Here is a 115343-nt window from a genome sequence, read left to right on the forward strand (position 1 = left end):
AGTTTGGACAAATGGTAGTATTTCCCCCCAAGAAGCACTATCTTCGGCCGCTGGGATCTTGGTAGATTTATTCAACCCGTTGAAAGACATCTCCCTAGAACCAACAGACACAGGTTCCGACATTCCAGACGACCCAACTGCCCAGATACCCATCGAAGAGTTGCAACTTTCTGTGCGGGCATATAACTGTCTCAAACGGGCACAAGTTAACTCTGTGGCAGATTTGTTGGATTATACCCAAGAAGACCTCTTAGAAATTAAGAACTTTGGGCAGAAGTCAGCAGAAGAGGTTGTGGAAGCTTTGCAGCGACGCTTGGGCATAACCCTGCCAATGGAAAGAGGCTCTAAACACCCTTAATAAAAACCGTTCATAATTCATAGTGCATAATTATGCGTCACCGTTGCCGCGTCAAAAAACTCAGTAAACCCGCCGATCAACGCCGTGCTTTACTGCGATCGCTCGCCACCGAGCTGATCCGTCATGGTAAGATCACCACCACTTTAATTAGAGCGAAAGTTCTGCGAAGTAAAGTGGAAAAAATGATTACCCTAGCCAAAAACGGCTCCTTAGCAGCACGCCGCGAAGCCCTTGGCTATATCTTCGACAAACAACTGGTTCACGCTCTATTTGAGCAAGCTCCGACTCGATATGGCGATCGCCAGGGGGGTTATACCCGCATCCTGCATACCGTACCGCGTCGGGGTGATAATGCCAAAATGGCAATAATTGAATTGGTTTAAGTCATTAGTCATTGGTCATTAGTCATTGGTTATTCACAAATGACACAGGACAAATGACAAAAGACAAAATCTGTATGTTAGAAAGCCACCAGCCTACACAAATTCATCGAGTAGCCTTGGTAATCCAATACCTGGGCACTCATTTTCATGGCTGGCAACGGCAAAAAAAACAGCGGACAGTTCAAGAAGAGATCGAAACAGCGATCGCTACTATTCTTGGGCATCATGTAACATTACACGGTGCCGGGCGAACTGATTCAGGGGTTCACGCTGCTGCTCAAGTCGCCCATTTTGAAGCTACAAGTCTGATTCCAGCTCACAAGTGGGCAACAATCCTCAACAGCTATCTGCCGTCAGATATATTAATCAGGGCTTCAGCGAGTGTAGATAACCGTTGGCACGCTCGCTTTAGTGCAGCCTATCGACGGTATCGCTACACAATATATACTGAAGATCGCCTTAACTTGTTTGTAAGACCCTTCAGTTGGCATTATTATTATGCACCCCTGGATGAATCCTTAATCCAAGCTGCCCTGAAACCTCTGTTGGGAAAGCATCACTTAGCTGCTTTTCACCGTGCAGGCTCCAAGCGATCGCATTCCTGGGTAGAGGTGCAAGCAGTAGAGTGTCGTCGCAGTGGGCCATTTATCCATATTGAAATACAGGCAGATGGATTTTTGTATGGCATGGTACGGCTGTTGGTAGGGATGTTGGTACAAGTAGGTTCTGGACAACGGACACTTTCTAGCTTCACCGAACTCTGGAAAGAACAACGCCGGGAAGAAGTGAAATACGCCGCACCGCCCCAAGGCTTATGCTTGTTGCGAGTCGGCTATCCAGATTTTCCTTTTCCCAAAGAGATTTGGTACGACACCTTGCCAAAGTTCGTCACTAGTTAAGAGTCATTAGTCATTGGTCATTAGTCATTGGTCATTAGTCGTTGGTCATTAGTGAATAACAAAGGACAAATGATAAAAGACAAATAACAAATGATAAAAGACAAATGACTAATGACAAATTAAAAATGACAAAGGATAAATGACAAATGACAACGAGTAAAACATACCTTCCTTCTCAAGCATCCCTTGAGCATGAGTGGTACATAGTAGATGCCACCGATCAACGCCTCGGTCGCCTTGCCAGCGAAATCGCCCAGATATTGAGAGGCAAAAAGAAACCGGAATATACACCCCACCTTGATACAGGTGACTTCGTAATCGTCATCAATGCCGAGAAAGTCGCAGTCACAGGCAAAAAGCGTACTCAAAAGCTTTACCGTCGCCATTCTGGTCGTCCCGGTGGAATGAAAACGGAAACTTTCGCTAAACTCCAACAGCGCATACCAGAGCGGATTTTAGAACAGGCTGTTAAAGGTATGCTACCTAAAAATAGCCTGGGTAAGCAGTTGTTCACCAAGCTGAAAGTCTACGCTGGTCCCACGCATCCCCATGATGCTCAAAAACCTAAAGAACTACAAATTAGTACAATTCCTGGAGAAGAAAATTAATGGTAGTAGCAGACGCCAATAGCGGTCGCGCCGTATACTGGGGTACTGGTCGTCGTAAGACCTCAGTAGCTCGGGTACGCCTGGTTCCAGGTACGGGTCAACTGACAGTGAACGGTAAAGATGGAAACTTGTATTTCCAATTTAACGCCAACTACCTGGGAGTGATCAAAGCACCCCTGGAAACTCTGGGACTAGAAAACGAATATGACATTTTGGTGAAAGCAGAAGGCGGCGGCTTGACCGGACAGGCTGATTCTGTTCGCTTGGGAGTTGCTCGTGCTTTGTGCCAACTAGACCCAGACAACCGCCCACCTTTGAAAACCGAAGGTTATTTGACTCGCGATCCGAGGGCAAAAGAACGGAAGAAATATGGTTTACATAAAGCCCGGAAAGCACCTCAGTATTCTAAGCGTTAGGGCATTGGGCATTGGGCATGGGGCATCTCCCCTACTCTCCAATCCCTAGCTTCAATTGAACGCTGAAAGTTATAATTTATATAGATTCATCCCACAAAAAACAATGGCTAAATCTGATATTCATCCCAAATGGTATCCAGATGCTAAAGTTTACTGCAATGGTCAAGTTGTTATGACCATTGGCTCTACCAAGCCAGAATTGCACGTAGATGTTTGGTCTGGAAATCACCCATTTTACACAGGTACTCAGAAGATTATTGACACTGAGGGTCGAGTGGAGCGTTTCCTCCGCAAGTACGGCATGAGCAGCACTCAAACATCTGGCGACGAACAAAACAAAAAGTAGCGGGTTGGCTCTGCTGTTAACGACGGCCCTGCATCAGCTGGGTCGATTGTCATTTATATGCTCGAGCCAATTTGTTATTTTTTTAAGGAGCGATCGCACTCGTCATGGCTGAATCATACTTACTGGACAAACTAAAATCCGTTGAACAAACTTTTAATGAATTAACACGTCGTCTTGGCGACCCCGATACCGCTAGCAACCCTGATGAATATCAAGAAATTGCTAAGTCTCGTTCTTCTTTGGAAGAGGTAGTTGATACCTATGAAATTTGGAAAACAGCCCAAGAAGACTTGATAGGAGCGCGTCAGGTTCACAAAGAATCTGCGAGTGACCCTGAGTTGCAAGAAATGGCAACACTGGAAGTAAAGGAACTTGAGGCAAAAATAGAATATTTAGAGACTCGCTTGAAAGTCTTGCTGTTACCACGCGACCCCAATGATGAAAAGAATATCATGTTGGAAATTCGCGCTGGCACTGGTGGCGATGAAGCAAGTATTTGGGCTGGCGATTTGATGCAGATGTACACCCGCTATGCCCAGACTCAAGGTTGGAAAGTTTCTCTAGTAAGCGAATCTCGAGGAGAAATGGGTGGCTGGAAAGAGGTCATTCTAGAAATTAAAGGTAATGACGTTTACAGCCAGTTAAAGTTTGAAGCTGGAGTGCATCGTGTGCAGCGCGTGCCGGCAACTGAATCTGGGGGACGGGTTCATACTTCCACAGCTACCGTGGCGATTATGCCAGAGGTGGATGAAGTGGAAATTCACATTGACCCGAAAGATATTGAAATGACCACAGCTCGTTCTGGCGGTGCTGGTGGGCAAAACGTCAACAAGGTGGAAACAGCCGCCGACTTGATGCACAAACCAACAGGAATTCGCATTTTCTGTACAGAAGAACGCAGCCAGTTGCAGAACAAAGAACGGGCGATGCAAATTCTGCGGGCGAAGTTGTATGAGATCAAGTTACGCGAACAACAAGAAGTTGTAACTTCCATGCGGCGATCGCAGGTTGGTACTGGATCGCGATCGGAAAAAATTCGCACCTATAATTATAAAGATAACCGGGCTACCGATCACCGCTTAGGTCAGAATTATTCCCTTAACCCTGTTTTGGATGGTGATTTAGAGACGCTTATCCAGTCTTGTATATCTCTAGACCAACAGGAACGTCTCGCGGAGTTAGCAACTTCTGCTGCTAACTAATTTTTGTTGTTAAAATTACTGTAAAACCACTTGTTGTACTGTTGCTTTTAACACATACAGGTGGTTTTCTAATATCGCGTGGAGTGCATCTTCCATTTGACTGGGATAATGGTAATATGCAAATTCGTAGTTCATGACGTAATTTAGCTTCGCCCATTCCTTGAGGGTTTGACAGGTATAAATTAGCTTTTGGGCTTCTTCTTGCCAACGCGCAAAAATCCGGTAGCTAAAAAAGCTGCTGCATATATTGCCTTTTGCATCCCAGTAGGAAATGCACACCTGATGCTTCAGACGGTGGATTTTTTTGATTTGCTTAACATCATAACCTTTGGCTTTTAAAGCTTCTTTGGTTTCTGCCTCAGAAATGTTCCACTGTTCTGGTTTAATTTTATTAGTGGTTATAAGGTTTTTACCTTTGCGGCGATATTGATTAATTTTGCGTGGCTTGCGAAACATGATGCACCTTCGATATTATTTCTTCGCAGCAAAGTCTAGCTACTAGTACAAGCGCTGTAGCAAACTAAGTTTTTTAGGTTGATTAAAGATAGATGGGCTAGTCTACTAGCTTGATGCCTGTAGTTGCCGATTTACAACCAGAGATATAGTTTAGTACTAAAACACAAGGCTGTCAATATAAAAGTAAACTTGTAATATTGAAACTAAACTTGTAAATACAGTCGGTTAGCTATACAAGCAGTGAACATCGAAAGCAAACAAAAACTGATTGAAATTATTAAACTAGCTCGCGGTTCAATGAGTCAGCGAGCGTTTGGTAAGCTTTTGGGAGTATCTGCTACTGCTGTTCAGATGTGGGAAAAAGGTGTGAAAGTGCCAGATACGGAAAATTTGGCTCAAATAGCATCGAAAGCAGGCTACACAATGGAAGAGTTAATCAGCTGCATAGATGGTAAGCCAATTCCAGAAACTTCCGATTTGAGTCTGATTCTGAGACAAATCCAGCACATGCCTCTGGCACAAGTGGCTCAAATTGTGCAAGCTGCGGCAGATAGATTGGCGGCTGTGGCTGAAGCGTCTGGGGATGAAGTAAAAGCAAGTTGAATATTTGTTCAGGATTGAATTTAAATCATTAAATTAGCTGACAATTCAGGCTATGTAGGAAAGCCCACGGAAAACCTAACCTCCTAACCCCCTTCCCGACGCTCTAAGGGGGAAAATTCAAATTTAAGCTACGATGTACACACAAGTCTTTGGTGAGGCAATTTACGGTTAAGTCTCATAGCCCCTAAAAAACCTCACCCTGGTTTTGCTTGTGCAAAACCTGTCCCTCTCCTTAGTAAGGAGAGGGATTAAAGATAGGACAGGGTGAGGTTTTTCTTCTGTTTTAGGTAATCGGATAACTTGTGTCTACACCGTAGCCTTTTAGGAGAGAGATTTAAAGAGAGGTTTTCCAGATACTGTCAAAAGTCAGATCAAACTAGCTCGTGGTCTATTGCTGTCAAGATTCATCCTCAATTATTTTGAATAGTTTATGTCCATACTTTTTACTTCTTAAATCTTGCAATAATTCTTGCACTGTTTTTCCTAGCATTAAATTTTCTGATACTACACAAGCTTTTAATACTTTTTCAATTGCCTGTGAAGCTGGAAAGATTATAAATTGGTAATTTCTGGTATTTTTTAACGCAACGATAGCAAGATTTAAATCCTCAATAGAAAAACGAATAAAATCTATTATTTCAATAGACAAATAGAAATTATTCTTGAGTTCATCAGGGATTACAAGGAAATTATTTTCGCTACTTTTCCTTTGATCACGATACTGAACAACATCTTCTAGATATTTCACAGCTAATAATTTTTTTCTCCCGCATTTAAACGAATTTTGTAAATATTCAATTTCTACTTCTGTTAAATCTTGTTTGACTATTTGCGGTAAATCTGTGCAGTCGATGATATTGCAACATTCAGTTTTTTCGGGATATCTAAAGTAATAAATATTATCTTGCAGTAAAAACGGAGTTTCTTTGATATTTAAATATTCAGGTGTTATTTTAAATCCATAATTTTCTTGATACCAATTATCAACTTGAAATGTAGAAAGAAATCTTTCTAATTCCTCATTGCTTAATGGAGTAAATTCATTGTTTATGAATCTGTCTTTTAAATTATTTATATCAGGACATAATTCACCTTCTACTAGACCAATTCTGTCAGCAACAGGTTTTTTCTGAGTTCTTAACTTGTAATCTATTTTCGCTATCCGAGCATTTATATCATCTGTATTCATTCTAAATACTTAACATATATAAAGTTATAAAATAGGTTTAATTAGATAATCTTATAGGATCTACAATACTATAACTTGAATCAGAATATTGAGTCAAGGATAGTATCAGATTAAGTATACTTAGCGAGAATAAAACTAGATTACTATATTTGTCCAAAATATCACCAGTGGCAGTTAACGAATAAATGGTTTTAAAATGGTGCAATCTGAAAATATTTGTTGGTGCAGCTATGTCGCTACGCAATGAGCCTTTAGATTGGCAAGTCCAAACGAATAATCCTTATATACCAATTTATCATCAAGGTGATTTGGTGGGATTTTTTAAACCAGAATATGCCAGTGAAGTTATTAAATTTTTAAACGAAGAAGAAATTTTAAAGAAAGCACTAAAAATGGCTTGTACTGATTTAATTAAAAAAATGGGCGGCGATACGAATAAAGTCAATTATTTAATGGAAAAATATGTAAAAACTAGCGAACGCCCGAAGCATGGAACTAGAGCGATCGCAGTTTTACTTGATGATAGGCAAAAAGAACTTGACTTGAGTAACCAGGAGTTTGCTAAATTCTGCCATACCTTTAAATTATCTCCCACTGAACTGAATAATATTTATGCTGGAGAAGCATTTGATGATAGTTTATTAGCGCCACTTTCACGTATATTAGGGATGGCAAAAGAGCAATTGCTGAAAGTGCGAGATGGTTCTGAAGAAGCAAGTAACACATGAACAGCAAATCACAATTTAAAATTGATATAAAAATGTGAAAACAGACATCATCTTTTATCGCCTGTTTCAAGAATTCCCTGATATTTTCTTTGAACTTATTGGTAATCCTCCAGAAGAAGCTAGTCTTTATCAATTTTCATCAGTTGAAATCAAACAAACAGCCTTCAGAATCGATGGTGTATTTCTGCCTACACAAGGAAGCAAGAACCAGATTTATTTTCTGGAAGTGCAATTTCAAGCCGATGGAGAAATTTATTCACGGCTATTTGCAGAAATATGTTTATACCTGTGTCAGAACAAACCACAAAATAACTGGAGTGCTGTAGTTTTATACCCAAACAGAAGTGTAGATACAGGAGATATCAAACATTACCATGAGTTTTTCACAAGTGGGCGCGTCAGACGGATTTATCTTGATGAATTAGGTGAGGCTGCATTGCTTCCAATTGGCATTGCAACTGCTAAATTATTAATTGCAACCGACGACATAGCGATCGCACAAGCAAGGGTGTTGATAGACAGAACCAAGTCAGAGATAAGCTCACCACTAAAACAGCAGCAATTATTACAATTTGTAGAGACTATTTTGGCTTACAAGTTTCCCACAATGAGTAGAGAGGAGATGGAAGAAATGTTTGGCTTAAGCGAGTTAAAGCAAACCAGATTTTATCAGGAAGCCTTTCAGGAAGGTGTTGAACAAGGTGAGGTTAGAGGTGAGCTTAAAGGTAAACTAAAAGCAGTACCAGCAATGTTGGCAGCAGGGTTGACTGTAGAACAAGTAGCAGAGGCGTTAGATTTGAGTATCAAAGAAGTCAGACAAGTAACACAAAGTCAGCCTTCAGAGGGATGTGGTAAATTTTATCATCACTCAAGTAAAATTTGGTTTGCAGTTCCCCAGACTTGATCACGACGAATTTATAGTTAATTTTTGTTAATATTAGAAGCGGTGTTAGTACTTCGTCCTCAACCACCCACTCCCTACCTGAGAGAAACTTAATGCTGCGACTAGAACATATAAGTAAAATTTATCCCACAGGCGAAGTTCTCAAAGATATCAACTGGGAAGTTAAACCAGGCGATCGCATTGGCTTAGTCGGTGTCAACGGTGCTGGAAAATCCACCCAACTCAAAATCATCTCTGGGGAAATTGAACCCACTGCTGGCGAAATCATCCGTCCTAATAGCTTACACATAGCCTACCTCAACCAAGAGTTTGAAGTAGACCCCACCCGCACCGTTAGAGAAGAATTTTGGACTGTCTTCAAAGAAGCCAACGAAGTACAGTTATCTCTGGCGCATGTGCCACAAGAGATGGAAACGGCTAACCCAGAGGAACTGGATCGACTGATCGACAAGTTGGATCGCTTGCAGCGCAAATTTGAAGCCTTGGATGGCTACAACTTAGATGCACGCATCGGGAAAATCCTACCAGAGATGGGGTTTGGGTTAGAAGATGGCGATCGCCTCGTGAGCGCCTTTAGTGGTGGTTGGCAAATGCGGATGAGTTTAGGAAAAATTCTGCTGCAAAAACCCGACTTGTTATTACTGGATGAACCGACTAACCACTTGGATTTAGAAACCATTGAGTGGTTGGAAAATTACCTCAAAGGGCTAATTACGCCGATGGTAATAGTCTCCCATGATCGGGAATTCCTTGACCGCCTCTGCACCCAAGTTGTGGAAACTGAACGTGGCGTTTCCGCAACCTACCTTGGTAACTACTCAGCATATTTGTCACAAAAAGCCGAAAATCAATCAGCACAACTTAGCGCTTACGAACGCCAGCAGAAAGAATTAGAGAAACAGCAAACCTTTGTTGATAGATTTCGCGCCAGTGCTACCCGTAGTACCCAGGCAAAAAGCCGAGAAAAGCAACTCGACAAAATTGAGCGCATTGAAGCACCCATTGGTGGGATGAGAACTCTACACTTCCGTTTTCCTCCTGCACCCCGCAGTGGACGCGAGGTAGTGGAAATTAAAGATTTAACTCATCTTTATGGTGATAAGATCCTGTTTTTGGCAGCAAATCTCCTCATTGAAAGGGGCGATCGCATTGCATTTATTGGCCCAAACGGTGCTGGGAAATCTACCCTTCTGCGCGTAATTATGGGTATGGAACCACCCACAGAAGGTAGCGTTAAATTAGGCGATCACAATGTTCTTCCTGGCTACTTTGAGCAAAATCAAGCTGAAGCTTTAGATTTGAAGAAAACTGTCATGGAAACTATCCATGATGAAGTTCCCGACTGGGATAATCAAGAAGTCCGCACACTTTTGGGACGCTTCTTATTTACTGGTGATACTGTATTTAAAGCAGTTGGGGCATTAAGTGGAGGAGAAAAAGCTCGTCTGGCGTTGGCAAAAATGCTTTTACGTCCCGCGAACTTACTAATTTTAGATGAGCCGACAAACCACCTTGATATTCCAGCTAAAGAAATGCTGGAAGAAGCGCTCAAAAATTATGATGGTACAGCAATTGTAGTTTCGCACGATCGCTACTTTATTTCTGAGGTAGCTAACAAAATCGTAGAAATTCGTGATGGTGAATTCCGCGTTTACTTAGGAGATTATCATTACTATCTCCAGAAAATTGCCGAAGAAAAAGAACAAGCAAAATTAGCTGCAATAGAAGCCGAAAAAGCTGCTAAAAAAGCCGCAAAAGCTTCCACAAAAAGGAAATGAAGAGTTGGATACTGCCTTAGTAGTAGTGCTGAAGCACTACTACTAAGTAATAACTCCTTATTAGCGTTCAAAAACATCACAGGAAAATTACTAAAATTTAAAAATCTTTCAAAAAACTGTAAGTCCTTGATAAAAGAAGTTAATAAGCAAAAATTCACTTGCGGCGTGGATTAGCAATGGTATCATTCGGGTATTACAAACAGTAAAGGGCAATTTTACTATGACCAAAGCACCTGTTGCTCCTGTGGTGCTAGTCATTTTAGACGGATGGGGCTACTGCGACCAAACGCGAGGAAACGCTATTCTTGCTGCTAAAACTCCCATCATGGACAGTTTATGGGCAGCTTACCCGCATACCCTCATCCACACATCAGGAAAAGCCGTAGGGTTGCCAGAGGGTCAAATGGGCAACTCGGAAGTTGGTCATTTGAACATTGGTGCTGGGCGAGTGGTACCACAAGAACTTGTACGCATCTCTGATGCGGTCGAAGACGGTTCTATTGCCTTAAACCCAGCACTTGTCAAAATTTGCCAGGAAGTTCGTTCTCGGAATAGCAAGCTACATCTAGTCGGGCTTTGTTCTGAGGGAGGGGTACATTCGCATATCACCCATCTATTCGGACTACTTGACTTAGCTAAAGACCAGCGAATTCCAGAAGTTTGTATCCACGCCATCACCGATGGTCGTGACACCGCCCCAACAGAGGGTGTAAAAGCAATCACACTGCTGCAAGATTATATAGACCGCGCCGGAATTGGGCGCATAGTCACCCTCAGCGGTCGCTACTACGCGATGGATCGCGATCACCGCTGGGATCGGGTCAAACGCGCCTATGATGTGATCACCCAAGATGGTGTGGGTGACGATCGCACAGCTGTGGAAATCTTACAAGCATCTTACGCCGAAGGGGTAAAAGATGAATTTGTCAACCCAATTAGAATTGCTCCCGGCGCAATCGAACCAGGGGATGGGGTGATATTTTTCAACTTCCGCCCCGATCGCGCCAGACAACTAACTCAAGCTTTGGTCAGTCCCAAATTTAACGGTTTTGAAAGACAGCAAATCACACCGCTATCTTTTGTCACCTTTACGCAGTATGATTCAGATTTACCCGTGGCTGTAGCCTTTGAGCCTCAGAATCTCAGTAATATTCTGGGAGAAGTCATAGCCAATCATGGTCTGAATCAGTTCCGCACCGCCGAAACAGAAAAATACGCCCACGTCACCTATTTCTTTAATGGGGGTCTGGAGGAACCTTTTGCTGGAGAAGATCGGGAACTGGTAAGTAGCCCAATGGTAGCGACTTACGATCACGCCCCAGCGATGTCAGCAGCAGCAGTTACAGATGTTGCGATCGCTGGAATTCAAAAGGGTACGTATTCCCTAGTTGTGATTAACTATGCCAACCCAGACATGGTAGGGCATACTGGTCAAATCGAAGCTACGATTACAGCAGTTGAAATAGTTGATCGCTTTTTGGGACGCTTGTTAGAGAGCGTGATCAAAGCCGGCGGTACAACAATTATTACTGCCGATCACGGCAACGCTGAGTATATGCTAGATAATGGGGGTAATCCCTGGACAGCCCATACCACTAATCCAGTCCCCTTCATCTTGGTGGAAGGAGAGAAAGTCAAAATCCCTGGATATGGCACAAATGTCGAACTGCGAAGCGGTGGCAAACTATCCGACATCGCCCCCACAATTCTAGAGATTTTACAGCTGCCTCAGCCACCAGAAATGACAGGGCGATCGCTGCTGAAAACAGCAGAATATGATCTGCAACGCACTCGCACCCCCGTGCAAATAGGGCTGTAAAGAAGTTAGGAGTGAAAAAGAGTTAGGAGTTAAGAGTCAGAAGTGATGAATTAAAACTTTCCTAACTCCTAACTCCTGTACAGACGCGATTAATCGCGTCTCTCCTAACTCCCGACCCTAACTCTCTGTTTTAAAATTTGTTTGTTATAAATGAGATTTCTACCATGATAGCTACTAATATTGTGCAAGGCATTTGGGCATTTTCTGCCACTGGTTTGATTATCTTGGTTTTACTGCATAGCCCCAAAGGTGATGGCATTGGAGCCATTGGCGGACAAGCCCAGCTATTTAGCAGCGCTAAGAGTGCAGAAAACACCTTAAACCGAATTACTTGGGCATTGACAGTAATTTTTCTCGGTTTAACAGTAGTTTTAAGTGCTGGTTGGCTGCCTAAATAAGGATAGGTAAATGGGGAAAATAACCCAACACCCAATACTTAATACCCTAATAAATTTAATTTCACGACGGTTAATTACAGCTCTTGCCTTGTTTATTGGCACAGGGCTGTTAATCATTTTTACTAATCTCCAGTCGAGTCATGGGTTTACAAAAATACCAAATTATGTATATTCAGACTTAATAATTTCTCTCCCCACCTCATCTCCCCCAAAACCCCATCCCTTACCGCCCACACTCGCACAGTGGCAAGATAGCACTAATAGTGGTGACTACTTTTCCCAAGTCAGAACAACCCAAGTTGGTTATTTAGTCTGGTCACAATTTCCGGTTCGAGTTTACGTAGAACCACCAAAAGCCGTCAGTGAAAAACAAGCTCAAGCATGGGTTCAGAGCGTCTTGCAGGGTGTACAAGAGTGGGGTACTTATTTACCTTTGACAATAGTCGAACAGCCAGAAGTTGCTGATATTACGATTGTGCGAAAAGCGCCACCTCTACAAATTTCCCCTGGTAGTAATATACCTCGTGCGCGATCGGCACAAACTACTTACGAGTTATACACCAGCAACAAAGTTTTATCCCACCGCTTCACCATCTTGCTAAGTCCCAGTCAAACAGGTGAGTATATCCAAGCAGCAGCCCGCCACGAATTCGGACACGCTTTGGGAATTTGGGGTCATAGTCCGCTACAAACTGATGCTTTATACTTTTCCCAAGTTCGTAACCCGTCGCCTATTTCTGTAAGAGATGTAAATACCCTAAAGCGGGTTTATGAACAGCCAACCACTTTGGGATGGTCTTTAGTTTATGTAGGGAGCAATGCGATTTTGTTAGATGGACTTTAATTCTCAATTAAAGAGCTAGATTCTCAATAAAAAAACTTATTTGGTTGCGATGCCTGCGGCGGGCTGCGCCTACGCACTCCTAAATAGGTGATTTAGCACCGGAATTTTAAGCACCTCACAAAATCGCATTGCTCCCGTTACCACTTTCGTCTTTAGTGTTGCAGTTTGTAGATGCTGGTTTATCATAGTCTGCTTTTACACTTCTACACTCAGCCGTATTATCTCGTACTTTTTTTCAGAAATCAAATAGGATTACTATATTAGATTCCTGATAAAATCTGACTTATAACCGGAGCTTCTGTGTCTCAGACTCCGCTGCTGAGTGGTGAATTCTTATGATTCTTATATAAGAGGGTACTCAAGAATGTTCTTCTACTTACTAAATTTTTTCAGCAATAAAAGGCTGATTTTCATCATTTCTGCTTTGCTACTATGTATATTTGTTGCTCATCTGTTTGATCTAGACAGTATACCTGCTGGTTTTTACCAAGATGAAAGTTCTATTGCATATAACGCGGCTTTGATCGCTCAAACAGGGAAAGATGAGTACAATATTCGTTTTCCTATTTATTTCAAATCTTTTGGAGATTATAAGGCTCCAATTTATATTTATACTGTTGCCTTAATTTTTAAGTTATTGGGAGTTTCAGAATTTAATTCCAGACTTGCAAGTTTCATCTTCTACATTCTTGCTTTAATCTTTACGTTTTTCTTAATCAGAATAATCTTTAAGAAAAATTTCTTAATGGAAATATATATTCTTCTTACATTTGGGTTTTTGCCACATTTCTTCACTATATCTAGAATTTCTTTTGAGGTGATTTCTCAATTAGCATCAATCTCTCTCGTAGTACTCTTAGTCAAATTAACATTTCACGCTAAAACGGGGCAAATCTGGTGGCTCAATTCCCTATTTTGTGGTTTAATTTTAGGTGTTTCACTCTACAGTTACCCAACGGCGCGTCTTTTAACACCCTTAATGCTGATATCTCTCTGGGTAGTTTACTTCCAAAAGAAAAATATTCAAAAACTGGCTTTGATCACTATCGGTTTTATAGGTACTTTAATTCCTTATATTACATTTGCAGTTAATAACCCAGGTGCTTTATCTGCTCGATTTCAAACAATTACATATCTTTATAGCTCTATATCACCAACCAAAAAAATCTCAATATTTTTGTACAACTACTTGCGATATTTGTCACCAGATTTTTTGACCAAGTATGGGGATAGTAATTTAAGGCATTCAACTGGATATGGAGGTGTGATTTTTTCAATCACCTTTTTTCTTTTTTTAATAGGATTAATTTATGTGTTTTATTACATGAAAGTATTCAGTAGGTTTAATATTTTTTTATTAATTAATATGATGCTTTCACCTATAGCAGGATCATTAACTGCCAATGGCGTACCACATGCTCTTAGAGGTATACTACTAAGTTATTATATTTTAATTTTTTCTTGCTATGGGTTCCAATTGATACTTTCAATAAAAGGATATCATAGCAGAAAAATAATGATTATATCTACCTATATTATTCTCTCCCTAGAAATAATTGGTTACACTTGTAATTATTTTATAGATTATGCTCCTAAGAGTATTGAAGCGATGGAAAGCTTTAACTTTAAAAAGTCACTTCAAACGGCTATAGATCAGTCACCAGAAGAAATTTTATTTGCACCATATTATTTTTCACATGAGAAAGCTCATTTAAAGTTCTACTCATACTTGATTAAAAATCCTCATAATATACCTGTTAAAATTATTCATCTTGATGAATCAGTTCCTAAGTTAGAAAATAGATGCTTGCTATACTATACTCGAAGCGAATCTAAAGTCAGTAAATTTCCCTATTCATTTACCGAGTTTAGAAGTGAAATGGAAATGAGCAAAATTCAAAAGTTACTAAATATACATCCTCCCAATGCGAGAACAAGAGTAAGGTGTTTTCAGTAGAACGCAAATTTTCAATTGAACAACGGCCTCTAATTGTTTCGTTTTCGATCCAGTTTAAAATTTCACTAACTGATAAGTTTTGAGCGAGTTTAGTCACTATCTGCGAAGATAAATTTCTGTAGATAGCTCTACTATTGATACGAAATTTACCATTTGATATTTGTGTAAACCCTACCGTATCATTAAACATTTTTTTTTCAGATAAGTAAGAGGAGGATTTCTGGCAGATAAACATTCTTGCCAAGAAGATTTTACCTTCCTAACCTTACTACTGCCTAATGTCAACTTAAATACTTACAGTAATTCCGCGACATCTACAAAGCCCACATCCAAGAGAAGCCAGCAGCTTGTTTTCAGGATAAACTAGTAATAAATATGGTTTAATACATATATAAGAAATGTTTTAATTTTTTATATAGTTTAATAATCAATTAGTGGCAGAAGACACGATGGCAGCAGACTATCCAGATATTGATATTGCGCCATTTATCGATCACGCCCTGCTAACGCCAACGGCTACTCCAGAGCAGGTTGAGCAGTGGTGTGAAGAAGCATACAGATTCAATTTTGCGGCAGTTTGCTTGTACCCCGCCTATGTCAAACAAGCAGTCGAACTCCTCCACGGCAAGAACCCGAAAGTCTGTACGGTGATTGGCTTTCCCTCTGGCGCAACGACTTCAGCAGTGAAACTATATGAGGCTCAAGAAGCGGCGGATAGTGGGGCTACTGAGTTGGATGTGGTAATGAACTTGGGCTGGTTGAAAGCTGGTAAAACTGAAGAAGTCCACCGAGAAATTGCCGAAATTTGTGAAGAGACTGGGCAAACTGTCAAGGTAATTTTGGAAATCAACCTGTTGACAGATGCGGAGAAAAAAATAGCTGCGGAAATAGCTATGGAGGCGGGAGCGGCATTCTTAAAAACTAGTACAGGTTTGAATGGCGGTGCAACAGTGGCAGATGTGCGACTTTTGCATGAATTGGCCAAAGATAGGGTGGGAATTAAAGCTTCGGGTGGTATCCGCACTATCCATCAAGCCTTAGACTTAATTGTAGCGGGTGCTACTAGATTAGGCACATCTCGCGGTATGGATTTGCTCCGCCAACGCGATAACCTGGGAAAGGGTGAATAGAATAGTCATTTGTCATTTGTCATTTGTCATTTGTCATTTGTTCTAAGCTAATGACCCTTGACTAATGACTAATAACTAGTGACTAATGACTTAAGAACTAATGAGTAGAACCTACAAAGCAACTGGTATTAATCTTAAAACCCAGGCGTTGGGAGAATCGGATAAAATAGTGACGATTTTGACACCGGAGTTCGGTCTGATTCGAGCAGTGGCTCCAGGGGCACGTAAGCACAACTCCAGCCTGGGCGGCAGGAGTGGGATGTTCGTTGTGAATGAACTATTGATTGCGAAAGGGCGATCGCTTGATAAAATTACCCAAGCACAGACGTTAAAAACTTATCCTGGTTTAGCTAAAGATTTGGGAAAATTGGCTGCCAGTCAGTATTTAGCAGAAATAGTCCTGTGTCAAGCTTTGAGCGAACAACCCCAAGAAGAACTTTATGAGTTGTTCAATGAACATCTCCATCGGTTGGAGGCGGCCTCTAGTGCAAATCCATCTGGGGTTTTGGCTCATCTGGCTCATGGGGTGTTTCACCTTTTAGCTTTAGCAGGACTGACGCCGCAAGTACAAGTCTGCTGCCTATCTGGGCGCTCCCTCAAGCCAGACTTTACAGACCCCAACTGTCAAATAGGATTTAGCATCCCTGCGGGTGGAACGGTTTGCTTAGAAGCTTGGAAAAATTTACGAAGAGAGGGGCAGAGGAGCAGCAAAGCAGGGGAGCAGGAGGAGATTAATAACCAATTCCCAATGCCCAATGCCCCATTCCCAATGCCCCATGCCCAAACAATTGTTGTGCATCGGCAAGAAATACCTGTGATTTCTAGTCGTCTGGGTGCTATGGAACTGGCTTTGCTTCAACATCTGTCACAACCAGAGATAATGCAAATTGATGGTGCTAAAGATCATCACTGGTTATCTGTTGAGCAGATTTTACGCCAGTATGCTCAATATCAATTAGGTCGCCCTATTCGCTCTGCTACCTTGATCGACTCTTATTTTGCTGCCAACCATGATGCAACCGTCTGATTTGGATAAAAAAATCCTGCCTTTGTCACCAAGCCTGGTCAAAAAACCGAATAGGGCATTAGATCCTACAGTCAGGAATCACTTGAGTGCCGTTTCCAAGTCTACACCTGATCAAATTAATGGCCAAGAAATATCTCCAAAAGACGTATCTAAAAACGATCAAAGTTGGACAGAGGAGATCCCAAAAACTGATGTTCCAAGTCAATCGGAAACACAATCTGAGGACAAATTAACCGTTGCTGAGGTAGATAGCAACGGCACTCGCAACGGGCAGAGTTTGCCATTAGCCACTATCGCAGAAAAAGAACCACCGAAATTAGATGGGTCTGGTTCAGGTGGAGAAACTGTTTCGGGGAATGTAACACAGCAGGGGTTTTTGCCTGTATTAAAGAACCCTAATTTCCTGGCTCTTTGGGGTGGTCAAGTTTTCTCCCAACTAGCAGATAAAGTTTATTTGGTGCTGATGATTGCTTTGATTAATACTCAGTTTCAAGCTAGTAATCAGAGTATTAGTGGTTGGGTATCAGTCTTGATGATGGCTTTTACTATTCCAGCAGTATTGTTTGGTTCCGTTGCTGGCGTGTTTGTCGATCGCTGGTCGAAAAAAGCTGTGCTGGTGGCAACTAATGTTTGGCGCGGCATCCTGGTTTTTTCAATTCCCTTCCTGCTGTGGTTGACTCATGATTGGAAACCCATAGGAGCGCTGCCAGTAGGTTTTATAATCATCCTGGGTGTAACTTTTTTAGTTTCGACTTTGACGCAGTTTTTTGCCCCGGCAGAACAGGCGGCAATTCCTTTGATCGTAGAAGAACAGCATTTGCTCTCGGCAAATTCGCTTTACACGACAACGATGATGGCATCGGTGATTGTTGGGTTTGCCGTAGGAGAACCGTTGTTAGCGATCGCCGATGGACTTTGGCTGCAAATTGGTGGTAATGGTAGTTTGGGTAAGGAACTTTTAGTCGGTGGTAGTTATGCGATCGCTGGACTAATTTTATTCCTCCTAGCAACTAAGGAAAAACACCACGACCCCGATACAGAATTCCCTCACGTATTGTCTGACTTGCGGGATGGTTTTGCCTACCTCAAAGCAAATCATCGCATCCGTAATGCTTTGCTTCAGCTCATTATCTTGTTTTCTGTCTTTGCAGCATTAACAGTTCTAGCCGTTCGCATGGCAGAAATAATTCCCAACATGAAAGCCTCCCAGTTCGGCTTTTTACTAGCAGCAGGCGGTGTTGGCATCGCTGCGGGAGCAACAATTCTCGGTCAATTTGGTCAACGCTTCTCCTATACCCAATTAAGTCTGTATGGTTCTATGGGCATGGCAGCATCCCTGATTGGTCTATCAGTATTTACAACCCAACTGTGGCTAGTATTGTTACTGGTGGCGCTATTAGGTATCTTTGGGGCGCTAGTGGGAATTCCCATGCAAACAGCGATCCAAACAGAAACACCTCCAGAAATGCGTGGTAAAGTTTTTGGCTTACAGAACAATGTAATTAATATTGCCCTCTCCTTACCTTTGGCATTAGCTGGTGTAGCAGAAACCTTTCTGGGATTACGAGTGGTTTTTTTGGGACTAGCAGCGATCGTCTTTTCAGGAGGTATATTAACCTGGTATAACTCACATAAGTAGTTAGTTATTATTCATTACCTGGAAGTAATTACTAATTTCCTTAAAGCTTTTGTGTTCATGGTAAACTGTCGTCAGTGAAAATTTATCACATACTTGGGGGATATCAATCTGACATTAGTCAGAATAAGTTGTTTAAATATCAGAAATTAACAGCTTATAAGTAAAATAAATCCATAAATCCACTGGTTTAATCAGCTTAAAATAGGCTTTTTAAACTATATCGTGGTGGGAATCTTTAATAACTAAAAAAACCAGCAAGTATAGCTAGATAAAATAAAAATCACAAAAAATACACAAGTAATATATCAAACCCGCTTTTCTTACAGCTAAATAAAGAATGCGTATAGCCTGGATTGGAAAAAAATCGCCCTTTTGCGGCAATGTCACCTACAGTCGAGAAATTACAAATGCCTTGCTAGATAGGGGACATCAAGTGAGCTTTCTTCACTTCGCCCAAGAAGAGTCTGAACCTGACAATTGGCCAAATCTTCGAGAGGTTTCCCTGCCTTTCATTTACAAGTCCCAGGTTTACACAATTCCTACTTTTAAAGCAACCAAAGTTTTAACCGATTCGCTGCGGAAAATCAAGCCAGATATAGTCCATGCTTCCTTGACGCTATCTCCTCTAGACTTTTTTCTACCAGAAATCTGTGAGGAGCTGAGGTTGCCCCTAATTGCCACTTTTCACACACCCTTTGCTGGCAAGGGGGCAAAGCTGATATCGGGAACACAACTTTTGGCTTATCAGCTCTATGCACCTTTTTTAGTTAACTACGATCGCGTGATTGTATTTTCCCAAATTCAGCGAGAATTATTGGCAGGGATGGGTGTGAGGAAAGAAAATATTGCCGTAATTCCCAACGGTGTTGATACCGCTAAGTATTCTCCAGGACTTTCTAAAATTAAAGCAGAATTTAAAGCCGAACGCTTGTTTGTCTATCAAGGTCGCATAGCCCCAGAGAAAAATGTTGAAGCTCTCCTCCGGGCTTGGAAGCAGTCTGCAATGGAACCTGGTACTAAGTTATTGATTGTTGGTGACGGCCCTTTGAAGTCTTCTTTAGAGCCGTTTTTTGGTTCAGAATACGGCATTATCTGGTTGGGATTTGTCGCTGATGAAGACCGACGCATCGAAATTTTGCGGGGCGCAGATGTATTTGTTTTACCTTCATTGGTAGAAGGTTTGTCCCTATCTCTGTTAGAAGCAATGTCATGTGGGCTAGCTTGTTTGGCAACAGATGTGGGTGCAGATGGAGAAGTATTAGAAAAGGGCGCCGGTGTAGTTATTAATACCAAAACAGCGCGATCGCAATTAAGAACCCTCTTGCCAGTATTCCAAGACCATCCAGAGTTAACAACCCTACTGGGGCAAAAAGCCAGACAGCGTGTATTAGACCGCTATACCCTTAGTAAAAATATTACTCTGCTCGAAGAACTTTATAAAGAAGTTTTAGCACAGCGACCTCTACCGCTAAGTCGTAGAGCATAGCGAAAGAGAAGAAGTGCGATGAAAATCGCATCCTTCAAATCTTTGAGAAAAATACTAGCTTCTCTCAAATCAACCCTGCTAAAGTGCTGCTTTGCAGCATCATATCTTTGGAATAACTCTTCACCACCCATAATTTAACTCTGGCATCAAGCAAGACATAAAATATGATTTTACCAAGGAAAATATACCTCAGTTAGTAACTTTTGATTACCAACTTTTATTCGTATATCCTTGAGAAAATTGTTTCGGAAACCAATGGGAATAATTCTTTCTCTATCTGGGGTACACCTCCGTTATCATACCCTGATTCTGGCAATGGTAGATTCATAACCGGCCATGAATGACGAAAAAATTTTATTAACATAAATAATATTAAAACCACTGGTTTCAAAACCTAAATCTATAAATCCTGAACCAGCAAAAAAGAACAAAATACAAAAGCGATCGCTCATTCAATAACGACTATTGTCAAACAGTCTTAATTAATATCGGAAGACTTAGGGTTTCTACTTACGTACCAATCATAAATATACATTTGAAATGCTGCTTAAATAATCAAAAAAATTCACAGTTTATCTAAGTATTTAATATCAAAGTTTACTCAATCTTTAAGGAAAATACCTGACATAGAAACAGTCTGAAGCGACAATTAAATATAGGGGTTTCCAAGCTCCAAATCATGTTTAAGACAAATATTTGTCATTAAATAAAAAACCGGGGTACTTCGGACTAATTTTTTATGCGAATTTTAATTTACTCCTACAACTACTATCCAGAGCCAATTGGTATTGCCCCACTGATGACTGAACTAGCAGAGGGCCTAGTGAAGCGTGGGCATGAAGTGCGCGTAGTCACCGCTATGCCCAACTACCCTGAGCGTCAAATTTACCAGGAATATCGGGGCAAGTGGTATCTCAACGAATACAAAAATGGCGTTCAAATTCAACGCAGTTATGTTTGGATTCGTCCACAACCCAACCTATTAGATCGGGTATTGCTAGATGCTAGTTTCCTTGTCACTAGTTTTTTGCCCGCCCTCTTCGGTTGGCGTCCAGATGTGATTCTCTCAACATCGCCATCTTTGCCAAGTTGTATACCAGTTGCTCTTTTAGGATGGTTACGTGCTTGTCCTGTGATCTTAAATCTACAAGATATATTACCAGAAGCAGCCGTCCATGTGGGTCTACTGAAAAATAAATTGCTGATCCAGTTGTTTACATTATTGGAAAAATTTGCCTACCATACTGCCAGCAAAATTAGCGTCATCGCCGATGGGTTTGTAGATAATTTGCGATCTAAGGGCGTAGAAGCTGACAAAATTGTACAAATTCCCAACTGGGTTGACGTAAATTTTATCCGCCCTTTGCCTAAAAAAGATAACCCTTTTCGCGTAGCACATAATCTGAATGGGAAATTTGTAGTACTTTATTCTGGTAATATTGCTCTAACCCAAGGCTTAGAAAGCGTCGTTAAAGCTGCTTCTGTGTTGTGCCATATCCCAGATATTGTTTTTGTCATCGTTGGAGAGGCAAAAGGTTTGCAGCGATTGCAACAGGAATGTCTAGACTGCGGCGCAGATAATGTTTTGCTACTGCCATTTCAACCGCGCAAATCTTTGCCACAAATGTTGGCAGCTGCCGATGTTGGCTTGGTGGTGCAAAAGAAAAATATTGTATCCTTTAATATGCCGTCAAAAATTCAAGTGCTACTTGCCAGTGGTCGGGCTTTGGTTGCCTCTGTCCCTGACAATGGTACAGCAGCAAAAGCCATCAGACAAAGTGGCGGCGGAGTTATCGTTCCTCCAGAAGATCCCCAAGCTTTAGCAATGGCAATTTTAGATTTGTACCAAAACCCCGAAAAAGTCAAAACTCTTGGTTATAAAAGTCGTCAATATGCCGTTGAAAACTATGCTTTTGAGCAAGCTTTAAATCAGTATGAGTCGTTGTGTTACTCATTGACGGCAAATACTGGAGCAATTCAGTCTGCAAGAGTTACAAAACAAGAAGTTTAATCTCCGGCAGTAGAGTTGGATTACATACCCCCGCTTTTAGTGTGATTATACTTATGAAAATCGCAATTCTAGCCTCGGTATCTAAATAGCAACAGACTTTGAGGGTACTTAATTATACTTATAAATATACAGGAATAAATCAACCTATGTTACGTAATGTAACATAGGTTGATTTATTCTTGCCCACTGACTTACCTGCAAATTATTAGTACAGCATGGCGGAAATAACTATCCAGTTGAAAAAGGTAACAAAAACTTAATTTAAATGCCTTCTTTCCTTCTGCCTCATGCCTTCTTGCACTAGCTTTACAATATTAGGCTATTTGATTAGTCTGCGATTATTTTTGCCAGAAATTCTTGCTGGAAAGCTATTGGTTGATTTATTGCTGTACAATAACCATTCGCAACTGCTGATTGCTGATGTCGAAATCTAAACAGCCAATTATCAAACTAGCCACATAGACACCTGTTTTTTTGTTAGTATTCAAAAAAACCTATTGACACATTTTCAGATCAATTGTTTGTTGTTTGTCAGTAAATGTAAACAATTGTTTCAAAAGAAAGAAAGCACCTGAGGTTTAATGACTGATTATTTCCAAGGAAATTTCCCATTACAATCTGTCCCACTGACGAAGAGTGTGGTAAAGAGCCACGTCCAAACCGAAGAAGCGAGCGGAGTATTAGCTGCAACGATCGCTGCTGCGGCATCAGATCGCAAAGCAGGTGAGATTATATTGCTCAAAGTAGCAGAGGTATCTTACCTGGCTGATTACTTTGTGATGATGACGGGCTATTCTAGGGTACAAGTAAGGGCGATCGCTCAAGCAATTGAAGGAAAAGTCGAAACTGAGTTGCAACGGCGTCCTTTAAGGACAGAAGGAAAAGCCGAGGGGAGTTGGGTACTACAAGACTACGGTGATGTGATCGTTCACATCATGACACCCAAGGAACGGGAGTTTTATAATTTAGAAGCGTTCTGGATTCATGCAGAGCGTATTTCCCTTCCAGAATCTGATGAGGGTGAAGGTAAGCCAACATGATTAGGTCTTCGGTTTCAAATTGCCCAGTTCCTACAGACCAACAACCGCTCAATGAATACGAAGAGTTAAAAACTTCCTGGCTGTTTCGTGATAGCACTTTAGATTGGCGCGAGTATATCACGAAAATTGTTTGGATTTGGGGTTTATCTTGGCTCTTAGCAGGGCCTATAGCTGCGGCAAGTTTTCCTCCTCACAAGTATATTGCACATTTTATCCTCTGTGGTGGAGCCGGAGCGAGTGTCGGGGTAGTACTAGCACTGGTAAGGTTATACTTAGGCTGGTTCTACGTGTGCGATCGCCTTTGCAGTCCCACAGTATTTTATGAAGAGTCAGGCTGGTATGACGGTCAAACTTGGACGAAGCCACAGGAACTCCTCAATCGCGATCGCTTAATTGTTGCATACGAAATCAAACCCATTCTGCGGCGGTTACAAATTACCTTTGCTGGCTTGGCGGGAATGTACGTTACTGGTACTATAGTTTGGCATTTGTTTTAAAGAGTCATTAGTCATTAGTCATTAGCTAAGAACTAATGACTAATGACTAATGACTAATTAATTAAAAAAGGTGATAAATATAAACCCATGACAATGGGAAAACGAACTCAAGCCACAGCACTGGAAGTCCGGTTGCTGCGGGAAGGTATTATTGAATCTAGGCATATAGTCCAAGCTGTTGTATGCGACGAACGAGGACGGGTTCTAACCGTTGCCGGAAATTCTGAAACTGCTGCATTTATCCGTTCAGCCCTCAAACCATTTCAGGCACTCGCAGTAACCACAACTGGTACACTGGAACGCTATGACCTCAGCGATCGCGACTTAGCAATTATCACGAGTTCCCACAAAGGAACAATAGAGCAAGTCCGACAAGTATTTAACATCCTTTGGCGGGCTGATCTTGACCCAACTGTACTCCAATGCCCAATTCCTGAAGGCAAGCGGAGTCCTCTGGAATACAATTGCTCTGGAAAACATGCAGGGATGTTAGCCGTTTGTCAGCAACGCCATTGGCCTTTGAATAACTACTTGGAACGCAAGCACCCAATACAGCAATTAATTTTGGGCAAAGTAGCAGAGTTGCTGCGAATGCCAGCTGAGGAGTTTATTAGCGCTCATGATGATTGTGGCGCACCAACTTATCTGATGCAACTTGGTCATATGGCATCTTTGTATGCGCTGTTAGCCTCTAGTACCAACTTGGATCTGGAGCGCATTGTCCGTGCTATGACTCATCACCCGGCTATGGTAGCAGGAGATGGAGAATTTGATACCGAACTGATGCGTTTAGCTCCAGGAGAACTGGTGAGCAAAGCTGGTGCAGAAGGAGTGCAGTGTATCGGTAGACTCGGTGAAGGTATGGGATTGGCAATCAAAGTCATGGATGGGGCAAAACGGGCAAAACATGCCGTTGCTATTCACTTACTCCAGCAAATGGGTTGGATTAGTCCCAGTGCTGCACAAAGCCTCTCAGAAAAGTTTGTCACCTTGGGAAAATACAAGCGTTTAGAAGTAATTGGAGAATTATCATTTTTGTAGTTGCCAAACTCTTGACTATAGGTTATGCTATAAAAGTCAAGAGCGACGCGGGATAGAGCAGCCTGGTAGCTCGTCGGGCTCATAACCCGAAGGTCAGTGGTTCAAATCCACTTCCCGCCACCAAATGAAAGATAAAACAAAAACCCTACAATCAGTAAAGATTGGAGGGTTTTGTTTTATTTTGATCTATTCTGGAAGAAATAGCCATCTAAAAGGCGCGGAGAATCATGGTTGTGAAGTTGCAGCGACCAATTTTAGTAGGAGGATTGGGACTGTCCTTTTCTCTGTGGATGTTGGACAGTTGGCACGATTCTATAGTGCAGGTGGGTGAGTTTGGTTTATTGAGTGCCTTAGCTGTAGGCGGTGGTTTGTGGTTATTCCAGCAAAATCGCCCGAAAGACAGTTTAGCGCAACTAGATGGTATGCTCGTAGATCGCGCGACTGTGGAAAGTGCGATCGCTAAAACTGAAACTGTAATTAACCAACTGGCACAAGAATCAGAAAACCATCCAGCATTAGCGACACTGCGAGAACAAGTTGCCCAATTGTTGTTGGAATTAGACAGACAAAAAATTAAAGTGGCAGTGACTGGCGGTAAATCCGTGGGTAAAAGCACTTTAATTCAAGTGTTAAAGCAAAATCTAGAGACACAAAATTTGGTGTCTTTAGAAGAGACAGCACCTTTGTTTAGAGAAACTGGGGATAATTCAGATGCAGATGTTTTAGCAGAAGTTGCAAAATCTGATTTTGTTCTGTTCTTGACAAACGGTGATTTGACAGACTCAGAATTTCAAACCTTACAGCAGCTAAAGGCAGCAAATCAGCCCACAATGCTGGTTTTCAACAAACAAGATCAGTATTTAGCCGATGAAAGCGCCAGCATCTTGCTGTCATTGAAACAGCGAATGCCGGGAAATGTAATTGCAACTGCGGCCTCTCCCATTGCCATCAAAGTCCGAAAGCATGAGGCTGATGGTTCTGTGCAAGAGTGGATGGAACAACCAGCAGCGGATATCCACCAGTTGACGCAGCAGTTGGGTGAAGTTTTGGCACAGCAGGGACAACGGCTGGTTTGGGTAACTACCATGAGGAAAGCTGGGTTGTTGAAAGCTGAGGCGAAAAACTGGCTGAATGGAACTAGACGCGATCGCGCCACCCCAATTATTGAACAATATCAGTGGATAGCTGCTGCTGCTGCCTTTGCTAACCCAGTACCAGCCCTTGATATTCTGGCGACTGCGGCAATTAATGCTCAAATGGTAATGGATTTGGGTAATATCTATCAGCAGAAGTTTTCCCTGGAACAGGCACAAACCGTAGCTGGAACAATGGGAAGTTTGATGTTGAAATTGGGTTTAGTTGAACTTTCTACAAAGGCAATTAGTACTGTTCTGAAAAGTAATGCCGTTACCTTTGTTGCTGGTGGCGTAGTGCAGGGAGTAAGTGCAGCTTATCTGACTAGGGTAGCTGGGTTAAGTCTAGTTGAGTATTTCCAACAGCAGGAAATAGCCATAGATTCTGGGACTAGTTTGAATTTAGAGAATTTGCGGCAAACCTTGCAAAAGGTGTTTGGGCAAAATCAGCAAATGGCTTTCCTGCAAGGGTTTGTTAAGCAAGGCATCAAGCGTTTGTTGCCAGAGGTGCAGCAGGTTGAATTAGTTGGTGTTGAGAAGGTTGTGGGATAATCTCACGCAGAGGCGCAGAGTTTTTCTTTGCGCCTTTGCATTAGTCCGAAAAATATGGTGATCGTTGCGACTCCTGTTTTGAGGATAGGTAAATCATGAAAATGCCTTATCTTACAAACCCAGAAGGTGTTTTTAACAAAGATTTGTTAGAAACTATTGACATAAATGAGCTTCAAAACCTAGTTATTAAAACTAGACACAGGTTGGAAGAACGTATTAGTTCTCAATCTCCAGCGACTTCAAGGTTTGTACAAATAACTCATTTGGCAGCTGAAGCTGAAGCGGCTAATGAATTATCAATAAAATCTCATAAATTCCAAGAAGCAAGTAATTTAGCTTTCAAACTTGCACAAGAGTATCAGGAAAATAACCTAAAATTTACCCAAGCCTAAAATAGACTTGGGTGTATTTAAGAATTATCGTGAGAGTTGCGAGTTACCAAAAAATTGTGAATAAAGGTAGTTAACTAAACAGCACCACTGTTTCTATTAAACACAATAGCTATAGTTTTGAAAATTAACTTTAAATCGTACACCAAACTCCAATTTTTTTGATACTGCAAATCCAGGCGAATTACATCTTCAAAAGTACGGACTGTAGAACGCCCATTTACTTGCCATTCGCCAGTCATACCGGGTTTAACATCTAAACGTTGCCACTCCGGTACTTCATAGCGTTCCACTTCATCAGGTGTGGGTGGTCGGGTGCCAACTAAACTCATCTCTCCTTTGAGGACGTTCCAAAATTGGGGTAGTTCATCAAAACTCGTTCGCCGTAAAAATCGCCCGATCTTAGTAACTCTGGGGTCATTCGCATTCTTGAAAAAAGCACCTTGCACTTGGTTTTTAACTTCGGATTTCTTCGCTTCCGCATCCACACACATCGAGCGGAATTTCCAAATCTTAAACCGCTTCCCCATCCAACCACACCGATTTTGACTAAAGAAAATTGGACCAGGATCATTAATTTGAATAGCGATCGCAATCGGAATAAACAAAACTCCTGTAATTAATAAACCAATTACTGACCCTACAATGTCTAATAACCGTTTCATCCAAGATGCCACAGAAGGGTGAGTAGTGGGTAACTGCTCTACTCTACGGGAAGTTGTCTTGCGATTATCTACTAAGTCTTCTTGTTCTATTAGCGAGCCATCGTCCACAGACTCAAGGGGAAAAACTTGATCCAATCCGGTGAGTTTTAGGACTGCCATTACTTGAGGTGTTACATTCCGCAGTGTGAATGTAATCTCTCTCGCCTGGGCATATTTAAAATTACTGACCAGGGCACCTAAACCACTACTATCAATAAAAGTAGTTTGGTGAAAATCAATGATGATTTGTTTAGGATGTGAATTCGGCTGGATTAAGCCTTGGCAGGTTTGCTTAAAGCCTAAAGCCTCCAGCACGCTTAACCGCGTCGGCATCTGCACTATAGCCGTGTCGTTTAGGGAATTAACTGGAAAATCGACCTCTGTCGGTTGGCTAGTCATGAAGCTCTGCACTTTCGTTGCCATGTATAATGTAATCTGCCAAACATTATTTTGTCCTAGAAAATTACTTAACCTAATATCGGAATCAGTAGTAATAAGGACTAATTGCTATTTACCGGGGCTGAGATTGGAGATCGCTAGCGACGATTCACAATAGAACAAGAAGCCAAAAAACATCCTTGCTGTTGTGCCGACGCAGTGCGATCGCCCTGCTCTGATCAAATGATTGCTAAAACTACGGTTACACCTACTGCACGCCTGATTGAGGTCTTTTCTGCCATTCAAGGAGAAGGACTGAATGTAGGGACACGTCAGATTTTTATTCGTTTTGCTTTGTGTGATTTGCGCTGTCACTTTTGTGATAGTGCCCAGACTTGGAATACACCTGCGACTTGTCGGATAGAGCGATCGCCTGGATTGCGCGACTTTGAAATCCACTCTAACCCTGTCCCATTACCAATATTAATGGAATGGGTGGAACGACAAAATCTACCTTGTCTACACGATAGCATTAGCTTAACGGGAGGTGAACCACTTCTTCATGCCCCATTTTTAACGCAGTTTCTACCCCAAGTGAGAGCCATAACTGGTCTACCTATATACTTAGAAACTGGCGGACATCGCCCAGAACAACTAGCGATGATTCTCCCCTACTTAGACTCTGTTGGTATGGATTTCAAATTGCCCAGTGTTAGCGGGGAAAGTCATTGGCAAGAACATACTAAATTTCTCCAATTATGTCATGACTCATATTTAAATGTTTTTGTCAAGATAATTGTGTCTCAAAACACAGATCCCGCCGAGTTAGAACGTTCAGCTTTGCTGGTGGCAGAGGTTAGTCCAGATATCTCAGTATTTTTACAACCTGTTACGCCTTTGGCAGCATTTGAACAATTTTCCCCAATCCCTGTGCTTGCGCCTTCGAGCGATCAAGTTTTGACGTGGCAAGCTTTAATGAAGCGGTTTATCAAGCATGTGCGTGTGATCCCCCAGACGCATAAAATGCTGAACCAGCTGTAAAATTTGAGTTTTACAAAGATATAGTCAAGAAAAAAGTAAGATTTTATGAAATCGTCATTGGGCTGCTGCTAATCTGGGAGGCAGCAACCCCCTCAGTAGGCATTCTCAGTCTCCGACTGGAACGAGGAAAACGTTTCATGTCAAAGTCTGAAGGGATTTGTGCCACCAAAAAAAGTACCAAAATCAACGGCAAAGGCTGGACTAATACTTTTTGGTTTGGATATGTTCTAGTTAAAGCGGCGTTTCAAGTCTGTTTAAAACTAATTTAGGTATTTTGTGGGGTGGGCAATACCCACCCAACCTAATTTCTGGTTTTTACAGTGAGTCCTCATCTGTCGTTTTGGATTTAGCTTTTGCCTTATTGGCACTGCGTTTGAGGGCAGAGAGCCTTGCTTCGTATTTCGACCGTTGGCGCTTACTAGGAGTGTTGTCAATCAGGGTTTTCAAGGCGCTACCGAGACTCTTGTAGGCATTGGGGAGGCTATAACCAAAACGAGTTGCCAAAGCGATCGCTTTCTCATCAGCATTGAGCAATTCTTTTAGTTGCTTTTCCCCACTATTCTTTTGGTACAGTCGCCAGCCTGACACGCCACATAGCGACAAAGCTAACACCAGCAGCAATCCATCTTGTACCCACAATTCGCCCACAGCACCACCTAAACCGATGGCTAGTGCTGCCATTTCCCAACCATCTTTAGGAATTGTGTCATTTTGAACGCGGGCAACTTCATGCCAGAACAGCAGATTACGCTGATCCATTGCGAGGGCGTCCCATTTCACCAAATCAATTTGAATTTCTACCTGGTCTTTACCAATTTCTTCGCAGCGAACTAGGGGTGGATTGACGTCAGTTGTGCCTTCAACCGTGACCCAGCTCTGTAATTCTGGCGGTAGTAAGCCTTTCAACCGCCGAAGTTCACTCATTTCCGCTTTGGCAGAGGAGGTTGCATAGGATGTCATAATATCCAGCCCCAGAAAATTTCAGTATATAGTGAGGGTATCACTTTGGAGTATAGCGATTTAAGTGATGATCCGTCTCACTCGCTCTTAAAACTTCCTCGCTTTTTTCGCGCTTCCATTGCTTTTTCCAGTAAATCTAGCAATCCTGGAGCTTATTCTTAGATACTGAGTAACAATCTTTCCCAAGTTCTATATTTCCCGGATCAAGACCTGTTACCATTACTTCTTTCAGGCGAGGTGTCGCTATGCCAACCCCAAAGAAGAAAGAACACGCAAGTTTTTGTCACAAATTCTCTAGAAAATCTTTAATTAATCTAACCTTTGCATCCTACAACTTCGCACCAAGCTTGAGCAAAAAATCCATCTGGATGCTGACTCCATTCCCGTAAAGCACAGCTCATAGCTGTAAGCGTAGGCGTAGCCCCCCGCAGGCATCGCTCATCAGTCCAACCTTTTTCCACAGCTTGATCGTCTTTTGCAGAAGCCTCAATTAGCAGCGCCAAATATTCTGTAGCTTCACTCAGAGGCTCATAACATTGATAAGAAGCCGAAGCTTTGATATTAGTAAACCCACTTTGGCGCAGCAGAGCGCGTAACTCTCTACCTACGTAAGGATTACCAGAATTTTGCTGCTGGAGCCACTTGTAATAAGAAAATGCTTTTTCCAGTTCTGGTGTAGACGGCGCAATCAAAAACCCGCCCCAGTCAGGACTACGAAGCCCAACAATTCCCCCCGGTTTCAAAACTCGCCACAGTTCCCGTAACGCCTGCGCTGGTTCTTGAAGATGCTCAAATAGTGCATGGGAAAAGATTGCATCAAATGAGTTATCCGGGAAGGGTAAAGCATAAATATTCGCCTCCAGAAAATTAGCATTACTGACAGCTTGGGTGAAAGCACTTTCAGCAGCTATCCGAATTTGAGAGGCTTCTCGATCAATACCTGTAAGCGTACCAGGAGCGATCGCTTTTGCTAAACCTAAAGCGATCGCACCAGGGCCACAACCACAATCTAGTAATTTCATCCCTGGACGTAGATAAGGCGTAAAAAACGCAGCATGAGTATTTGCGCTGCGATTTGCCATAAAATTTGTCGCATTGCTCGAATAGCCTGGAGTATACTTTTCCGGCATAGCTTTGACTCCCTACGATGTCTGTATAAGTATCATAGGTAGGTAGTTTTGAGATGTCCAATATATATTTATAGAGAATTGATACTTATAAAATATCAAAAAAATGGAATTGCGACACCTGCGCTACTTTATTGCTGTAGCTGAAGAACTGCACTTCAGTAGAGCCGCCGAGCGATTGCACATCGCTCAACCGCCCTTAAGCCAACAAATTCAGCAATTAGAGGCGCAATTGGGAGTAGAACTGTTTCAGCGCAAAACCAAGCGACAGGTGCAATTAACAGAAGCAGGGCAAGTTTTTTTGCAAGAGGCTTATCAACTTTTGACTCAACTGGAAAAAGCAATTGAGCTAACCCAAAAAATAGGAAGAGGTGAGAAGGGACAACTACGAATCGGGTTTACTAGCTTAGTAACTTATGATTTGCTTCCTGTGATTTTGCGGCGGTTTCGAGAACAGTTTCCAGAAGTAGAGTTGGTATTGCAGGAATTAACCACAACTCAGCAAGAACAAGCGCTACAGGATAGCCGTATCCATGTAGGCTTTGCCCATCCACCCTTAGAAGACAACACACTCAATCAAGAGTGCATTCAGCAAGAAGCTCTAATTGTGGCTATGTTGGAAACTCATCCCTTAGCTGAACAAGAGTGTATCTCAGTGCGATCGCTAATAAACGAAAACTTTATCATGTTCCCTCGCCATTTGGGCTTTGGACTTTACGATCAAATCGTAAGTCTTTGCCAGCAAGGAAATTTCAGCCCAAAAGTGACTCAAGAAGCGATTCAGATGCAGACGATTATCGGATTGGTGTCAGCGGGAATGGGGATTGCGATCGCGCCGTCTTCATTGCAAAATCTTCACAGAACTGGTGTAGTTTATCGGACTCTGGAAGAGAAAACACCATTAGTAGAAACGGCTATAGTATGGCGGGAAGAGGATATGACACCTGTACTAAGGGAATTTCTGCAAGTTGTCAGGGGTATCTGTTGGCAAATAAGGACTATCACGATCTAGCTTTATTTTTGCCAATCTACCAATCTACATTATTTCGTGAAAAAAAGTTTCGCTAGATTGTCAATGTATTATTAAAATGGAAATTCTTAAATCAAGCACCGCCATAAATTGGAATTAAACCTGTGTCTGCTAAAGATGCCTTTCATACAGTTGTCAAAACAGCACTTGAGAAAGAAGGGTGGTTAATTACTCATGATCCTTATGCTCTCCAGGCAGGAACCCTTGAGCTATATGTTGATTTAGGAGCAGAAAAAGTTATTGCAGCCGAAAAACAAGGACAAAAAATAGCTGTTGAAATTAAAAGTTTTCTAAGTCCGTCAAAAATCACAGAACTTTATGCTGCATTAGGACAATTTATCATTTACCGAATTGCTTTACAAAAACAAGAAGCCAATCGCACTTTATATTTAGCAGTTCCTAGTACTGTTTACAATAATTTTTTTATACTTCCATTTATCCAATCTGTAATTAAAAGTAATCAACTCTGTTTACTAATTTATAATATTGAACAGGAGGCGATTGACCAATGGCAAAGCTAGACGAATATAGACAATATATTAAGAATTTGCTGCAACAACACGCCAGCATCGTTTGGGATAATCGCATTCAAGCACAGACAATTTTTGATCCAGAACACGATCATTATCAATTAGTTTATGTAGGTTGGCGCGATCAAGACCGCATATATGGGCCTGTTCTTCATCTAGATATTATTGACGATAAAATCTGGATTCAGCAAGATGGGACAGAGGTAGGAATTGCTAATGAATTGGTTGAATTAGGTGTCCCAAAAGAAGATATTGTTTTAGGTTTTCAGTTACCATCTGTGCGTAAATATACAGATTTTGCTATCAGTTAATTTAATTTATTAAAAATAGTTAAGATCATCTAAATCGACATAAATTAGGTTTCCTTTTTGTACATTCTCCAAAGCTTTGAGTAGATGCTTTTTGTTAGCTTCTGATTTCAGAAGATAGATAGTTTCATCTTCTTCAGTTGGTGTTTCAACTAACACGATGACTTCTACAACAGTTCCTTCTGGTAATTCAGTTGCAGAAAGTTCAATCTTGCCATCTTTTCCGACAATAGCCTTTTGCTTAATTCCACTAAGCATAATTTTTATTTACTCGCATATTTACCACCATATTCTAACTGTATCTGACTAAGATGAGATTTGAGCGATCGCTCTCTCATCTGCGATTTATTAATTGAGGGTGGGTTTCAAGCCGCGTTCAACGATAACTCTATCTGCGATCGCTCTGTATCTTCTGGTTAAAAAGAGCGATCGCTATTACATAAACTACAACTCAAATTGGGAATACTGAGTAAAGCGCAGGTATTTGCTGTGCAGAATCCAAGCGACTGGCTACCAGACATCACGCTGCTGAAATTTTAGCAACTAGGAGCAAATTATGAAAAATTTTACAGCAACATTTATAATTCCTAACTGGATTGCTGAGGGCTTGAAAACCCAAGTTTACGAACGTGTTGGTGGTGTAATTCGAGAAGTAGGGAGCAAAAAAGTTGTTACTTGGTTACGTGAAATATCACCACATTTGATACAAAACTCAACAATACTTTCTCAATTTGGTTCAGCTGCCACCGTTCTTAATCTTGGCGTTTCAGTAATAGGATTTGCTATGGTAATTAAGCGTTTAGGCGAAATTGAGCAACGCCTCAAAATTTTACAGCAAGATGTTAAGCAACTGAATAATAAGTTTGATTTGGCTGTTAATGCTAATTTTTGTGCAGCCCTTGACTTAGCCCGTGATGCTTTTACAATAACTAAGCCTGAAAATCGTCTTAACATGGTGAATTTAGCTATTAACCGATTTTTAGAAGCTCAACATATTTATACTGGTTATTTTGAAAGAGCATTAGAAGAAGATATTCAAGTTGCTGATGAATATCTATCATTATTATTCTTAACTTATGTAGCTAAAACGCGTTGTTATTTTGAATTGGAAGAAATTGAAACTGCGCGTCGTTGTCTGGAAGAAGGTGCAGAATTTCTTGCTAAAAGTGTAAAAAAATTTGTTGAGAAGGTATTTCCATATCTTGACCAGCAAGAGGAAGATCAGTTTTATAAAAACCACTCTCTCTTAATTCCTCCTACATATATCACTATCAATGGTGTAATTACCGGAGTACTTGGAGGTTGGACTACAGTAATACCAAAAGTAGAATCAATATTTGGAGGAATATCAATAGCACAACTTGCAGTACCACTCATACTACCAGTATTTTCCCTAGTAGGTCTAGTAGGGGGACTCATGGGAATCAATTCATCAGAAAAAGAAGAAAAACCAAAATTAACTCAACCATTCCAAAAAATTGAGGCTATGATTGAAACCTATCGTCGTTTTGAAGCTTATCAGACAGAAATAGAAGTAATATCGAAACTAGACAGCAGTTTCCAAGACTGGCTTCGATTCACTTCATCTACTGAAATAAAACTTGATCAAGCAGAATTTATCTATATAATCCCATCTGAACCTTTAGATTTACAGTTATGTAGTTATTCAATTTTTGAATACTAAGCTAAAAAACATTTAATTTGCATAATCGAATTAAACATAACTCTAGTGGGGTGGGCATATTGCCCGCCCAGGATATGCAATTTAAATGTCCGACAGGTTACTCTACTCATATAGTGGAATAGGGTTCACTTAAAGCCACAACCCTTTATCAAAGTTATTTTTTTACGAACCGCAGAGGCGCAGAGGACACAGAAAGAAGGGAGAAATCCTTACCTCTATACCTTGGCGAATTGCATTGTCTATATCCTCAATAGTTTTAGGTTTTCCTGGATATTTTAAGCAACCTGCTACATCATCTAATTTAGTTACTGAAAAAAATTACTAGGATTTAATAAATCACCTACTTCTGGAATTGCCTCTATTTTAATTCCAATTTTTTTCATATTCCTCTAGATTTCTATATGTGGGAATAGATTGGTTAGTAACCACAGAATAAAGAACATCTGGGTCTAAATCTGCGCCATTATCCCAGTGAATTGTTCCCCATTCACTATTAATTTTAACAGTTTTAAAATAGTTGAAATCTTTTAAAGGTGCAAAAATTCCTGTAAATTCGATTAACTGGTTAACATCAACAATACCTTCTTTTCCATCTTCAAACCTCAAATAGAGTTCATAGTTATCGTGAGGAATAACTTCTATAATATCTTTAAGCATAATTTACTCTAATGGTTGAATTGTTTCTAAAGGATTATTTTGTCTTGCCAGTTGCCAGTTTTCTCTAAGTTCTGATTTATGCATAGCTGCCCATTCAATTACTAAACCAAGAACTCTAGGAGTGAGTTTACCTTCTAAAATTGATAAGGTTTCTATATCAATAATTGCCTTTTGCTGATTGTAGCGGACATGGAAATGAGGGGGCGGATGGTCGTTATAGTAATGATAATCCCTAAAAAACGACAAATTTCAGGCATCACATCATCTCCTCAATTATCCTGTCTATTCAGCCATACCTACCTGATTGTAACTATTTTTAGTAGCTCTTATTTTGCGCCTCTGTGAGACAAAAAAGGCGAACTTTTTGGGTTCGCCTTTATCATATACTGTTGCTCAATCCAAACCTAAATCTAAATCTTCGCTTCTTCTCTCACCAACTTATCCCAACCCAAATCTTTCAAATTATTATTTCGACGTAACGGACGAGTCACCAACTCTAACAAGTCACGCGCATTCGTAAAGCCGTGAATTTGAGCAAAAGTGAACTCCACAGACCATTTAGTATTAATACCGCGTGCTTCCAACGGGTTAGCGTGAGCCATACCAGTAATTACTAAATCTGGTTTCAACTCATAAATCCGTTGAAGTTGATTGTAATTATCCGGCTTCTCCACAATCCTTGGCAGGGGTGAATTCATTTCCTGGCAAGTTTTCTCTAACAACGCCAACTCAGCAGCTTGATAGCGCTTATCCATGTAGGGAATGCCGATTTCGTGAACAGTCATCCCACAACGGATTAAAAATCGTGCTTGGGAAACTTCCAGCAAGTTATCACCCATGAAGAATACAGATTTACCGCGAATCAGTTTCACATAATCTTCCAAGCCTGCCCAAATTTGTGCTTCCCGTTCATCCAAGCCCTTGGGAGTAATACCGAACACCGAGCAGATTTTCTCAATCCAAGCGCGGGTGCCATCGGGGCCAATGGGGAAGGGTGCGCCAATTAGTTTACACTTGCGGCGGCGCATTAAGGTGGTAGCTGTGCGGCTGAGGAAGGGGTTGACACCAGCGACATAATACCCTTCTTCCAGTACTGGCAGTTCAGTGAAGCGCTTTGCAGGTAGCCAGCCGGAAACTTTGATGCCTTGTTTCTTCAGTTCCAAGGTTAACTGAGTAACCACGGGGTCGGGAAGGGAGCCAAAGAGAACCAGTGGTGTGTGATCTACGTACTCAGATTCATCTTGGGCGACATCTTCTTTCTTCTTACCGAAGTTTAACAATTTAGCGATCGCATTCCGTTCATTTTTCTCTGTTTCCGCCACAGGAGCCTTATCAGGACAACGGTTAGCCATAGCAGCTAATACAGTGTCTTCCCCTTGGGTGAAGGCGTAATCTAGACCATTTGCACGCGCTACAACGATGGGAATACCAATTTCAGATTCCAGCTTCGGTGCCAAACCTTCCAAATCTGTTTTGATAATTTCGGTAGTGCAAGTGCCAATCCAGACAATTACACTAGGATTGCGATCGCGTTTAATTTGCAAGCACAACCGCTTTAACTCTTCATAATCATTCAGCTGTGCCGAAATATCCCCCTCTTCCAACTCTGCCATTGCATAGCGGGGTTCAGCAAAAATCATCACCCCCATCGCGTTTTGCAGGAAGTAGCCACAAGTTTTTGTCCCAATCACCAAAAAGAAGCTATCTTCAATTTTTTGGTATAACCACGCCACGCAGCTAATTGGGCAAAAGGTATGGTAATTCCCAGTTTCACATTCAAAGCTTAAAGCTTCCGGTTGTTGAGCGACAGTCATTTTGGTTTTTTCTCCCCTTGATATTTAATGGCAGGTCAACCAATTTTAGATTTTAGATTGACAATTTTGGATTGAAGACTGGGACAACAAAAGTATCCTATGTCTGACGACAATTTCCCTAATTCCTAATCCAAAACCCAAATCTAAAACTTAAAAATGTGAGGAACGGCAATAATTAAGCGTTGGGGAAGAGACGGGCAATTTCTGATTCATCAAAAACGCCTGCTGGCAGTTCTTCCCCTAAAAAATCGTTACTTTCTTCAGCCTTTTGCAAAGCTGTTTGATCACCCCAGACATCTGATAACACGTCTTTAAACGCATTCTCATCTAATGGACTATCCTCAAGTGCCTGGTCGTCATCCAGCTTTACATCGATTGCATCTGTTGTATCGAAGGCAATTTCCCCAAACTCATCTGCTTCTAGACTAGAGATTTGGAGAGACTCATCTTTTGACTCGTGTTCGTTGGCTAAGGAAATATCGCCAAAGGCATTTTCCGTTTCCTCTAACTCGCTAATCCCCAGGCTTTGATCATCAGAATCCACGATTGCGAACTCATCAACTACCGCCACCGACCCAAAGCCATTTGTATGAGAATGTGTCAATGTTTCATCTTCAGGCTTTTCGTCAATGACATCTGCTGAATCATCTCCGTATTTTTCCGGTTCTGGGTTGATGGCAAAGCGATTACCGAGAGCGAAATCTGGGTCAAAATGCAAATCCAGCACCTCAATCAGCGTATCGGCGTCAGGATTAAGTTTGGCAAAGGGCAACATTAACTGCGCTAGCTTTGGCTCTAGGGCGTTAACTACTCCCAGGATGAGGTAAGAAGGTGGTCGCTTCCCGCCATCAGGGGTGTACACTGATTCCACTTGCATGTGCAGGGTAATCCAGTCCCGATTGTTCTGGAAAAATTGCAACCACTTTTGCTTTAATGAATCCGTAAAGCTGTGAAAGAAAGCCATGTTATTGTCCCCCATCCTGAGAAGTTGGTGATTTATACAATCATCAAGTCTAGTTCTTCTTCTGAATTAGGAACCTGGGGTTTACCCGGATTTAAATAAAAATCGGACAACAAAGAGAACAATTCCCGATCTGGTGTGTCGTTAGGGACAACACCTTCGGGACGCGCCAGAAGTTGGTCAGCGATGTTGAGATAGTAGTCGCAAACGTAGTCTAGAGAAGGGTCTTGTTCTGCCATCTCAAACAAAGTCTTCCCTTTCACACGGGAAACACGGATATCTTCAATCAAAGGTAAAACTTCTAGAACTGGCATGGGCACTGCTTCTAGATATTTTTCAATTAAGTCGCGCTTCGAGGTGCGGTTGCCAATTAACCCAGCTAAACGCAGTGGGTGAGTTCGGGCTTTTTCGCGGACTGAAGCAGCAATCCGGTTAGCAGCAAACAAAGCATCAAAGCCGTTGTCTGTAATGATCAGGCAGTAATCTGCATAGTTGAGTGGTGCTGCAAAACCACCGCAAACTACGTCACCCAGAACATCGAAAAGAATTATATCGTATTCATCAAATGCGTTGAGCTCTTTAAGTAATTTTACGGTTTCACCGACTACGTAGCCGCCGCATCCAGCACCCGCAGGTGGTCCACCAGCTTCTACGCAATCAACACCGCCGTAGCCTTTGTAAATCACATCTTCTGGCCAGACATCTTCGTAGTGATAGTCCTTTTCTTGGAGGGTGTCGATAATTGTGGGAATCAAAAACCCAGTCAGGGTGAAGGTGCTGTCATGTTTGGGGTCGCAGCCAATTTGCAGCACTTTCTTGCCACGTTTAGCTAGGGCGACGGATATATTACAGCTAGTCGTGGATTTACCGATACCACCTTTTCCGTAGACTGCTAGTTTCACTGTTGTTTCCCTCTTATAGCTTCTTGTCAAACTTGTGGCTCAAACATTTGCCTTCACCTGTACTGAGATGGCGATGCGTGAGGTCTGTTGATGTCATTATTGGGCAAATTACATAGAAAAGAAAGTGGCTCTTAATCTGTAAAACCGTCTAATATGATGAATTAAAGATTAATTAGGTTTATTTGGGGTTTTATCAACTCCAAAGACTTTAATAACTCTAAAAACAGTAAATAAAAAGTTTTTATCACTTATTTTTATAAAAATAGTTACAAAATAAAAAAAGCTATAATTAGCTTCTTTGAATGGTTTTTATAGAATTAGCTGATGTTCGTACAACGTGTTTTCAGCGTATTGGGGCGCAGGGTCAAGGGTAAAGAGAGGTATATGCAGCCGGATGCTGGAAATACTAATGGAATTTGCGTTAGCGTAGCTCACCGAAGGTATCGCAGATAAATTGCCAGTTTTCAGTCGGTAGCTAAGACCCTTTAATTGCTGCTTGAGAGTAAGTTAGTCTGATTTTGTAAAAAATTATTAAATTATCAGATATTTTCTCAGATTATTAACCTGAAAACCCTTGTTATTGGTCTGCTGTAGCCAGTGAAGCAGGCGGAGTCTCCTTGATCGGCATTCCCAGTCTCTAACTGGGAACGAGGCTAATCAGGACACCTCAGTTTCAAGTTCCTGGATTTCGTGTAATGTTTGCCAGCCAGGTTGCCACTGAGAGTTATCTTGTAATAATTTGGCATTTATCCAGAAACGGACTTTCGGATCACAAGCCGCAACCATTTCGGCGTAAACCCACTTAGCCTGATTTTTCCGGTTGACAACTTGGAAGTGCCGCCAGCCATCAACTTTTTGCTGTGCCGTCCACTTAGAACCAACTAGGTAAGGAAATTTTTGTTTTTTTGTCATTACTCAATTGTCTCTCCTCTGCTTCCCCAGTCCCCAGCTAAGATGTCACCAAATCACCATTACGGGTAAACTTCTGACAATGCAACTCACTATCTTGCTGGACACATAGCGAAAACCATCTGATATGGCTCCAGCAGGTGTTGATGTTGTTGGTAATTTTGCGCTTCTTCTTGGAAAGTCGTTGTCTTACGACTTCATTAGGGCAAAGAATTTCTAACGTGCCGGTACCATCTTCGTAATTGACGATGCGAAATAGACAGTCTTGCAACATAGCACGGCTGCTGCTGTCGAAGAACCACTTAAATCGGTGTAGCTTTTCCCCTTCAGTCATTTGGCTGATGGGTTTTATTTTCAAGAAATCCTCATCCTCAAAGTCAAAGTCATCATCTTCAAAGTCGTAGGGGTCAATCATTTTCAGCATCCACTAGGCGACCTGGGATTATGGTAACTCTGTGTAGGGGCAGGAGGAAAATGGTGGAGGCAAGGTTGAAGAATTTTAATAGGTGATGCTTGGTGTATGCATTTAGATTTATACTTATGAAGGATTAATTTTGTTTATTACCATGTCTATATAAATATTGTTAAGAGAGTTACCCATACATTCTAATAAAAAAAATAGTAAGCCCAATCAGCAGCCAATACAGTCGAAGGAAATGCTATTAAAGAAGCAATTGCTAATCCTAGAATTCGTTTCATAAAACTGATATCTTAATTAAAATTTGTGCATGGTTAAAATCTGATTTTTGCCTGCAAGAGTATAACTACTTTTTAGCAGGTTTATCAGATACCATATTTTATTTGTCTATTACCTATAACTGGTTCAGTAATTCTGCTCAAACTTAATCTGGTAACACCCTTTAAGTAAAAACTAATTTACAGAGCAAGTATGAATTTCCTATAATCGCTTTTTACAATTTTCAATCGCTTGCTCAGGGGTTGTTCGCGTAGAGCTATAATTTGAGGCAAAGGATTCCAAACTGGAAGCATGACAACAGTAGCAATATTGCCAATCTTTGATGCTGATGGTGAAAAAACTTATCGCGCCATTGCAGGGGATAAGCACTCTGTTGGCAAAACTGCGGGGCAAGCCCTAGATGCGTTAACTACTCAGTTGGGTGAAACGGAGTTCAGCGCACTGCTTGTCATTCAAAATTTTAGCCCTGACCCGTTTTTTAGCGCTAAACAACAAAAACGGTTATCGGAATTGATGAGTTTATGGCGGTTGGCACGAGATCAGGGGCAAGCATTACCACCAGCGCAACAAGCAGAGTTAGATACTTTGGTTGAGACTGAATTAAGAGCAGCAGCAGCCCGAACAGCTGCATTGATACAGCAAGAGAGTTTGTGAATCGGTATTACGCTGCGATCGCTGGGCGTGCCAACCATCGTTGTGAATACTGCCAAGCCCCTGAACTAATTTTTAATTTTCCATTTGAGGTTGAGCATATCATCCCGCTCTCTCGGCAAGGTGAAAACGAGGAAGCAAATTTAGCCCTTGCGTGTCGCTCGTTTAATCTCCGTAAAGGAACTCGTATTAGTGGCATTATGCCTGCTTCCAAGACTGAAGTTACTTTCTTTCATCCCAGACAGGATAAGTGGAGTGAGCATTTTCAGGTTGATACTCAATCTGGCAAGATTATAGGCATTACTTCCTCTGGAAAAGTCACTATCGAATATTTGGAGATGAACAGTACTTCTCAAGTGGCAGCCCGACAATTATGGATTCGCTTGAGTTTGTTTCCGTAGTCGTACAGCACAACAATAAATAGGAAAATCGGAACTAGGGGAAAATACCACTTTTACAAGATGTGAACACCGATCTAGGCGATCGCTCTCCTCTTATTACAATATCTATTGAGAACAGAAAGAAATTTTATTTACTTGATGTCTTGGTGGTAGCCCGTCTTCAAAAGTTCAGATAGACCCGAACCGCCGCTTCGACAAGCTACTAAGCCTCTACGTTCCTCAAAAATCCTATGCAACCTACTAATCCAGACCAATTTACAGAAAAAGCCTGGGAAGCGATCGCCCATACTCCTGATATTGTTAAACAATATCAACAACAGCAGATAGAAAGTGAACATCTGATGAAAGCGCTGCTAGAACAAGATGGTCTAGCAACTGGGATTCTCACAAAGGCGGGTGTTAATCTTCAAAAACTGCGCGAGTCTCTTCCAGAGAGGCTTCGCCAACGCACTGAACAATTTTTACAACGTCAGCCAAAAGTATCCGGTACCAGCAGTTCTGTCTACTTAGGACGCAGCTTGGATACACTTCTAGATCGAGCAGACGGATATCGTAAAGAGTTTCAAGATGAATATATTTCAATTGAACACTTATTGCTGGCTTACGCTAAAGATGACCGCTTTGGCAAAGCTTTATTTCAAGAATTCGGTTTAGACGAAAGCAAACTAAAAGATATTATTAAACAAATTCGGGGGAACCAAAAAGTGACCGACCAAAATCCAGAAGGCAAATACGAAGCACTGGAAAAATACGGGCGTGATCTCACAGAAGCCGCGCGTAAAGGTCAACTCGATCCAGTGATTGGACGGGATGATGAGATTCGCCGCACCATCCAAATTTTGTCACGCCGTACCAAGAATAACCCTGTGTTAATTGGTGAACCAGGTGTTGGTAAAACTGCGATCGCTGAAGGATTGGCACAACGCATTATTGCCGGTGATGTCCCTCAATCCCTCGAAAACCGCAAGCTAATAGCTTTAGATATGGGTGCTTTGATTGCCGGGGCAAAATTCCGGGGTGAATTTGAAGAACGCCTGAAAGCAGTATTAAAAGAAGTTACCGAATCTCGCGGTGATATTGTTTTATTTATCGATGAAATTCACACCGTTGTCGGCGCTGGTGCAAGCCAAGGCGCGATGGATGCGGGTAACTTATTAAAACCAATGTTGGCGCGGGGCGAATTGCGCTGTATTGGGGCGACAACGTTAGATGAATACCGCAAATATATCGAAAAAGATGCGGCATTGGAAAGACGTTTCCAGCAAGTTTATGTAGATCAGCCTAGTGTGGAAGATAGTATTTCGATTTTGCGCGGGTTGAGAGAACGTTATGAAAACCACCACGGGGTAAAGATTTCTGATAGTGCTTTAGTTGCAGCAGCGATATTATCGAGTCGATATATTAGCGATCGCTTCTTACCAGATAAGGCAATTGACTTGGTAGATGAAGCCGCAGCTAGGCTGAAAATGGAGATTACCTCCAAACCTGAAGAACTCGACGAAATTGATCGCAAGATTCTGCAATTGGAAATGGAGAAGCTTTCGCTGCAAAAAGAAAGTGATGCAGCTTCTCGTGAACGTCTAGAAAGACTGGAAAAAGAAATTGCCGATCTCAAAGAAGAACAAAGAACACTCAATACTCAATGGCAATCTGAAAAAGATATTATTGACAAAATTCAGTCCGTTAAAAAAGAGATTGAACAGGCTAACTTAGAGATTCAGCAAGCAGAACGCGACTACGATCTTAACCGCGCCGCGGAGTTGAAATACGGCACTTTGACCAGTTTGCATCGTCAATTGGAAGCAGTAGAAGCTGAATTAGCAAGCACTCAAAGAAGTGGTAAATCACTATTACGGGAAGAAGTCACAGAAGGTGATATTGCTGAAATTATTTCTAAATGGACAGGGATTCCGATTAGCAAGTTGGTGGAATCTGAGAAAGAGAAACTGCTGCATTTAGAAGATGAACTGCACCACCGCGTGATTGGACAAGAAGAAGCAGTCACAGCTGTAGCCGATGCAATTCAGCGATCGCGCGCTGGATTGGCTGATCCTAATCGTCCGATCGCTAGCTTTATTTTCCTTGGGCCGACGGGTGTGGGTAAAACTGAATTGGCGAAAGCACTGGCGGCGTATATGTTCGATAGCGAAGATGCGCTGGTGCGAATCGATATGTCGGAGTATATGGAGAAACACGCCGTCTCGAGGCTGATTGGTGCGCCTCCAGGATACGTGGGTTACGAAGAAGGCGGACAACTTACAGAAGCGATTCGTCGCCGTCCTTACTCAGTGATTCTCTTTGACGAAATCGAGAAAGCACACCCCGATGTCTTCAATATATTCCTGCAAATTCTTGATGATGGTCGCGTCACTGATGCCCAAGGTCATAAGGTAGACTTCAAAAACGCTATTATCATCATGACCAGCAACATCGGTTCACAGTATATTCTCGATGTCGCCGGAGATAACGCCCACTACGACGAAATGCGCCGTCGAGTCATGGAGGCGATGCGAAATAGCTTCCGTCCAGAGTTCCTTAACCGAGTTGACGAAATCATCATCTTCCACGGCTTAGATAAGAAGGAATTGCGGCAAATTGTGCTGTTGCAAGTTGAGAGATTGCGGAAAAGATTGGGCGATCGCAAAATATCCCTCAAACTCTCGGATATTGCACTTGACTTTTTAGCAGAAGTAGGGTATGACCCAGTATATGGGGCGCGTCCACTGAAACGGGCGATTCAGCGAGAGTTAGAAACTCAAATTGCTAAATACATCTTGCGCGGCGAATTCAACGACGGCGACACTATTTTTGTAGATGTGCAAAATGAAAGGTTATCGTTTAGCCGTTTACCAGTCGAGGTGTTTAAGTAAGTGGGCAAGAATAAATCCAACCATGTTAGGCAATGTAAATCTAATTAAATTGATTCGTAGTAGGGGCTTGAGTCCTTACTACAAACCTTTAATTATTCACGTCCACTTACTTACCAGCTAATTAAAGATCAATACGCTTGATTCTTACACATAACTTGTCGCATTTTACGCATATTCGTAGGTAACTCAAAGTTCATGGCTTGTTGAATAAAAATTGAAGGTATGGGGATATTAGGCGTAGCTTGCACACTGTAAGCTAGTAGAGTACCATTACCACAATCTTCTAGCTCCAACTTGGCTGTAAAGTCCAGAAAAGTTCCTTTCACCATACGGAATTGGATTTGTTGACCTAGTACTTCCACGACGTTGAGATAAATTTCAACTTGAGCCGTGAAAAAGACAAAGGCTTTTTGTGCTACTTGATACAGATGTTTGGTATCGCCTTTATGCAAAACTTCGCTTTTGATGATGTCAGGAAAATATTGTACCCAACAAGGGTAATCAGTTAGTTGCTGCCAAACTTGCGATCGCACCATCGGCAAATACATCCAGGCTGTCACAGCGCCACCCCACGTCTTGTGCGATCGGGTTTCTACCAAAATTTCACCCTCTACGAGCAACCTTTGCTTGTCTTGATTCCAAGCCATATCTGAACCTGCAATAATTGAGTCTGATATATAAGACGCAGACATAATGATTTAAGTTACTCCTCAACTCATCCACCTAAATGAAGTTGAAACTACAAGTCATAAAACTTGATTTAGATCCAACCCACTAAATTTTAGTTCCAGTCTAATACTTATTCTGGAAACGTGGCTTTTTGGTAATTATTTCAGACAGTTTACGATCAAACCTGTATTTCTGAACACAATTAACACAATCAATACTTAAGTGAGTTTTATCAAAGCAATATTTGTAGATAAAAAACTGCGTTGTTAACAGCTAGAATTGCACAAACACTACCTAATATCAAGCACCTTAGCCCAACGTTTGGATATCATTTCTCGATTTTTACGTGTTATTTATGATGAAACTGTAACTTCATCGTAACTTCATATTTTATTGTCAATATCAAATGTAATGTCTGTTGAGTTGAGAGGAAAAGTAGGTGAGTCAATCTTCTTTAAATCGTAGATTAATCCAGATTTTTGGTATCCTTCTTGGCATTAGCGTCGCCGTCTGGGTACTGAGAGGCTTTGGTATTCTCACTTTTATTCCAGGTGGAATTATTTGCCTATTTCTACTTGGGGCGATCGCAATAGCCATTATCAGTTATGTGCAAAGGAGATGGTGGCGTATTTAATTTCATGCCGTAGTCTAGTTTAAGAATTGTAGCGTGCTTATTGTAACTCTGTACATGAAGTATTTAATTAGTAAAGCAATGCCAACAATTTACTAGAGGAAAGGAGCATGGCAAAGTATAAATGTACTGTTTGCGCCTATGAATATGACCCAGAAGTAGGCGATCCAGATAGCGGTATAGAGCCGGGAACAGCCTTTGAAGATATACCAGATGATTGGGTATGTCCGACTTGCGGTGCGACAAAAGAGGACTTTGAACCTGATGAAGAGTGAACAGAACAGCTAGCCTAGAGAGTAGGTGCTTTAAAAGAGATATTTTTGAAATTGTTACCGTTACAAATTGTAGTTATTGGGGGTGGGGCTGCGGGATTTTTTGGCGCGATCGCTTGTGCTAAAGCAAATCCCCAAGCCGAAGTTACTTTAGTTGAAGCCAGTCGCCAACCCCTAGCGAAAGTGCTAATTTCTGGTGGCGGACGCTGCAACGTTACTCATGCTTGCTTTGACTCTGAGGAGTTAGTGCAAAATTACCCCAGAGGTGCAAAAGCTTTGCGGGGTGCTTTGACTCGCTTTGGCCCTCAAGATACAGTAGCTTGGTTTGCTGCTGGTGGAGTCTATCTCAAAACTGAAGCTGATGGCCGGATGTTTCCTGTCACCAATACTTCAGAAACCATTGTGGAATGTCTAATTAAAGCAGTAGCGACATCTGGAGTAAAACTCCGTATCGGTACACACGTAACTTCAGTGAAACGAACCGCAGCAGATGGGGGGTTTGAAATTCTTCTGAAGTCGGGAGAGACGATTAAATGCGATCGCCTACTTCTGGCGACCGGTAGTAGCCTTGTGGGTTATAAAATTGTCCGAGAGTTAGGTCATCAAATTGAACCGCCAGTACCCTCGTTATTTACCTTCAATATTCTCGATCAAAAGCTGAGGGAATTAGCTGGAGTTAGCGTTAACCCTGCTCAATTGCGGTTATCTGCGGGCGGAAAATCCCAATTACAACAAACTGGGGCATTGCTAATTACTCATTGGGGTTTGAGTGGCCCCGCCGTTTTGAAGCTTTCTGCTTGGGGTGCGAGAGTTCTGCACCAAAACCGCTATCAAGCCACATTATTGATTAATTGGCTGCCCCTTATGCACCAAGAACAAGTGCGAGAAAAAGTTTTAGCAGTCAAGGATGAATGGGGAAAGAAAGCGATCGCATTGCATCGTGGTGTTGATCTACCCCATCGTCTCTGGCAATATATCATTGCCCGTGCAGGCATTACCACAGAAGACCGTTGGGCAGAAATATCTAGTAAAACATTAAATCAATTGGTGCAAGAACTTACTCAGGGACAATATTTAATCAACGGTAAAGGAGCCTTCAAAGAAGAATTTGTTACCTGTGGCGGCGTCAACCTCAAAGAAGTCAACTTCAAGACAATGGAAAGTAGATTAGTTCCTGGTCTTTATTTTGCCGGAGAAATCTTAGATATTGATGGCGTTACCGGTGGGTTTAACTTCCAAAGTGCTTGGACAACTGGGTATTTAGCAGGGATAGCAATGGCGACTAGCCAGACAGCTTAAGAGAGTTAGTAGTAAGCACTTAAGTGCTTACTACTAACTTATAAAAATTAATTTAGCAGAATAATATAACAGTTCTATTTAAAATTTATTATTAAAAAGATAACTTTTAAATTTTATCTTACTCCTCTCCTTATCCAATATTCAGCATCTTCTACATATACCTCTATCCAATCCCTAACAAATGTGTTTATTTATTCGATTGTGTCCTTTTCATGTAGCATATAAACAGAAAAATCATCTTGTTCATCGTTAATAATAAAACTTTAGTGCTAATAGCTCAAGTCTGTTTAAATTGACTCATGACATTACTTTTAGTCAGTTTCAACAGACTTTTGCTATTAGCCAGTGACTTGAGTCCCTGGCGGTTCAAATATTTTCGCAATAGGTTTACTAATTATCTCGCTAGTACAAAGCGGCAAAAATAAAGCTACCATCCTTTGTAGATCAATTTTGAACACACCCAACAATGAAATTCAGCGAAATCCTCCGCCAATTTGGTGAAGCAGCCACCAATCATAGCCTGACTAGCAACCCAGACCATGACCCAGAAATTACCGGGATAGCAGCTATTGATGAAGCTACCATCGGTACTCTCAGCTACGTAGAAGGTGCAAAATTTGGGTCTTTTATCGGCAAGACCAATGCTAGTGCTTTAATTTTGCCCCAGGACGAAAAATTACAGGTGCTTGCACACCAAAGCGATATTGTCTGGATAGCGACCTCAGATCCGCGACTGTTGTTTGCCAAAGCGATCGCACTTTTTTACCAACCATATCGCCCCATCCCAGAAATTCATCCCACTGCTGTGATTCACTCCACCGCAAAAGTTGGTAGCGATGTTTATATTGGCCCCCATGCTGTGATTCAACAAGGGGTAGAAATTGGCAATGGCGTAATCATTCATCCGAATGTGGTGATTTATCCAGATGCCAAAATAGGCGATCGCACCACCTTACACGCCAACTGTACCATCCACGAACGTACCCACATTGGTGCAGATTGCGTCATTCACAGTAGTGCTGTCATCGGTGCAGAAGGCTTTGGTTTTGTTCCTACCCGGACTGGTTGGTTCAAAATGCAACAATCTGGCTATACAGTCTTAGAAGATGGCGTAGAAGTAGGCTGCAATAGCGCCATTGACCGCCCAGCCGTGGGAGAAACCCGGATCGGTCGCAATACAGTAATTGATAACTTAGTGCAAATAGGTCATGGTTGCCAAATTGGTGCAGGCTGTGCGATCGCCGGTCAGGCTGGTATGGCGGGCGCTGTAAAACTTGGGAATCGGGTAATTTTAGCTGGGCAAGTAGGAATTGCCAATCAAGCGAAAATTGGTGATGGGGCGATCGCTTCGGCTCGAACTGGCATTTTACACGATGTTGCAGCAGGAGAAATTGTCTCTGGAACTCCAGCCATTCCTCATAAACTATATCTCAAGGTATGTGCTGTTTATAGTCGCCTACCAGATATGTATCAATCGCTAAAACAATTACAACGTAAATTAAACAATAGCAATGATTAACTTCATCTAAACCTCACCGAATTTTAGATTTTAAATTTTGGATTTTGGATTGAAGATTCAAAATCCAAAATTTAAATAGGTCTGAAGGCGAGAGCGTTTCTAAGAATTGCCCCCGAATTTAAATGTGAGAATAAATCTAAAATTACTTGACTTGCCCGTGACTTTATTGCTCTTTTCAATCTAAAATCTAAAATCCAAAATTGATTTCGGTCTGGCAAATACATTCCCAAAGGCATAGATACCATAACCGGGAAAATTAGCGCTCGCAAATGTCGTGTAGGATCTCTGATTACTGAAAACCTTAGATAATAAATATAATCTCAGGAGTGAGCGCAGTCAAACTAACATCCTCAGTCACAGCAATAACGTCGCCGAAAACGGGCGCTCCGAAGAATATGACCGGATCTAAGTATAGATGAGTCATTGGTAAAAGTACCAAAAGCAACGCACTGGCTCCCCTACAAAACGGGATTTGGAGTGATTAGAGTATTTTTAAATCATGTTTCAGCGAATGTTTGAATAGCGTATAGGTTGTATATAGCAATCCTAAATCATTCGTGAGAGACAAAATCGCTGAAAGGCTTTAAAATAGGTACTTTTAATCTCAGTATTTTCTCACGTTTCAATTCGGATTGCTATAGTTTGTGCGAATCAATTTAATTTTTAACAATGGCTCACAAATATATTAACTAAAATTATCCTTGAAGTATTAGAATATTATTATTAAAGTTAGAAATAAAAATATTTATTTTCCCTAAAAAAAGTCTGGATAATAAATAGCTAATACATCTACTTTGAGAAATATATTTTTTGAATTTATTACTTTCTGAAGAGGTAAATGAACGATGGCATATGCCGGAGGATAGATATGTACGTACAAATGATGTAAACAAACTTGTCTCATTTTTACAGCAAGCTTGACGATAAAAAAACAATCAGAAATAAGAGGAAAAAATGCCCAGGCTCGTAGGACAGCGCTCTAATACTGGAGCAAACATCACCGTTCTCATCACCCTTGTTGCCATCTTCGGGGTACTCCTAGAATACTTTGGCGTTATTGACATAGTTCCCGGTTTTGGCAGAGAGGGACGATACTTTCAGCTAAAAATTCAGCCAACCAACGAACAAGTGACTGGACAACCCAATCAATAAAAACTGCGAGGGATAGATAAATGCGTAAAGGTAGTGATGTTATCGATAAAGTAGTTGTTACCTATGACAATGGTAAGAAAATTGAGCGAATTATAGATTTAATTTTTGATCAAAAACACAATCAACTTTTGGGTTTCCTCGTTGAAGAGAAGGGACTATTTCGGGGTGCAAAAGTCATTCCCCTGGAAGAAGTGCAAGCGATCGGGTTAGATGCGATCGTCGTTAACTCGAAAGAATCTGTTGTTAAGGTACATCGTGTCCCTGCAATTAAAGAGATTCTCCATCAGAATATCGTCCTAAAAGGAACGAGAATTCTGACCACTGAGGGACTCGACCTTGGTGCACTAGTTGATTTGTTCTTCGATGAGCATAGTGGACTGGTGGAAGGATACGAAGTTTCTGGCGGTGTATTTGCGGATGCTTACTCGGGGCGATCGTTCGTTCCCGCTCCCGAAACGCTGACAATTGGTTACGATGTTACCTTTGTGCCTCCAGAAACTGCTCAGATGATGCAAGAACAGGTCGGTGGTATCCGGGGAGCCGTCCAAGCAACTGAAGACAGGTTGCAAGAATCGGCCCAAACGGCTAACCGCAGACTACAAAAAGCCAGCCAGTCGGCAGGTGAGCAACTGCAAAGCTCAGTAGAGAATGTGAACCGCAGGCTACAGTCAGCAAGCGATAATGCAGGTGAGCAACTGCAAGCCGCAACTGATGCTACTAGCAGCAAACTGCAAGACCTCAATCGAGATGCATCTGCCTCTGTGACAAACAATCTGGTTGACCCTGCGGAGCAAAAAATATACGTGATTGGCAAGCATGTTGAGCGGGATGTGCTGACTCCAGACGGTAGTGTACTGCTACTACAGGGGCAGGAAGTCACCCTAGTCGATGCAGAAGCAGCCGCTCGTATGAGCATCCTTGATGAACTCTATCGAGCTACGGGTGGCAGTCTGACTGCAAACATCAGCCGCAATTTGAAAGCAGCAACAGAATCTACTAGCAATCAAATTCAGAGCGCAACTCAGAAAGGTGCTGCTAACCTACGTCACTCGGTTGATGGGCTGGCAGAATATGTGGCGATCCAGCAGGCAAGAGGGCGCAGAGTCCTGCAAACAGTGCGTGCTAACGATGGCTTAATTATTGCAGCATCTGGGCAGATTGTAACTGAATCGGTCCTTGAACGCGCCCAAATTTACGGCAAACAAGTAGAATTACTGAACGCTGCTGGTCTGGCTCTGGCAAGCGCAGTTAGCTCTACCGCAAGTGACACATGGTTAGAAACCAAAGTTCAATTGCGCGATCAAGCAAGCGTTGCCCAAAAGAACCTTAACACTTTCTGGCAAGCTTTGAAAGATCAGGCAGAAAAGTTGCAAGGACGCAGCACACGGGCGATGAAGAAGCAACGAATTGAACAAGCGCTAGGTCGTCCAGTTACCCGCGTCATTCTTGATCCAGAAGACAACGTGATTCTAAATGTGGGTGAATTGATTACCCATCGCGCTGTCCGTCAGGCTGAAGAAAGTGGAGTCCTGAATATCTTAGTGAGTTCGGTCTATATTAAGGAGCCAGAAATATCTGATCAAGAGCTGCGTGCCCAAGAACATGGAATGGCATCTCTGGCGCATCATGGTAATGGGCGATCGCAAATTGAAGTCAAATCAATCTCAGTAAACTAATGCTCGACTTTAACAAGTCGCGCCCAGGATTCCCCAACTTCAGATCCAGAAAGTTGGGATGATTTGGCACAACTTATTGAAAGGGATAATTTCCGAAAATACCTTTCATGTTTTTGAAGATATAAAGTTTTACCCCACCCTAAGCCTCCCCTTTCTAAGGGGAGGGAAAGAGATTTTTGATTTCCCCCAATACATCGGGGGGATTAAGGGGGGTAAAATATCACTAACTGAACGGTATTGATCTATAAAATTGGCCCGTTGCTAATGGAAGGATGTAAAAACTTTAAGTTATTGCTGAATTGAACTTAGCTCTTAGACAGCTTAAACTTGCCTTCGCGATCGCTTTGGTATCGCTCTGCTTCACACCCGTACAAGCATAGCCCGTAAAATCTGAAATTCTCCCATCGTCGATATTTAACGCACCACCTCCGCCAGATGACATTGCACTTGCCAAACTAAAATCCTAATTTCTCCAATACTGGCTTTGTGGAAACAATGTGGCGTTCTAAACCCAGTTCTTTTGGACTAACCCCAAGTGCCAAAGCAATTAACTGAGGTAAATGCAACACTGGTAAACCTAGCTTCTGTTCAATCACCTTTTCCACTTCTGGCTGACGCGAATCTAAATTTAAGTGGCACAAAGGACAAGGCGTAACTATACAGTCAGCACCAGATGCCAAAGCGTCCTGAATATGCATCCCCGCCATCTTGAAAGATTCGGTAGTGGCATAACTAGAAAGTGGCCAGCCACAACATTGCGTCCGTCCTCGGTAATAAATTGGTGTTGCACCCACTGCCCGAAACATATTTTCCATCGCTTCCGGTTGGAAGGGGTCATCATAGGGCATAGATTTTTGGGCGCGGAGGAGATAACAGCCATAAAAAGCCGCACATTTTAATCCAGTTAACTTCCGGGTGACACGTTTGGTAATTTCCTCTAAACCGTAATCTGTTACCAAAGCGTAGAGGAGATGTTTAACGTCGGTAGTCCCGCGATAAGGTGAACAGCCTTCTTTATGCAGTAAGCCATTAACCTGTTCAATGTAGGCAGGGTCGGTTGTCTGGCATTCTTTCAGGTGTTCGTTGACGTGACCGATAACACCTTGACAAGTGCTGCAATGAGTAAGTAAAGGCAGATTTAATTCTTCTGCTAAAGCAATATTTCTGGCGTTGACTGTATCTTCTAGCAGTTGGGAATCTTCTTTAAATGTGCCAGAACCGCAGCAAGCAGCTTTTTTAAGTTCAACCAATTCAATGCCCAGTGCTTGGGTAAGCGCTTGAGTTGACTGGTAAAGTTCCCGACAAGCCCCTTGGGCAACACAACCAGGGAAGTAAGCGTATTTCAGGGTGTGAGATAGCATAGAAGTATGTTTGGGTTAGAGCGATCGCTCTAAACAATAACTGTTTTATCATTCCTTGTTAGCACCGAAGTTCTGATGTTTGACGTTGGGCGACCCTTTAACCATCTAGGTTCAAAGCCGCCGCGTCTACATATTCTCATTGCTAGCAAGGCTGTAAATACTGATCGAGACATTGTAAAAAATTTTAGCAATAATTGAAAAGCCGAAGCCTTTACACGGTATCGGCGATGGCGTAGCATCCTCCATTGCCCAAGTGTTAAGAGAAAACTTACCCCATTCTTTTTAGAATAAAGGTTTTCTCACAGAAAAACCCTTAGCAGTAGGCGATCGCGCTTGACAGGAAAAATGAGATACAGAGCTACGCACTTCTAGGGCGGCTTTTTGATAAACTGCGAATGGAGTTAAAAATCCCCTTCTAGGCTCAAGACACGTTGAAACAGTTACGGTGAGAGCAGGCGTAGACAAAAGCAACTGGGCAATTGTCTAAAATCTATCCCAGAAGCTCAAAGCAAGTCATTTTTTGCTTGTCTTCCTTAGTCGCGGCACGGCATTCCGAGACTCAAAACGGACGTGGAGAGCGTGTAAGACCTCGGTAGAGGCTGTGCTTGTTGAAGCGTCAACCCCATTCAGCGACTACTTCCCGTTGGGGTGGTAGCGTGGTGAGGAATCATCGCTCATTTAGGACGGTGAGGATGTCAAGATAAGATGTATATGCTCAAAACAATGTCTCCTCTAAATGAGCAGATTCTCGCAACTGGTTAAGGACTTTTATTATTTATGAGCCAAACGGAACTTTTTGAAAAGGTCAAGAAAATCGTCACCGACCAATTGAGTGTTGACGACCCTGCCAAAATCACACCCCAGTCTAAGTTTATGGACGATCTAGGAGCAGATTCCTTGGATACCGTTGAACTGGTGATGGCCTTAGAAGAAGAATTTGATATCGAAATTCCCGACGAAGCTGCCGAGCAGATTATATCGGTTCAAGACGCAGTAGATTACATCAATAACAAAGTTACCGCATCAGCTTAACTGGGGATTAGGGATTGGGGATTGGGGAGATTTTTCTTCAGCACCTAGTCACACGAAGGGTGACGTTAGGAACGTCGCTAACGCTGACACTAACGCCAGTCTCTCATAAAGGAAATCTTTAAGACCCTTCGGGTGACGCTCCGACTGCGCTGGCTCACCATTACCTAGTCGCTAGTCTCGAATTTTTTGCCATGCAGCTTTTTCGCCATTTTTAACTGAATCATGACAGATCATACACGTAAACGCGTTGTTGTAACTGGTGTTGGCGCGATTACACCTATAGGTAACACAGCAACAGAATATTGGAATGGATTATTGAGTGGACGCAATGGTATAGACTACATCACATTATTTGATGCGTCTCGCCATGATTGCCGTATTGCTGGTGAAGTTAAAAATTTCGATCCACATGATTACTTGGAGCGCAAAGAGGCCAAGCGCATGGATCGATTTGCCCAATTTGGGGTTGCGACAGCAAAACAGGCTCTATCTAACGCGGAGTTAGTGATCAATGACCTGAATGCAGAACAGGTAGGTGTCATGATCGGTTCTGGCGTTGGTGGCATTAAGGTATTAGAAGACCAGCAAACTATCTACCTCAACCGTGGCCCCGATCGCTGTAGTCCATTCATGATCCCGATGATGATTGCCAATATGGCCGCAGGATTAACGGCAATTCACACGGGTGCTAAAGGGCCAAACTCCTGTCCTGTAACTGCCTGCGCTGCTGGCTCCAACGCCATCGGAGATGCTTTTCGCTTAATTCAAGGAGGATACGCCCAGGCGATGATTTGCGGGGGAACGGAGTCAGCTGTCACACCATTGTCGATAGCTGGGTTTGCCGCTTGCAAGGCACTCTCTTTTCGCAATGATGACCCATATACAGCTTGCCGTCCCTTTGACCGCGATCGCAACGGATTTGTCTTGGGTGAAGGTTCAGGAATTTTAATTCTAGAAGAACTGCAACACGCAATCAGTCGCGGCGCTCACATTTATGCCGAAATGATCGGCTATGGTATGACCTGTGATGCCTACCATATTACCTCCCCCGTACCTGGTGGACTCGGAGCAGCTAGAGCGATCGAACTAGCGCTCAAAGATGCCAGTATAACTCCCGAACAGATCAGCTACATTAATGCCCACGGCACTAGCACCCCAGCTAATGATTCAACTGAAACCTCAGCCATCAAAAAAGCTTTGGGAGAACATGCCTATAAAGTGGCAATTAGCTCCACCAAATCAATGACAGGTCATTTATTGGGCGGTTCTGGAGGTATTGAAGCAGTGGCAACAGTACTGGCGATCGCTAATGACCAAATTCCCCCGACAATCAATCTGGAAAATCCCGATCCAGAGTGTGACTTAGATTACGTGCCTAACTCTAGCCGCGCTCAAAAAGTCGAGGTGGCAATATCCAATTCTTTTGGGTTTGGCGGTCATAATGTCACACTAGCCTTTAAGAAATATGTCTAAAAGAATTCAGGAGTCAGAATTCAGAATTTAGAATTTAGAATTCAGAAGTTTTATCCTCCAATGCCCAATGCCCAATGCCCAATGCCCAACGAAAGTATCAGAAATATCATTCCGATATAATTTAAGCGTTCAGCATGACCCAATTATCAGCTTGATTTATCACCAGAAACTCAGGAGATCCCGCTTGTCGATGGACAAGCGGGAGTGGGATGATGAGGATACTGTGGGGAATCTAAAATAACCCCAACAAGAGAAGCTACCAAGAGTGCTAACCCGTCGTTAAAAACAAGAGATTATGACTGTTGCAACCCAATCCCCCAAAGAAGTTTCCCTCGAAGAACTTTGTATTAACTCGATCCGCTTCTTGGCTGTTGATGCCGTAGAAAAGGCGAAATCGGGACACCCAGGACTGCCGATGGGCGCGGCTCCGATGGCTTTTGTACTTTGGGATCGCTTTTTAAAGTTTAATCCCAAGAATCCCAAATGGTTTAATCGCGATCGCTTTGTCTTGTCTGCCGGTCATGGCTCGATGTTGCAGTACGCCCTGCTCTATCTCACAGGCTACGACAGTGTAAGCATTGAAGATATCAAGCTATTCCGTCAATGGGAGTCCAAAACCCCTGGACACCCCGAAAACTTCATGACCCCAGGCGTGGAAGTCACCACCGGTCCACTAGGTCAAGGAATTGCCAATGCAGTCGGTTTAGCGATCGCCGAAGCGCACCTGTCCGCTAAATTTAACAAACCTGATACCAAGATTGTTGACCATTACACCTACGTAATTGTAGGTGACGGGTGCAACATGGAAGGAATTTCCGGTGAAGCTGCTTCTTTTGCAGGACATTTGGGATTAGGTAAACTCATCGCTCTGTACGACGATAACCACATTTCCATCGACGGTTCCACAGATATAGCATTCACCGAAGATGTTTCCAAGCGTTTTGAAGCATACGGTTGGCACGTCCTGCACGTCAAAGATGGCAATACTGATTTAGCGGCAATTGAGAAAGCGATCGCCGAAGCTAAAGCTGTAACCGATAAGCCGTCGATGATTAAGGTAACAACCACCATTGGTTACGGTTCACCCAATAAAGCAAACACTGCTGGTGTTCACGGTGCTGCCCTTGGTGGAGACGAAGTAGCATTGACTCGGAAAAATTTGGGTTGGGAATACGAGCCTTTCGTAGTACCCGAAGATGCCCTCAACCACACACGCAAAGCAGTTGAGCGCGGTGCAGGCTACGAAACCGAATGGAACAAAACATTTGCCGACTATAAAGCTAAGTATGCCCAAGAAGCGGCTGAGTTTGAACGCTACATAAGCGGCAAACTACCAGATGGTTGGGATAAGGTACTACCCACCTTCACCCCCGAAGACAAAGGACTGCCCACCCGCAAACACTCAGAAACTTGCCTCAACAAACTGGCGGCGGTTTTACCTGAATTGATTGGTGGTTCGGCTGACTTAACCCACTCCAACCTTACCGAAGTCAAGGGCAAAGGCGACTTTCAAAAAGGGCAATACGAAAACCCCAACATCCACTTTGGTGTACGGGAACATGGTATGGGCGCAATCTGTAATGGTATCGCGCTGCACAGTTCGGGATTAATTCCCTACGGCGCTACCTTCTTGATCTTCACAGATTATATGCGTGCTGCCATCCGCTTATCGGCCCTTTCCCAAGCTGGCGTAATTTGGGTGATGACTCACGATTCCATTGGACAAGGTGAAGATGGTCCCACGCACCAACCCATTGAAACTCTGGCTTCCTTGCGAGCCATTCCTAATTTAACCGTGTTTCGTCCCGCAGACGGTAACGAAACCTCTGGCGCTTATAAAATAGCGATCGAGAAGGCGAAGCAAAACGCTCCTACCCTGTTGGCGTTCAGCCGTCAAAACGTCCCCAACTTGCCAGGTACATCAATTGAAAAGGTGGCGAAAGGTGGATACACCGTGGTGGATAGCGAAGGTACACCTGATATCATTTTGATTGGCACTGGTTCAGAACTGAGCCTCGCCGTCGGCGCAGCCGAAAAACTCAAAGCCGAAGGTAAGAAAGCCCGTGTTGTCTCGCTACCTTCATGGGAACTGTTTGAAGCACAGGATGCGGCTTATAGAGAGTCTGTTCTGCCGAAAGCTGTCACCAAGCGTTTGTCTGTAGAAGCTGCTAGCAGTTTCGGTTGGCATAAGTACGTAGGCACTGAAGGCGATTGCGTTAGTATTGATCGCTTTGGTGCTTCGGCTCCAGGCAATGTTTGTCTAGAGAAGTTTGGCTTTAGCGTTGATAATGTGTTAGCTAAGGCTAAACAATTGTTGGGTTAATAACAACAGAATATTCTCAAAATTTTGTGGGGTGGGCCGAAAAGTCATTGGTGTCAAGTTAAGGCATTAGCCCAGATGTCAAGAGAGTGAGCAGCCGTTCGTCGGTGACGTTGACGGACGGCTTTAACTAAGCCCATCCAAGGATAATGTTCCACAAGCCAAGGAATAAGTTGTAACTTAGGGTTAAGTAAAAGTGGGCGGTATAAAAATATCAGATGCGAAACACCATTTCTACGGAAATGCGTTCAATAGGCTGTCGTAGAGCGATGCCTACGGCGGTAAACTAGGCTACATCAGCACACAAGTCATTCAGAACAGCGTAGAAAATCCAAGTAGCGTATATTTGCATTTGTACACCGTTTGTGCCACCAACCCAAAGATCGGACAAGCCCAACAATCGCTTAGTCAATAAAAATGCCTCCTCAATGGACCAAGGTCGTCAGTATAAATTACAAATTTCTTGTGCTGAAAGTTGTTGTGGGTCAAGAAGATTAGTCAAATGTCTTTGAGACAACGCAAGTTTACTGACTTTCGTTGCTTCTACCCAGATTAATCCTTCTATTTCTAGCGATCGCAATACATCCGTGAGATGTTGTACTTGTCGATACACTAGACTCAACACTATTGCTGCCATGACTGGTAAGGTCAGTACTCGTGAACGCAAGCTCTGTTCTTTGTCTTTTACCCCTTTGAGGTTAGTAAATATACCTAAGCTGATTAGTTCAAACAGGCGTGATTCTATCTCTTTACTGCCTGGAGCCGGTACGCTGACTCGATGGCGAAAATCTGGATTACCTTGTTTTTTCCGTGGTTTACTCATGGCTTTTTCAACACCCTTGTGTTGACTTTTACCATTGATTTGTCCACTCTTGACAGCCATCCATTTTTCTTAACTTGACACCAATGGTGAGGGCACTCATCCCACAAGAAAATTTGGGATGTTTTTTTATTTGTCAGTCCCTAACGTTAAAAGGGCGGTTATAAACCGCGTCTACAGGAGACTTTACCCACCGATATGGGTTAAAAACCTTAATTTTCTCTTAGTCCGCAAAGGCGGACGAGAGTTTGTGTAGCCACGAATTCCATTCGCCAAGGCTCTGCGCCCCTACTGTATATTCTATCTGGGTAAGATGGTGACAAATGCCTAGAGCATCGGTTCAGTAATCAAAAACCTAACCCCCCAGCTCCCTTGCCTACAAGGTAAGGGCAGGGTGGTTTCATACAAGCAGAGAAAAAACAAAACTGAGTTTCAAAGCCTCTCGATCCTTGCCTAACGGCAGGCTGACGCCAACGGGGAGAGGAATGGAAGCGGGGTAAAAAGCCATGTCACAAAACGAGAATCAATACTTATGTATTTTTCTTTCTTCGTATGAAACCACCCTGCTTCCCTACAAGGTAAGGGGGAGTCAAACTACCCTCTCCGTTTCGGAGAGGGGTTGGGGGAGAGGTTCTTTCAGGATTACTGAATTGGTCTACTAGTACACTATGGCGGAAATTTGCCTAACTTTAACAAGGGGATTTTGCCCCTTGTTAAAGTTGAGATCGTAGCTGAATTTACGCCGTGTCGCCTAATGCTTCTAAACTGCTATTTAAAAACTCAAAACTAATGACGAGAAAATTATTAACCGGACTGAGTTCCCAAGCCTACGAACACCCCTTCGATCGCAAAGCCTTGGCTTCTTTGCAAAATATGCCCGGTGTCTCCCTGCTACTCAAAAAAGTTAATGAATACGGCATTGATCGCCTACTCAGGCTACAAAGCCTTGGTAGTGAAATTAGAATTTCGCCCCGTAATTTTCCCCAATTACATCAGACATTTGTAGAAACCTGCCAAATTCTTGATGTTACTCCACTTCCTGAACTGTATCTGTTTCAAGGCACAGGTCACATTAAAACCTACATTGTTGGAGTAGAAAAACCCCTTGTCGGTATCAATCTAGATGCGATGGAGTGGCTTGACTCAGATGAGTTGCTTTACGTTTTCGGACACGAAGTTGCTCGCATCAAGAGTCAGCACATGGTTTATCACCAAATGGCAATTGTGATGCCAACTTTGAAAAATTTGTTGAGCAGTACCACACTGGGGGTTGGTGGCTTGCTAGCTGGTGGAATGGAACTGGGTTTGTATAATTGGCGAATGATGGCTAGGTTCACTGCTGATCGGGCTGGAATGCTTGCTTGTCAGGATCTTGACGTAGCAACTACTACACTGATGAAACTCGCGGGTTTGCCAGATGAGTACTTAACTACTGCTGTAATCGAAGATTTCCTCGTTCAAGCCCGTGAGTTTGCATCCAATAACTTAGATAGTGTGGATAAAGTCACCAAAATATTAAGCTATACAGAATCTGGGCTTTCCTGGGTAGTTATGCGGGCTGGTGAGTTATTAAAATGGGTTGATTCCGGAGAATATGAGAATGTAATTCAACAGAAAAATTTAAAGACACCAGAAGAACCGGAAGAAAAAGAAGGAAAGACATCGGAAGAAAAGGAGGGGTGGAATTTTTTGACTTCTTGGTGATTAAATTTTAGATTTTAAATTGAACATGGGAACGAAGTAACCTTGGTAGCAGCATTAGCCTAACTGATCTTCACGGCTACAATCAATTTAAGAACCAAAGGTTTGTTTCATTTTTGAAAGAAGCTTCGAGATGGACTCACCGTGGATAATAGAACCATGCATTGTTGCAAGGTACTTAATGGGTAGCTTCTCTATTGCTTCAATCCCTCGAGTGAAGCTTTTGCCTTCAGACATAAACCCGACTTTTTGCTGAAACTTAATGATAGATTCTGTAAGATCCTTCTCGGTAACAGGTTCGTCGAACTGACCAGGATGAGCCGCAAGATCGGAACAAAAAAGCATCTTCTCTTGCGGCTGATAGAATACACAACTCTCCCATCCATGAGGAAAATGAGGAGTTTCAATAAGTATGATATCTCTTTTACCCAAGGAAAGAGCTTTGTTATTCTTAAGAACCGTTGTTGGTCGCAGTGCAAAGTCATCCATGTTCGATTGATTTAGAGGACTCACAATTGTTTTGGCTTCTGGAGCTGCTTCAAGCCACTGATTAAGCGCTCCGCACTCATCAGCCTCAAGGTGACAAAAGGCAATGTAATGAAGTTTTGAAGGGTCACAGACAGACGAAACAAGCTGATAAGTTTGCTCGAACCAATTTGAGCGACCCGTATGAATAAGCATAGGGCGCTCATCAAGGATAAGGAATTGACTGAAAACAAACTTTTTATTATCTGAGATAGAAAGCTTATATATATTAGGAACTATCTCATCTATGCGCGTGAAGTTAGCATTGAAATGCGTAAACATTATATTTAGGGTAAAAAATATCTGACAAAATCCAATTTTTGTTCACAATTGCGAGTTGTGTTTGTAAGTCTATATTATTGGTAGTGGACAGCTTCATCCCGACTAAGTCATTGCTGAAAAATCAAGTTCCGGCCATTCTCTGGGTAAACAAGCGGGTAAACCCGCTCCCGGTTTTTTCTCATCTCCAATCGACACACGTAGTTCAATTTTAGATCCAACCTGCTTCTGTGCGCTCAGGCTTAATGGGTGTATTTGTTTGAGATTTTTAAGTGGAATCACAGGTAAATATCCCAAAATGTAAAATTGTCTAACTTCTAAAGTAGGGAATAACCTAACTACTAAGAGTCACAGCAAGTTTATCAGCAATTCCCGCAATCCAGTTTTCGTCTTGTTTAGTATAACTGCGAGGAGTATTCGCTGCCAAAATTAGCGCACCTTGGTTACTAATAGGTTGACAAATTACACCTTGAGTATTTTCTGGTAAATAATCAAATTCAACCCTACCTGGATATACTTTTAGTGCAACTAGATAAATCGGCTTTTGTTTTTCGAGTACCTGTTTTAAGATTACTCCTGGTACAACCTCAGATTTAGTACCCAGAATCCCACGACGCAACAAAACTTTACCTTGATAAAAAACCACAAGCGATCGCGTTACTGTATTAGTCAACAATAAATGAGATGCCCAAGCTAGCTCTGTTTTCACAACTTCAGGTAAATCTGCTGCTAGTGCAAAACCAACTTCACCAATTAGTTCTACAGTATCAGGCGATCGCGGCTGAACTTGCTGCCAAATTAAACCCGTCAAAATTAACACCGCACTCAAAATCACGCCTACCACATCACCACGCGATTGAGACTGGGTTAATTCCGGTGTCAATAAACGATTAATCAGCAAAAGCACAGCGCCTAGCCCACCGACGACAATGGGTAGACGCCGCAAAACTCGATTAGGATCAGTCATAAGTCAATTCTCATTGGGCATGGGGCATTGGGCATTGGTTATTAATTATTCTCCCCTGCTCCCCCTGCTCCCTCATCTCCCCCTGCTCCCTCATCTCCTCACTCATCCCCTGCTTCAATAATTCGTTGGAAAAGATAACCAGTACCCCGCGCTGTGAGAATCAATTCCGGGTTGCTAGGATCATCTTCTAACTTTGCCCGCAAACGGGAGATATGCACATCCACTACACGGGTATCAACATGGCGTTCTGGTGTGTAACCCCAAACTTCCTGCAAAATTTCCGAACGAGAAAAAGCTTCTCCAGAGCGACTGACTACCAACTCTAATAAGCTGAACTCCATACCCGTCAATCGAATTCGCTCATCGCCTTTATAGACTTGTCGCTTATTCGTATCGATTTTAATATTAGCGACATGGATCACTCCAGAACTAGGAATGCCAGAACCACTGGTTTTGTCTACCCGCCGTAGCACCGAGCGAATTCTAGCTTCTAGCTCCTTGGGGGAAAATGGTTTAACTACGTAGTCATCAGCACCCAATTCTAGCCCAGTGATGCGATCGGCTACATCACCCAAGGCTGTTAGCATAATAATGGGGACATCTGATTCTTTTCGTAATTCTTGACATACACCATAGCCGTCTAGTTTTGGCATCATTACATCCAAAACTACCAGGTCAGGATCAGTTTTGCGAAAAGTTTCCAAAGCCTCTTCCCCGTCGCCAGCCGTCACTACATCGTAGCCAATCATGGAAAGGCGCGTTTCCAAAATCCGGCGAATGCTGGCTTCGTCGTCTACCACCAAGATTTTTTCTTTATGGCTTTCCAAGTTTCTCAAGGCTCCTTCACTAAAAATTTACATGATTAATTTTTAATACCATAATATTAAGATATCATTCCATCAATTGATTTGGAAAAAGCTCTAAATACTACTATGATTGGTTTTTAGTTTTTCCCAAGAATTAAGTAAATATTAAGATTATTTAATAAGATTTCAGAATGGCAAAGCCAAAAACCTTTTTCACTTGTAACGAATGTGGAGCAGAATCGCCCCAGTGGTTTGGTAAGTGTCCAGGTTGCGGGACTTACAACTCTTTGGAAGAACAAATTTCTATTCAATCCTCAGTAGATGTACCCAGTCGAGGGGGAGTGAGTAGTTGGCAATCAACTCAAAGCAATGGCAAATCTCACGCGAAACCAGCTAAAGCGCGAGCCTCTTTAACGTTTGATCAAATTACCGATCGCCAAATTGCCCGATGGGAGTCTGGTTATGAAGAATTGGATCGGGTGCTTGGAGGTGGGATTGTCCCCGGCTCTATGGTGCTGATTGGTGGCGATCCTGGTATCGGTAAATCTACTCTATTATTGCAAGTATCAAATCAATTAGCGCAGAAATACCGCATCCTTTACGTAACTGGTGAAGAATCGGGACAGCAGGTAAAATTACGAGCTTCTCGTTTGGGAGTATCAAAAGCCCTAAGTGTGGTGAATGAGGAGAATGTAACAGTAGTAGTAGAGACTACACTTCCCATAGATCCTGACAGTATCGGTGCAGATTTATATGTACTACCAGAAACAGATTTAGAAGAAATTTTACGGGAAATAGACTCTCTAAAACCAAACGTGGCGGTGATTGATAGTATCCAAACGGTGTTTTTTCCGGCGCTGACTTCTGCACCAGGTTCAGTAGCTCAGGTACGGGAATGTACAGCAGCACTGATGAAGGTAGCGAAGCATGAAGATGTCACTATGCTGATTGTGGGACACGTCACCAAAGAAGGAGCGATCGCAGGTCCAAAAGTTTTAGAACATTTAGTAGATACAGTGTTGTATTTTGAAGGCGATCGCTTTGCCTCACATCGGTTATTACGGACAGTCAAAAACCGCTTCGGCGCAACTCACGAAATCGGCATCTTTGAAATGGTAGCGGAGGGATTGCGGGAAGTCTCCAACCCTTCAGAGCTATTTTTAGGCAACCGTGACGATCCCGCTCCCGGTACAGCAATTGTGGTTGCTTGCGAAGGCACTCGCCCGATAGTTGTAGAATTGCAAGCTTTGGTGAGTCCCACCAGCTATCCCTCCCCCCGGCGTGCAGGTACTGGCGTAGATTACAACCGCTTGGTGCAAATTCTCGCCGTCTTAGAAAAACGGGTGGGAATTCCCATGTCAAAATTGGATTCCTACGTTGCTTCTGCGGGTGGGTTGAATGTGGAAGAACCGGCAGTAGATTTGGGAATAGCGATCGCGATCGTTGCCAGTTTCCGCGATCGCATTGTCGATCCCGGTACAGTATTAATCGGTGAAGTTGGGTTAGGCGGACAAGTGCGATCGGTTTCCCAAATGGAACTGCGATTGAAAGAAGCAGCTAAGTTGGGATTTAAAAGAGCGATCGTGCCAAAAGGGACAAAATTTCCCGACTTGAATATTGAGATATTACAAGTATCCAAAGTAATAGATGCGATTATCGCCGCCATCCCCCATCAGGAATTGACAACCGACGATTTAGAACCCGATGAAGATGAGTAACCAATAGCCCCCTTTTTGAAGGGTGTTGCGAGAATCTAAAACAGTCAAACACCAAGGTCAAATCTGAGACTTTACAGCACCCCAAAGGACAACCCACCATGACAGCCCTCATCCAAGACTACCAAATCACTTGGGAAAAACTACCGGATGATTACAAACTCCCAAATGATCCAGTGGACAACATCAACCAACCAGCCTTAGCGGCTGCACTAACAGAAAGCCTACAATTAGCCGGAAAAATTTCAGCTAACGCCCTAACAACAAGCAATTACGGCATTTGTGCCACTCTAAACAACAGAATGGTTATTAAAGCCCCTGATTGGGCTTTCATTCCCAAAATTAACGTTAATAGAGAAGAAGTAACACGCAGTTACACCCCTCAACTACAGGGTGACATTCCCGTAATTGTGATGGAATTTATTTCCGATACACAGGAGACAGAGTATTCTGTCAAAACGACATATCCCCCAGGAAAATGGTTTTTTTACGAGCGCATCTTAAAAGTGCCAAACTACATCATTTTTGAACCAGATAGGGGCAGTATCGAGATGTATCGTTTACCAAGCACAGAACAGTACATCTTGCAAGAGCCTGATGAAAATCAACGCTACTGGATTGCCCAAATGAATCTTTACATTGGGGTGTGGCAAGGTACTCGTGAAAACCGCACAGGAAAATGGTTGCGGTGGTGGGATGAACAAGGAAACCTTCTACTTTGGGGTGGAGAATTAGCTGAACAGGAAAGACAACGTGCTGAACGACTAGCGGCACAATTACGGGCGGCGGGGATTGAACCAGAAGTGTGATGACTTATTTTAGGAAAAATTGAAAGGCACTGATCCCCGAATTCTTTGAGAAGTTGGGGATCTTGTTTATCACAAATGATTAAGTAGGGCTATATTGTTGAATTTTTCGACTCAAATACCAGTTGTTAGACAAGATGAGGGTTTAACAACTGCGATCGCCATAGGTTTATACGATTGAATATACTGCTTATTGTAGGCTCCATTAGAATTGCCTAAAATCTAGCTTGCCAAACGCCCTACTAATGAAACAAATCAAAATTATTGTCGAAAAACATTCTGACGGTTATATTGCCTATCCTCTTGGTATAAAAGGGGCGATAGTTGGTCAAGGTGACACCTATGAGGAAGCCTTAACCGATGTCAAGTCAGCTATTCGCTGCTATATCGAGATATTTGGCAAAAACTGATATTTATGGTGTGCGAAAATAAATATCAGTAAAATTACGGTTTTTACCAATAGCGTGGAATCCAGGGCAGGAATTGTTTGGCGATCGCTACATAATCGAGAGAAAATTGGGTGAAGGCGGCATAGGCATAACCTATCTTGCCAAAAATCGACGCGGTGAATTGCGAGTCATCAAAACCCTGACAGAACAAATCCTGAATCATCCCGCCTGGATAAACAAGCAAGAGAAATTACGCCAAGACTTCCGGGATGAAGCTTTGCGACTAGCTTTGTATGGCCATCCTCATGTTGTGCAGGTAGAAAACGTCTTTGATGATGGCTAATTTGCCTTGCATGGCGATGGAATACATCGAAGGCGAAGATTTGGGTAAGCAGATAACCGAAAAAGGTGCTTTACCGGAAGCCGAAGCACTGCTATACATCAGACAAATTAGCGACGCTTTAACTTTAGTTCACGAAAAAGGCTTACTGCATCGGGATTTAAAGCCGAGTAACATCATGATGCGTGCGGGTAAACCCGAAGCAGTGCTAATTGACTTTGGTATTGCCAGACAATTTATTCCCGGTGGAGTTTTACAGCATACAGAGAATCTTACCCCTGGTTATGCACCGCCTGAGCAGTATGTCCCCGATGCTGAACGGGGGGAATATATTGATATTTATGCCTTAGCTGCGACGCTGTATTCTTTGCTGACTGGACAGTTGCCTATGCCAGCACCAGCTAGACTGCAAAATTTTACCATGCGATCGCCAAAAGATTTGAATGGCAGTGTTAGCGACAGAGTGAATCAGGCGATTATGAAGGGGATGGCGTTAAACTACAAGTTTCGCCCCCAGTCGGTGCAGGAGTGGTTGGATTTATTAGATGTTAATTTAAGTGGAACTTTAATGCTTCCAATACAAACAGCTATACCTATTCCTCATTCTCTCAACCCTATTCCTCTGGGTTCTCAACACTGGGAATGTATACAAACCATCACAAATTATGCAAATAATGCTAGCTTTCAATTCAGTCCTAATGGGCAAATGTTAGCTACTACTGATACAGAAGAATCAGGATACGTAACTAAATTGTGGGAGGTAAGTACTGGCAAAAACATCCGCAGTATTTCTTATGGAAAAGAATTCCAACACGACAGCTTTATAGATATAACAGCCTTTAGCCGCGAGCATTTAATACTAGCCAGTTACAGAGGCAATGTTTTGAAGCTATGGTATATCAGTTCACGTTGGTGGCAGCAGATTAAAACCCAAACAATCTATTTCCCAACTCTTGAACCTTTTGATACTAGGTTTTCTTCGCTCGCATTAAGTCCAGATGGAAAGATGTTAGTAAGCAGCATCTACTCAAACAATGGAAATCTACCTAACAGAACAATTAAACAGTGGTACTTAGGTTTAATAACGCAAGTCTATTAAAATGGATAACTTGTAGGAGTTAAGATTAAAGCATATATGAGCGTCAGGTTGCATCCCCATGCACAAGCACGATTAAATGAACGTGGGGCAACAGAAGCAGAAGTTATTGCCACAGTGGAAAATGGTGTTACCTTTCCCGCTAAATTTGGTAGAACTGGATTTAGATGTAACTTTCCCTTCAATGCTGAATGGAATGGAAAGTTTTATACCACTAAAAAAATTGAGGCAATAGCTGTTCAAGAGGAAGAATACTGGTTAGTTATTACAGTTATTGTCAAATACTTTTAAAGATAAAATTCCAATGAAAATTACTTACGATCCAAGATACAACATAGCTTATATTTATCTCCAAGAAAAAACTGCACAAGTAGAAACAATTCAAGTCGGTAGCGAAATGAATGTAGATATTGCTCCTGATGGCACAATTTATGGAATTGAATTGCTCAATGCTAACCAGCAATTAGGTGCTGATGAACAGGGTAAGTTAATCGTAGTCAATGAAGCATTAGGAGAATCTGCCGAAATTAAGCTTTTACTATAGCGTCAACGTACTGATATTCCTAATATATGACTACATTTTCTAACTATATCCCTCAATCTAACCCGCCGCTTCCTCCTTGGGAAACGCTACCAACGATGTATGATTTACCAAGCGATAACCCAGAGGAACCAGGTTTGCCAGACGATTTTCACTTTTTACAACCCTTACTTTTATACTTAACTTTTCAGCCAATTAACTGGAATCCAGAATTAGTTTACAGTGCTGCTGACCTGAATCTCTACTATGATATCCAGCATCCTTTATGGTATAAACGCCCAGATTGGTTTGGTGTGGTAGGGGTAGGAAAATTATACAAAGGGCAGGACTTACGGTTAAGTTATGTAACTTGGCAAGAGCCAGCAAATCCCTTCGTGGTTATTGAGTTATTATCTCCAGGTACGGAAGACGAAGATTTAGGCACAAGAACAGAAAGTGCAGCAGATAAACCTCCTAGAAAATGGGAAGTTTATGAACGAATTTTGCGGATTCCCTACTATATTGTTTTTAGTCGTTACACTAATGAACTTTTGGCTTTTCAGTTAGTAGGTGGTCACTATGAACCGATGAATTTAACTCATGGATGCCTACTAATGCCAGAGATAAATTTAAGTTTAGGCTTATGGCAAGGGTCATTTCGAGATATTGAAAGATTATGGTTAAGGTGGTTCACTTTAGAAGGAGAATTAATTCCTGCACCTACAGAGGAAGCTGCTGCTGCAACTCAACGAGCTATTATTGCTGAACAAGAAGCTATAGAAGCTAAACAAGAAGCTATAGAAGCTAAACAAGAAGCTATAGAAGCTAAACAAGAAGCTATAGAAGCTAAACGAAAAACAGAACAATTAGCAGAACGTTTGCGTCAGTTAGGTGTGAATCCTGATGATCTAGATGAATTCTTGTAGCTTCAGGAGTCTTTTCTGATACGGAGTATCATTTTCTGCTTTTGAAGAATCACCTGTACTGAAAACTTTGATAGCGGATGCCGAAGCAGTTATTTAATAACGATATTGGCTCCCAGAAAGATTAACTTTTGAGTGCGATGTCTACGACGAGCTGCGCGATCGCATATTCAGCACTTGAAATACATATAATATTTCCTTCAGGAAGTTTATAGCAAACGTCAGTTTTTCTGAAAAACTATGATGTCACGCTATATCGTTACTGTTCCCAAAGTCATTGTAAATTGGGTTACTAGAGGTAAGATAAGGTTCAGCAGCAAATCCAAAAGGCGATATTCGCAGATATTACCGCAGACACTGGTGATGTTGCGGCTGCTAAAATACCTAAGTATGAGTAGTATGATCAAACTAACCCGATAAAAATCATCTGTTTGGTCACACAAGACCATTAAAAAATTGTAGAAAAGTGTATTTCCTTGTCTCCGTAGTGGTGCTAATCTCAATTTGAAGGATATTATCAGCCTTTATCTGCTAGAGTTTCTGACTTTCAGCAAACTAGATAATTTATCAACAATAAAATCGCTAGGAGTGCGATGAGATGTCACAGTCCCCTATGACAAGACCAGAAATAGCTGCTGGAACTCTAATCGATAACCGCTATATTATCCAAAAACTTCTGGGACAGGGAGGATTGGGACGAACTTACTTGGCGTTTGACACTCGTCGGTTTAATGAAGCTTGTGTTCTCAAGGAGTTTGCGCCCATTGGCACAGGGGAGAGTGGACTGGAACAATATCGTAACTTATTTAAAAGAGAGGCAAAAATTCTTCATCAATTGCAACATCCTCAAATTCCCAAGTTTTTGGCTTGCTTTGAAGGAGATGGTCGGTTATTCCTAGTACAAGAGTATGTTGATGGTAAAACGTATTCTAGGCTGTTGGGAGAACTTCAACGTCAAGGAAGAAATTTTTCTCAAGAGGAAGTTATCGAGTGGCTAAAGAATCTGTTGCCTGTTTTGGAATATGTCCACCAACACAACATCATCCATCGAGATATTTCTCCTGACAACATCATGTTACCTGATGGCAAGGATCTGCCAGTGCTGATTGATTTCGGTGTAGGCAAGCAAATTGCTGACATCAACGAGGGGAGAAGTTCCAACCACCAAGTAACGTTTGTTGGCAAAATGTCCCTCGTAGGTAAAGTGGGATATGCTCCCCGCGAACAGATTAGCTTGGGTTTATGTTCCCCCTGTAGTGACCTTTATGCTTTGGGGGTAACAGCTATTGTATTACTCACAGGTAGAGATCCATCCTTACTAATGGATCAGTACTCCTTGGAGTGGAATTGGCGTTATTATACCTATATTACTGATGGTTTCGCTCAAGTAGTCGATCACATGTTGGCAGATAGACCTAACAAGCGATACCAAACAGCCAAGGAAGTTCTTATAGATTTAGAGCGGATTGGAGAACCAGAAGTGGCAATGTCTCCCGCAATCATGGTTGATGATTTGCCTCCCACGGTATTTAACCCGGAATTTCAGGCTATGTCGGCAATATCCTCGTCATACAAACAACCTGGAGAAACAATTTTTAGTTCAGCTAGTTCATCGCCTCCTAGTCCGCAAAGTGGGCGAATTGAACAACAACCTTCTCTTAAACCAGCATTTATCAAGCGTTGTCAGCAAGAGTTAGCCTACCACATCGGTCCAATGGCAAATCTGATTATAGAAGAAATATTAGCTCAAAATGCTTACATTTCACCTGACGAATTTGTTGAACTCATAACTAAGGAAATTCCTGACTTTCAAGCAGCTTTTGAATTTAAAAAAAGCTTATTTTCATAGAGATTTGGAACACCGTTAATTTAGAGATAATTTTGAATTATTTAACTAAATTCTTGGGGTTTAAGTAAAGAGCAACTTAACGGGTCCATTTTTGTGGCGGGGTCTAAATCTCAGTTACAAAACTGAATTACGAATTACGAATTACGAATTACGAATTATTTTAATCCACTGTACCTCCCTGATTGCGTTTGATTCTTTTCATTGCCATTTCTAAACTTAACTGCATCCGTTTAAATGCTTTAGCTAAATTACCGATTTCATCATTAGACATCTGCTCAAATTCAACTTCCATATGTCCGGTACTAACTTCTTCGGCTATGCGAGTCATGCGTTTAAGAGGCATAACAACTTGTCGATTCAAGAATAAGTTGACTAACAGGATAGTTGCTATAAATATAGTTGATACAATTAGGATAATTAGTAAGGAAGACTGATGCGCTTTATTGATGACATTATTCGCAGGTACTGATATTATCTGAGCGCCGATAATATCATTAAGCTTCCACCCAAATCCATTAGCTGCACCATAAATAGTAATCATACTTTGAGGTGCGACTTCAGGTACACTATGACACTTCAGACAGCTTTCTTCAGAAATTGGTAGCGGACGAGCAATATAAAAGATATCCCCACCAGGAAGTGAGCGAAATCCACTTACTTCTTTAAGGTCTGATTTATTTCTAAACCTTTCGACAATTTCCGTCTCAAAACCGTCAGCCTTATCCCGAAGATTTGTGGGATTGAGAGTTGCTTCTTTATAAAAGAAATCACTGTAGTCCTTTGTTTTCCGTAAAATCTCAAATACCTCCCGTGCTGAGTATGCAGGCACACTTTGCGGCAAAAACTCAGTAGCCAATTTATTAGCTAGCTGTGGATTCACTTGAGTACTGGTGTATTTACGAACAGAACTCATTGTTTCCATGAGTATGAGAGCAGTTGAGCTAATATCTTGTTTAGCATTTTCCCTGAGCAGAGAAGAAAGAGCAAATCCACTCAAGCTCAAACCAAATGTCAGAATTACAAGTAGCAGAATTGTAAATTTTTGTTTCAGATTGAGATTCTTTAGCATAATTTCTGATTATTTACAAGTCAAATTATTATGACCAAATATGGCTAAAATCATCGTTTACTTTAGCATAAGCAATCAATTAAAGATTTTAGTATAAAGGTGATAGTTTAGTTAAAACTATTCGGGTATACCCAACTTTATATTAGTAATTATTGAGGTTAATGAAAATGTTCTTTAAGTAATTAAGTTCCAAAAAGCTACAACAGCAAAACAAAATGGAATTTCCAAAAATTCCTGTGGGCTGTTTTGATCCCGTGCCAAAATAAATACCAGCAATTGTCAAATATTACTAATGGTGTGGAATGCAGGAAAGTCTTTATTCGGTGGACGCTACATTATTGAAAGCCAATTAGGTGAAGGCGGAATTGGCATTACTTATCTTGCCAGAAATCAACGGAATCAACTGCGAGTAATTAAAACCCTCAAAGAAGAAATTCTGAATCACCCCTCTTGGATACTCCACCGAAACAAGTTACGGCAAGACTTCCGTGATGAAGCAGTTCGGTTGGCTGTGTGTCACCATCCTCATATAGTACAGATAGAAACCATCTTTGATGAGGGAAATTTGCCCTGCATGGTGATGGAGTACATCGAAGGGGAAGACTTAGCACAGTACGTGAGACGGATGGGGGTGCTATCAGAAGCAGAAGCGCTGCTGTACATCCGCCAAATTGGCGACGCTTTGACGCTAATCCACTCTAAAGGACTGCTGCATCGGGATCTTAAACCACGTAACATCATGCTCCGCATCGATAAATCAGAAGCAGTGCTGATAGACTTTGGCATTGCTAGAGAATTTATTCCTAATATGATTCAAAGGCATACAGTGTATCGCACTCCTGGTTTTGCCCCACCTGAGCAGTATGAATCAGAAGCGCCACGAGGAGAATACATTGATATTTACGCCCTAGCTGCTACCTTGTATAATTTGCTTACCGCCGTTATCCCGACGAGTGCAGATGATCGGCGTCACAATATTAATTTAGAACCACCACAATATTTTAATCCTAACATCAGCAACAGGGTCAATCAGGCTATTATGTGTGGCATGGATCTGGAGTCAACCTATCGTCCTCAGTCTGTGCAGGAGTGGTTGGATTTATTCGGGTCTGATATTGGGGAGTATGTAACAGCAATATCATCTACTTTAGTGATAACCCCTAGACTTAAACCACATCGACCGGTTGGATTAGATCAACAGAACTGGCAATGTGTACAGACCCTCAAAGGTCATTCTAGTATGGTTCATGCGATCGCCATTAGTCCAGACGGACAATTTATTGCTAGTGGCAGTAATGACAAGACTATCAAACTTTGGCAAGTGGGTACTGGCAAACTAGTGCGTCAATTGGGTCGTTGGTTTTCTGGTCATTCCAATATGGTTCATTCCGTCGCCTTTAGCCCAATCTCCTCATACCTTTCTTATCAAGGGGAGTCCGGCAAATCTGCGGGAGTTACAGACTTTAACCGGGGGATTTTGGCTAGCGGTAGTTGGGATAACACTATTAAACTGTGGGATGTAAACACAGGCAAAGAAATTCGTAGTCTCATTGGTCATGCTAATTGGGTGAATTCCGTTGCCTTTAGTCCAGATAGCAAGTTTCTGGCTAGCGGCAGTGCTGACTGCACAATTAAACTGTGGCAGGTACACACAGGCATAGAAATCCAAACTCTCACAGGTCATTCCGACTCAGTTTCGTCAGTCGCCTACTCTCCGAGAACACCGACAACGAATAGCAAGGATAGACAGCTTGTGGCTAGTGGCAGTAATGACTACACCATCAAACTGTGGCAAGTATACACAGGCAGAAACATTTGCACGCTTACAGGTCATTCCTTCTTCGTCAACTGTATCGTCTTCAGCCAGGATGGGGAAATTCTCGCCAGTTGCAGTGCTGACAACACCATTAAACTGTGGGATGTAAACACAGGTAGAGAAATTCGTACTCTCATTGGTCATTCTGATTCAGTTTGGTCAGTCGCCTTTAGCCAAGATGGGCAATTTATCACTAGTGGTAGTTGGGACAACACTATCAAACTGTGGCACGTACAGAGTGGCAGAGAAATCAGCACACTTACAGGGCATTCTAACTATGTTAGATGCGTTGCCTTCAGCCCCGATGGACAAACCCTAGTTAGCGGTGCTGATGACGACACTATCAAGATTTGGCGACGGGGATAATAGATAATTCCTAATTCGTAATGACGCTCGAATACTCGCTAACGCTACGCTAACGTAATTCGTAATTCGTAATTCATATAGCGTTTCCTATGCTGGTCAAGTATACCTAGACTTTATATATAATAAATATATAAATCGTTTAGAAACCGCTTCTACACAGGCAAAACCCGCCTTTCGTTTGAAACGCCAAAGATGAACGCGGGTTAAAAAAATTTTATTTTCCATTAGCCCACGAAAAGACAGTATACCCAAACAAAAAGTTCTGCCAGAAAATATCGAATCGATTATCGAAGCCCTGACAACTGGACGCGTCACCCACGACTATCCCATCACTATTGAGGAAGCAACAGAAATGGGGCTGCCCGTAACCGTCGGACTGCCCCATTCTATTTATGATCTCATGGATCTATACCCACAGCCACAAGGAGGGCGGCCCAGCGTGCAGTACATTCCTATGCCTTACAATGACCGCCGTCCAATTCTACCTACACCCAAGGGCAGACCCTTAGAAGAACCAAATCAGATGACTTAAGGGGCTTTGGTGTAGGAGTTTTTTGTGGCGACTAGGGTGTAGTTGTCGGCGTAGCTGTTGGTGAAGACATTGGTGTAGACATCGGTGTAGACATCGGTGAAGACATTGGTGTAGACATCGGTGAAGACATTGGTGTAGACATCGGTGAAGACATTGGTGTAGACATCGGTGAAGACATCGGTGTAGACATCGGTGAAGACATTGGTTTAGCCGTTGGTTTAGCCGTTGGTTTAGCCGTTGGTTTAGCCGTTGGTTTAGCCGTTGGTTTAGCCGTTGGTTTAGCCGTCGGCTGACTGAAGACTGTCTTTGCTTCTTCATTCAGCTTTTGGCGGAGTGCTAAATTAGCAATTCCAGTTTCTTGCAACTGATATTTCTTCTGATACTCCTTCACAACGGCTTCCGTCTCTGAACCATAAAAATGATCGCGCGGGAGGGGAGGATTTGGCTTCACCACTGCATTCAAATTTCTGTGCAGAATTTGAACGATGTTAGCAGCAAAATTTTGGGTTTTTGGCCCTGCTATCCCATCAACTGGTTTTAGCTTATAACCCGTTTGAAATTCACGAATTGCCTTTTTAGTTTCTTCATCGGTCAAAGCACTATTTGTTACCTTGACGTTATAGCCTAACCCCCGCAATACAGCACGGAATTGCTGGGGCGTATAGCTACGTTGAGAGGCTGCGAAACCGGTGTCTGCAATTACTACACTAGCAGTTATCAGGCAAGTAACAGCAAAGGTCGCGCTTGATTTTCCAAACCCACACCACATACTTAAAACTCCTTTGGATTAAATCAGCAGGATTATAAAGGTTAACAGCTGCATTTTAAGTTTGTTTAATAACTTTTTTCACGATTATTTAATGATTTTTGAATAATTTATAATTTATTTTTGTTAAAGTTAAGTTAACTTACAAAAACTCTTTTATGTCATCTATCCAAAGAAGTGTTTTTATTAGCAGAGATCGTGATCAGTTGAATCGAATACACCCTTGAAAACTAAATTACAGTATAGAAGCACAGATGTGCGTCTGTGTCAACTTAGAGTCAGGGCGAATTTTATGACGTTGTTGGTCAATTCACTCTCTTGTTAAACCCCCTATCCCTAAAACATTGGTTTTGCGTTGGTTTCCCGCCCTGTAATAAATTACGGGCTAGTAGCTAAAGTGCCTTGAAACGCACTGAAATTAAAGAAATTAAGATGGATTGTGATGGGTTAGATTCCCTATAAATTCGCCAACACGCCCTTTTAACGTTAAGTTGACACCCCATGAGAGATATGTGTCTCGGGTCTACTCAACCGCAAATTGCTGTAATTTCTTGGAAAGAGCTTATATTCCAAACATTCATTAAATGTATAATATATGACAAAACATGAAACCTATAAAATCTTCTAAGCAGCGGAATATTTGGTTTGAAAGATTTATGGCAATTGCTGCCACGGTAAATTTAGGTTTAGTTTTGTTTGATTTAAGTTACGTACCTTGGCGGGATTTCTACTTGCGAAAACTTCCCCAAATTATTAAGATTTATGACCCAATAAAAGGTATTGAAGCTCATCGAGACACAAAAAGTTATCTAGAAGCAGTAGACGCATTAGAAGAACAAGTTAACCAAACAGGGTTACAGTCGCCTCAGGTAAATGGCAGGCTAATACAAATAAGTCGTCTGAGTAGCGAGATGATTGACAGTAACCCGTTTGCGGGAGTGAATAAGAGTGGTACTCTGGAAAAAATCAAAAATCGGATGCGCGATCGCATCGGTAACGAATCTGCAAAACAGTCCTTTGCCACTTTTTGGAGTCAGCCCTATTTATCACAAAAAGGCTGGGATCAAGAAAATAATTTTTTCAACCAGAGAATCCGCCCTTTGATTGCCTCCAACTACTACCGCCAAATCGGGGAAAGTGGCGAATTTGTTAATGATTTCTGGATGATTGACTTACCCTTTGTGATTTTATTTGGCATAGAATTGTTGGGGCATACCTTCTTAATCAGACGCCAACATCCTGGTTTTAGCTGGTTGGAAGCAGTCTTGTGGCGTTGGTACGACCTATTTTTACTCCTACCATTTTGGCGGTGGTTGCGAATCATACCTGTATTAGTCCGCCTCGATCAAGCGCAGTTATTGAACCTCCATTCAGTGCGAAAGCAAGTTAATCAGGGGATTGTCGCTAATTTTGCCGAAGAACTTACAGAAATCGTCGTGGTGAGAGTAATTAATCAGGTTCAGGGTTCAATTCAGCAGGGTGAGTTAACGCGTTGGCTCTCACAACAGGAAAATTTACGTCCCTACATAGATATTAATAATGTGAATGAAGTGGAAGCGATCGCAGGTCTTTTGGTAAAAACAATTGTCTACGAAGTGCTACCCAATATCCAACCAGCGATCATTGCTATTTTGCGCCACAATATCGAAACCGTCTTTGATCAAATCCCCGTCTACCGCAACCTCCAGAACCTTCCCGGCTTAGGACAAGCCCAAACCCAGTTAAGCGAACAATTGGCGACTCAAATCACAACTAATCTTTACAAAACTTTAGTTAGCGCTGTTCAAGACCCTGTTGGCGCAAAACTCACCAGTCAACTCGTACAAAGCTTCAGCGACGCCTTGGGAGCAGAAATAAAGGAAAAACACGTACTTTCAGAAATTCAGAGTTTACTTTTTGACTTCTTAGAGGAAATCAAACTCAACTACGTCCAGCGTTTGTCCCAAGAAGACATAGACCAAATTATTGAGCAAACCAGGCAGCTACGAACACAAGTATCAGTTCCAGCAGTAGTTAATAAAGGCGCTACTCTGCCAGAAATACGCCAAGGGTAGAAAGAATTTTAGATTTTGGATTTTAGATTGAAATTTAATCCAAAATTTCAAATCCAAAATACAAAATTGAATTGCCCAATGTTCAATGCCCAATGCGTAGACTATAAAAGAAATGCGCTAAACTCGAATTAGGCGAATCATCATTGGTTCGTCACAAGACTTCTTGGAAGATATACCTATCGCAGGAAGTGGGTCGATGCCCACTTTTTTTATTGAAATCTCTCATGGCTCATCCTTTAATTCCACAAATTATTGATTTGGCGACACCAGTGGCAGAAGAACTGGGATTGGAAGTGGTTGGCGTGGTTTTTCACACTAACCAAAGTCCACCAGTGTTGCGGGTAGACATTCGCAATCCTCAGCAAGACACTGGGTTGAATGATTGTGAGAGGATGAGCCGTGCTTTAGAAGCCTCCTTAGATACTGCCCAAATCGTTCCAGATGCCTACGTCTTGGAAGTGTCTAGTCCTGGTATTTCGCGGCAACTGGTTACAGACAGGGAGTTTATTTCCTTTAAAGGATTTCCTGTAATTATCTCCACAACGCCCCCCTACGACGGACAACAAGAGTGGACTGGCCAGTTGATTCGCCGGGAGCAGACAGCACTTTACTTAAACCAAAAAGGTCGTGTAGTCGAAATTCCCCGCTCCCTAATTACTAAGGTGCAGCTAGACGAGCGCCGATGAACAAAGGGGTAGGGCTTAGGAGTTAGAGACTAGAGTGCGATTTGCGATTCGCTCAAGGCTAGAGCTTAGGGGCTAGAAGTTATGAACTAGGAGCTAGAGATTAGAGAAGTGTAAAGCTATTCTTTAATCCCTAGCTCTATATAATGCATAGTTTTCAGTCCTTATCCCCATTACCCCTTATCCCCAGAGGGGGCCCCACCTTCCCCACTCCCTACTCCCCACTCCCTAATTTTTAAAGGAGATTGCTTATGTCAATGGTTACTTTACCTGGATTAAAAGAATTAATTGAAAGTATAAGTCGCGATCGCAATTTACCTCGGCTTGCAGTTCAATCAGCGATTAGAGAAGCACTACTCAAAGGCTACGAGCGTTATCGTCGCGCCCAAAATTTGGAGCGCAAACAGTTTGACGAAGATTATTTTGAGAATTTTGAAGTAGAACTCGATATTGAAGGAGAAGGATTTCGCGTTCTTTCCACCAAAACCATTGTCGAAGAAGTCAATAACACAGACCATCAGATTTCCCTAGACGAAGTTCAACAAGTCGCTCCCGAAGCGCAGTTAGGGGATTCTGTAGTGCTGGATGTTACGCCCGATCAAGGAGAATTTGGTCGGATGGCGGCGATGCAAACCAAGCAGGTATTGGCGCAAAAATTACGGGATCAACAGCGCCAAATGGTGCAAGAAGAGTTCCAAGATTTAGAAGGAACTGTGCTGCAAGCAAGAGTCCTGCGGTTTGAGCGGCAATCGGTAGTTCTGGCAGTTAGCAGTGGCTTTGGTCAGCCAGAAGTAGAAGCTGAATTACCGAAGCGGGAACAACTGCCCAACGATAATTATCGGGCAAATGCCACCTTCAAGGTATATCTCAAAAAAGTCTCCCAAGGTCAGCAACGAGGGCCACAGTTGCTTGTGTCTCGTGCTGATGCTGGTTTGGTGGTTTATCTTTTCGCCAACGAAGTCCCAGAAATCGAAGATGAAGTAGTACGGATTGTTGCCGTAGCTAGGGAGGCAAACCCCCCTTCCCGTTATGTGGGACCTCGGACTAAAATAGCTGTAGATACCCTCGATCGCGATGTAGACCCAGTAGGCGCTTGTATTGGAGCCAGGGGATCGCGAATTCAAGTGGTAGTCAACGAATTACGCGGTGAAAAAATAGATGTAATTCGCTGGTCGCCAGACCCAGCCACATATATTGCCAATGCCTTAAGTCCAGCACGGGTGGATGAAGTGCGTCTCATGGACCCAGAAACCCGGCAAACTCACGTACTTGTGGCTGAAGATCAACTGAGTTTGGCCATTGGCAAAGAAGGACAAAATGTCCGTTTGGCAGCCCGTCTGACTGGTTGGAAAATTGACATCAAAGACAAAGCTAAGTATGACTATGCAGGAGAGGATGCCAAATTTGCAGCTGTTAGAGCAAAATATCAACCAGAGGAAGATGAGCTTGACTTTGAGGAAGAATTTGAAAATCAGGACGAATTAGAAGAGGAGGATAGTTTTGACAATAACGATGATGAATAATTGATTAATTTTGTAAAGTTTTGATACTGTTGATTGTAATCTCAGTCTGAAGGATTATTTTCTCAAAAGCTACTTGGTATAAGTAAAAAATAGTAATAATAAACTTCTTTTTACACCCAGAATGCTGGAGTGAGATCACAGAGAATCGATGAAACCAAATTATCGGCGCTGTATTAGTTGCCGGAAAGTAGGCTCAAAAGATCAGTTTTGGCGGATTGTCCGCGTCTTTCCATCGGGAAAGGTACAATTAGATCAGGGCATGGGGCGTTCTGCCTATATTTGTCCAGAAACGGGTTGCTTACAAGCAGCTCAAAAAAAAAATCGACTAGGGCGATCGCTACATGCATCAGTGCCAGAAACACTGTACCAAAGCTTGTCGCAACGTCTAGCCCGCAGCAATACCCAAAACCAAATTTAATTGGAACAACTTTGTGGCGTAATCACCAGAAGAATTGTGTCGAAAGCCGAAGTCGCGCTTTCATCACACCCTTTGTTGATCGTTAAGGTTAGTGCCAAAATAGTAAATGGGTGTAAAAAGCATTTCGGCTCTTTAATTAATGAGGGGCGAGGCAACATTCCCAGAACAAGATGTAATCGATTGTGTTGTGGAAGACTCAGAATCAACAAAACAAGAAACTACAAAATGGCTTCCTGGTAGCGCTCAGGCGCATTTCGGCGTCAAGGCTTCCCGTAGAAATCTTTTATTTAAGGAATTTTTATGGATGCCCCTTAACCATCATTCCTGGTGGGGATGCCATTATTAAACCGAAACATCTCTCTTTCCTGATTGGAGGCACCGGCAAAAACTGAACGGCAACCTAAAAACAGTAATCCAAGGATGGAGATGTCGCAAGCCAGGCAACCATCCGCTAAAACTGTAACTTAAAGGGGAAGAGTGGATGAACAACGGCAAAGTTAGAATCTATGAATTATCAAAGGAATTGAATTTGGATAACAAAGAGCTATTAGCAATTTGCGAGCAGCTCAGCATCTCGGTCAAAAGCCATAGCAGCACGATTTCAGAATCCGAGGCAGAAAACATCCGCGCGGCAGCAGAAAAACTGCCAGCTACGAATGTGTCAGCCAAAAAGGAACTAGGTACAACCAGCCATAAGCCAAATTCACCACCTAACGGCGGACGTAACCGACCTGCTGCACCCCACAAACAGCAAATTTTGGAAATACGCAAACCCAAAATATTGAGAAATACTACCTCCAACGCCCCAGAGGCGTCACTTGCTAACAATACCCAAGCTGCCTTGTCTGAAGCTAATCCTCCCTCTCCTCCACGGCCTTTTGCTACACCAGTCTCACCCATGAAGCCGGCGGCACCAACTCGACCTGTACCCCGGAATCAATCTGAGACCCAAGAGCAACCTCCTGTCATCGACTTGGAACAAACGCCAGATCAAGATCAGGCATCGGAAAAAATAGCAGGGCAAAAACCGGAAAAAATAGTTCCACCCAGACCGAAATCGGAAAAACCGATCAAACCGCAATTAGTTGCTCCTCCAGCCAGACCTGCGGAAGAAGTTGCCCAGGTGGCAGACGAGCCGGTATCTCAGGCAGACAAGCCGATCCTCAAACGCGACCAACGGCTACGACCCGTAGAAGGCGATCGCGATCAAATTAAGCCAAAAGTCGCTAAACTGCCAACTGACCAGTCCCCACAAGCTGCACCACAAAGAACAAGTCGTCCTACCCCTTCACCCAGCAGACCAGAGCAGAGGGGCAATAGACCATCTGCTCCATCACAACTAGGAGAGGGGCAGCGACCCAGGCCAGCACGTCCAGGTGAATCAGCAGCCGCAATGCCGATCGCGACTCCACCCAGACAGATGTCAGGAATAGCGGGCAAATCTGAAGGATTAGGTGATGATGTAGTCGCACCTGATCTCCTCGATTTGAAACGCCCAAGTCCGCCTCGGCCAACCAAAGGTGGCAAAAAGTGGGTAGAAGAGGAAATCATTGACGAAGTTAAAGAGAAGGCTAAAGCTGGCGTCAAAGGCAAGCGGATCAAGCCCATACTTGATGATGAGTTTGAAGAAGATTTGCTGGATGATGACGATCTCGACTCACCAGCCACCGTCCAAGTCAGTCTTTCCATCGCCCGTCCTCCCAAACCCAAAGCGACTCGACCTGTACAGATGCCAGGCGCAATCCTTGCTAGTGCCCCAACTGCAAGAGGGAGAAAGTCTGGTTCCAAATCTGGTTCCAAGTCTGGTTCGGGCCGCGACCATCACCAGAACCGTCGCCAACAAGAAGCCGATACAAAACGTGATCGTCCCGAAAAAGTGGTGGTAACAGGGCCGTTGACTGTGCAAGAATTGGCTGACGTTTTAGCCGTTGCCGATACAGAGATTGTCAAAATCCTGTTCCTCAAAGGCATGGCGGTGAGTATCACCCAAAATCTGGATATTCCCACAATTACCCTGGTAGGAAAAGAACTAGAAATAGAAGTCGAAACCGCCGAGCGAGAAGCAGAAGCTCGGAAAATTACGGAAATGGTCGGCGCAGAAGACCGAGAATATCTCCACCGCCGTCCGCCAGTCGTGACAATTATGGGTCACGTAGACCACGGGAAAACCACCCTGCTCGACTCAATCCGCAAAACGAAAGTGGCTGCTGGCGAAGCTGGTGGTATTACTCAACACATCGGTGCGTACCATGTGGATGTCGTACATGAGGGCAAACCTCAGCAGATAGTCTTCCTGGATACCCCCGGTCACGAAGCCTTTACAGCTATGCGGGCGCGAGGAGCGCGGGTAACAGACATTGCCGTGTTGGTAGTGGCTGCTGATGATGGTGTCCGTCCCCAAACGATTGAAGCCATTAGCCACGCTCAAGCCGCAGGAGTGCCAATTGTTGTTGCAATCAACAAAATTGACAAAGAAGGGGCACAACCAGAGCGGGTGAAACAAGAGCTGACCCAGTATGGTCTGACCGCAGAAGATTGGGGTGGTGAGACAATCATGGTTCCCGTGAGCGCCATCAGAGGTGAAAATCTGGATACGCTCTTAGAGATGATTCTCTTGGTAGCAGAAGTTGGAGAACTATCTGCCAACCCAGATCGTGCCGCCAAAGGAACTGTAATTGAAGCACATCTGGATAAAGCCAAGGGAGCAGTTGCTACCCTGCTAATTCAGAATGGCACCCTGCATGTGGGAGATATCTTAGTAGCTGGCTCGGCCTTCGGTAAAGTCCGGGCGATGGTGGATGACAGAAGCAAGAGAGTAGACATTGCTTCTCCTTCCTTTGCTGTCGAGGTGCTAGGTTTAAGTGATGTGCCAGCAGCAGGCGACGAGTTTGAGGTCTTCCACAACGAGAAAGAAGCCAGAGCGATCGCTAGCGATCGCGCCGATAGACAACGCCTATCACGCCTGTTACAAGGACGTGTTACCCTTACAACCCTGTCGGCTCAAGCACAAGAAGGCGAGTTGAAAGAACTCAACTTGATCTTGAAAGGAGACGTACAAGGTTCCGTGGAAGCCATTGTGGGAGCGCTCAAGCAAATCCCCCAAAACGAAGTCCAAATTCGGATGCTGTTGGCTACTGCTGGGGAAATTACCGAGACAGATATCGACTTAGCAGCTGCCAGTAACGCTGTGATTATTGGCTTCAACACTACCTTCGCTAGTGGCGCCAGACAAGCCGCCGATGAAGCGGGTGTAGATGTCCGAGAATACAACGTGATCTACAAACTCCTAGAAGATATTCAAGATGCCTTGGAAGGTCTTTTGGAACCAGAGTTGGTGGAAGAACCCTTGGGTCAAACCGAAGTACGTGCCGTCTTCCCAGTCGGTCGCGGTGCTGTTGCCGGTTGCTACGTTCAATCTGGCAAGCTAGTTCGCAACTGCAAAGTCAGGGTGCGACGCAACGGTAAGGTGATCTTTGAAGGCGTCCTTGACTCCCTAAAACGGATGAAAGAAGATGCCCGTGAGGTCAACGCCGGTTATGAATGCGGTGTCGGCATGGATAAATTCAATGATTGGGTTGAAGGTGACATCATCGAATCCTATCAAATGGTTACGAAGCGCCGCACTCTCACCTTAACGAGATAGTGTTGAGGGTAAAATGGTTAGAAGTTAGGAGTGATAAATTAGGAGTTAGGAGTTAAAGGCTGCTAACTCCTAACTCCTAACTCTTAACTCACAATTATTTTATAATATGCATTCATTTCGCTCTGAACCTATTTTGTGGATTCACGTCGCTGGATTGGCGACGTTGCCTGTTTTTTTAGTACTCTGCTTATTGTTCCTGTCTGTAGGCGAGCCATTTTTGCCCGTCTGGATGGAGTTATTCTTAGTTGCCGCCATTGGTGTTCTCCCTCTGCTATGGATGCAGTTGCGCCGCCCTTTTTATATATTTGCTCTTTTAGGAATAGCCCTGAAGCCAGAAAATCTGACTGAACGGCAGCGAAAAATTCTCTGTTTAATTAATACAAAGTTAAATCGTATCCTAGCTCTAGTGGCAGCAGTATTGTCGGTTTGGGTGCTGTGGCATCTCTACCAAATTGCCCCATTAGTAGCAAATTCCGCTAAATTTCTCCCACAATGGCGCAGTGTTGCATTAGTGCTTGCGGGGTTAGCCTTTTTGGGCAGCAATCTTTTTTTACAAATACCTGTGAGTGTAATGCGAGTTTTGGTGACTAATGAGACAGAATTCGCTGGCATAGAGCCATTATCTTTAGAAAAGATTAAGCAAGATTTCACAATTTTAGGGGTGCGGGTTAATCAAATCGTGCCCCAATTGTTGCAATCCCTGTTTAGGATTAATACAGATTCATAGCAGCCCCGAAAGTATATTATTTCACTTTAAAGGGCTAGAAATAAGCAGCAGGGAGCAAGAATTTTAGATTTTAGATTTTGGATTTTAGATTGAAATTCAATCCAAAATTTAAAATCCAAAATCCAAAATTGAATTGCCCAACGCCCAACAAAATAACCAGTTACCGTTGAACTTAAAACAAAGGAATGAGGAACTATGGCTCAAATTCCAGCTTCTAGCGATCGCCAATTTTCTGCTAATACTGAAATTTGGTATAGTCTCAAATGTGCGATCTCCACGAGTTCCGGTTTTCAACGCTGGCAACTAGAACGCGATGCTCAGTTACAAGGAATTCGCCTGGAACAGCAAGTACAAGGGTATTTAAGGGAAACTTTAGAAACTTTAGCTTACTAAATACAATATAAATTTTCTCGGCTTGTTTGCAAGGAGCGAGTTGACGGTATGCACTCTGCAAGCGATCGCCATCAACTTCCACTTCATTTGTGGGATAATTTTTAATCCACCCTAGTCCCCCAAGGCATTGGGGGACTAGGGGGGGGTATTTTTACGTGCATATTACCTAGAAGTAAAACTCTTGTGGAGTGGGCAGCGTTCGATGGTTCCTGAGCCTTGTCGTACCCCTACGGGGAAGGACTGAGCGCTCATGCCGAAGTCTTGCCCGCCCTGGTTATGCAAATTCAAACTACATGAGCTTATCATCATCTGCAAAGTGCAAATACAGCGTTTTTCAGGTAAATTAGGTATACAACAATGTTGTGTGCCTTTACAATAATCTGTACAGAGGCGCTTGTTGCAATCTGTTGTATCTCTTACTCTTAACTTTTGCAGCATCTATAATTAATCTTGCCCTATTTAGTTCGTTACCATGTCGGAAGAAGATATCCGGGCCGCAAGGCTGGAGAAAGTAGAACAACTCAAGCAGCTAGGGACTAATCCCTATGCCTATCGTTGGGAATCTACCCATCATGCAGCCCAGTTGCAAGAAAGGTTTGCTGATTTATCCAGTGGTGAAGAAGTTGATTTAGAAGTTGCGATCGCTGGACGCATTATGGCACGTCGCGTTTTCGGTAAATTAGCTTTTTTCACTTTGCAAGATGAAACCGGCACAATTCAGCTTTATCTAGACAAAAATCGCATCCAAGAAAGCATGGCAGATATTGATGCCGATGCCTTCAATCACCTGAAGCAACTCACAGATGCAGGTGACATTCTGGGAGCCAAAGGTACTATTAAACGGACTGAAAAGGGCGAGTTATCTGTCTACGTTAAACAATATACTATTCTCACTAAATCCCTGTTGCCCCTACCCGACAAGTGGCATGGATTAACGGATGTTGCCAAGCGTTACCGTCAGCGCTACGTTGACTTGATTGTTAACCCGGAAGTGCGGCAAACTTTCCGCCGTCGCGCCCAAATTACTGCGGGTATTCGTCGCTATTTGGAAGAACGGGATTTTCTAGAAATTGAAACGCCAGTTTTGCAAAGTGAAACTGGGGGTGCAGATGCACGTCCATTTATCACTTACCACAACACTTTAGAAATGGAATTGTATCTGCGAATTGCCACAGAACTCCATCTCAAGCGGTTGATTGTGGGTGGTTTTGAAAAGGTGTTTGAATTGGGGCGAGTTTTCCGCAATGAGGGAATTTCGACTCGCCACAATCCCGAATTTACGACAATTGAACTTTACCAAGCCTACGCCGACTACAACGATATGATGGCGCTGACAGAAGGGATTATTACCACTGTCGCCCAAGAGGTACTCGGCACATTGCAAATCACCTACCAAGGGGAACCTATCGATTTGACACCACCTTGGCGTCGGGTGACAATGCACGATTTAGTTAAAGAATTTACGGGGTTGGATTTTAATTCTTTCCCAAGTTTGGAAGAAGCAAAAACAGCAAGTAAAAATGCTGGGATTCCTGGTGTAGATGATGCCAAATCAATTGGTAAGTTACTGAATTTAGCTTTTGAAGAAAAGGTAGAAGCTAATTTAATTCAACCTACCTTTGTAATTGATTATCCTGTAGAAATTTCGCCCTTAGCAAAACCGCATCGTTCTCAACCTGGTTTGGTGGAAAGATTTGAGTTATTTATCGTCGGGCGAGAAACTGGCAACAGCTTCTCAGAACTTACCGATCCCATCGAGCAAAGAGAACGTCTAGAAGCCCAAGCTGAAAGAAAAGCTGCTGGCGACTTGGAAGCGCAAGGTGTAGATGAAGACTTTTTGACAGCCCTTGAATACGGTATGCCGCCTACAGGTGGTTTAGGGATTGGGATTGATCGGTTGGTAATGTTATTAACTGATTGTGCCAGTATTCGGGATGCGATCGCCTTCCCTCTACTCAAGCCTGAAGGCAGCGTTATTAAGCAATTTACCTATGATCCAAAAACTCAAACACTGACTATTGAATTTGATAGTGGAAGTGTTTACGAGTATTTCAAAGTACCTCCTAGTGTCAAGGAAGACTTAGACAATGCACCGTCTAAAGGTCAATATTTTAACAAGTTTATTAAAGGTAAATTTAAGTATGAACAATTGAGTTGAGATAGTAAGTAGGTAGGCGTAATTAAATATAAGATCAAACCTCACCTTAAATGCCTCTCCAAAGCATCCCAGAGGGGAGCCGGAGGCAGAATGAGGTTTTATATTTAATTTGACCCACTTACTTAACTACCATTCAACAGTAGGGGTGCTCGGGACATTTAGAAAACAGTGAACATGGTCAGGCATTATTTCTAAGGCGATTAGTCTCCATCCATGCTCAACTACTAACTCTAATATAATTTCTTGTAAACGCTGTGCGACTTCTTTTATTAACACAGCTTTTCGGCGTTTAGGAACAAAGACAAAATGGTAGTTCAGAGACGAAACTGAACCGCTCGTGCGCCTGTATTCATAGTCTGACACTGATAGTTTAGCCATTAATTAAATGTTGTTGATTTTAGCTCTAAAAACATTTCTAGTAAAAGATACGGGAGGCAAAAATAAGTGTATAAGACCTGTTCAATTAGAGCTAAATTTCATGACGAGGAAACGTCCTTTTGGATGAACCAGTGCGAGAATGCTAACAGCTTGATAAATTGTGCATTGTACGAAACTAAGAAAATTCATTACGCCAAATTACAAGAAAATGGTAATGCTTTTACTACTTATTGGCGTGGCGATGATTTACGTAGTGGTTGGAAAACTTATAGATGCAGTACAACTTACCCAGAATTAGATTTGATTCTCAAGCAGAATGTGCATTACAAAGCAATGGCGGCACAATCAGCGCAACAAACGTTGAAGTCGGTTGCTGAATCGATTACAGCTTATAACGGACTGGTGAAAGCTTACTACAATGGTGAGGTTGATAAACCATCTTTGCCAAAGTATCGTAAGAAAGGAGGTCTAGCGGCTGTCACATTTCCACGTCAGGCTCTAAGTTTTAATGAGGGATATTTCAAGCCTTCAATCAGCAAAGGAAGTAAACCAGAATTACTGACTGAGATGAAGTTATATCTCCCAGAATTCATTGATTCATCCTGGGTTCAGGAAGTAACGGTACGACCAAACTTTGGGCAATTATGGATTGATTGGGTAATCGATGATGGTAAAGAAACAATAGAAAATAATCCCCAATTAGATTACACGCAAGCATGGAGTTTTGACCACGGCGGATCTAATTGGCTGACAGGTGTCTCAACTCATGGGAAAAGTTTGATTATTGATGGTCGTAAACTCAGATCATTAAATCAAGGATATTCACGTTTAGTTGCTAAATATAAGCAAGGCAAATCAGATTTTTATTGCGATTACAACCTTGATAGAGTGCAACGCAAACGGAATAACCAGATGCGAGATGGCATTAACAAAGCAGCCCGATTTATTATCAACCAATGCCTTAACGACCGAGTTGGCAACATTGTCATTGGTTGGAATGTTGGACAGAAGCAAAATTCAAACATGGGAAAAAGGAATAACCAGAATTTTGTAATCATCCCTACCAGCCGATTAATTGAGCGACTGAAACAACTCTGCCCGGAATACGGGATTACTTTGACAATTACTGAGGAGGCATACACCAGCAAGGCATCATTTCTTGATTGCGACTCCCTGCCCAGGCGTAGCGAAAAGCCCCAAGGGTGGAAAGCAAGCGGAAACCGCATAAGAGGTCAGTACAAAAGTCGTGATGGTTTCATTATCAATGCAGACTGCAATGGTAGCGCAAATATCATGAGAAAAGTAGCTACACAGCTAGGATTAAACCTAGCCAAGGTGGGTAGGGCATCTTTGACAGTGCCACAACGAATTGATTTGTTTACGAGATTAAATAAATCATATCGCAAACGTTGCGTAGTGGGTCTTCTAGACCCACTACGCAACATCAGTTTAGAATCCCCCGATTTTCAATCGGGGGAGATGTCAAGTAGGATTATAATCTTGCTGATTCGATATATCTTTAGAGGGGCGATCGCTACTCCAAGCCCACCACACAGAACCACAGTGGCAATAGTAGAACTCCTGCCATTTGCGACGATGATCTTCTGTAAGTACAGGCGATCGCCGATTTAGCCAAACTTTTTTAGCTTCCAAGCTACTAGAGCGGCAGCTAGGACAGCAAAACTCGTAAGCGTGTGTTGCCTCATTTGTCCATTCAGGCGGGATCGGAACAAAAGCGTCCATGTCGTTAAAAGTGCAGTCTCAATGGTGATCGAGAACTTTGAGGTTTTGAATTTGGGCGCAAACGGATACAATAAAATCCCGCCACATTATCAAATCACAAATCAAAGATTAACACGATTGATAACTAAAATAGTTACCATGCACATTATGGCTAATAATTAAATTTATGGAGCAAAATGTTGAAATTCGCCGTTTGTTAGATGTGATGCCTGCTTCGGCTCGGATGACGACAAAACTTGTTAGTAAGCCTCAGCAAGCAAAAGTGATTGATGCCTCCTTTCCCCAACCCTGGAATCAGACACGACCGATATATATTAATTTTGATTTGTGGCATCGCTTGACAAAGCCGCAACGAGATTTGCTACTGTTGCAGATGGTTAGCTGGTTGACGGGGGTGAAGTGGTTTAAACCCGACATTTATCAAGGTGTAGTGCTGGCTGGGCTGTTGGGCGGATCATTGGAAGCAGTACAATCAGATGTGGTGGGTGTAGCCGTAGCTGGGGGATTAAGTGCGATCGCTGCTTGGAGGATCTGGCGCACTAATAAGTCTCAAGAGTCAGAGTTAAATGCTGATACAGCAGCCATTAAAATTGCACAGCGACGCGGTTATTCAGAAACAGAAGCAGCACAACACCTGTTATCTGCAATTGAAGCAGTAGCTAAAATTGAAGGACATTCCAGTTTAAATTTTACTAAGTTGATTCGTTGCCAAAACTTACGAGCGATCGCGGGTTTATCACCAGTGGGTATGCCAGAAAGTTATGATAAGTAGAATAAATGTCTCTGCTGCATATTTGTAGCAACATTTAAAGTGAAAAGTCTTTATATGGGTTTTTGAGAGCGATCGCTAAAACTTAACTTAAATTCTGTCAGTTACTAATGGAGTTGATGGGAATGGGTAACTTTATTATTTTTGTCTTGATAGTAGTTTACGGAGGCGGCGTTTGGAAGTTTTGGAATGGCTTTGGGCGGACTAATTTTAATCCAACTTTGACCAATCGCATTGGTTTATCTTTGCTATGGCCAGCTTTGTTTATTACAAATCAATCCTATCGTCGAAACTTTAGAAAGGCGTTGAAGGGCTAGAGTTTACTATTAAGTTTAACGTCATCCGATCATGACGGTGGCATATATCTGAATATTAATCTAACCCCCCAAGCTCCCTTCCCTAGTAAGGAAGGGAGCTTGGGTTTGCTCCTTTTAGGAAAAAGAGGAATTAGGGAGGGATAAGTTCGTTAACCGTTGGAAGTATTAAACTGATGAATTTAGGAATTAGTGACCATTAGTTATTAGATGGATTGCTCCACCTACAGCCGCACCATCAACAGCATTGCCAAGGGTATGTCTACCATCGCCAGTAATTATGCCAGTCAAGGCGCTAGCCCCAGCCCCGACTCCGACATCTTGACCAAGGTTCCGGTGACTGCGACCGCGATGGTTTCTCAGACCATTTGCACCATTGACTGCTGCACCAGTGACACCACCCTTAGCAGCATTGCCTAATACACTACCATGTCCCCTAATAGCTCCTGTTACCACGTTGGTAACAGCCCCAATCCCTGCATCTCTTAGTACTTGGTCGTCAGCAGCAGCCGGTTTGGCGGGAACTAAGGTGACACCAGCTAGACTTGCAGCCATGAGGCTGGGTAGAAGTGTGCGTTTTAGGATATTATTCATTGTGTTACCTTCTCAAAACGTCAAACAATTGGCTAAAAACCAAACTTAGTACAGTCGGATAAAATCTGATTTTTTTATCTGAACGACAGCAACTATCTATTGTTTGAGGACATATATATAAATAATAGTCGCATTTATAAAGTATGACTGCCTCTACTGAAAGCATGAATATAGATTAAGCCTTGAGAAGGTCTTACTGATTTCTTAGACGATGCTGGAGATTACCTATTGACAAAATCAATTAAATATAAAACTCAGATGGAAAGTTGTATTTTTTCATTACTAGCAAGGGATTACTAACGATAAATCGCGTAGTGTTTACCCTATCTATCTAAAGATAGTTGCCAAAATAATTAAACTATCCCTCTTCTGTCAGTCTCGGAAAACATTTACCATTTCTAAATTCTAGAGCTTTTGTATAGCAAGCGATCGCGCGATTCTTTTCTAATAACAAATACAAGAGCGATTTTTTTCTAATAGTATAGCTTGTATTGATTGCCTTATGAGGGTTCTAGCGATCGCCCTCCCGGAGAGTGACAGAAGAGGGATATATGAAGAAATATAAATTCTTAGTAGGGGAGCCACTGCGTTCATACGTGTCAACTTCAGGTAAAAACCTGCCTAGAACCAGCTTTTAGATTGTCTCGTTAAGAGTCTCCGACTGGGAATGCCGTTCAAGAGGCTCCGCCTCTAGAAAAGCGGCAGAGCCGCCAAGAGCAGCATTTCCAGCAAGAAGGCTGGAAACGAGGTTTTAAAAGGGTTTGCGCTTAAGTTGACACTAATGAACTTGCTACAACGCGGGGAACCCGCGTTGTAGCAAGTGGCGTTGTGTTACGCCGTAGGCTAACGCACCTTGAATCGTTGACGGTGCGACGCTTGGCGACAACGCACCCTACATTTAAATTTATTAACATAGCTTGAAATATTAGCACCGGCTTACTTATGGGTAGCAGTTAAGTTACAGCTTCTAGCCCGAAAGTAATAATATAGAAACTATACCCTAAGTCAGAGAAAAATCCCGGTGATTCAATTTACGAAACAGAAAAAACGCTCCTAAAACAGATTTATGCTACCTACAGCCCGATATAGTAAACTTCTTTGTTTCCAGTAGTTTTACGCCCTCTAGGGGAATTTAGTTGATTGTTGAGCGCTGTTACTGACAAAAAATATACTCAGATGTATAGTGCAATGTCTTGATATTTTTGCGAAGATCATAATAATGTGGCTAAATTCAGTGAATTGCTGAACGTAGTATTTCTGAATTAAAGGAGCCTCACACTTTAAAAAAGTTCCCTATGTACTTTAATTCTCCCGTTACTCACTTTGAGAGTTTGTCATTGACCACAGAGCCAAACCCAGAGGAACCCGAAATCGACAAAGCGCCCGTGGAAGTAGCATTTAAGAGTCCGTCATTACCGCCATCGGTAGGTGAAGGAGCGATATATCTCAGTCACCGTGGTAATTCTCTGGCACAACAAAAGTCAGAAGAATTGCAAAAAACCCTTCTGGCACACCGACACGATCGCCAACTGGTAATTCTGCAAGATTTTCCTGATCCTGATGCCCTTTCCTGTGCGTGGGCTTACCAGTTAATTGCCCAGCAATATGATATCAAATGTGAAATCATTTATGCTGGCGCTTTGAGCCACCAAGAGAATATTGCCTTGGTAAGGCTGACTAATTTACCTGTTCAGCGATGGACACTCCAAACCTTGAAAACCAAAGATTTGTCATCTTATCAAGGTTTTGTATTAATTGATAACCAAGGAACCACTTCACAACTACTGTCATCGGTACAGCAGGCTAGAATTCCCTTAGTAGTACTCATCGACCATCACAGCATACAAGGTGATCTGCAATCAGAGTTTGAGGATATCCGTCCTTATGTCAGAGCCACGGCAACAATTTTTACTCAATACCTCCAAACAGGATTATTGGCATTAGATAGCAGCATAAATCAACATGTCAAATGCGCTACTGCCTTGATGCACGGCTTGCGATCGGATACAAATCGGTTAATGCAAGCGCAAGAAGAAGACTTTATGGCAGCTGCGTATTTAAGCCGATTTTATGACGCCCAACTGCTAAACGCCATTTTACAGGCGAACCGTTCCAAGCGGGTAATGGATGTGATCGAGCGATCGCTAAAAAATCGCATCGTCCAAAATAACTTTTCCATTGCTGGTGTCGGTTATTTACGCTATGAAGACCGTGATGCCATCCCCCAAGCGGCTGATTTTCTAGTCACCGAAGAAAACGTGCATACCGCCGTAGTTTATGGCATTGTTCACGATGAAAACGAAGAACTAGAAATAGTCATCGGCTCCCTGAGAACCAGCAAACTTACCCTTGATCCTGATGAATTCATCAAAGAAGCTTTTGGACAAGATAGCGCAGGGCGGTTTTTTGGCGGTGGAAGAACAAGCGCAGGCGGCTTTGAAATTCCGATGGGCTTCTTATCTGGCAGCAACGAAAATTCCCCCTATGCGAAAATGAAATGGGAAGTATTCGACGCTCAAATTAAGCAAAAACTGCTGAGGTTGGTTAATCCCAGAGACAACCCGATTCAGTCAGAATAGAGGGAGATCAAGGAGATGGGGAGAACTCCTAACTCATGCAGCAGTCAAAGTGTTTGGTCAGATAGCATCCCTAAATCATTCGTGATAAACATATATTTCCCGACTTTTTGGAAAAGTCGGGAATTTTGGTCTTTTCACAGAGGCTGAACTGATTGAGGATCTAGTTCGAGCCTAATGTTAAGTAGATAGACACAAATAAAATTAACTTGCACCTACCTATTTTATTTGCTAAGAAGGAGCGCCATGAAGTCTATAGAACTGCAAATCTTACAAACTCTGTATGAGCAAGATTTTTGTGCATGGGTAGAGCAGACAGCAGAGCTTTTGCGATGTCTACGACGGGCTTCGCCTACGCACCACTGGGACACGATGGATTTAGAACACTTAATTGAGGAAGTGGTGGACTTGGGTAAGAGTCAACAACGGGCGTTGCAAAGTGCGTTGCGGTTGCTGTTGTCGCATTTGCTGAAGTGGAAGTATCAGCCCGAACACCGTAGCCGCAGTTGGCAAGTGATCATTACCCGTGAGCGACTGAATATAGAGGAATTACTGCGAGAAAGTCCCAGCTTGCGCCGTTTTTTAAATGATGCTGAGTGGATTAATGCTACTGATCAGCGATCGCGGCGAGAGGCAATGGTGGAAACTAGTTTATCAGAGGATAACTTTGCGATCGTCTGTCCCTTTTCTGTAGATGAAATTTTAGACTTAGACTTTTATCCTAATGCTGGTGAATAACTATGTAGAAATTTTGTATAAGTGTAGATATACCCAATATGATGAGGAGTCATCTGTGAAAATTGCTGTAACTTTGTTAACTAATTATCAAGATATGCACTTGGAATGCGAATAATACCTTTTGAATTTCTCATTCCCAGACGCCCTGTTTCGTTACAGACAAAGAAAAAAGAAAACCTTCAGGCATGGAAGAATTTTGTGCGTGTTGAAGCTGAAAAAGTTTGGCAAGATCGGAGCGTCATTAAAAACGGCAATTTACAACTGACGCTAGTTTATCTTTGTGATGATTTTCCGGCTGATACCGATAATATTATCAAGCCGATTCAGGATGCACTTGTAGGCTTAGTTTTTCAAGATGATAGTTTAGTATCAGATGTAGAGAGCCATCGTCGGTTTATGTCTGACCGAATTGATAGAATAAATCTACCTTCGTTATTACACCGTGCTGTGGACACAGGTAAAGAGTGTGTTTATGTAAAAGTAAGTGAATCTCAACCATTGGAAAAATACTTATGACTAACAATACTAAAATTCTATACGAGGAAAAACTGAAATCTCTGGCAGAGAAGTACGAAAGTCAAGGGTTTCATGTTTTAACTGGACTCAAAACAGATGAATTACCATTTGATTTGGGTAACTACCAGCCAGATTTAATTGTTACTAAGAATAACTTAGGTTTTGTAATCGAAATAAGAACCAGCCTCAGCCGAATTTATGTGGAGCGTTTACAGGCTTTAGCAGAGGAAGTTAGTAAACATCCAGGCTGGCGTTTTTTATTGGTCACGCTTGAAGATATAGAAGGCAAATCCTTACCTGGAACATCCGAAAAACTTATTTCATGGCAAGAGCTAACCGATCAGTTTGTCCAAGCACATAAGCTTCTTGAAAATGATGAAATTCAGTCTGGTTTTCTTTCTATATGGAGTATTTTTGAGGACGCTTTAAGAAAGCGAGCAATCGATGTATCAATTCCTATTGAACGTTTTCCAGTTATAGGATTAATAAGACATCTGTACTCTTTAGGAGAGTTATCAATCTCTCAATTTGACATTGCTCAAGCTTGTTTGGAAGTTAGTAATCGTCTTGCTCACGGATATATTGAAAACCTAAATTTGCCATTTGTACATAATTTTGACAATTTGGTTCGTGAATTGTTAACTGAATGGAAAGTCGAATTCGATGTTAGTCAACTTTCATCAGAGGGTCTAGCTGCTTTTCATACCTGGTTTGCGGAATTCTATCCAGCAGCCCGGGATAAACGACAAGAATTAATCCAAAATTTAATAAATGATAAAAGTTTGCTTTTGGTACTAGAATTAGCTGGAGATTTAATAAATGAGAAACTAAAGAAGGAATCAAACTTAAACGACAAGCAGGTTATAAATGTCGAATTCGATGTTAGTCTATTTTCACCAGAGTCTCTGGCTACTTTTCGTGCCTGGTTTACGGAATTCTATCCAGCAGCCTGGGATAAACAGATTGAAAAAGATGTGACTCAACAAGAAACCCTATTGTCTATTACTGGCAGTCCAACCTTAGAACCTTTAACTGACCTTGACCCCTGGATTCAGAGTTTAATAGGTGTAATCCAGCTAGGAGAAGAAAATACGACAGAAAATTATGTGGATTATTTAGAGGAGAAATACGGTTGAAACGGGTGTTGTTCGACAGCGATGTGTTGCTCGATATTTTGGCACAGCGTCAACCATTTATCGTAGCTTCTGCACGAGCATTAAATACAGTAATGCAGAATCAAGTACAAGGTTATGTTTCAGGTCATGCAGTAACCAATATTTTCTATATTCTGCGTCGTCAAGTTGGTAATGAAGTAGCGCGTGAACTATTAGCAAAGTTATTGCAGCACCTTCAAGTTGCCAGCGTAACAGATGAAGTTATTCGGCAAGCTTTGAATAGCTCAATTAAGGATTTTGAGGATGCAGTAACGAGTGCTGCGGCGCTTACGGCAGGTTTAGAAATAATTGTGACGCGAAACACACCCGATTTTGTGGTTTCTTTAGTTCCGGCAATGCTGCCAGATGAGTTTTTGACAACGCTAATTTGAGTGAGTTTATTTTTTTGGGAGGTATAAAAATGACACAGCAAGAATTGTTTAATGAGTTTTTATCCCTTCCTACGGAAGCACAGCGTCAAGTAATCGACTTTATTGGCTTTTTGCGACAAAAATATGCAGCAGTTGAACCTGCCTCTCAGTCGCCAGATTTTGACTTGATAAATGATAACTTTATTGGGATGTGGAGCGATCGCCAAGATTTAGCTGATAGCACTGCTTGGGTGCATGGTGTTCGAGAAAATGAGTGGTCAAAGTCAGATGACTAATTCAACCATCGTTGATAGTGATATTCTAATTGATGCAGGTCGCGGTATTCTCGAAGCAGTAAAGTATTTGCCAAATCGGAAAGCGAGTTCCGGCTTGGCAATTAGCATAATCACACAGATGGAACTAATGGTTGGTTGTGCTAATAAAGCAGAACTACAAACATTAGAAAATTTCCTTAAGCAATTTTACATCATTAAGATTGACCAGGCTATATCTGACACAGCAGTTGATTTATTGCGGTCTTATCGGCTAAGTCATGGCTTGCTCATTGCTGATAGTCTCATTGCAGCTACAGCAATAGTCTGGAATTACCCGTTTATCACAAAAAACCAACGGGATTACAGATTTATTCAAGGTTTAAACCTATTGCCATATCCATAACACGTTAACTATGTTGCACTGGACAGATGGCAGATCAACGAATACGTAATCATGATTAAAGTTAGGATAGATTCATTAACATCAGACGTAAATCCTAACTAAGTACGGGCTACGCCCCGTTACGCTAACAAAACTCAAAATATGGAACTATACTTAATTCGTCATGGCATCGCCGAAGACAAGGGATTAGACATCAAGGATGAGGAGCGCAGCCTAACCAAAGAAGGAAGGGAAAAAACCGAAAAAGTTGCTCAGAAACTTGTTAAATTGGGTTTAAGCTTTGATTTGATTCTCACCAGCCCCTTAGTGCGGGCCCGCCAAACGGCTGAAATCCTTATAGCAAAAAAACTAAGCTCCCAGTTAGAGGAATCTAGCCACCTGGCCCCCGATGGTAAAATTTCTAGTTGGCTCAAAGACTGGTTAGAGCCAAGAAATTATTCCCAAAATACCCAATTGGCGCTGGTTGGACACGAACCTGATTTAACCAATTGGGCAGAAATTCTCCTATGGGGGGAAGCCAAAGAAAGCTTAGTCTTGAAAAAAGCAGGTATGATTGGGATAAAACTACCAGAAACAGGTTCTCCTCTGGGTCGTAGTCAGATGTTTTGGTTGACACCACCCAAGTACCTGCTATAACAGTTTTTCAACATTTCCAATTGTTGTTAGAATGGCTACTGTTATGGTGACAATAATTTCTGGTAAGTTAGCTTGATCAGATATTTCAAAAAGCGAATGGTGTTGCCATGATGGTGTGCGAATACAAGCCTGGTTTAGAAGGCATTCCCGCCGCCCAATCAAGTATCAGCTATGTTGATGGGCAAAAGGGAATACTAGAATATCGTGGCATCCGGATTGAAGAACTAGCAGAAAAAAGTACATTCTTGGAAACTGCTTATCTCTTAATCTGGGGCGAACTTCCAACCAAGGAAGAACTGAAAGCATTTGAGCATGAAGTTCGTTACCACAGGCGAATAAAATACCGCATTCGGGACATGATGAAATGCTTTCCAGAAAGCGGTCACCCAATGGATGCCTTGCAAGCTTCTGCTGCTGCTTTAGGCTTGTTTTATTCGCTCCGCGATTTACATAATCCTGTCTACATTCGAGATTCGGTGGTGCGCCTGATAGCAACCATTCCCACGATGGTGGCGGCGTTCCAACTGATGCGAAAAGGCAATGACCCGGTACGTCCCCGTGATGACTTAGACTATTCCGCCAACTTTCTATACATGCTCGATGAACAAGAACCCGATCCTCTGATGGCGCGAGTTTTTGATATCTGCTTGATACTTCAGGTTGAGCATACAATGAATGCTTCCACCTTCAGTGCTAGGGTGACAGCTTCCACCCTGACTGATCCTTACGCTGTGGTTGCTAGTGCCGTGGGAACTTTGGGAGGTCCTCTGCATGGTGGAGCGAATGAAGAAGTAATTCAGATGTTGGAAAAAATTGGCTCTGTGGAAAATGTTCGTCCCTACATAGACGATTGTCTGGAACGCAAAGCCAAGATTATGGGCTTTGGGCATCGTGTTTACAAAGTGAAAGACCCACGAGCTACAATTTTACAACGTCTAGCAGAGCAACTGTTTGAGAAGTTTGGGCATGACAAGTTCTATGATATTGCCCAAGAGATGGAACGCGTGGTAGAGGAAAAACTGGGTAGCAAAGGAATTTATCCCAATATTGACTTTTACTCTGGTTTAGTGTATAGGAAGATGGGGATTCCCACAGACTTGTTTACGCCAATATTTGCGATCGCCCGCGTTGCCGGTTGGTTAGCCCACTGGAAAGAACAACTAGCAGAAAACCGGATTTTCCGTCCTACCCAGGTTTACAACGGTCTGCACGAAGTTAGTTATACCCCCATTGACCAACGGTAACTCGGATGGGGCATTGGGCATGGGGCATGGGGCATTGAAAAGAGGCTCCAGGGGGAGGGTGCAGGGGGCAGAAGGGAAAACTCTTCTCCCTTCTCTTCCCCTGCTTCCCCTGCTTCCCCTGCTTCCTCATCCCCGCGTCTCCTCAATAGCCAATCCCAATGCCAATCATAAGTAGAAGTTCTCGTATCGCTTCAGAGGGCTAAAACCATCCAAGGATATACTAGGCATGGGAATTAGCAACAAATATTCAATCAAGCGTCATCTGGGCAAAAATTAAAATGGGTGAATTTACAGGTATTAATTCAACTAATAGTTGTAATTCACCATGACTCGATGTCTTAAAGAGCGGAAACATGAACTCAGGAATTGACCTCCAAGGAACTTTTATTGAATCCCTCCGGGATTTAGGTATACCAGCAGGAACCGCCAAAGCGATTTGGATGCCACTGCCAATGATACTGATGCTGATTGGGGCAACAGTGGGGGTATTAGTTGCTACTTGGCTAGAACGAAAAATTTCCGCCGCCGCACAGCAGCGAATTGGCCCAGAATACCAGGGGCCTTTTGGGTTGCTGGTGCCTGTAGCGGATGGTTTGAAGTTGGTATTTAAAGAAGATATAGTACCAGCCAAGTCTGACCCCTGGCTGTTTACCCTCGGCCCAATTATTGTTGTAATTCCGGTGTTTCTGTCGTTCCTGATCGTTCCCTTTGGGCAGAATATCGTAATTAGCAATGTCGGCATGGGCGTCTTCTTGTGGATTGCCTTGTCAAGTATTCAACCCATTGGCTTGCTGATGGCTGGCTACGCATCTAATAACAAATACTCCCTTTTAGGGGGCTTGCGGGCAGCAGCGCAATCTATTAGTTATGAAATTCCTTTGGCGCTGGCGGTGTTAGCGATCGCTATGATGTCTAATAGCCTCAGCACCGTTGATATTGTCAATCAACAGTCTGGCTACGGCATCCTGGGCTGGAACATTTGGCGACAACCAATCGGTTTCCTAATCTTTTGGATAGCCGCCCTAGCTGAATGCGAACGATTACCCTTTGACTTACCCGAAGCGGAAGAAGAACTAGTAGCAGGCTATCAAACTGAATACTCAGGCATGAAATTCGGTCTGTTCTACCTGGGTTCTTACGTTAACTTGATCCTTTCTTCCCTACTAGTAGCAATTCTCTACCTGGGCGGTTGGGACTTTCCCGTTCCCCTCAATCTGATTGCTGGTTGGGTGGGAGTCAGTGAATTAAATCCCGTCTTCCAGATAGTAACTGCGGCTTTGGGTATCATTATGACCGTGTTCAAAGCTTATTTACTAGTGTTTGTCGCCATCCTGTTGCGCTGGACAGTGCCACGGGTACGGATTGACCAACTGTTAGATTTAGGATGGAAGTTTTTGTTGCCAGTTGGCTTGGTTAATCTCCTATTAACCGCCGCGCTAAAACTAGCCTTTCCCTTCGCCTTTGGCGGGTAAAGCAATTTTAGATTTTAGATTTTAGATTTTGGTGAGGCAGCGCGGTCTTGGGGGTTTCCCCCATGAGTGACTGCCGAACCCGGAGGGATTAAGTCTGAAATCTAAAATCCAAAATTTAAAATTGAAAATTGAAAAGAGAGAGACACAAAATGCTAAAGTTCCTAAAACAAGTTGGTGATTACGCCAAAGAAACGGTACAAGCTGCGCGTTACATTGGTCAGGGGCTTTCTGTCACCTTCGACCATATGCGGCGGCGTCCGATTACCGTACAGTACCCTTACGAGAAACTGATTCTTGGCGAACGGTTTCGCGGTAGAATTCACTTTGAATTTGATAAGTGTATCGCCTGCGAAGTTTGTGTTCGCGTTTGTCCGATTAATCTGCCTGTAGTAGATTGGGAATACGACAAAGCCAGCAAAAAGAAAAAACTCAATCACTACAGCATTGACTTTGGAGTTTGTATCTTTTGCGGTAACTGTGTGGAATTTTGCCCCACTAACTGTCTATCCATGACAGAAGAATATGAGCTTGCCACTTACGATCGCCATGAATTGAACTATGACAGTGTAGCCCTCGGTCGCCTGCCCTATAAGGTGACAGATGACCCAATGGTTACACCACTGCGCGAACTAGTTTACCTACCCAAGGGCATCCTCGAACCACATGGACTGCCCGCAGATGCGCCGCGTCCGGGTGCGCGTCCAGAAGACCTAGTAGAACAAACAGAAAAATAAATGTCATTTGTCCTTTTCCTAGCGACCAATGACCAATGACCATGCAAATTTGTGATTTGTGATTTTGGATTAAAACAAAAATCTAAAATCTAAAATCTAAAATCCAAAATTGATTGACTAAGGACAAAAAACAGTGAATCTAGCGGAAGGAGTACAGTTAGTATCACTTGGCATACTGGGCGTGATGATGATTGGGGCAGCCATTGGTGTGGTACTGTTCTCCAGCATTGTCTATTCTGCCTTTATGCTGGGGGGCGTGTTCATCAGCATGGCGGGAATCTACCTGTTGCTAAATGGAGATTTTGTTGCCGCCGCACAAATACTAATTTACGTTGGGGCGGTTAACGTGCTGATTTTGTTTGCCATTATGTTGGTGAACAAGCGGCAGGATTTTGTACCATTTCCCAACTCTTGGGTGCGGAAAGTACTTACGGGTATAGTCAGTGTAGGATTGTTTGGTCTTTTAAGTACGATGGTGCTGGCTACTCCTTGGGCTTATTACTCAACTGCTCCTGTGGTGGGTGGTGAAAGTTCTATAGTTTTGATTGGAGAACATTTCTTCACAGACTTTTTATTGCCTTTTGAACTGGCTTCCATTTTGCTTCTAATAGCGATGGTAGGAGCAATTATTTTGGCACGTCGCGAGTATTTGCCAGACCAGCTGACGCCATCCGATCTGCGGCAAACTGTTTTGACTTTGCAAGAACGCCCCAGAGAACTAGTATCAACAACTAGCGAAACAAAAGAGTAAGATTTGCGACCTCAGTCGCAGATAAACAGCCATATTTTTGAGGAGGAATACCCAGATTCATGCAACTCCAATACTTTTTATTACTAGCGGCAGCTTTATTCTGCATCGGCATCTACGGCTTAATTACCAGCCGCAACGCTGTGCGGGTACTGATGTCAATTGAGTTACTGCTCAATGCTGTTAATCTGAATTTAATGGCATTTTCCAACTTCCTGGACTCAACATTAATTAAGGGTCAGGTTTTCACAGTATTTGTGATTACCGTGGCCGCGGCCGAGGCGGCGGTGGGTTTAGCGATCGTGCTTGCCATTTATCGCAACCGCGATACCGTCGATATGGAGCAGTTTAATCTCCTGAAGTGGTAATTGTGCGTGCAACTCAAGCAGGTAATCATTGCTTATAAAGCGCGGGATGCCCGGAGTAAAGAATGGGCAGAAATCTGTGCGAAACAACTAGAAAGTCGCCAGTGCCAAGTGTTGATGGGGCCTAGCGGGCCGAAAGACAACCCCTATCCAGTCTTTTTGGCTTCGGCGGGTCAACCAATCGATCTCGCTTTGGTACTCGGTGGTGATGGTACTGTTTTAACTAGTGCCAGACATTTAGCCCCAGCTGGCATCCCAATTCTGGGAGTGAATGTCGGAGGTCATCTGGGGTTTTTAACTGAGTCAGTGGAAGAGTTTCAGGATACGGAGAAAGTTTGGGATCGGCTGTTTGAGGATCGCTATGCTATCCAACGGCGGATGATGTTACAAGCTGCGGTGTATGAGGGTCACGGGTCTAATTTAGAACCAGTGAGCGAGCGTTACCTGGCTTTGAATGAATTTTGTGTCAAACCCGCCTCGGCTGATCGAATGATTACCTCAATTCTGGAAATGGAAATCGACGGTGAGGTAGTCGATCAATATGTCGGGGATGGGTTAATCATTGCTACTCCCACAGGTTCTACTGGTTACACCGTTTCCGCCAATGGTCCAATTATGCACGATGGTATGGAGGCGATTACCATCACTCCGATTTGTGCAATGAGCCTTTCTAGTCGCCCCCTGGTTTTACCCCCTGGTTCTGTGGTCAGTATTTGGCCTTTGGGGGATTACGATTTGAGTACCAAGCTGTGGACAGATGGAGTTTTGGGGACTTCAATTTGGCCAGGACACCGCGTTGATGTGCGGATGGCAGATTGTCGGGCTAAATTTATTATTTTGCGCGAGAACAATTCCTACTATCAGACGCTGCGGGAGAAGTTGCTTTGGGCAGGTACAAGGGTTCACTACAACAATAATCACCGTAATTGATTAAGTATTTTAGAGTGCATTTACCACAGATTGCGTAGGCGTAGCCCGCCGTAGGCATCGCCCCAGGCATCACAACCAAAATTATCCAAGCCCCTGGATTCATCCGGGGGCTTTTTACCCTGATTGAGACTTTCTTTGCTGATACCGTTTCACTTTAATAATCATGCAAATACCTTAAAACCTCGTTTCCAGCCTCTGGCTGGAAATGCACCTCATTGCGGCTCTGCCGCCCGTCTTGAGGCAAAGTCATGCATTCCCAGTGGGAGACTCTTGACGAGACAATCTCTAAATGCTGCTTCTAGACTAACTTTCACGTTAAGTTGACACCCATGATCATATGCCCATACGAGAAATCTATATGTATCAGGGTTTGTGTGAATTGGTATAACTTGCATTTATAGCGCATATCAAAGGAGAATTTTGTATCTTATTGCCAGATTTTTTGGGAATTAATGTCCATAATAAAAGCACTCTACCCCTAATTCAACAGAGTAAAAAAGCTCTCTAGAGCTTCTTTTATCGAAAACCGTCCCAATCACGCTTCGACACATTAATGCATAATGTGAGCTATTTGTATAGTGCCTAAATCCTAGTAGGATATTTTCGCAAATCTAAGTAGGAACATAGATGGAAGTTTTTGGACGCAACATCAATTACTCACTAAATCCTCTCCCTCTTGAAGATTTTCCCGTCCTTCAAACTGAAAAATATATCCTACGGCTGGCATCAAATGAAGCAGAATTAGAATCAATTTTTCGGTTGCGCTTTGAAGTTTTTAATCTTGAACTAGGCTTAGGATTTTCTGCTTCTAACTTTACCCAGATGGATATAGATAAGTTTGATGCGGTTTGCCATCATTTAATCCTGATCTCCAAACAAACGGGTAAAACCATTGGAACTTATCGGATGCAAACCTATACAATGGCTTCTCAAAGACTAGGCTTTGATGCTGCCGATATATTTAATCTTAATGCGATTCCCAATTCTGTGCTTCAGGCATCAGTTGAAGTTGGGCGTGCATGTATAGCTAAAGAATACCGCAACAGTCAGGCACTTTTACTATTATGGAAAGGGCTAGCAAATTATCTCATCTGGAGTAAAAACCAATATTTCTTTGGCTGTGCATCGTTACTAACACAATGTCCTTGGCAAGCTACTTCCGCTTATGATTATTTTCAGCAGAATGGTTTGATGCATCCAAGTATTTTAGTTTATCCAAATTCACAATATTGTCTTGAAATGCCTCAAAATTCTCCCGAACCATATAATTTTGAAATTCCTAACATTTTGCAGGCATACTTGGATATTGGAGCTAAAATATGCAGTATTCCAGCTATCGACCGACACTTTAAGACTATTGATTTTTTAACTATATCTAATAGCAAGGACTTTGCTAGATGGCGTTACCAAAGTTTGTAAAAATTCTCTTTTGCGCTAACGAATGGAAGTCGCAGCTACAGGAATAAAGTCCGCATGACTGAATTATTTTAGACAATTTCTTGGGAAAAGTACTTATGCGCCATCTCAAATTTGCTCCGAGTTGGTTGCGATTTTTAATTATTTTATTATTGGCGATGGGTATATTGTTTCGCTTTGTTAACCTGGATGGCAAAGTTTACTGGCATGATGAAACTTATACCTCATTGCGGATTTCTGGTTACACAATTAATCAAGCAAAACAGCGACTTTTTAATAATCGTGTGATTGGTGAAGAAAGTTTTGCCCAGTTTCAAGGTGCAAATCCAGAAAAAAGCTTAAATGACACAATTATGTCTTTGGCAAAAGAAGATCCTCAGCATCCACCCTTGTATTACGTAATAGCGAGATTGTGGATGGAAATCTTTGGTAATTCGGTAACGGCCATTAGAAGTTTATCTGCCTTTATCAGTTTGCTGGTTTTTCCTTGTGTTTATTGGCTATGTCGAGAATTATTTAATGTACCATTATCGGTTCCTGGTGTAGCGATCGCACTCATGGCCATCTCTCCAATTCATCTAGTATACGCCCAAGAAGCACAAGAATATATTCTCTGGTTAGTCACCATATTACTATCCAGTGCATCTCTGCTGCAAGCAATGCGGCTGGAATCACCAGATAAAGATGAGCTAGTAAAAAAACGACAACGACCAGATTTATTTGCTATCTGGAGCATTTATGCAGTAACTTTAGCCATCAGTCTTTATACATTTCTTTGGAGTGCATTTGTAGCAGTTGCTCACGGAATTTATGTGATGCTCGCTGCGAAATTTCAGTTGACTGAAACTGTTAGAAATTATCTGATAGCATCTCTAGTAGGTTTTTTAGCCTTCATGCCTTGGCTAACAATTGTCTTGGGTGACTATTTTAAATTTTTGATTTCAGCAGATCAGACAACAACGCAGTCGTCTTTGGTGCCTATATTTCCATTTTTACAGATGCAGTTAAGCCGGATTTTTTTTGATATAGACCTTAGCTCAAATAATCGTCTAGGTTATTTTATTACACTATTCATTTTAACTTTGGTAGCATATTCAATTTATTTTATTTGTCGATCAACTAACTATAAAGTCTGGTTTTTTCTGATCACATTGATTGTAGTACCAGCACTACCCTTAATACTGCCAAGTTTAATTGCTGGAGGCATACAATCATCTACCGAACCATATTTCATACCATCTTATTTAGGAATTCAAGTGACTGTTGCTTATTTACTAGCTATGCAACTATATAATGGGAGCGTGTCACGCCGCAGCATTTGGCAGATAATCATGGCATTAGTGATTATTTGTGGTCTAATTTCTTCTAAGGTGAGTTCCCAGGCTGAAACTTGGTGGAATAAAGGTATGAACTATGGCAATCCACAAGTTGCCCAAATCATCAATCAAACGACTCGGCCACTTTTGATTAGTGATGCTTTGGGCAATAATTTTGGGAATGTCTTTTCTCTGAGCTATCTTTTGGAACCAAAAGTGCGATTTATCTTGGTGAACAATCAAAAAATTCCCAATATTCCTGATGGATTTGCTGATGTGTTTTTACTCAATCCTTCAGACAGTTGGCGCAAAAAAATCGAAAAAAAGTATAAATTAAAGACAGATATTATTTCCAGTGAAAACTATTATTCGGTCTGGAAATTGGTTAAATCTCCTAAGTTGCGCTAACGTCATATCCCACCTAATATTAAAATCAGCTAAGAATAACAATGATAAATATTAAACAGATTCTCATCTGAAATTAATTTAAGTGATAGTACGATGCTTTAGATTATCCTTTAAGAGCAATTTAATGATTTATTGAAAGGTGTTGTATGCAAATAACAGATTTCCTTGGTCTTTTACATCCAGCGATCGCAATTATATTCGTGTTTCCACTCATCGGTACAGTGGTTAATTTTGCTTGGCAAACACGCCAACGCAGATTGCAAACTTTAGCCGGGAGTAAAAGTAAAATTCCCCCAGTAGTGGGTGGAGAACATAAGCAGTTAGGTGAAAGACTAACAAGTGCAGTTGTCGGAGTAACTTTAATCGGATTAAGCTACCCGATTGGCAAAAATATTATCACAAATCAAGTATGGAATAAAACACCTTTTCAAGTTGTTTTTATCCTGTTAATATTTGCTGCGACAATCGCCTCTTTAGTATTACTTTATCGGGCAAAACAACGAGTGTGGCGGGCAGTTTTTGCCACTTTAACTGGTGCAGGTTTAGTAATTCTAGGCTGTCAGGATGGAGTATATCGCCTCACTAATGAGTGGTATTGGTCACATTATTATATTGGGATTACCGCAGCACTGCTGATGATTTTTTCATTAGCAATTGTTCAAGATATTTATCAAGATAGATCCAATCGCTGGCGGATCGTGCATACGATTTTAAACTGCATTGCTTTGTTGCTATTTATTGGACAAGGCATGACAGGAACGCGAGACTTATTAGAAATTCCCCTGAGTTGGCAAGAACCCTACATTTATAAGTGTGATTTTGTTCATAAAACTTGTCCAACGCCAAGTTCCCAAGCACCAAACTAAGAGATTTCCAAATTATTTACAAGCCGATTGCGAATTGTTTTGAGTTGCTCTTGAGTCTTAACTGGCTCTCGCGGTGGTGGTAATTCGGTATTAGGCCAATTAGGTAAATCATTGCAGGGACATAACAATGCTGGCATTCCGACGTTTCGCGCAGCTACTGGCATACTGCAACGGCCACAAGGTAGCATATCCCATGCTGGTGTTAACAGTTCAGCAATGGTTTCATCTGTACCCTCCAGGTAACAATCACCCGATTCTGGTGAGATAATTTTCTGCCAACATTCTTCAAATTCTTCACTATAGCGATCGCCATTTAGCACCGATAGGGGCAAAATGCTTGCCTTACCGTTGCCCGTAATCACTTTCTTACCCAACTGGAACCAGTAGGCGAGGTATCCTCTAACTTCTTGTTTGGTTGCCATATTACAATTTTAGATTTTAGATTTTAGATTTTAGATTAATTTGAATCAAGAGTTAAGAATCTTGACTCCTGAATGTTCCAGCATCCTCTCTATTTGGTAATAGCGAACCAAGGACACTGAGATTGAGAACATGACCACCAGTAACTAAATAAACAGTTTCACTGAGCGCACTTAGCTGACGCACTAAAGAACCCAGGCGATCGCGGAACGTCCTCCCAAGGGGATAAGCTGGGATCACACCCCAACCCACCTCTTCTGCTACAAACACCAGATCAGCAGCAACCAAATCCACCGTCTCTAACAACTCTGCAAGGATGTTTTCCCAGCTAGATTCGTCCTCTTCCAAGAGATTAGCAACCCAAGTTCCTAAAGAATCAACTAAAAGGCAGGTATAGGGTTTGGCATCGGCGAGGGTAGCAGACAGTTCCACAGGTACAGATAGAGTTACCCAGTCTTGGGGACGACGTTGTTGGTGTTGTAAAATGCGTTGATGCCATTCTTGGTCATCTGGGTTATCGGTGGCTGTTGCTACGTAAACAACTGCTTTTCCTGACTGCATGGCCAGAGTTTCCGCCCATTCACTTTTACCAGATCGTGCTGGCCCTGTTACTAAGATGATTTTACCCAAAGTTATTTCCTGAGTATTTTAACAATATACCTATGGTTGCAATTTCTCACCGCAGTTTTTACTTCATGGTGAGATTTTTGATTTTAAATAACTTTTAAGAGATAAAATTAGCACCAGCATGATTAATGCTGCAACTGGCAAAAGCCAAAAATCCCAACAACCCCATTCTTAATTATTTAATGTCACTGGGGACAGCAAACTTTAGGATGTCTTTATGAACGCAGGCTTAAAACGCATAGAAGCAACTCTACACGATTTAGGGAATCGCGGCACTGCCTCTGCCGCCGAAACAGGTGATTCGACCACAAAACGGCCTTTTTCTTTTAGAATCAGCGTCGGAGCCAACGAACCCACAGAAAGTACACAAACTCCATCTTCTCAGGATGGGGAATTAAATACACAAGGACAAACAGTTGACTTGGGCGTGGATACTGAGAATGATTATCCTCATGAACAAAATTTCTTTCCTCACCATGACTCTGTGCAGACCTTTCAAGCAGAAGAGAATGGTAGCAAAACACCCAGCCTACCCAAGTTGAAAACTCCGAGCTTTAGTAGCCATCGCCACGGTGCCAATCCAGCATTGGCGATGAATCTATTACAAGAAATTCAGGAAACTGTCGCCGGTTGGCAAACAGAATTACAAAATATTTTGAAGCAAATTCAGGATATTTACTTAGAAGGTCCAATTGTCAATGGCTGGTTAGAATCCAATCCTGAAGAAGCAGAACCGGGAGGAACCGCAACACTACGCCATGCAGAAGTTGACCGCCTGATGAACTACGTAGAAGAAATTTGCGCCACTGGGGGGAAAGTATCTTATCAATCATCTATTGCTGGCTATCGCCTCTGCGGTGTAGACGATGCTGGTAAAGTCTGGTCACGCCCATGTCCAGCAGATCAGGTTCCCAGTGTTAGCATGGCGATCGCACGTTATCAAAAGTTACGTCAACTGTTAGGGCGCAAGCAATCTTTGGAAACCCGCCTAAGTCAACTAGCCCAAACTCTTGTAGTTTTACACAGTCATATTCAACAAACGTAAAGTTTTAAAGATTATTTCCGAAGAAACTCGGTTGGTGGGTCAGTAACTTTTGGGTTACATTAACTCTCGGTAGTTGTGCATTGGATTTAAGAATTTAATCTCAAATCGTTCGATTGAGCGTAGCCGAAGTCCCAAATCTCAAATCCTAAATTAAATCTATGCCAGACACCCAAATCTCTGCCATTATCTGTACCCACAATCGAGATACCTATTTAGGGGCTGCAATTGATAGTCTTTTAGGACAAGATTTTGCTGCTGACTTTGAAATTGTAGTAGTTGATAATGGGTCTAGCGATCGCACTCGTGAGGTTGTAGAACAAAGAAGCCACAATCCGCGTCTAAAATATGTCTTTGAACCGATGATTGGTTTATCTGTCGCCCGTAATACGGGCGCAAAAGTAGCTAGTAGTGATATTCTGGCTTATCTAGATGACGATGCCGTTGCCTGCGATCGCTGGCTAGAAGTTTTATATTTTGCTTACAATAACTCTAAACTAGCGATCGCAGGTGGGAAAGTGACTCTCATCTGGCCTCCAGGAATCCAGCAACCACGGTGGCTATCTCCAGGGCTAGCTGCAAATTTGGGTGCATACGACTTGGGTGACACTACCATCTACATCGAGGAACCTGGCTCAACACCCAGAGGTTTAAATTACTCCATCCGCCGCAGTTTCCTAGAAGAAATTGGCGGTTTTGATCCTCATCTCGGTCGAGTCGGGAAAAATCTATTGTCAAATGAAGAACTGCAAATGACCGAATTTGCCCTACAGCGTGGTTGGCAAGTCGCTTATCTTCCCGAAGCACTAGTCGCTCACAATGTAGCCTCAGAGCGCCTGCAACGCTCCTGGTTTTTAAACCGAGGCTGGTGGCAAGGTATCAGTGAATGCTATCGAGAACAACTGGCTGGTAAAGCTGGTATTGCTCAGTTGCAGCGAGGTAGCGAACGGTTTGTGCTCGGCTTATATAAGGCATTACAATATTTTTCTGATCCAGCAGAACGGTTTGACAAACTTGTTTATGCTTACGGTCAGATTGGTTACTTAAATGCTGCTATTCAGGGTCTTTTATCCACATCAAATAAGAAATAACCAATAACATAATTTATACTCAGATGTCATCTAAAATACCAGTTTCAGTGCTAATTCCGGCAAAAAACGAACAACTAAACTTGCCTGCCTGCCTAGCTAGCCTCACCAGAGCAGATGAAATATTTGTAGTAGATTCTCAAAGTACCGACAACAGCATTGAAATTGCTAAAAGTCAGGGTGTAAATGTCGTGCAATTCGACTTCAATGGACGCTGGCCTAAAAAGAAAAATTGGTCTTTAGATAATCTACCTTTTCGTAACGAATGGGTGCTAATTGTAGATTGCGATGAACGCATCCCTCCCGAACTTTGGGAAGAAATTGACCAAGTAATTAAAAACAATGAATATACAGGTTATTATCTCAACCGCCGTGTATTTTTCTTAGGAAAATGGATTCGTTATGGTGGGAAATATCCCGATTGGAATTTACGTTTATTTCAACATAAAAATGGTCGCTACGAAAATCTACATACAGAAGACATTCCCAATACTGGTGATAACGAAGTTCACGAACATGTGATTTTGCAGGGGAAAGTTGGATATCTCAAAAATGATATGCTCCACGAAGACTTCCGCGACCTTTACCACTGGTTAGAACGACACAACCGCTATTCCAACTGGGAAGCTAGTGTTTATTTTAATATTCTCGCAGGTAAAAATGATACCGGTACCATCAATGCCAATCTATTTGGTGATGCCGTGCAACGCAAGCGCTTTTTGAAAAAAGTGTGGGTACACCTGCCATTTAAACCGATTTTGCGGTTTGTTTTGTTTTATATTATTCAACGCGGTTTTTTAGATGGCAAAGCAGGATATATCTATGCACGCTTGCTGAGTCAATATGAATATCAAATTGGCGTTAAACTTTACGAATTACGCAACTGTGGTGGTCACTTAAATACTGCAATTACCCCGAAGGAAGGAGATGAGAAGCAGGAGAGCAGGGGAGCAGAGGAAAAGCTATTGACCATTGACTCCTGATAGATAACTAATGACAAATGATCAATCTTTCGTAGATTTACGCAAATATGACCAATCTTGGTTTGACCGGGGTCGTCCAGGTTGGTATATTTTATTATGGTGGTTTGTACAAGCGATCGCCTTTAGCCTTACTCCTCAACCCTTAAATATTCTCCGTTGTGCTTTGCTACGATTATTTGGCGCTCATATCGGCAAAGGCGTATTAATTCGACCCACCGCCCGCTTCACCTACCCTTGGAAAGTCACCATTGGTAACTACACTTGGATTGGAGATAACGTAGTTTTATACAGCCTCGATCAGATTCGCATCGGTGAACACTGCGTAATTTCCCAAAAAAGTTACCTATGTACTGGTAGTCATGATCTCCAAGACCCGGCCTTTGGGTTGAAAACAGCGAGTATCACCATTGACAATGGTGCATGGGTAGCAGCAGATTGTTTTGTTGGGCCGGGAGTGCAAATCGGGGCTAATGCTGTGATTGGCGCTCGTAGTAGTGTTTTTACTAATATGCCCTCTGGCCAGGTTTGTTGGGGAAGCCCCTGTCGTCCCAAGACGGTTCGGATAAAACTCGATCCCCCCACAAATGCGTGATTTTATAAATGATTAAAATCCTTCGTAAGAGCAGTGGTAAGATGTTTTCATGGCTGCTCTAATCCTTGCTATTGATGAACAAACTATTGGATGAAACGCTGTCAATCAAAATTGCTGAACTCGTAAACAGCAGGGCTAGCACTCCGTTTGATAATGCTTACAAAGCAGCATTGTCCACTGAGGGAGCAAGATATATTCAGGGATTTTTAGCTTTTCCTGGGAAGCCATATAGACCGATTGAACACAGTTGGATTGAGCTAGATGATACCTCGGACAATAACTCCCTTGTACGCATTATCGATCCTACATTACCGCACCTAAACAAAAATCCCCAAGAACTTTGGTATTTTGCAGCCCAAAGACTGACCATTAAAAAACTGAAAGCCATCATTGAAGAATCGAATGAAGATTATCCAGACGACGATCCATTACCAATCTATGGTGATCCACCTTATGAATATTACGGTGATGTAATGTTAGGTGGTCAAGAATATTTAGCAGCATATCAAGCCGCAGAGGCTAAGTGTAGAGAAATCAACGAACTCAACCCTGAGAGAAACTAACAAAAGTGAATTAAATAATTCGTAATTACGAATTATTTAATTCGATTTCCCATCGCTGCCAAAGTATTCCCGATAGGCACAAATTTTTTCTCCGCGAATATCCCAGGAAACCGCTAAACGATTTTTGTAAGGTTCTTCAAACAAACGTCCCTCATCTCGAAACTCAAAAACAACGGTTGTGTCATTGCTAGTAAAACGGTCTAGAGTTAGGGTAAGTCCGCCTTGGAATGATTCAGAAACGTACTCGAAAAACTCTCTAGCTCGTTCTTTTCCCACATTTAACCCGTGGAATTTTCCCACAGGAAACCAAAGGGTAAAATCTTCTGTGAGCATATCTAGAAATGCTTCCCAATTTCCTGTTGCTAGACCATGCGTAAAATGCTCAAATGCCTGTTGAGCAACTTTTAAAGTATTTTCTGAATCTTGTGTCATTCTCACTCCCGACTAGATATAAACTAATACCGTGTTAGTTAAAAGCTCACAACCACTTTCCCACAATTCTGACCACTCAGGAGATATTCTACAGCATCAGGTATTGATCTTATGCCTTGAAACTGTGTTGGGTCAACGGCGACTTTGAGTTTGTCTGTGTAGAACAGGTAAAAGATGCGATCGCGTGCCTCTGGTATATATTCTTTATAATGAGGCATGAGAAAGCCTCTCACAGAAGCAGCTTTCCAAAATAGCTGTTGATAAAGGCGTGGTTGTGTAATTTGTTCGATATTATTTGCGTATTCGGAGATAAAACCAACGACTACTAAGCGTCCCCGCACTGCCAAGTTTTCAACGCAAGTATCAAATACGGACTTACCTACACACTCAAAAATTAAATTAATCCCATTGGGGTATTCTTGCTTGAGGACTTGATTGAGATTTTCTGTGCGATAGTTGATAATGCGATCGCACCCTAATTCTCTCAGTAACTTTGCCTTCGCCTCAGAACTACAAGTACCAATGACATGATTACCAGCTAACTTTGCCAATTGCACCGCAATATGACCAGTTCCCCCTGCTGCTGCTGTCACTAAAACCACTTCGTTACTTTTCATCTCTCCCACTTGTTCCAATGCCACCAAAGCTGATACACCTGTAGGCATTAGTGTTAGCAACTCTGGTGTTGCTTCTGGCACCTTCAGCGCTAAGTTTGCATCGATAACCTGATATTCTCGATAACCGCCACCACGCGCTGTAGTTATGACAGCATCACCTATTTGAAAATCCTTGACATTTTCACCGATAGCGACAACTTTTCCTACAGCTTCCACACCTAAATCAAAGGGAGGAATTGAGTTAACATAGGGAACATCGCCACGACAAAGTAAAGTATCAAAGCCACCGTTAACGCCAGCAAATTTGTTTTGAATTAAAAGTTGACTGTCAGCAGGTTGTGAAATAGGAATCTCGACAACTTCAACAGCAAATTTAAAATCTGGATTTAGTTGCTTTGCTATTAATTTTCTGTATGTTGTTGCGTTCATATCTAAATCCTAGATTTACCTTACTCCTTAATTATTAGTTTTAACGTAGATAAGTAAGTGGGTCAAATTAAATATAAAACCTCACCTTACCTCCGGCTTCCCTCTCCGATACTTTGGAGAGGGATTGAGGGTGAGGTTTGATCTTATATTTAATTACGCCTACCTACTTAGCAATCCTAAATAATTCGTGAAAATCCCTATTAAATCTCTCTGCGGTTCGTTAGAAAAAAATATCACGAAGTTAGCTAAGGCGGACTATTGGTTTCAAACCCGCGTTGGTGGTTTTTGATTGTATAGCCGCTACTTCTAGTCGCCCTTCTCAGATATTCTCTAGGCTTATATAGGACTCATATTTGATTGCGTGAAAAAACTCAGTACAACTCAAAGAGGCTTCTTCCCTACTCCCCACTCCCGCCTACGCAAATAATTTCAGAAATCAAATCGGATTGCTATATAGCGTTTCCTAATGACATGAAATACATCATAGCCCCCTATCGAAGAGCAGGGAGGGGGTTGGGGGCGGGGAACTTGAGTACCTCACTCAAGTGAGAACCGCTATAATGCTTTATCCCATTCTAATTGATGAGCTAAACCATACTTGATAAAATCTTCTACTTTAGCTTTATCACTTTTCCCAAAAACACCTAAGCTGTAAGGATTATCTTGCATACGTTGTGTAACTTGCTCTTTTTCAAATCGGATAATTTCCTCTCTAGATTTATCTGGTTTAAAAAAGTCTACAACCAATACAGTTCTGTCATAATTAGTGTAATTATGCGGACAATGTGGAAAGCTGTGATCTAAAACCAGAAATTTTCCTTCATGCCAATAAAGCTGCTCATCGCATATTTTCATCGCCACATCCCCCTCTGGCACAATCAATCCTAGATAGCCACGATTCATATGAGGGTTATAGTTCACATGTAGCTTGATATCCAAGCCTGGATGGAATGTACCAAAATACACATTTCTAATAATATCATCATCGAGCAAGTTGACTTTTTCTATTACTTTAGCCAAATTTGAGAAATATTTCTCTCTTAACGCAAGTGCTTTTTGTGATGCTTCATCTTGACCATAATCAGGATATTGTATTTGATGCGCCTGAATATATTTTTCAATAAAAATACCTTGAAATAAGATACCAAAAGCACTGTATTTTGCATCACCCTTAGTTTTAATCGTTTGACTTTTAGGCCCCAGAATATCATAAGTTAACTTTAACTCGTCATTAGATGCCTGGTTAATAAAACGTGTAAACTCGTCTCTAATGACTTGCCAGTTATCTTGAAAGCTTTTGAGAAAAGTAAATTCTTTTGGGTCTATATGATACTCATTAAAACTTTCCATTGTTTTTTCTCCTAAAGATAATTGAATAAAAAATCGTTACATGGTGATAGTATTTGGTCTGCGTCCCGGTATGATGTTGGAATTCCTGACTAAATTCATTTTAGTGTGAGGTCTACTGTGTCTGAAACTCCCGTATTAGATAAAATTATCAAAAAGGTGCGGGTAGTTCGTCCCCATCAGGATGCAATCGAACTACTTGATTTAGGAATTAAGGATGGAAAATTTGCTCAGATTGCCCCTAATATTAGCCCAGACACAGGTAAAGAGATATTTGATGGCAAAAACCTGTTGGGCTTTCCTGGGGTCGTGGATGCCCATATGCACATCGGTATCTATCAACCCCTCGACAAAGATGCTCTGACTGAAACCAAAGCAGCCGCAATGGGAGGCGTGACTACCAGCTTAAATTACATCCGTACAGGGCAGTATTATCTTAACAAAGGCGGCTCCTACCGCGATTTTTTTCCAGAGGTGTTGGCTTTATCCGCA

Annotated in this window: 120 protein-coding genes, 1 tRNA gene and 3 pseudogenes (2 of these 124 cut by a window edge); 91 read left to right on the forward strand and 33 right to left on the reverse strand. The window is 42.3% G+C overall.

Annotation, left to right across the window (positions count from 1 at the left end):
- The 7 genes from V7K31_RS03995 to prfA all read left to right on the forward strand — a co-directional run.
- On the forward strand, positions 1-358 hold the final stretch of the coding sequence (locus tag V7K31_RS03995; protein WP_335092738.1) for a DNA-directed RNA polymerase subunit alpha. Its footprint begins 590 nt before the window's first position; 358 of the gene's 948 nt are visible here — the last part of the coding sequence; its start codon lies beyond the left edge, outside the window; it ends in the stop codon at positions 356-358.
- 32 nt (positions 359-390) lie between these two features.
- Positions 391-741, forward strand: a complete 351-nt coding sequence (gene rplQ / locus V7K31_RS04000; protein WP_300420150.1) for a 50S ribosomal protein L17 — start codon at positions 391-393, stop codon at positions 739-741.
- Positions 742-815: 74 nt separating this feature from the next.
- A complete protein-coding gene (gene truA, locus V7K31_RS04005) occupies positions 816-1640 on the forward strand; it encodes a tRNA pseudouridine(38-40) synthase TruA (RefSeq protein ID WP_335092953.1) in 825 nt (274 codons plus the stop codon).
- A 146-nt stretch (positions 1641-1786) separates the two neighbouring features.
- Positions 1787-2248 (forward strand): 50S ribosomal protein L13, encoded by a 462-nt coding sequence (gene rplM, locus V7K31_RS04010; RefSeq protein WP_334942923.1) that lies wholly within the window; start codon positions 1787-1789, stop codon positions 2246-2248.
- Positions 2248-2664: a 30S ribosomal protein S9 gene (gene rpsI, locus V7K31_RS04015; RefSeq protein WP_300420156.1), complete on the forward strand. Its 417-nt coding sequence runs from the start codon at positions 2248-2250 to the stop codon at positions 2662-2664. Before rplM ends, rpsI begins: the two co-directional genes overlap by 1 nt.
- Positions 2665-2767: 103 nt before the next feature.
- Positions 2768-3010 (forward strand): 50S ribosomal protein L31, encoded by a 243-nt coding sequence (rpmE, locus tag V7K31_RS04020; protein ID WP_334825508.1) that lies wholly within the window; start codon positions 2768-2770, stop codon positions 3008-3010.
- Positions 3011-3114: 104 nt separating this feature from the next.
- Entirely contained in the window at positions 3115-4212 is a 1098-nt protein-coding gene (prfA, locus tag V7K31_RS04025) for a peptide chain release factor 1 (RefSeq protein ID WP_334942922.1), read from the forward strand.
- Between the two features lie 15 nt (positions 4213-4227).
- Here the strand turns inward: prfA and V7K31_RS04030 are convergent, their stop codons facing one another.
- Positions 4228-4668, reverse strand: coding sequence for a hypothetical protein (locus V7K31_RS04030; protein ID WP_335092739.1), 441 nt, complete (start codon positions 4666-4668; stop codon positions 4228-4230).
- A 240-nt stretch (positions 4669-4908) separates the two neighbouring features.
- Between V7K31_RS04030 and V7K31_RS04035 the strand changes: the two genes are divergently transcribed.
- Complete coding sequence (locus V7K31_RS04035) at positions 4909-5271, forward strand: helix-turn-helix domain-containing protein (RefSeq protein WP_335092741.1); 363 nt, start codon at positions 4909-4911, stop codon at positions 5269-5271.
- A 397-nt stretch (positions 5272-5668) separates the two neighbouring features.
- On the opposite strand, the gene V7K31_RS04040 is transcribed toward V7K31_RS04035, so the two are convergent.
- Positions 5669-6460, reverse strand: coding sequence for a hypothetical protein (locus tag V7K31_RS04040; RefSeq protein WP_335092742.1), 792 nt, complete (start codon positions 6458-6460; stop codon positions 5669-5671).
- Positions 6461-6645: 185 nt separating this feature from the next.
- Here V7K31_RS04040 and V7K31_RS04045 point away from each other — a divergent pair, with 185 nt between their 5' ends.
- From V7K31_RS04045 to V7K31_RS04075, 7 genes are all read left to right on the forward strand, one after another.
- Complete coding sequence (locus tag V7K31_RS04045) at positions 6646-7188, forward strand: hypothetical protein (RefSeq protein ID WP_335092743.1); 543 nt, start codon at positions 6646-6648, stop codon at positions 7186-7188.
- A 34-nt stretch (positions 7189-7222) separates the two neighbouring features.
- A complete protein-coding gene (locus V7K31_RS04050) occupies positions 7223-8092 on the forward strand; it encodes an Rpn family recombination-promoting nuclease/putative transposase (protein ID WP_335092744.1) in 870 nt (289 codons plus the stop codon).
- Positions 8093-8184: 92 nt separating this feature from the next.
- On the forward strand, positions 8185-9870 hold the full coding sequence (locus V7K31_RS04055; protein ID WP_335092746.1) for an ABC-F family ATP-binding cassette domain-containing protein: 1686 nt from the start codon (positions 8185-8187) through the stop codon (positions 9868-9870).
- 220 nt (positions 9871-10090) lie between these two features.
- Positions 10091-11689 (forward strand): 2,3-bisphosphoglycerate-independent phosphoglycerate mutase, encoded by a 1599-nt coding sequence (gene gpmI / locus V7K31_RS04060; RefSeq protein WP_335092747.1) that lies wholly within the window; start codon positions 10091-10093, stop codon positions 11687-11689.
- A 164-nt stretch (positions 11690-11853) separates the two neighbouring features.
- Entirely contained in the window at positions 11854-12087 is a 234-nt protein-coding gene (gene secG / locus V7K31_RS04065; protein ID WP_292759720.1) for a preprotein translocase subunit SecG, read from the forward strand.
- 10 nt (positions 12088-12097) lie between these two features.
- The gene (locus V7K31_RS04070; protein ID WP_335092748.1) at positions 12098-12931 is read left to right on the forward strand and encodes a peptidase; all 834 of its coding nucleotides are present in this window, start codon (positions 12098-12100) and stop codon (positions 12929-12931) included.
- Between the two features lie 364 nt (positions 12932-13295).
- Complete coding sequence (locus V7K31_RS04075; protein ID WP_335092749.1) at positions 13296-14888, forward strand: ArnT family glycosyltransferase; 1593 nt, start codon at positions 13296-13298, stop codon at positions 14886-14888.
- Here the strand turns inward: V7K31_RS04075 and V7K31_RS04080 are convergent.
- Positions 14800-15123, reverse strand: a complete 324-nt coding sequence (locus tag V7K31_RS04080) for a Cfr10I/Bse634I family restriction endonuclease (protein ID WP_335092954.1) — start codon at positions 15121-15123, stop codon at positions 14800-14802. The two genes, V7K31_RS04075 and V7K31_RS04080, sit on opposite strands and share 89 nt — an antisense overlap.
- A gap of 214 nt (positions 15124-15337) precedes the next feature.
- Between V7K31_RS04080 and deoC the strand changes: the two genes are divergently transcribed.
- The 11 genes from deoC to V7K31_RS04140 all read left to right on the forward strand — a co-directional run bounded on the left by deoC (position 15338) and on the right by V7K31_RS04140 (position 26836).
- Positions 15338-16018, forward strand: a complete 681-nt coding sequence (deoC, locus tag V7K31_RS04085) for a deoxyribose-phosphate aldolase (RefSeq protein WP_335092955.1) — start codon at positions 15338-15340, stop codon at positions 16016-16018.
- 100 nt (positions 16019-16118) lie between these two features.
- The gene (recO, locus tag V7K31_RS04090; protein ID WP_335092750.1) at positions 16119-17045 is read left to right on the forward strand and encodes a DNA repair protein RecO; all 927 of its coding nucleotides are present in this window, start codon (positions 16119-16121) and stop codon (positions 17043-17045) included.
- On the forward strand, positions 17032-18684 hold the full coding sequence (locus V7K31_RS04095; protein ID WP_335092956.1) for an MFS transporter: 1653 nt from the start codon (positions 17032-17034) through the stop codon (positions 18682-18684). The genes recO and V7K31_RS04095 overlap by 14 nt, the downstream gene beginning before the upstream one ends.
- A gap of 337 nt (positions 18685-19021) precedes the next feature.
- Positions 19022-20170 carry a glycosyltransferase family 4 protein gene (locus tag V7K31_RS04100; RefSeq protein WP_335092751.1) on the forward strand — a complete coding sequence of 383 codons (1149 nt, stop codon included), beginning with the start codon at positions 19022-19024 and terminating at the stop codon, positions 20168-20170.
- Between the two features lie 739 nt (positions 20171-20909).
- On the forward strand, positions 20910-22181 hold the full coding sequence (locus V7K31_RS04110; protein ID WP_335092753.1) for a glycosyltransferase family 4 protein: 1272 nt from the start codon (positions 20910-20912) through the stop codon (positions 22179-22181).
- Between the two features lie 581 nt (positions 22182-22762).
- Positions 22763-23221: a ribosome silencing factor gene (gene rsfS / locus V7K31_RS04115; RefSeq protein WP_335092754.1), complete on the forward strand. Its 459-nt coding sequence runs from the start codon at positions 22763-22765 to the stop codon at positions 23219-23221.
- Entirely contained in the window at positions 23218-23718 is a 501-nt protein-coding gene (locus tag V7K31_RS04120; RefSeq protein WP_335092755.1) for a CGLD27 family protein, read from the forward strand. The genes rsfS and V7K31_RS04120 overlap by 4 nt, the downstream gene beginning before the upstream one ends.
- Before the next feature lie 87 nt (positions 23719-23805).
- Positions 23806-24759, forward strand: coding sequence for an asparaginase (locus tag V7K31_RS04125; RefSeq protein ID WP_334942906.1), 954 nt, complete (start codon positions 23806-23808; stop codon positions 24757-24759).
- Between the two features lie 46 nt (positions 24760-24805).
- Positions 24806-24882 (forward strand) — tRNA-Met (locus tag V7K31_RS04130).
- Between the two features lie 104 nt (positions 24883-24986).
- Positions 24987-26444, forward strand: a complete 1458-nt coding sequence (locus V7K31_RS04135) for a YcjF family protein (RefSeq protein ID WP_335092756.1) — start codon at positions 24987-24989, stop codon at positions 26442-26444.
- Positions 26445-26539: 95 nt separating this feature from the next.
- On the forward strand, positions 26540-26836 hold the full coding sequence (locus tag V7K31_RS04140) for a hypothetical protein (protein WP_335092757.1): 297 nt from the start codon (positions 26540-26542) through the stop codon (positions 26834-26836).
- A 74-nt stretch (positions 26837-26910) separates the two neighbouring features.
- Here the strand turns inward: V7K31_RS04140 and V7K31_RS04145 are convergent, their stop codons facing one another.
- A complete protein-coding gene (locus tag V7K31_RS04145; protein ID WP_335092758.1) occupies positions 26911-27960 on the reverse strand; it encodes a sugar transferase in 1050 nt (349 codons plus the stop codon).
- Between the two features lie 198 nt (positions 27961-28158).
- On the opposite strand from V7K31_RS04145, the gene V7K31_RS04150 reads away from it, so the two are divergent.
- Both V7K31_RS04150 and V7K31_RS04155 read left to right on the forward strand, forming a co-directional pair.
- Positions 28159-28956 carry a 7-carboxy-7-deazaguanine synthase QueE gene (locus V7K31_RS04150; RefSeq protein WP_335092759.1) on the forward strand — a complete coding sequence of 266 codons (798 nt, stop codon included), beginning with the start codon at positions 28159-28161 and terminating at the stop codon, positions 28954-28956.
- A 137-nt stretch (positions 28957-29093) separates the two neighbouring features.
- On the forward strand, positions 29094-29225 hold the full coding sequence (locus V7K31_RS04155) for a hypothetical protein (RefSeq protein ID WP_335092760.1): 132 nt from the start codon (positions 29094-29096) through the stop codon (positions 29223-29225).
- 46 nt (positions 29226-29271) lie between these two features.
- Here V7K31_RS04155 and V7K31_RS04160 read toward each other — a convergent pair whose 3' ends face one another.
- Together V7K31_RS04160 and V7K31_RS04170 are read right to left on the reverse strand one after the other, a co-directional pair.
- Positions 29272-29916 carry a DUF3318 domain-containing protein gene (locus V7K31_RS04160; RefSeq protein WP_334825458.1) on the reverse strand — a complete coding sequence of 215 codons (645 nt, stop codon included), beginning with the start codon at positions 29914-29916 and terminating at the stop codon, positions 29272-29274.
- A 314-nt stretch (positions 29917-30230) separates the two neighbouring features.
- Entirely contained in the window at positions 30231-31046 is an 816-nt protein-coding gene (locus tag V7K31_RS04170; protein WP_335092761.1) for a methyltransferase domain-containing protein, read from the reverse strand.
- Between the two features lie 103 nt (positions 31047-31149).
- Here V7K31_RS04170 and V7K31_RS04175 point away from each other — a divergent pair, with 103 nt between their 5' ends.
- From V7K31_RS04175 to V7K31_RS04185, 3 genes are all read left to right on the forward strand, one after another.
- Positions 31150-32055 carry a LysR family transcriptional regulator gene (locus V7K31_RS04175; RefSeq protein ID WP_335092762.1) on the forward strand — a complete coding sequence of 302 codons (906 nt, stop codon included), beginning with the start codon at positions 31150-31152 and terminating at the stop codon, positions 32053-32055.
- A 122-nt stretch (positions 32056-32177) separates the two neighbouring features.
- Positions 32178-32594, forward strand: coding sequence for an element excision factor XisH family protein (locus V7K31_RS04180; protein ID WP_335092763.1), 417 nt, complete (start codon positions 32178-32180; stop codon positions 32592-32594).
- Complete coding sequence (locus tag V7K31_RS04185) at positions 32582-32914, forward strand: XisI protein (RefSeq protein WP_335092764.1); 333 nt, start codon at positions 32582-32584, stop codon at positions 32912-32914. Before V7K31_RS04180 ends, V7K31_RS04185 begins: the two co-directional genes overlap by 13 nt.
- Before the next feature lie 9 nt (positions 32915-32923).
- On the opposite strand, the gene V7K31_RS04190 is transcribed toward V7K31_RS04185, so the two are convergent.
- Positions 32924-33169 carry a hypothetical protein gene (locus V7K31_RS04190; RefSeq protein ID WP_335092766.1) on the reverse strand — a complete coding sequence of 82 codons (246 nt, stop codon included), beginning with the start codon at positions 33167-33169 and terminating at the stop codon, positions 32924-32926.
- A 298-nt stretch (positions 33170-33467) separates the two neighbouring features.
- On the opposite strand from V7K31_RS04190, the gene V7K31_RS04195 reads away from it, so the two are divergent.
- Entirely contained in the window at positions 33468-34595 is a 1128-nt protein-coding gene (locus tag V7K31_RS04195) for a hypothetical protein (RefSeq protein WP_335092767.1), read from the forward strand.
- 363 nt (positions 34596-34958) lie between these two features.
- Here the strand turns inward: V7K31_RS04195 and V7K31_RS04200 are convergent, their stop codons facing one another.
- The 7 genes from V7K31_RS04200 to V7K31_RS04230 form a co-directional block, all read right to left on the reverse strand.
- On the reverse strand, positions 34959-35252 hold the full coding sequence (locus V7K31_RS04200) for a DUF2442 domain-containing protein (protein ID WP_335092768.1): 294 nt from the start codon (positions 35250-35252) through the stop codon (positions 34959-34961).
- Between the two features lie 3 nt (positions 35253-35255).
- Entirely contained in the window at positions 35256-35498 is a 243-nt protein-coding gene (locus V7K31_RS04205) for a DUF4160 domain-containing protein (RefSeq protein WP_335092769.1), read from the reverse strand.
- 164 nt (positions 35499-35662) lie between these two features.
- A complete protein-coding gene (locus tag V7K31_RS04210) occupies positions 35663-37066 on the reverse strand; it encodes a ferredoxin:protochlorophyllide reductase (ATP-dependent) subunit N (protein WP_335092770.1) in 1404 nt (467 codons plus the stop codon).
- 175 nt (positions 37067-37241) lie between these two features.
- Positions 37242-38030: a DUF5331 domain-containing protein gene (locus V7K31_RS04215; protein WP_335092771.1), complete on the reverse strand. Its 789-nt coding sequence runs from the start codon at positions 38028-38030 to the stop codon at positions 37242-37244.
- A 32-nt stretch (positions 38031-38062) separates the two neighbouring features.
- Positions 38063-38929 carry a ferredoxin:protochlorophyllide reductase (ATP-dependent) iron-sulfur ATP-binding protein gene (gene bchL / locus V7K31_RS04220; RefSeq protein WP_335092772.1) on the reverse strand — a complete coding sequence of 289 codons (867 nt, stop codon included), beginning with the start codon at positions 38927-38929 and terminating at the stop codon, positions 38063-38065.
- Between the two features lie 657 nt (positions 38930-39586).
- Entirely contained in the window at positions 39587-39841 is a 255-nt protein-coding gene (locus V7K31_RS04225; protein WP_335092773.1) for a TIGR02450 family Trp-rich protein, read from the reverse strand.
- Between the two features lie 37 nt (positions 39842-39878).
- On the reverse strand, positions 39879-40262 hold the full coding sequence (locus tag V7K31_RS04230) for a hypothetical protein (protein ID WP_335092775.1): 384 nt from the start codon (positions 40260-40262) through the stop codon (positions 39879-39881).
- Between the two features lie 564 nt (positions 40263-40826).
- Here V7K31_RS04230 and V7K31_RS04235 point away from each other — a divergent pair.
- From V7K31_RS04235 to clpB, 3 genes are all read left to right on the forward strand, one after another.
- A complete protein-coding gene (locus tag V7K31_RS04235) occupies positions 40827-41189 on the forward strand; it encodes a hypothetical protein (RefSeq protein WP_335092776.1) in 363 nt (120 codons plus the stop codon).
- On the forward strand, positions 41186-41587 hold the full coding sequence (locus tag V7K31_RS04240) for an HNH endonuclease (protein WP_335092778.1): 402 nt from the start codon (positions 41186-41188) through the stop codon (positions 41585-41587). Before V7K31_RS04235 ends, V7K31_RS04240 begins: the two co-directional genes overlap by 4 nt.
- A gap of 230 nt (positions 41588-41817) precedes the next feature.
- Positions 41818-44457 carry an ATP-dependent chaperone ClpB gene (gene clpB, locus V7K31_RS04245; protein WP_335092779.1) on the forward strand — a complete coding sequence of 880 codons (2640 nt, stop codon included), beginning with the start codon at positions 41818-41820 and terminating at the stop codon, positions 44455-44457.
- A 128-nt stretch (positions 44458-44585) separates the two neighbouring features.
- Here clpB and V7K31_RS04250 read toward each other — a convergent pair whose 3' ends face one another.
- On the reverse strand, positions 44586-45149 hold the full coding sequence (locus V7K31_RS04250) for an SRPBCC family protein (protein WP_334942884.1): 564 nt from the start codon (positions 45147-45149) through the stop codon (positions 44586-44588).
- Positions 45150-45565: 416 nt separating this feature from the next.
- Here V7K31_RS04250 and V7K31_RS04255 point away from each other — a divergent pair, with 416 nt between their 5' ends.
- From V7K31_RS04255 to V7K31_RS04280, 6 genes are all read left to right on the forward strand, one after another.
- On the forward strand, positions 45566-45760 hold the full coding sequence (locus V7K31_RS04255; protein WP_335092781.1) for a hypothetical protein: 195 nt from the start codon (positions 45566-45568) through the stop codon (positions 45758-45760).
- A 107-nt stretch (positions 45761-45867) separates the two neighbouring features.
- Positions 45868-46032, forward strand: coding sequence for a rubredoxin (gene rd, locus V7K31_RS04260; protein ID WP_335092783.1), 165 nt, complete (start codon positions 45868-45870; stop codon positions 46030-46032).
- 51 nt (positions 46033-46083) lie between these two features.
- A complete protein-coding gene (locus tag V7K31_RS04265; protein ID WP_335092957.1) occupies positions 46084-47328 on the forward strand; it encodes an NAD(P)/FAD-dependent oxidoreductase in 1245 nt (414 codons plus the stop codon).
- A gap of 466 nt (positions 47329-47794) precedes the next feature.
- Positions 47795-48847 carry a UDP-3-O-(3-hydroxymyristoyl)glucosamine N-acyltransferase gene (lpxD, locus tag V7K31_RS04270; RefSeq protein ID WP_335092784.1) on the forward strand — a complete coding sequence of 351 codons (1053 nt, stop codon included), beginning with the start codon at positions 47795-47797 and terminating at the stop codon, positions 48845-48847.
- A 954-nt stretch (positions 48848-49801) separates the two neighbouring features.
- Positions 49802-49999, forward strand: coding sequence for a hypothetical protein (locus V7K31_RS04275; RefSeq protein WP_335092785.1), 198 nt, complete (start codon positions 49802-49804; stop codon positions 49997-49999).
- 20 nt (positions 50000-50019) lie between these two features.
- Complete coding sequence (locus V7K31_RS04280) at positions 50020-51675, forward strand: PRC-barrel domain-containing protein (protein ID WP_335092787.1); 1656 nt, start codon at positions 50020-50022, stop codon at positions 51673-51675.
- A gap of 283 nt (positions 51676-51958) precedes the next feature.
- On the opposite strand, the gene V7K31_RS04285 is transcribed toward V7K31_RS04280, so the two are convergent.
- Positions 51959-52117 carry a hypothetical protein gene (locus V7K31_RS04285; protein WP_335092788.1) on the reverse strand — a complete coding sequence of 53 codons (159 nt, stop codon included), beginning with the start codon at positions 52115-52117 and terminating at the stop codon, positions 51959-51961.
- Positions 52118-52130: 13 nt separating this feature from the next.
- The gene (locus tag V7K31_RS04290; RefSeq protein WP_335092789.1) at positions 52131-53036 is read right to left on the reverse strand and encodes a CoB--CoM heterodisulfide reductase iron-sulfur subunit B family protein; all 906 of its coding nucleotides are present in this window, start codon (positions 53034-53036) and stop codon (positions 52131-52133) included.
- 777 nt (positions 53037-53813) lie between these two features.
- Here V7K31_RS04290 and acpP point away from each other — a divergent pair.
- From acpP to tkt, 4 genes are all read left to right on the forward strand, one after another.
- Entirely contained in the window at positions 53814-54068 is a 255-nt protein-coding gene (acpP, locus tag V7K31_RS04295) for an acyl carrier protein (protein WP_334831534.1), read from the forward strand.
- Between the two features lie 222 nt (positions 54069-54290).
- A complete protein-coding gene (gene fabF / locus V7K31_RS04300; protein ID WP_335092790.1) occupies positions 54291-55541 on the forward strand; it encodes a beta-ketoacyl-ACP synthase II in 1251 nt (416 codons plus the stop codon).
- Between the two features lie 67 nt (positions 55542-55608).
- The gene (locus V7K31_RS04305; protein ID WP_335092791.1) at positions 55609-55782 is read left to right on the forward strand and encodes a hypothetical protein; all 174 of its coding nucleotides are present in this window, start codon (positions 55609-55611) and stop codon (positions 55780-55782) included.
- Between the two features lie 54 nt (positions 55783-55836).
- On the forward strand, positions 55837-57864 hold the full coding sequence (tkt, locus tag V7K31_RS04310; protein WP_335092792.1) for a transketolase: 2028 nt from the start codon (positions 55837-55839) through the stop codon (positions 57862-57864).
- Positions 57865-58147: 283 nt separating this feature from the next.
- On the opposite strand, the gene V7K31_RS31785 is transcribed toward tkt, so the two are convergent.
- Together V7K31_RS31785 and V7K31_RS31790 are read right to left on the reverse strand one after the other, a co-directional pair.
- Complete coding sequence (locus V7K31_RS31785; protein ID WP_442941209.1) at positions 58148-58273, reverse strand: hypothetical protein; 126 nt, start codon at positions 58271-58273, stop codon at positions 58148-58150.
- Positions 58274-58303: 30 nt separating this feature from the next.
- Entirely contained in the window at positions 58304-58744 is a 441-nt protein-coding gene (locus tag V7K31_RS31790) for a hypothetical protein (RefSeq protein WP_442941210.1), read from the reverse strand.
- Between the two features lie 726 nt (positions 58745-59470).
- Here V7K31_RS31790 and V7K31_RS04320 point away from each other — a divergent pair.
- On the forward strand, positions 59471-60385 hold the full coding sequence (locus V7K31_RS04320) for a M48 family metallopeptidase (RefSeq protein ID WP_335092793.1): 915 nt from the start codon (positions 59471-59473) through the stop codon (positions 60383-60385).
- 87 nt (positions 60386-60472) lie between these two features.
- On the opposite strand, the gene V7K31_RS04325 is transcribed toward V7K31_RS04320, so the two are convergent.
- From V7K31_RS04325 to rpaB, 4 genes are all read right to left on the reverse strand, one after another.
- Entirely contained in the window at positions 60473-61189 is a 717-nt protein-coding gene (locus V7K31_RS04325; RefSeq protein ID WP_335092794.1) for a hypothetical protein, read from the reverse strand.
- A 102-nt stretch (positions 61190-61291) separates the two neighbouring features.
- Positions 61292-61468, reverse strand: a complete 177-nt coding sequence (locus V7K31_RS04330) for a hypothetical protein (RefSeq protein ID WP_335092795.1) — start codon at positions 61466-61468, stop codon at positions 61292-61294.
- A gap of 52 nt (positions 61469-61520) precedes the next feature.
- Positions 61521-62153: a cofactor assembly of complex C subunit B gene (locus tag V7K31_RS04335; protein ID WP_335092796.1), complete on the reverse strand. Its 633-nt coding sequence runs from the start codon at positions 62151-62153 to the stop codon at positions 61521-61523.
- A 98-nt stretch (positions 62154-62251) separates the two neighbouring features.
- Complete coding sequence (rpaB, locus tag V7K31_RS04340) at positions 62252-62980, reverse strand: response regulator transcription factor RpaB (protein WP_335092797.1); 729 nt, start codon at positions 62978-62980, stop codon at positions 62252-62254.
- 170 nt (positions 62981-63150) lie between these two features.
- Here rpaB and radA point away from each other — a divergent pair, with 170 nt between their 5' ends.
- The 9 genes from radA to V7K31_RS04385 all read left to right on the forward strand — a co-directional run bounded on the left by radA (position 63151) and on the right by V7K31_RS04385 (position 70597).
- On the forward strand, positions 63151-64677 hold the full coding sequence (gene radA / locus V7K31_RS04345) for a DNA repair protein RadA (RefSeq protein ID WP_335092798.1): 1527 nt from the start codon (positions 63151-63153) through the stop codon (positions 64675-64677).
- A 98-nt stretch (positions 64678-64775) separates the two neighbouring features.
- A complete protein-coding gene (locus V7K31_RS04350; protein WP_335092799.1) occupies positions 64776-65483 on the forward strand; it encodes a Uma2 family endonuclease in 708 nt (235 codons plus the stop codon).
- 224 nt (positions 65484-65707) lie between these two features.
- Entirely contained in the window at positions 65708-65890 is a 183-nt protein-coding gene (locus V7K31_RS04355; RefSeq protein ID WP_335092800.1) for a type II toxin-antitoxin system HicB family antitoxin, read from the forward strand.
- A 73-nt stretch (positions 65891-65963) separates the two neighbouring features.
- Positions 65964-66212: a hypothetical protein gene (locus V7K31_RS04360; RefSeq protein ID WP_335092801.1), complete on the forward strand. Its 249-nt coding sequence runs from the start codon at positions 65964-65966 to the stop codon at positions 66210-66212.
- Positions 66202-67308 (forward strand): serine/threonine-protein kinase, encoded by a 1107-nt coding sequence (locus tag V7K31_RS04365; protein ID WP_335092803.1) that lies wholly within the window; start codon positions 66202-66204, stop codon positions 67306-67308. The genes V7K31_RS04360 and V7K31_RS04365 overlap by 11 nt, the downstream gene beginning before the upstream one ends.
- A 36-nt stretch (positions 67309-67344) precedes the next feature.
- Positions 67345-67596: a DUF4258 domain-containing protein gene (locus V7K31_RS04370; RefSeq protein ID WP_335092804.1), complete on the forward strand. Its 252-nt coding sequence runs from the start codon at positions 67345-67347 to the stop codon at positions 67594-67596.
- Between the two features lie 13 nt (positions 67597-67609).
- Complete coding sequence (locus V7K31_RS04375) at positions 67610-67849, forward strand: DUF2283 domain-containing protein (RefSeq protein WP_335092805.1); 240 nt, start codon at positions 67610-67612, stop codon at positions 67847-67849.
- A 26-nt stretch (positions 67850-67875) separates the two neighbouring features.
- Positions 67876-68751 carry a Uma2 family endonuclease gene (locus V7K31_RS04380; protein ID WP_335092807.1) on the forward strand — a complete coding sequence of 292 codons (876 nt, stop codon included), beginning with the start codon at positions 67876-67878 and terminating at the stop codon, positions 68749-68751.
- Between the two features lie 595 nt (positions 68752-69346).
- Positions 69347-70597: a serine/threonine-protein kinase gene (locus V7K31_RS04385; protein WP_335092808.1), complete on the forward strand. Its 1251-nt coding sequence runs from the start codon at positions 69347-69349 to the stop codon at positions 70595-70597.
- Between the two features lie 160 nt (positions 70598-70757).
- Here V7K31_RS04385 and V7K31_RS04390 read toward each other — a convergent pair whose 3' ends face one another.
- Positions 70758-71666, reverse strand: a complete 909-nt coding sequence (locus V7K31_RS04390; RefSeq protein ID WP_334942862.1) for a c-type heme family protein — start codon at positions 71664-71666, stop codon at positions 70758-70760.
- A gap of 292 nt (positions 71667-71958) precedes the next feature.
- Between V7K31_RS04390 and V7K31_RS04395 the strand changes: the two genes are divergently transcribed.
- Positions 71959-73848 carry a serine/threonine-protein kinase gene (locus V7K31_RS04395; RefSeq protein WP_335092809.1) on the forward strand — a complete coding sequence of 630 codons (1890 nt, stop codon included), beginning with the start codon at positions 71959-71961 and terminating at the stop codon, positions 73846-73848.
- 235 nt (positions 73849-74083) lie between these two features.
- Positions 74084-74380, forward strand: a pseudogene (locus V7K31_RS04400) (SDH family Clp fold serine proteinase); the annotation flags it as partial.
- A gap of 31 nt (positions 74381-74411) precedes the next feature.
- Here V7K31_RS04400 and V7K31_RS04405 read toward each other — a convergent pair.
- Positions 74412-75149 (reverse strand): peptidoglycan-binding protein, encoded by a 738-nt coding sequence (locus V7K31_RS04405; protein WP_335092810.1) that lies wholly within the window; start codon positions 75147-75149, stop codon positions 74412-74414.
- Between the two features lie 653 nt (positions 75150-75802).
- Between V7K31_RS04405 and V7K31_RS04410 the strand changes: the two genes are divergently transcribed.
- The 8 genes from V7K31_RS04410 (at position 75803) to lysS (ending at position 86745) form a co-directional block, all read left to right on the forward strand.
- Positions 75803-77200 (forward strand): hypothetical protein, encoded by a 1398-nt coding sequence (locus V7K31_RS04410; protein ID WP_442941211.1) that lies wholly within the window; start codon positions 75803-75805, stop codon positions 77198-77200.
- A gap of 224 nt (positions 77201-77424) precedes the next feature.
- Positions 77425-77886, forward strand: coding sequence for a ribosome maturation factor RimP (gene rimP, locus V7K31_RS04415; RefSeq protein ID WP_335092812.1), 462 nt, complete (start codon positions 77425-77427; stop codon positions 77884-77886).
- Between the two features lie 248 nt (positions 77887-78134).
- Positions 78135-79406 carry a transcription termination factor NusA gene (gene nusA / locus V7K31_RS04420; protein WP_334831564.1) on the forward strand — a complete coding sequence of 424 codons (1272 nt, stop codon included), beginning with the start codon at positions 78135-78137 and terminating at the stop codon, positions 79404-79406.
- Positions 79407-79554: 148 nt separating this feature from the next.
- Positions 79555-79824, forward strand: coding sequence for a YlxR family protein (locus tag V7K31_RS04425; RefSeq protein ID WP_335092813.1), 270 nt, complete (start codon positions 79555-79557; stop codon positions 79822-79824).
- 481 nt (positions 79825-80305) lie between these two features.
- Positions 80306-83467, forward strand: a complete 3162-nt coding sequence (gene infB / locus V7K31_RS04430) for a translation initiation factor IF-2 (RefSeq protein WP_335092814.1) — start codon at positions 80306-80308, stop codon at positions 83465-83467.
- A gap of 106 nt (positions 83468-83573) precedes the next feature.
- Positions 83574-84194 carry a low-complexity tail membrane protein gene (locus V7K31_RS04435; RefSeq protein WP_334831558.1) on the forward strand — a complete coding sequence of 207 codons (621 nt, stop codon included), beginning with the start codon at positions 83574-83576 and terminating at the stop codon, positions 84192-84194.
- Between the two features lie 195 nt (positions 84195-84389).
- Positions 84390-84587, forward strand: a complete 198-nt coding sequence (locus V7K31_RS04440; protein WP_334831556.1) for a hypothetical protein — start codon at positions 84390-84392, stop codon at positions 84585-84587.
- Between the two features lie 472 nt (positions 84588-85059).
- On the forward strand, positions 85060-86745 hold the full coding sequence (gene lysS / locus V7K31_RS04445) for a lysine--tRNA ligase (protein WP_335092815.1): 1686 nt from the start codon (positions 85060-85062) through the stop codon (positions 86743-86745).
- Positions 86746-86892: 147 nt separating this feature from the next.
- Here lysS and tnpA read toward each other — a convergent pair.
- Positions 86893-87123, reverse strand: a pseudogene (tnpA, locus tag V7K31_RS04450) (IS200/IS605 family transposase); the annotation flags it as partial.
- A 123-nt stretch (positions 87124-87246) separates the two neighbouring features.
- Here tnpA and V7K31_RS04455 point away from each other — a divergent pair.
- Positions 87247-88533, forward strand: a pseudogene (locus V7K31_RS04455) (RNA-guided endonuclease InsQ/TnpB family protein); the annotation flags it as partial.
- Between the two features lie 72 nt (positions 88534-88605).
- On the opposite strand, the gene V7K31_RS04460 reads toward V7K31_RS04455, so the two are convergent.
- The gene (locus V7K31_RS04460) at positions 88606-88866 is read right to left on the reverse strand and encodes a hypothetical protein (protein ID WP_335092818.1); all 261 of its coding nucleotides are present in this window, start codon (positions 88864-88866) and stop codon (positions 88606-88608) included.
- A 166-nt stretch (positions 88867-89032) separates the two neighbouring features.
- On the opposite strand from V7K31_RS04460, the gene V7K31_RS04465 reads away from it, so the two are divergent.
- Positions 89033-89638 (forward strand): DUF3318 domain-containing protein, encoded by a 606-nt coding sequence (locus V7K31_RS04465; RefSeq protein ID WP_335092819.1) that lies wholly within the window; start codon positions 89033-89035, stop codon positions 89636-89638.
- A gap of 122 nt (positions 89639-89760) precedes the next feature.
- Positions 89761-89952 (forward strand): hypothetical protein, encoded by a 192-nt coding sequence (locus tag V7K31_RS04470; protein WP_334831549.1) that lies wholly within the window; start codon positions 89761-89763, stop codon positions 89950-89952.
- 186 nt (positions 89953-90138) lie between these two features.
- Here V7K31_RS04470 and V7K31_RS04475 read toward each other — a convergent pair whose 3' ends face one another.
- On the reverse strand, positions 90139-90543 hold the full coding sequence (locus V7K31_RS04475; protein WP_335092820.1) for a hypothetical protein: 405 nt from the start codon (positions 90541-90543) through the stop codon (positions 90139-90141).
- A gap of 1295 nt (positions 90544-91838) precedes the next feature.
- Here V7K31_RS04475 and V7K31_RS04480 point away from each other — a divergent pair.
- The 17 genes from V7K31_RS04480 to V7K31_RS04560 all read left to right on the forward strand — a co-directional run bounded on the left by V7K31_RS04480 (position 91839) and on the right by V7K31_RS04560 (position 106711).
- Positions 91839-93122 carry a DHH family phosphoesterase gene (locus V7K31_RS04480; protein WP_335092821.1) on the forward strand — a complete coding sequence of 428 codons (1284 nt, stop codon included), beginning with the start codon at positions 91839-91841 and terminating at the stop codon, positions 93120-93122.
- A 243-nt stretch (positions 93123-93365) separates the two neighbouring features.
- A complete protein-coding gene (locus V7K31_RS04485) occupies positions 93366-93857 on the forward strand; it encodes a DUF29 domain-containing protein (protein WP_335092822.1) in 492 nt (163 codons plus the stop codon).
- A gap of 105 nt (positions 93858-93962) precedes the next feature.
- Positions 93963-94373 (forward strand): RusA family crossover junction endodeoxyribonuclease, encoded by a 411-nt coding sequence (locus V7K31_RS04490; RefSeq protein WP_334825090.1) that lies wholly within the window; start codon positions 93963-93965, stop codon positions 94371-94373.
- Positions 94370-95509 carry a hypothetical protein gene (locus V7K31_RS04495; RefSeq protein WP_335092823.1) on the forward strand — a complete coding sequence of 380 codons (1140 nt, stop codon included), beginning with the start codon at positions 94370-94372 and terminating at the stop codon, positions 95507-95509. Before V7K31_RS04490 ends, V7K31_RS04495 begins: the two co-directional genes overlap by 4 nt.
- 5 nt (positions 95510-95514) lie before the next feature.
- On the forward strand, positions 95515-95919 hold the full coding sequence (locus V7K31_RS04500; protein ID WP_335092958.1) for a PIN domain-containing protein: 405 nt from the start codon (positions 95515-95517) through the stop codon (positions 95917-95919).
- Positions 95920-95948: 29 nt separating this feature from the next.
- A complete protein-coding gene (locus tag V7K31_RS04505; RefSeq protein WP_335092824.1) occupies positions 95949-96194 on the forward strand; it encodes a hypothetical protein in 246 nt (81 codons plus the stop codon).
- Positions 96187-96576, forward strand: a complete 390-nt coding sequence (locus V7K31_RS04510) for a type II toxin-antitoxin system VapC family toxin (protein WP_335092825.1) — start codon at positions 96187-96189, stop codon at positions 96574-96576. The genes V7K31_RS04505 and V7K31_RS04510 overlap by 8 nt, the downstream gene beginning before the upstream one ends.
- 141 nt (positions 96577-96717) lie before the next feature.
- The gene (sixA, locus tag V7K31_RS04515; RefSeq protein WP_335092826.1) at positions 96718-97212 is read left to right on the forward strand and encodes a phosphohistidine phosphatase SixA; all 495 of its coding nucleotides are present in this window, start codon (positions 96718-96720) and stop codon (positions 97210-97212) included.
- A gap of 107 nt (positions 97213-97319) precedes the next feature.
- On the forward strand, positions 97320-98456 hold the full coding sequence (locus V7K31_RS04520; RefSeq protein ID WP_335092827.1) for a citrate synthase: 1137 nt from the start codon (positions 97320-97322) through the stop codon (positions 98454-98456).
- Positions 98457-98809: 353 nt separating this feature from the next.
- Positions 98810-99928: an NADH-quinone oxidoreductase subunit NuoH gene (gene nuoH / locus V7K31_RS04525; RefSeq protein ID WP_334825076.1), complete on the forward strand. Its 1119-nt coding sequence runs from the start codon at positions 98810-98812 to the stop codon at positions 99926-99928.
- A 149-nt stretch (positions 99929-100077) separates the two neighbouring features.
- On the forward strand, positions 100078-100662 hold the full coding sequence (gene ndhI / locus V7K31_RS04530) for an NAD(P)H-quinone oxidoreductase subunit I (protein ID WP_335092828.1): 585 nt from the start codon (positions 100078-100080) through the stop codon (positions 100660-100662).
- A gap of 133 nt (positions 100663-100795) precedes the next feature.
- Positions 100796-101413 (forward strand): NADH-quinone oxidoreductase subunit J, encoded by a 618-nt coding sequence (locus V7K31_RS04535; protein WP_335092830.1) that lies wholly within the window; start codon positions 100796-100798, stop codon positions 101411-101413.
- Positions 101414-101472: 59 nt separating this feature from the next.
- The gene (gene nuoK, locus V7K31_RS04540; protein WP_006199065.1) at positions 101473-101778 is read left to right on the forward strand and encodes an NADH-quinone oxidoreductase subunit NuoK; all 306 of its coding nucleotides are present in this window, start codon (positions 101473-101475) and stop codon (positions 101776-101778) included.
- A 6-nt stretch (positions 101779-101784) separates the two neighbouring features.
- A complete protein-coding gene (locus V7K31_RS04545) occupies positions 101785-102705 on the forward strand; it encodes an NAD(+) kinase (protein WP_335092831.1) in 921 nt (306 codons plus the stop codon).
- A gap of 627 nt (positions 102706-103332) precedes the next feature.
- Positions 103333-104124 carry a GNAT family N-acetyltransferase gene (locus V7K31_RS04550; protein ID WP_335092832.1) on the forward strand — a complete coding sequence of 264 codons (792 nt, stop codon included), beginning with the start codon at positions 103333-103335 and terminating at the stop codon, positions 104122-104124.
- Positions 104125-104219: 95 nt separating this feature from the next.
- Positions 104220-105845 carry a glycosyltransferase family 39 protein gene (locus V7K31_RS04555; protein WP_335092833.1) on the forward strand — a complete coding sequence of 542 codons (1626 nt, stop codon included), beginning with the start codon at positions 104220-104222 and terminating at the stop codon, positions 105843-105845.
- Positions 105846-105991: 146 nt separating this feature from the next.
- A complete protein-coding gene (locus V7K31_RS04560; protein ID WP_335092834.1) occupies positions 105992-106711 on the forward strand; it encodes a DUF4079 domain-containing protein in 720 nt (239 codons plus the stop codon).
- Here the strand turns inward: V7K31_RS04560 and V7K31_RS04565 are convergent.
- Positions 106708-107133 carry a hypothetical protein gene (locus V7K31_RS04565; protein ID WP_335092835.1) on the reverse strand — a complete coding sequence of 142 codons (426 nt, stop codon included), beginning with the start codon at positions 107131-107133 and terminating at the stop codon, positions 106708-106710. The genes V7K31_RS04560 and V7K31_RS04565 overlap by 4 nt on opposite strands.
- Before the next feature lie 52 nt (positions 107134-107185).
- Positions 107186-107761, reverse strand: a complete 576-nt coding sequence (gene cobU, locus V7K31_RS04570; RefSeq protein WP_335092836.1) for a bifunctional adenosylcobinamide kinase/adenosylcobinamide-phosphate guanylyltransferase — start codon at positions 107759-107761, stop codon at positions 107186-107188.
- A gap of 214 nt (positions 107762-107975) precedes the next feature.
- Here cobU and V7K31_RS04575 point away from each other — a divergent pair, with 214 nt between their 5' ends.
- From V7K31_RS04575 to V7K31_RS04595, 5 genes are all read left to right on the forward strand, one after another.
- On the forward strand, positions 107976-108803 hold the full coding sequence (locus V7K31_RS04575) for a hypothetical protein (RefSeq protein WP_335092837.1): 828 nt from the start codon (positions 107976-107978) through the stop codon (positions 108801-108803).
- A gap of 158 nt (positions 108804-108961) precedes the next feature.
- Positions 108962-109891, forward strand: a complete 930-nt coding sequence (locus V7K31_RS04580; protein ID WP_335092838.1) for a glycosyltransferase family 2 protein — start codon at positions 108962-108964, stop codon at positions 109889-109891.
- Positions 109892-109914: 23 nt separating this feature from the next.
- Positions 109915-110871, forward strand: coding sequence for a glycosyltransferase family 2 protein (locus tag V7K31_RS04585; RefSeq protein ID WP_335092839.1), 957 nt, complete (start codon positions 109915-109917; stop codon positions 110869-110871).
- A gap of 10 nt (positions 110872-110881) precedes the next feature.
- Positions 110882-111463, forward strand: a complete 582-nt coding sequence (gene hpsU / locus V7K31_RS04590) for a hormogonium polysaccharide biosynthesis acetyltransferase HpsU (protein WP_335092840.1) — start codon at positions 110882-110884, stop codon at positions 111461-111463.
- 74 nt (positions 111464-111537) lie between these two features.
- Positions 111538-112026, forward strand: coding sequence for a hypothetical protein (locus tag V7K31_RS04595; protein WP_335092841.1), 489 nt, complete (start codon positions 111538-111540; stop codon positions 112024-112026).
- Between the two features lie 36 nt (positions 112027-112062).
- On the opposite strand, the gene V7K31_RS04600 is transcribed toward V7K31_RS04595, so the two are convergent.
- The 3 genes from V7K31_RS04600 to V7K31_RS04610 all read right to left on the reverse strand — a co-directional run bounded on the left by V7K31_RS04600 (position 112063) and on the right by V7K31_RS04610 (position 114854).
- On the reverse strand, positions 112063-112458 hold the full coding sequence (locus V7K31_RS04600; protein WP_335092843.1) for a nuclear transport factor 2 family protein: 396 nt from the start codon (positions 112456-112458) through the stop codon (positions 112063-112065).
- Between the two features lie 38 nt (positions 112459-112496).
- The gene (locus V7K31_RS04605; RefSeq protein WP_335092844.1) at positions 112497-113504 is read right to left on the reverse strand and encodes a zinc-binding dehydrogenase; all 1008 of its coding nucleotides are present in this window, start codon (positions 113502-113504) and stop codon (positions 112497-112499) included.
- A gap of 555 nt (positions 113505-114059) precedes the next feature.
- Positions 114060-114854 carry an aspartyl/asparaginyl beta-hydroxylase domain-containing protein gene (locus V7K31_RS04610; protein WP_335092845.1) on the reverse strand — a complete coding sequence of 265 codons (795 nt, stop codon included), beginning with the start codon at positions 114852-114854 and terminating at the stop codon, positions 114060-114062.
- A gap of 117 nt (positions 114855-114971) precedes the next feature.
- Between V7K31_RS04610 and V7K31_RS04615 the strand changes: the two genes are divergently transcribed.
- Positions 114972-115343, forward strand: the beginning of a protein-coding gene (locus V7K31_RS04615) for an amidohydrolase family protein (RefSeq protein ID WP_335092846.1). Its footprint extends 1104 nt past the window's final position; the window shows 372 of its 1476 coding nt (coding positions 1-372); it begins with the start codon at positions 114972-114974; its stop codon lies off the right edge, out of view.

Origin of the sequence: Nostoc sp., from assembly GCF_036917675.1 — a bacterium.
Classification (GTDB): Bacteria; Cyanobacteriota; Cyanobacteriia; order Cyanobacteriales; family Nostocaceae; genus Nostoc.

Coding starts and splice junctions, on each gene's coding strand:
- rplQ (WP_300420150.1), top strand. CDS start 391: ATGCGTCACCGTTGCCGCGTCAAAAAACTCAGTAAACCCGCCGATCAA.
- truA (WP_335092953.1), top strand. CDS start 816: ATGTTAGAAAGCCACCAGCCTACACAAATTCATCGAGTAGCCTTGGTA.
- rplM (WP_334942923.1), top strand. CDS start 1,787: ATGACAACGAGTAAAACATACCTTCCTTCTCAAGCATCCCTTGAGCAT.
- rpsI (WP_300420156.1), top strand. CDS start 2,248: ATGGTAGTAGCAGACGCCAATAGCGGTCGCGCCGTATACTGGGGTACT.
- rpmE (WP_334825508.1), top strand. CDS start 2,768: ATGGCTAAATCTGATATTCATCCCAAATGGTATCCAGATGCTAAAGTT.
- prfA (WP_334942922.1), top strand. CDS start 3,115: ATGGCTGAATCATACTTACTGGACAAACTAAAATCCGTTGAACAAACT.
- V7K31_RS04030 (WP_335092739.1), bottom strand. CDS start 4,668: ATGTTTCGCAAGCCACGCAAAATTAATCAATATCGCCGCAAAGGTAAA.
- V7K31_RS04040 (WP_335092742.1), bottom strand. CDS start 6,460: ATGAATACAGATGATATAAATGCTCGGATAGCGAAAATAGATTACAAG.
- V7K31_RS04045 (WP_335092743.1), top strand. CDS start 6,646: ATGGTTTTAAAATGGTGCAATCTGAAAATATTTGTTGGTGCAGCTATG.
- V7K31_RS04055 (WP_335092746.1), top strand. CDS start 8,185: ATGCTGCGACTAGAACATATAAGTAAAATTTATCCCACAGGCGAAGTT.
- gpmI (WP_335092747.1), top strand. CDS start 10,091: ATGACCAAAGCACCTGTTGCTCCTGTGGTGCTAGTCATTTTAGACGGA.
- secG (WP_292759720.1), top strand. CDS start 11,854: ATGATAGCTACTAATATTGTGCAAGGCATTTGGGCATTTTCTGCCACT.
- V7K31_RS04070 (WP_335092748.1), top strand. CDS start 12,098: ATGGGGAAAATAACCCAACACCCAATACTTAATACCCTAATAAATTTA.
- V7K31_RS04075 (WP_335092749.1), top strand. CDS start 13,296: ATGTTCTTCTACTTACTAAATTTTTTCAGCAATAAAAGGCTGATTTTC.
- V7K31_RS04080 (WP_335092954.1), bottom strand. CDS start 15,123: ATGTTTATCTGCCAGAAATCCTCCTCTTACTTATCTGAAAAAAAAATG.
- deoC (WP_335092955.1), top strand. CDS start 15,338: ATGGCAGCAGACTATCCAGATATTGATATTGCGCCATTTATCGATCAC.
- recO (WP_335092750.1), top strand. CDS start 16,119: ATGAGTAGAACCTACAAAGCAACTGGTATTAATCTTAAAACCCAGGCG.
- V7K31_RS04095 (WP_335092956.1), top strand. CDS start 17,032: ATGCAACCGTCTGATTTGGATAAAAAAATCCTGCCTTTGTCACCAAGC.
- V7K31_RS04100 (WP_335092751.1), top strand. CDS start 19,022: ATGCGTATAGCCTGGATTGGAAAAAAATCGCCCTTTTGCGGCAATGTC.
- V7K31_RS04110 (WP_335092753.1), top strand. CDS start 20,910: ATGCGAATTTTAATTTACTCCTACAACTACTATCCAGAGCCAATTGGT.
- rsfS (WP_335092754.1), top strand. CDS start 22,763: ATGACTGATTATTTCCAAGGAAATTTCCCATTACAATCTGTCCCACTG.
- V7K31_RS04120 (WP_335092755.1), top strand. CDS start 23,218: ATGATTAGGTCTTCGGTTTCAAATTGCCCAGTTCCTACAGACCAACAA.
- V7K31_RS04125 (WP_334942906.1), top strand. CDS start 23,806: ATGACAATGGGAAAACGAACTCAAGCCACAGCACTGGAAGTCCGGTTG.
- V7K31_RS04135 (WP_335092756.1), top strand. CDS start 24,987: ATGGTTGTGAAGTTGCAGCGACCAATTTTAGTAGGAGGATTGGGACTG.
- V7K31_RS04140 (WP_335092757.1), top strand. CDS start 26,540: ATGAAAATGCCTTATCTTACAAACCCAGAAGGTGTTTTTAACAAAGAT.
- V7K31_RS04145 (WP_335092758.1), bottom strand. CDS start 27,960: ATGGCAACGAAAGTGCAGAGCTTCATGACTAGCCAACCGACAGAGGTC.
- V7K31_RS04150 (WP_335092759.1), top strand. CDS start 28,159: ATGATTGCTAAAACTACGGTTACACCTACTGCACGCCTGATTGAGGTC.
- V7K31_RS04155 (WP_335092760.1), top strand. CDS start 29,094: ATGTCAAAGTCTGAAGGGATTTGTGCCACCAAAAAAAGTACCAAAATC.
- V7K31_RS04160 (WP_334825458.1), bottom strand. CDS start 29,916: ATGACATCCTATGCAACCTCCTCTGCCAAAGCGGAAATGAGTGAACTT.
- V7K31_RS04170 (WP_335092761.1), bottom strand. CDS start 31,046: ATGCCGGAAAAGTATACTCCAGGCTATTCGAGCAATGCGACAAATTTT.
- V7K31_RS04175 (WP_335092762.1), top strand. CDS start 31,150: ATGGAATTGCGACACCTGCGCTACTTTATTGCTGTAGCTGAAGAACTG.
- V7K31_RS04185 (WP_335092764.1), top strand. CDS start 32,582: ATGGCAAAGCTAGACGAATATAGACAATATATTAAGAATTTGCTGCAA.
- V7K31_RS04190 (WP_335092766.1), bottom strand. CDS start 33,169: ATGCTTAGTGGAATTAAGCAAAAGGCTATTGTCGGAAAAGATGGCAAG.
- V7K31_RS04195 (WP_335092767.1), top strand. CDS start 33,468: ATGAAAAATTTTACAGCAACATTTATAATTCCTAACTGGATTGCTGAG.
- V7K31_RS04200 (WP_335092768.1), bottom strand. CDS start 35,252: ATGCTTAAAGATATTATAGAAGTTATTCCTCACGATAACTATGAACTC.
- V7K31_RS04210 (WP_335092770.1), bottom strand. CDS start 37,066: ATGACTGTCGCTCAACAACCGGAAGCTTTAAGCTTTGAATGTGAAACT.
- V7K31_RS04215 (WP_335092771.1), bottom strand. CDS start 38,030: ATGGCTTTCTTTCACAGCTTTACGGATTCATTAAAGCAAAAGTGGTTG.
- V7K31_RS04225 (WP_335092773.1), bottom strand. CDS start 39,841: ATGACAAAAAAACAAAAATTTCCTTACCTAGTTGGTTCTAAGTGGACG.
- V7K31_RS04230 (WP_335092775.1), bottom strand. CDS start 40,262: ATGCTGAAAATGATTGACCCCTACGACTTTGAAGATGATGACTTTGAC.
- V7K31_RS04235 (WP_335092776.1), top strand. CDS start 40,827: ATGACAACAGTAGCAATATTGCCAATCTTTGATGCTGATGGTGAAAAA.
- clpB (WP_335092779.1), top strand. CDS start 41,818: ATGCAACCTACTAATCCAGACCAATTTACAGAAAAAGCCTGGGAAGCG.
- V7K31_RS04250 (WP_334942884.1), bottom strand. CDS start 45,149: ATGTCTGCGTCTTATATATCAGACTCAATTATTGCAGGTTCAGATATG.
- rd (WP_335092783.1), top strand. CDS start 45,868: ATGGCAAAGTATAAATGTACTGTTTGCGCCTATGAATATGACCCAGAA.
- lpxD (WP_335092784.1), top strand. CDS start 47,795: ATGAAATTCAGCGAAATCCTCCGCCAATTTGGTGAAGCAGCCACCAAT.
- V7K31_RS04275 (WP_335092785.1), top strand. CDS start 49,802: ATGCCCAGGCTCGTAGGACAGCGCTCTAATACTGGAGCAAACATCACC.
- V7K31_RS04280 (WP_335092787.1), top strand. CDS start 50,020: ATGCGTAAAGGTAGTGATGTTATCGATAAAGTAGTTGTTACCTATGAC.
- V7K31_RS04285 (WP_335092788.1), bottom strand. CDS start 52,117: ATGTCATCTGGCGGAGGTGGTGCGTTAAATATCGACGATGGGAGAATT.
- V7K31_RS04290 (WP_335092789.1), bottom strand. CDS start 53,036: ATGCTATCTCACACCCTGAAATACGCTTACTTCCCTGGTTGTGTTGCC.
- acpP (WP_334831534.1), top strand. CDS start 53,814: ATGAGCCAAACGGAACTTTTTGAAAAGGTCAAGAAAATCGTCACCGAC.
- fabF (WP_335092790.1), top strand. CDS start 54,291: ATGACAGATCATACACGTAAACGCGTTGTTGTAACTGGTGTTGGCGCG.
- V7K31_RS04305 (WP_335092791.1), top strand. CDS start 55,609: ATGCCCAATGCCCAATGCCCAACGAAAGTATCAGAAATATCATTCCGA.
- tkt (WP_335092792.1), top strand. CDS start 55,837: ATGACTGTTGCAACCCAATCCCCCAAAGAAGTTTCCCTCGAAGAACTT.
- V7K31_RS31790 (WP_442941210.1), bottom strand. CDS start 58,744: ATGGCTGTCAAGAGTGGACAAATCAATGGTAAAAGTCAACACAAGGGT.
- V7K31_RS04320 (WP_335092793.1), top strand. CDS start 59,471: ATGACGAGAAAATTATTAACCGGACTGAGTTCCCAAGCCTACGAACAC.
- V7K31_RS04325 (WP_335092794.1), bottom strand. CDS start 61,189: ATGTTTACGCATTTCAATGCTAACTTCACGCGCATAGATGAGATAGTT.
- V7K31_RS04335 (WP_335092796.1), bottom strand. CDS start 62,153: ATGACTGATCCTAATCGAGTTTTGCGGCGTCTACCCATTGTCGTCGGT.
- radA (WP_335092798.1), top strand. CDS start 63,151: ATGGCAAAGCCAAAAACCTTTTTCACTTGTAACGAATGTGGAGCAGAA.
- V7K31_RS04350 (WP_335092799.1), top strand. CDS start 64,776: ATGACAGCCCTCATCCAAGACTACCAAATCACTTGGGAAAAACTACCG.
- V7K31_RS04365 (WP_335092803.1), top strand. CDS start 66,202: ATGATGGCTAATTTGCCTTGCATGGCGATGGAATACATCGAAGGCGAA.
- V7K31_RS04370 (WP_335092804.1), top strand. CDS start 67,345: ATGAGCGTCAGGTTGCATCCCCATGCACAAGCACGATTAAATGAACGT.
- V7K31_RS04375 (WP_335092805.1), top strand. CDS start 67,610: ATGAAAATTACTTACGATCCAAGATACAACATAGCTTATATTTATCTC.
- V7K31_RS04380 (WP_335092807.1), top strand. CDS start 67,876: ATGACTACATTTTCTAACTATATCCCTCAATCTAACCCGCCGCTTCCT.
- V7K31_RS04385 (WP_335092808.1), top strand. CDS start 69,347: ATGTCACAGTCCCCTATGACAAGACCAGAAATAGCTGCTGGAACTCTA.
- V7K31_RS04390 (WP_334942862.1), bottom strand. CDS start 71,666: ATGCTAAAGAATCTCAATCTGAAACAAAAATTTACAATTCTGCTACTT.
- V7K31_RS04395 (WP_335092809.1), top strand. CDS start 71,959: ATGGTGTGGAATGCAGGAAAGTCTTTATTCGGTGGACGCTACATTATT.
- V7K31_RS04405 (WP_335092810.1), bottom strand. CDS start 75,149: ATGTGGTGTGGGTTTGGAAAATCAAGCGCGACCTTTGCTGTTACTTGC.
- V7K31_RS04410 (WP_442941211.1), top strand. CDS start 75,803: ATGGCAATTGCTGCCACGGTAAATTTAGGTTTAGTTTTGTTTGATTTA.
- rimP (WP_335092812.1), top strand. CDS start 77,425: ATGGCTCATCCTTTAATTCCACAAATTATTGATTTGGCGACACCAGTG.
- nusA (WP_334831564.1), top strand. CDS start 78,135: ATGTCAATGGTTACTTTACCTGGATTAAAAGAATTAATTGAAAGTATA.
- V7K31_RS04425 (WP_335092813.1), top strand. CDS start 79,555: ATGAAACCAAATTATCGGCGCTGTATTAGTTGCCGGAAAGTAGGCTCA.
- infB (WP_335092814.1), top strand. CDS start 80,306: ATGAACAACGGCAAAGTTAGAATCTATGAATTATCAAAGGAATTGAAT.
- V7K31_RS04435 (WP_334831558.1), top strand. CDS start 83,574: ATGCATTCATTTCGCTCTGAACCTATTTTGTGGATTCACGTCGCTGGA.
- V7K31_RS04440 (WP_334831556.1), top strand. CDS start 84,390: ATGGCTCAAATTCCAGCTTCTAGCGATCGCCAATTTTCTGCTAATACT.
- lysS (WP_335092815.1), top strand. CDS start 85,060: ATGTCGGAAGAAGATATCCGGGCCGCAAGGCTGGAGAAAGTAGAACAA.
- V7K31_RS04460 (WP_335092818.1), bottom strand. CDS start 88,866: ATGGACGCTTTTGTTCCGATCCCGCCTGAATGGACAAATGAGGCAACA.
- V7K31_RS04465 (WP_335092819.1), top strand. CDS start 89,033: ATGGAGCAAAATGTTGAAATTCGCCGTTTGTTAGATGTGATGCCTGCT.
- V7K31_RS04470 (WP_334831549.1), top strand. CDS start 89,761: ATGGGTAACTTTATTATTTTTGTCTTGATAGTAGTTTACGGAGGCGGC.
- V7K31_RS04475 (WP_335092820.1), bottom strand. CDS start 90,543: ATGAATAATATCCTAAAACGCACACTTCTACCCAGCCTCATGGCTGCA.
- V7K31_RS04480 (WP_335092821.1), top strand. CDS start 91,839: ATGTACTTTAATTCTCCCGTTACTCACTTTGAGAGTTTGTCATTGACC.
- V7K31_RS04485 (WP_335092822.1), top strand. CDS start 93,366: ATGAAGTCTATAGAACTGCAAATCTTACAAACTCTGTATGAGCAAGAT.
- V7K31_RS04490 (WP_334825090.1), top strand. CDS start 93,963: ATGCGAATAATACCTTTTGAATTTCTCATTCCCAGACGCCCTGTTTCG.
- V7K31_RS04495 (WP_335092823.1), top strand. CDS start 94,370: ATGACTAACAATACTAAAATTCTATACGAGGAAAAACTGAAATCTCTG.
- V7K31_RS04505 (WP_335092824.1), top strand. CDS start 95,949: ATGACACAGCAAGAATTGTTTAATGAGTTTTTATCCCTTCCTACGGAA.
- V7K31_RS04510 (WP_335092825.1), top strand. CDS start 96,187: ATGACTAATTCAACCATCGTTGATAGTGATATTCTAATTGATGCAGGT.
- sixA (WP_335092826.1), top strand. CDS start 96,718: ATGGAACTATACTTAATTCGTCATGGCATCGCCGAAGACAAGGGATTA.
- V7K31_RS04520 (WP_335092827.1), top strand. CDS start 97,320: ATGATGGTGTGCGAATACAAGCCTGGTTTAGAAGGCATTCCCGCCGCC.
- nuoH (WP_334825076.1), top strand. CDS start 98,810: ATGAACTCAGGAATTGACCTCCAAGGAACTTTTATTGAATCCCTCCGG.
- ndhI (WP_335092828.1), top strand. CDS start 100,078: ATGCTAAAGTTCCTAAAACAAGTTGGTGATTACGCCAAAGAAACGGTA.
- nuoK (WP_006199065.1), top strand. CDS start 101,473: ATGCAACTCCAATACTTTTTATTACTAGCGGCAGCTTTATTCTGCATC.
- V7K31_RS04550 (WP_335092832.1), top strand. CDS start 103,333: ATGGAAGTTTTTGGACGCAACATCAATTACTCACTAAATCCTCTCCCT.
- V7K31_RS04555 (WP_335092833.1), top strand. CDS start 104,220: ATGCGCCATCTCAAATTTGCTCCGAGTTGGTTGCGATTTTTAATTATT.
- V7K31_RS04560 (WP_335092834.1), top strand. CDS start 105,992: ATGCAAATAACAGATTTCCTTGGTCTTTTACATCCAGCGATCGCAATT.
- V7K31_RS04565 (WP_335092835.1), bottom strand. CDS start 107,133: ATGGCAACCAAACAAGAAGTTAGAGGATACCTCGCCTACTGGTTCCAG.
- V7K31_RS04575 (WP_335092837.1), top strand. CDS start 107,976: ATGAACGCAGGCTTAAAACGCATAGAAGCAACTCTACACGATTTAGGG.
- V7K31_RS04580 (WP_335092838.1), top strand. CDS start 108,962: ATGCCAGACACCCAAATCTCTGCCATTATCTGTACCCACAATCGAGAT.
- V7K31_RS04585 (WP_335092839.1), top strand. CDS start 109,915: ATGTCATCTAAAATACCAGTTTCAGTGCTAATTCCGGCAAAAAACGAA.
- hpsU (WP_335092840.1), top strand. CDS start 110,882: ATGACAAATGATCAATCTTTCGTAGATTTACGCAAATATGACCAATCT.
- V7K31_RS04595 (WP_335092841.1), top strand. CDS start 111,538: ATGAACAAACTATTGGATGAAACGCTGTCAATCAAAATTGCTGAACTC.
- V7K31_RS04600 (WP_335092843.1), bottom strand. CDS start 112,458: ATGACACAAGATTCAGAAAATACTTTAAAAGTTGCTCAACAGGCATTT.
- V7K31_RS04605 (WP_335092844.1), bottom strand. CDS start 113,504: ATGAACGCAACAACATACAGAAAATTAATAGCAAAGCAACTAAATCCA.
- V7K31_RS04610 (WP_335092845.1), bottom strand. CDS start 114,854: ATGGAAAGTTTTAATGAGTATCATATAGACCCAAAAGAATTTACTTTT.